The sequence below is a fragment of the Blastococcus sp. CT_GayMR16 genome, assembly GCF_004570875.1.
Taxonomy (GTDB): Bacteria; Actinomycetota; Actinomycetes; order Mycobacteriales; family Geodermatophilaceae; genus Blastococcus_B.
The window spans coordinates 1-114,139 of sequence record NZ_SPQK01000009.1 but is presented as its reverse complement, the minus strand read 5'-3'; the positions used below and the strand labels follow the sequence as shown (position 1 = coordinate 114,139).

Here is a 114,139-nt window from a genome sequence, read left to right as displayed (position 1 = left end):
ATCTCCGACCGCGGCAAGATCCGTGCCCGCCGCGTCAGCGGCAACTGCAGCCAGCACCAGCGCGACGTCGCCGTGGCCGTGAAGAACAGCCGCGAGATGGCGCTGCTGCCCTACACCTCGACGGCGCGCTGACATGAGCACCCTGAAGCTCATCCTCACCGCCGAAGTCACCGGTCTCGGTTCCTCCGGTGACACCGTCGAGGTCAAGGGCGGCTACGGCCGCAACTACCTCCTGCCCCGCGGCCTGGCCATCCAGGCCACCCGCGGTGCCGAGAAGCAGATCGAGTCGCTGCGCCGGGCGCGTGCCGCCCGTGAGGTGCGTTCGCAGGAAGAGGCGACCGCCGTGGCCGGGCAGCTGTCCGGACTCACGGTCCGCGTCCCGGCGCGCGCCGGCGAGGGTGGCCGCCTGTTCGGTCGCGTCACCACTGCCGACGTCGCCGCGGCCGTCACGGCCGCCGGCGGCCCGGAGCTCGACCGTCGTCGTATCGAGCTGCCCAGCAGCATCAAGACCACGGGCCAGCACACCGTCTCCGTGCGAGTGCATCCCGAGGTCTCGACCACGCTGCAGATCGAGGTCGTCGCCAGCTGATTGAAGGACCTCCCTGCCCCCCACCGCTCGCATGCTCGCGGCGGGACCCTGCAGGGAGGCCGTACCCGCGAGGGGCGTCGGACTCCGGTCCGGCGCCCCTCGCGGCGTCTGTGGACAGCGAGGCACCGCACGCGGCCTGAGTGCCCCGAGGCTCTCCTCGCGCCGTCCTCCGCTGCCCCGGGTGGCCGCGCGGCCACCTTCGGCCATCCCAGGGCTCCTGACGGGGTCGCTGTGAGTTCCTGCCAGCCGGCCGGCCGTCCTTCGTCGTCCTCAGGCGCCCGAGAGGTGCCGCCGCGTGCGGACGTGGGACACGTGGTGCGACTCGCAAAATTTGTTGGCGCTTTTCTCCTGTCCACAGCCGGTGGGCACCGTCGGCGCAGGTGACGACGGGGAAGCCGGGAGATGGCCGCCGGGTGTCCCCCGCCGTCTCCACATGTCGACACGCCTCCATCCACCGACTTGTCCACAAGTTGTGCAGATCGGCGTGCACACCGGTGATGGACGGCGACCCCTCCGCCTTCCTAACGTCCTCCTCAGCTGCCGCCGGGTGCCGAGAACTGTCGGTGCCCGGCGGTAGCAATGACCGAACAGACGTTCGGTCCGGCGGCGCCCGCCGAACTCCCGGCTTCCCTCCGGAGTGGTGGTGCGGGCGTGCCCGCAAGGAGATGGAGGAACCCCGTGGCGTTGGCCGACGACTTCAGCCGGCCTTCGGCGACGGCACCGGCGTACGACCGGCAGCCCCCGCAGGACATCCCGGCCGAGCAGTCGGTGCTCGGCGGCATGCTGCTGAGCAAGGACGCCATCGCCGACGTCGTGGAGGCCCTGCAGGGCACGGACTTCTACCGTCCCGCGCACCAGGTGATCTTCGACTGCGTCCTGGACCTCTACGGGCGCGGTGAGCCCGCCGACGCGATCACCGTCGCCGCGGAGCTCAACCGCACCGACCAGCTGTCGAAGATGGGCGGCGCGGTCTACCTGCACACCCTGATCGCCTCGACCCCCACCGCGGCCAACGCCGGGTACTACGCCGCGATCGTGGCCGAGCAGGCCGTGCTGCGGCGACTGGTCGAGGCCGGCACCCGCGTCGTCCAGCTGGGCTACGGCGCCGCCGGCGGGAAGGGCGACGTCGACGACATCGTCGACCGCGCCCAGCAGGAGATCTACGACGTCACCGAGAAGCGGATGAGCGAGGACTACTCCCGCCTCGAGGACATCCTCCAGCCGACGATGGACGAGCTGGACGCCATCGCCTCACGGGGCGGGGTCAGCCGCGGCGTGCCGACCGGCATCCGCGATCTCGACGAGCTCACCAACGGGCTGCAGGCCGGTCAGATGATCGTCATCGCGGCCCGGCCCGGCGTGGGAAAGGCGCTGGCCCTCGACACTCCGATCGCGACGCCCGCCGGCTGGACGACCATGGGCGAGATCGCTGTCGGCGCGCAGGTGATCGGCTCTGACGGCCGGCCCACGAGCGTCGTCGCCGCGACCGACGTCCTGATCGACCGGCCCTGCTACGAGGTGCACTTCTCCGACGGCTCGGTGATCGTGGCCGACGCGCAGCACCAGTGGCTGACCGACACCAGGGCCAGCCGGAAGTCTGCGCAGGCCGCGCGTGTCGGCTACAACGGCTACCGCAACCAGGGCACCTTCGCCGCCGTCCGGACGACGGAGCAGATCGCCCGCTCCGTTCGCTGCGAGACCAAGGACGCGCGGCTCAACCACTCGATCACCAATGCCGCTCCCTTGGAACTGCCCGATGCCGATCTGCCCCTCCCGCCCTACGCCCTCGGGGTGTGGCTCGGTGACGGCACGTCGGCCGCAGCTCACTACACGAGCGCGGACCCGGAGATCGCCGCGTACATCGAGGCCGAAGGCCTGACCGTCGAGCGCACGTCCACTCCTCTCCGCTATGTGATGCGGCTGCCGGCGCGGGACGACATCGAGGCACGTCCCTGCCCGATGTGCGGCGAACTCTTCGTCCCGAAGACGTCGCAGGTGCAGACCTGCGGCAAGACCTGTGGAGGCAGGCTGCGCGCCGCTGGGGTGGCCGGGCGTTCGGCTTCCTGCCCCGACTGCGGTGGGCCGTCCGCTGGGCTGGCGCAGTGCCACGCCTGCCGGGCTGCCCACGGCACCGTAACGGGCCTTCTCCGCTCCTTGGACGTCCTCGGCGACAAGCACATCCCAACCGCTTACCTGCGGGCGTCCGTTGAACAGCGGCGGGCTCTGCTGGCCGGCTTGCTCGACACGGACGGCACCGTGGCACCCAACGGCGTCGTCCAGTTTGCGGTCACCAACCGCCGGCTCGCCGAGGACACCCGCGAGCTCATCGCGAGCCTCGGTCACCGGGTGGGGATGAGCCGTAAGCGGGTGCCGGGCCGCAGCGAGAAGTCGTCCATCTGCTTCACGCTGACCTTCAGCACCGATGAGGAGGTGTTCCGGCTCGAGCGCAAGAAGCTGGTCCACAAGGAGCGGGGTGCACGCACGTTCACCGCACGCGGGGTCCGGTTCATCACCGACGTACGTCCGATCGTGAGCGTGCCGGTCCGCTGCATCCAGGTTGCTGCCGATGACTCGCTCTTCCTGGCGGGCCGGAGCTTCATCCCGACGCACAACTCCACCCTCGGACTCGACATCGCGCGATCGGCATCGATCAAGAACCACATGCCGGCCGCGATCTTCTCGCTGGAGATGAGCAAGCACGAGATCACCATGCGTCTGCTGTCGGCCGAGGCGAAGGTGCCGCTGCACCACATGCGCGCCGGCTCGCTGTCGGACGAGGACTGGTCGAAGCTGGCCCGGCGCATGGGCGAGATCGCCGATGCCCCGCTCTACATCGACGACTCCCCGAACATGACGATGATGGAGATCCGGGCCAAGGCCCGCCGCCTCAAGCAGCGCAACGACCTCAAGCTGGTGGTCATCGACTACCTGCAGCTGATGACGTCGGGCAAGCGCGTCGAGAGCCGCCAGCAGGAGGTCTCGGAGTTCTCCCGGGCGCTGAAGCTGCTGGCCAAGGAGCTCGAGGTGCCGGTGATCGCCATGTCGCAGCTGAACCGTGGTTCCGAGCAGCGTCAGGACAAGAAGCCGATGCTGTCCGACCTGCGCGAATCCGGCTCGATCGAGCAGGACGCCGACATGGTCATGATGATCCACCGCGAGGACATGTACGAGAAGGAGTCCCCGCGGGCCGGCGAGGCCGACATCATGCTGGTCAAGCACCGCAACGGCCCGACCGCGAACGTCACCGTGGCCTTCCAGGGCCACTACAGCCGCTTCGTGGACATGGCCAACTGATGATCCTCACCGTCGGCGTGGCCGAGGACCTGGTCGAGGTCGTGCGAGAGCTGGCGCCGCTGGAACTCCCGGCGGTCGCGGCCGGCAGCAGCGTGCCGTCCGCCGCGGTCGACGCCTCGCCCAGCCGCGACCGACTGGCCCGCATCGCCGCGATGATCCGCGACGCCGAGCAGGCGATGGCGGCCCACTCGCACCATCAGCGGCGGTCACCGGAGCCGCGCCTGATCCCGCTCGCCCCGCGGCGGAACCGGGCACGGCTGCGCAGGGACAGCGCCGCCTCGGTCGACCTCGCCAGCTGACAGCTGGTTCCCGCTCGTGGAGGTCGTACCGTCGCGTCCATGAGCGGGAGATCCGGCCGTGCGTGAGTGGCTGATCGGCCTCGGCATCGCTGTCGGCGTCATGGCGGCCAGCTGGCTGGTGCTCATCCTGCTGGCCCGGCGCCTGCCGGAGGGCACCGCGAAGGAGCTGGCGCGCTTCCTGCCGGCCTGCGTCACCACCGTGCGGCGCCTGCGCAGCAACCCCGACGTCCCCCGCCGCGCCAAGCTCGCCGTCGGCTTCGCCGGGCTGTGGGTGCTCTCGCCGATCGACCTGATCCCGGAGTTCCTCCCGGTGATCGGCCCGCTGGACGACGTTGTGGTGGTCGCGCTCGCCTTCCGCTACGCGGCCCGGCAGGTCCCTCGGGACGTCCTTCTCGATGCCTGGCCCGGCGACCGGCGGATCATCGAGCGTCTGCTCGGTCCGGTCCGGCCGTCGGCGTCAGATGACCCAGGGCGTCGTCTCGGCGAGCGGGTGGAAACCCATCCGCTCCAGGATGGGCCGACTCGTGGGCAGCGCGTCGACCTGGAGGTAGCGGAACCCACGGTCCCGGGCGAGCAGGGCACGGTGCCCCACCAGCGCCCGGAAGACCCCGCGGCCGCGCCAGCCGGGCAGCGTCCCGCCGCCCCACAGGCTGGCGAAGTCGGTGCCCTCGTGGAACTCGACCCTGCCCGCCGAGACGGCGATGTCGCCGGCCCGCGCGACGACGGCCTCGATCGGCCGCGGTCGTAGCGGTAGCGCCGTCCGTACCGCCTCCGCGACCGACGGGTGCGTCGTGCCGGGACCGAAAACGTCGTCGTGCACCTGCAGCATCGTCGCCACGGCCTCCTCGTCCTCCACCACCGCGAGCCGCACGCCGTCCGGCTCGGCCACGGGCAGATCCAGCTCGGCGATGTCGGCGACCAGGACGGTCTCGACCGGGTCGGGCCGCAACCCCGCGGCCTTCAGCCGGTCGGACAGGTCCGCGGGCCGGTCGTGGGAGTACAGCTTCCACTCCAGGGAGCCGGTGGCCCGGGCGATCTCCGCTGCGATCACCTCGTCGGCGTCTCCCTCGGTGACCGAGCTCCAGACGACGGTCGACCAGGACCCGTCGGTGCCGACGGTGCGGGTCACGCGCTCGTCGACCTCGATCCGCATGCCGGGGCCGGGCACCGGCCGGCGCCGCATCTGCTCGTCGAAGGCCGTCAGCACGGCGGGAAGATCCACGCAGGCATCCGAACACCCCGCACCGGCGACGGCAATCGAGTTGTCAGACCCCGGTGCCACTGTCGCGGTCATGAAGCTGCTGACCGCCACGCGCGAGCACCAGGGGGAACAGGACGGCGACTTCTGCCACGCGATCGAGGGCGAGCTGGTCCTGCTCGGTCTCGTCTGCGCGGACGACGAGAGGGACCCCGACGGCGGTGGCTGCGGCTGCGGGCGGGCGTTCTCCGGGATGAGCTCGATGCGCGCCACCACGACCGCGGTGGTCCGTGACCTCGACGTCTCCCTCGACGACGTGGGGCTTGCCGTCGAGGGCTACTACGTCTCCTTCGGCATCGGTCCGGACGTCATCGGTGGGGCTGCGTTCGCTGACCTCGTCGCGGAGACGGTGGTGCACCTGGCGGACATCGCGGAGCCCCTACCGGTCGGCGGCGTCGTCGGCCGACGGCTGGACGAGCTGATCTGGCGCTCCGAGCCCAGCGAGGTCGGGGAGCAGTGAACCGTAAGGCCCCGCCCGGAGGCTCGCCCTGAGCGTGCGAAGGGTGAGAGGGGCGGGGTCCTTACTCAGGCGGCGGCCTTCGACAGCTCGCGGCGGACCTTCTTGCCGCCCGTCGTCATGCGCACCAGCTTGATCACCTGGGCCGGGGCGTTCTTCGGCGTCGTCTCGGCCATCCAGCCGTTGGGCAGCGAGAGCCGGATGACCTTGTGCCACGCGCTGGCGACCTGCTTGTACAGCGGGGCGGAGTGGTAGGTCAGGCCGTAGCGGTCGAAGATGTCCTTCACCTTCGGGGCGATCTCGGCGTACCGGTTGCTCGGCAGGTCGGGGAACAGGTGGTGCTCGACCTGGTGGCTCAGGTTGCCGGTCATGAGGTGCATGGCCTTGCTGCCGGAGATGTTCGCCGAGCCCAGCATCTGCCGCACGTACCACTCGCCACGGGTCTCGCCGTCGATCGACGTCCGCTCGAACGTCTCGACGCCCTCGGGGAAGTGGCCGCACATGATGACCGAGTGCGACCACAGGTTGCGGACGACGTTGGCGGTGAAGTTGGCCGCCAGCGTCGGCAGGAACGACGGGCCGGACAGCGCCGGGTGGATCAGGTAGTCCTTGGTGGCCTGCCGGCGGATCTTGCCCAGCACGGCCTTCACGCCGGCCTGGAACGCCGGGTCGTTGCGGCGCTTCTTGGTGGCCAGGTTCTTGCCCAGCTCCAGGTCGTAGGCGGCGATGCCGTACTCGAAGAAGCAGGCGTTGAGGAAGTTCCAGACCGGCTGCGCCAGGTACAGCGGGTGCCAGCGCTGGTCCTCGTCGACGCGCATGATGCCGTAGCCGAGGTCGTTGTCCTTGCCGATCACGTTCGTGTACGTGTGGTGCAGCTCGTTGTGCGAGTGCTTCCACTGCTCGGACGGGCTCGCCATGTCCCACTCCCACGTCGTGGAGTGGATCTTCGGGTCGCGCATCCAGTCCCACTGGCCGTGCAGGATGTTGTGCCCGATCTCCATGTTCTCGAGGATCTTGGCGACCGAGAGGCCGACCGTCCCGACGACCCAGGCGGGCGGGAACATCGACACGAGCAGGGCGGCGCGGCTGCCGAGCTCGAGCTTGCGCTGGACGTCGATGACCTTGCGGATGTACTTGGCGTCGTCCTCGCCGAGGCTGTCGCGGATCTCCTGGCGGATGGTGTCGAGCTCCTTGCCGATGAGCTCGATGTCCTCGGTGGTCAGGTGGGCGATCGGGTTCTCGGACTTCTTCTGCAGGGCAGTCATGGCCGGCTCCTTTTCGCGGGGGGTCAGTGGTCGATGTCGCAGGCGCCGGCGGCGGCGCTCACGCAGGTCTGGATGAGGACGCCGTCACCGGGCGCCGCGGTGGTGATCTCGCCGTTGCGGAGGTCGCGCACGGCGCCCTCGCGCAGCGGCAGCACGCAGCCGAAGCAGATGCCCATCCGGCATCCGCTCGGCATCAGCAGGCCGGCGTCCTCGGCGGCGTCGAGGATCGGTGTCGCGCCGTCGGCCTCCAGGGTGGTGCCGGACTTGGCGAAGGAGACGGTGCCGCCCTCGCCGGTCACGAGCACCGCCGGGCGGAATCGCTCGGTGTAGAGCCGCTCGGCCACGCCGACGGTCTCCCAGTGCGCCTCCAGCGCCTCGAGCATCCCGACCGGACCGCACGCCCAGGTGGAGCGCTCGTGCAGGTCGGGGACCAGAGCAGCGATGGCCGGGGCGTCGAGCATGCCGGCGGTGTCGGTGTGCTGCTCGACCAGCCGGATCCGGCCGTCGGCGGCCAGGGCCCGCAGCTCGGCGCCGAAGACGACGTCGTCCTCCGTGGGTGCGGAGTGCACGAGGACCACGTCGGTCAGCTCGGGGTGGTTGCGCAGCATGCCCATCACGGGCGTGATGCCGGAGCCGGCCGTGATGAAGAGGGCCTTCTCGGGGTGCTGGTCGGGCAGGCAGAACTCACCGGCCGCCTGGTCGAGCTGGAGAACGGTGCCGGGGTCGGTGCGGTGCACGAGGTGGTTGCTCACCTTGCCGCCGGGGATCGCCTTCACGGTGACGGTGATGCAGCCGTCGGTGCGACCCAGGTCCGAGGTCAGCGAGTAGGCCCGCCACTGGCGGACGCCGTCGACGTCGATGCCGATCCGGATGTACTGGCCGGGCCGGTGGCCCTTCCAGCCCCGTCCGGGCCGGATGACGATCGTGGCGGCGTCGCGGGTCTCGGGGATGACGGCCTCGATCCGGCCGCGCAGGTCGGCGCCGGACCGCAGCGGGTCGACGAGGTCGAGGTAGTCGCTGGGCAGCAGGGGAGTCGTCGCGAGCTCCACCAGCCGGAGCACCCGGTCGCGCAGGGCGACGCGCGGCCGGGCCGTGGTCGGACGCGGAACCGTTGTCGTCATACATAGAGAGTTGTCCAGCGCAGAGGGCAATTACCTGTGCCCTGCACGTGAATCGGGCGGTAGGTTCTGTTCCCTGCGAACAAAGAAGGTGGAATGACGTCGTCCGAGCAGATCGCGATCCCCGCCGCTGTGGCGCACGCCATGCGGGCGGAGCTCCCGGCAGTGGCCCAGGCCACCGTCGCCGAGATCATCGTCGAGGTCCCGAGCTACGCCGACGCCTTCACCGGCGACATGGGCCGGGTCATCGGCGGCGCCGTCGAGCTGGCCCTGGGCGGGTTCCTCGAACTGGCGACGGCGAGCACCGGGGCGGACGCGGGCACGCCGATCCGCCCCGCTCTGGACGGCGCCTACGAGCTCGGCCGCGGTGAGGCGCGCAGCGGCCGCTCGATGGACGCGCTGCTCGCCGCCTACCGGGTGGGTGCTCGGGTGTCCTGGCGGCACCTGAGCGCCAGCGCGGTCTCGGCCGGCCTGACCGTCGGCCAGCTGGCCCGCTTCGCCGAGCTGGTGTTCGCCTACATCGACCAGCTCTCGGCGGCGAGCGTCGCCGGGCACAGCGACGAGCTGGAGACCACCGGCCGGGTGCGGACCCGCTACTTGGAACGGCTCGCCGGCCTGCTGCTGTCCGGGGGTCCGCTGCCCGAGCTCACGGCGGCCGCGGACCGGGCCGACTGGGCACCGCCCCGCACGCTGACGGCGGTGATCCTCCCGGAGACCGCCGTCCGCGGGGCGCTGGCCTCCCTCGACGGGCGGACCCTGCGTTCCAACCAGGACGTCCCGGGCCTGGACTCGACGACGGAGCTCGTCGTCCTGCTCGTGCCCGACGCCGAGGGCCGCTCGCGGCCGGCGCTGCTGCGCTCCCTCGACGGCCGGGACGCCGTCGTCGGGCCACCGCGCCCCTGGGCGGAGGCGGACGCGTCCTACGGGCGCGCCGCCCGCGCGATGCAGCTCGGACTCGCGGCCGAGGGGTCCGAGCCCCTGGACACCGACCGCCGGCTGGCCGACCTGGTGCTCCGGGCGGACGACGGGGCGCTCGCCGACCTCCGCGCCCAGGTGCTCGCCCCGCTGGGCGACCTGACCCCGGGCGCTCGCCAGAAGCTGGTGGAGACGCTGCGGGCCTGGCTGCTGCACCACGGCCGGCGGGAGCAGATCGCGGCCGCGCTGTTCGTGCACCCGCAGACGGTCCGCTACCGCATGGGGCAGCTCCGCGAGCGATACGGCAAGCGGCTGGACGACCCCCAGGCGGTGCTGGAGATGACGATCGCACTGGGCGTTCAGGTCGAGTAGCCGGTGCCGGCCGCCGCTGGCACCCTCGCGCCATGACCGCCACCTCCCGGATGGCCAGCGCGGACGTGGCCTGGCTGCACATGGACCGGCCGACCAACCTGATGGTGGTCAACAGCGTCTTCTGGTTCGACCGGCCGGTCGACTGGGACGAGGTCGCGGCGGCGTTCACCGACCGGCTGGTGCCGTCGTTCCCGCGGTTCGGGCAGCGCGTGCTCGAGCCGCCGATCACGCTGGGGACACTCGTCCCCGTCTGGCAGGACGCCGACGACTTCGACGTCGAGAACCACCTGCGCAGGGTCCGGTTGCCTGCGCCGGGGCGCGACGAGCAGTTGCACGCCTACGTCAGCGCCCAGGCGAGCCGGCCCCTGGACGCGGGCCGCCCGCTCTGGGAGGCGCATCTGATCGACGGCTACGGGGAGGGCTGCGCCGTCCTGCTGCGGACCCACCACGCCATCGCCGACGGCACCGCCCTCGTGCAGGCGCTGCTGACCCTCGTCGATGCACCTCCCGAGGGAGCCCACCTGGGTCAGCTGCCCCTGGTGGGCGAGGCGCCCCCCGTGCTCCCGCCGCCGACGCCGCGTCCCGACCCGCCGTCCGGCTCCTGGTTGAGCCGATCGGTCGATGCGCTGCGCCTGGCCGCCGACCGCAACGCGATGCTCCGCCGGCTCGGTTTCGCGCGCCCGGACGACGACAGTCCGTTGCGCGGGCCACTGTCGGGCCACAAGCAGCTGACCTGGTCGCCGGCCATCCCGCTCGAGCCCGTGAAGGAGGCGGGTCGCCGCAGCGGGGCGACGGTGAACGACCTCGCGCTGAGCGCGGTGGCGGGGGCGCTGCGCCGGTATCTGCAGGAGCAGGGCCGGGACGTCGAGCGGCTGAGCGTCGTGGTGCCGGTGAACCTGCGGCCCCTCGACCAGCCCCTCGACCCTGGCCGCGGCAACCAGTTCGGGCTGGCCTTCGTGCCGCTGCCCGTTGCCGAGGCCGATCCCGCTGCGCGCCTGGCCGCGGTGCGGGTGGCCATGGACACCGTCAAAGCGACAGGCGAGGGCGTCGTGACCGCTGGTGCCCTGTCGGTGGCCGGGCACACTCCCATCGCGGTGGAACAGTGGTGGCTGGACGTGTTCGCCGGGCGGGCCACGGCTGTGGTCACCAACATCGCGGGGCCGCGGACCGACGTGAGTCTCGCCGGCGTGCCGCTGCGCGGCTTCACCGCCTGGGTGCCCTCCACCGGTCCGGTGGGCGTCGGTCTGAGCATCTGCAGCTACGCCGGGAAGCTGCTGCTGGGCGTCTCGGTGGACGAGGCGCTGGTGCCCGACAGCGAGGTCCTGCTCCGCGCGCTGGACGAGGAGGTCGCCGCGCTCCGCGAGCTCGCGCGATGATCTCCCGGTGGCCGACGGACGTTTCACGTGGAGCACCGCAGCCACCCTGATCGCGGCCGTGCGACGTGCGGTCGGGGCCGCTGAGGGCGCCCCGGAACTGGCGGTCGACGGGTGGACGGGACTGGGTGGTCGGCTGCCCGTGCCCGGCCTCGCGGTCGGTGCCGTGGCCGCCCAGTTGCTCGCCGCCCGCGAGCTGAGCGGGGCCGGCAGCGGCCCGCTGACACTCGACGCAGGGCACGTGGGTCTGGCCTTCCGCAGCGAGCGGTTCGCACGGCTCGACGGCCGGCCGGCCGGTCCGGGGTTCGCCCCGCTGTCCCGGTTCTGGCGCACCGCCGACGGGTGGCTCCGCCTGCACGGGAACTATCCGCACCACCGGGCCGCGGCGCTCGCCGTCCTCGGGGACGACGTCGAGGCCGCCGCCGCGCAGTGGCCGGACGAGGAGCTGGAGACGGCGGTGGTCGCCGCGGGCGGTGCCGCGGCCGCGGTGCGGACCGTCGCCGAGTGGCGCGGGCATCCGCAGGGCCGGGCGGTCGCGCAGTTGCCGCTGCTGAGCCTCGACCGTGTGGCGGACGGCGCCCCTCGCCAAGTCCCACTGCACGGGCTCCGGGTCCTCGACCTCACCCGGGTCATCGCCGGTCCGGTCGCCACCCGCACGCTCGCATCGCACGGCGCCGACGTGCTCCGCATCGACGGGCCGCGCCGGCCCGACGACCGCGGCGGGCTGGTCGACACCGGCGCCGGCAAGCGGCACGTCGTCCTGGGCCTGGCGGCTGCGGCGGACCGGCGGACGGTCGAGGAGCTGCTCGGGCAAGCGGACGTCGTCGTCCAGGGGTACCGCCCGGGCGCGCTGGACGCGTTCGGGATGGATCCGGCCGCGCTGGCCGAGCGTCATCCGCATCTGGTGACCGTCCGGCTGTCCGCCTGGGGGATGCGGGGGCCGTGGGGAGAGCGGCGCGGCTTCGACTCCCTGGTGCAGGCGGCGACCGGGATCGCGGATCTCTACGGCGGGCCGGACGGGCCCGGCGTGCTGCCCGCCCAGGCCCTCGACCACGGCACCGGGCATCTCGCCGCCGCCCTGGTCCTGGGCGCGCTCGCGCGGCAGCGCACCGAGGGCGGCGGCTGGTACGGCGAGTTGTCCCTGGCGCAGACCGCGCACTGGCTGCTGGACGCGCCCGCACAGCGACCCGAACCCGCGGTGGACGTCGATCCCGCGCCGTACCTGGTCGACCTACCCACGCCCGAGGGGACGGCGACCGTGGTCGCCCCGCCCGGGTCGCCGGCCTGGCCCACGGCGGCTGTGCTCCCGCCCGACGCCCGGCCCGTGTGGTGCGCGAGGGTGGACGGGTGAGCGTCGACCTGTCCGCCGCCGCGGACTTCCTGGCCGGTTCTGCCCGCGTGCTCGACCGTCGGCGGTTCGAGGTGGTCTTCGAGGGGGGCGACCCGGCCGCCGTGCTGGCGGCCGTCGACGGGTACCGCAACCGCGACGGTGGCTACGGCTGGGGCCTGGAGCCGGACCTGCGCTCGCGGACCAGCCAGCCTGGCGGGGCACTGCACGCGTTCGAGGCCTTCGCCGATCTCGGGCCGGTGCGGACGGGCCGGGCCGCGGAGCTCTGCGACTGGCTGGCGGAGGTGAGCCTGCCCGACCGCGGCCTGCCCTTCGCGCTGCCCGTGCCGGACCCCGCCGCCTGCGCGCCGTTCTGGACCTCGGCGGACGCGACCGAGTCCTCGCTGCAGATCACCGCGGTGGTCGCGGCCGCCGCGCACCGGGTCGGCGCGACCCATGCCGTGGTCGCCGACCATCCGTGGCTCACTCGGGCGACCGACTACTGCCTGGGCGCCGTCCGCGGCCTGGGGCCCGAGCCGCACGCGATGGTGCTGGCGTTCGCCGCCCAGCTGCTGGACGCGGCGGCGCCGACCACGCCCGGCGCGGCGGACCTCGTCGACGCCCTGCGGCCGCACGTCCCCGTCGACGGGCTGCTGCACGTCACCGGCGGTGCCGACGACGAGTACATGCGGCCGCTGGACTTCGCGCCGTTCCCGGGCGGCCCCGCACGGTCGCTGTTCGGCCCCGGCGTGGTCGACGCCGAGCTCGAGCGGCTCGCCGCGGCGCAACAGCCCGACGGCGGCTGGCCGGTGGAGTTCGCCAGCTACTCCCCCGCCGCCACCCTCGAATGGCGCGGGCACCGCACGGTGCAGGCGCTCGTCCTGCTCCGCGCGAACGACATGCTCTGAGCAGGACGTCTCACCGACGTTCCCCATCGTCGTGCCAGGTCCGTCACAGCGTGGCCGCCCAGTCTCGTCGGCGAGCGGCCCACCGCGGGGCGCCGGACGGAAGGCAGGACGTCGGATGGACGACGCGAAGGACAACGGCAGCGCGAGCGACGGCGGCTGGTCGTCGGACCCGGGCCAGGTGCCGGGTAACGGCGTCGGCCGCCGGGCGTGGGGAAAGTCGGTGGCCCTGGTCGGCGGCGGACTCGTGGCCGGGGGCATCCTCGCCGGCACGCTCACCGCCAACGCGGCGACCGACGACGAGAGCACGTCGACGCCCTCGACCACGCAGGAGCAGACCACGCCGGACAGCGAGTCCGGCACGACCGGGGGACACCGGGGCGGCGGACCGGGGAACGGGGACCCGTCCCAGCCCCAGCGCAGCGACGAGGAACTCCTGACCGGCGACACGGCCACCCAGGTCACTGACGCCGTGCTCGCCGAGTACCCCGACGCCACCGTCCAGCGGGTCGAGACCGATTCCGAGGGCGTCTACGAGGCCCACATCGTGACCGCGGACGACGAGGAGCTCATCGTTCAGGTGGGGAAGGACTTCACCATCACCGGCACGCAGTCGCACGGCTGACCCGACGCGCGCGGCCCGCCCGTGAACCCGGCGGGCCGCGCGGTGTCAGACCGGGCGCAGGACGGCGACCATGAAGTCGGCGCCCGGGGTGAACGGCCGCAGGTCCCAGGTGGCCAGCAGCAGGTCCGGCGCCCAGCCGGCGGCTTGCGCATCGGCGAGGAACTCGTCGAACTCGTACCCCCGGCCGGCCCCGAAGCCGATGGCTGCGCGGCCGTCGGCCGCGACGTGCGCCCGGAGCCGGCGGAGCACCGCGCCCCGCGTCGACGGGGCGAGGAACGTGACCACGTTCCCGGCGCACACGATTGCGTCGAACGGTTCGGAGATGCCGACCGACGGCAGGTCGAGGAGCGCCAGGTCGCCGACGAGCCAGCGCGGGCCCGGGTGGTCGGACTCCGCCGCGGCAATCAGCTCCGGGTCGACGTCCACACCGACGACGTCGTGACCCACCTCGGCCAGGTACGCACCGACCCGGCCGGGGCCGCATCCGGCGTCCAGCACCCGGGAGCCCCGACGGAGCATGGCGTCGACCAGGCGGGCCTCACCGACCAGGTCCATCCCCTGCGCCGCCAGGTCGCGGAACCGCTGGACGTAGGCGGCCGAGTGGGCCGGATCCTCCTGGGTCATGCGGGTCCAGGCGCTCGGTTCGGTGCTCATCGGCTCGTTTCTACACGGGATCGATCAGGACCCCGGGGTTGAGGACGCCCGCGGGGTCCAGCGCCGCCTTCGCCGCCCGCAACGCCGCCGCGAACGGTTCGGGCCGCTGCCGGTCGTAGCCGGGCCGGTGGTCGCGGCCGACGGCGTGGTGGTGGGTGATCGTCGCTCCCAGCCGGCCCAGCACCTCCATGGCGGCGACCTTCACGTCGTCCCACATGGCCAGCTCCGAGCCGGGCCGGCCGGCGGCGATCACCGTGAAGTAGGGGGCCGGGCCGTCGGGATAGACGTGGGTGAACCGGCAGTTCACCATCCCCGGCGCTCCGGTGACCTCCTCGACCGCCGCCGCCACCTCGGCGCGGACGGTCGCGTAGAGCTCGTCGGCCCGGTCCCAGGTGCACGCGGTCTCGAACGTCTCCACGACCGCGCTCATCCGGGCCAGCCCGTCGCGGACGTAGGGCATCCGCAGGAACGTCGAGCGCCACGCGTCCGCGGGACCGCTCCCCTGGGACGGCGGGGCGATACTGCCGCCACTGTCGCGGACGAGGTCGAGGAGCTCGCTGAGCCGGTCCTCGACGGGGTGGAACGCCGACTCCACGCCCAGCACCAGGACGCACTCCCCCGTCGTGGCGGCTCCGGACAGCGCCGCCTCGCCCGGGTCGAGCAGCCGGCAGTTGGCCGGATACAGCGCAGCCTGGGAGATCGCCCGGACGGCGGACATCGCGGCGGTCATGTCGGCGAACGCCGCGCTGGCCGACGCCTTGAACCGGGGGCGGTCCTGCAGCCGCATCCAGGCCTCGGTGATGACGCCGAGCGTTCCCTCCGAGCCCAGGAACAGACGGTCGGGCGACGGTCCGGCGCCCGACCCCGGCAGCCGCCAGGACTCGCTGATGCCGACCGGGGTGACCACGCGCATGGATTCGACCAGGTCGTCGATGTGGGTGTGCAGCGTGGCATAGTGCCCCCCGGCGCGGGTGGCCAGCCAGCCGCCGAGCGTGGAGAACTCGAAGCTCTGCGGGAAGTGCCGCAGGGTCAGCCCGTGCGGCCGCAACTGGTCCTCCAGCACCGGACCGAGCGCCCCGCCCTGGATCCGTGCGGCCCGGCTGACCCGGTCGATCTCCAGGACCCGGTCCAGGCCGGTCAGGTCGAGCGAGAGCCAGGGGCCCTCGCCGCGGAACTCCACGCCGCCGACCACCGAGCTGCCGCCGCCGAACGGGACGACGGCGACCCCGGCCGAGGCGGCCCAGTCGAGCAGCGCCACGACGTCGGCCTCGCTGCGGGGCGACCCCACGGCGTCCGGCGGTGCGCCCACGTCGCCGGTCAGGGCGCGGACGACGTCCCGATAGGCCTTGCCGAGAGCGTGCGACGCCCGCGCGAAGGGCGTGGTGGAGACCGAGAGGGAGGCGGGAACGGCGACCCGCGGCGCGGGAAGGTCGGGCAGGGACGGCACCGGGCGGGGCCGTGCCGGGAGACCGGGCAGGCCGGCGGCGGCGGCGACGCACTCGTCGTCGCGGAGCTCCCGGTCCGTCGTCCCCCATCCCCACCAGGAACGTTCCGTCACAGCGGAGTCCTCCAGTCGGGCGGATCGGCGGGCTGCAGCAGCGGGTCGTCGGCCATCACAGTCCGTACCGGTCCCGGCGCGGTGAGCGGACCCTCGAAGCGGACGGTCACCCGCCCCAGCCCCCGGCCCCACACCCATCCGGCGCCGAGCTCCTCGTGCCGGACGTCCTGCCCCGGCCACCACCGCCGCTCCACCGGTTCGGCGGCGGCAGGCGCGGCCTCGGGTGCGTCGACCGCGCTCACGACGTCCGGCAGCGGCTCGGCGTCAGGACCCTCGGCGAACAGGTCGCCCTGGGCGTAGACCGACAGCCCCGAGACCCCGACACCGAGCAGCCGCAAGCCACCGCCGGCTCCCGCGTCGGCCAGGAGCCGCCTGGCGGTCGAGGCGATCAGCCGCGGGTCGTCGGTGGGCTGGGGGAGCGTCTGCGACCGGGTCAGCGTCGTGAAGTCGTAACGGCGCAGCTTCAGCGTCACGGTGCGCCCCGAGTAGGCCGACGTCCGCAACCGGCTACCCACCCGCGCGGCCATCGAGTCGATCTCCCGGCCGAGCACGTCCAGATCGGTCAGGTCCCGCTCGAACGTCTCCTCGTGCGACACCGACTTCACCTCCCGGTCCGGGACGACGGCCCGCTCGTCCTCCGCCCGCGCCAGCGCGTAGAGCCCGGAACCGTGCGCGCGGCCGGCCAGCGCGACCAGGTCGGTCAGCGACTTGGCCGCCAGGTCGGCGACGGTCTTCACGCCCACCTGGTGCAGGCGTTCGGCGGTCGCCGGCCCCACCCCGCCGAGCCGGGTCACCGGCAGGGGGTGCAGGACGTCGAGCTCGCTGCCGGGCGGGACGACGACGAGCCCGTTCGGCTTGTCCAGGTCCGAGCCGATCTTGGCCAGCATCTTGGAGGACCCGATCCCGACGGACCCGGTCACGCCCCCGGTGGCCTCGGCGATCCGCTCCTTCAGCGACAGCCCGATCGCCGTCACGCCCTCCACGGACAGGTCGTGCCCCTCGCCGGCGGCCAGGTCCACGTACGCCTCGTCCAGTGACGCCGGCTCCACCAGCGGCGAGAGCTCCCGCAGCAGGGCCATGACGACGTCGGAGGTCGCCCGGTAGGCGGCGAACCGACCACCGAGGAACGCCGTCCCGGACGGACACCGGCGACGGGCCTCCGCCGTCGACATCGCTGAGCGGGCACCGAAGGCCCGCGCCTCGTAGGACGCCGTCGCGACGACGCCCCGCCCGCCCACCCCGCCGACCACGACGGGGCGGCCGCGCAGCGACGGCTTGTCCCGCTGCTCGACGGCGGCGAAGAAGGCGTCGAGATCCAGGTGCAGGATGCTCGCCTCCCGTCGCATGCCCACCCCCTGATGATCCCCGTTCCCCCAGGGAGGGCCGTGCCTGCCCGCGGTGGGGCAGCATGCCCTCCGTGGCGACGACGACGCGGTGGCCGGCTCTGCCGGTCGCGGACTGGCAGGACACCCGGGACACGCTGCAGCTGTACACGCAGGTGCTGGGCAAGGTCCGCATGGCGAACGCGCCGCTGCAGAACCACTGGTGGAACGTCGCGCTCTACCCGACCGCACGGGGCCTGACGACGTCGCTCATGCCGCACCCGACCGGCCCCTCGTTCCAGATCGACATCGACTTCCTCGCCTCCCGGCTGGACGTGGCGACGGTGGAGGGGCAGCAGCGGTCCCTGGCGCTGGAGCCGAGGACCGTGGCGGACTTCCACGCGGCGGTCCTGGGCGTGCTGGACGAGCTCGGCGTCCCCACCTCCATCTGGCCGATGCCGGTCGAGATCGCGGATGCCGTCGCGTTCCCCGACGACCGGGTGCATGCGAGCTACGACCCCGACGCCGCGCGCCGCTTCTGGCTGGCGCTGGTGGAGATGACCCGCGTCTTCGAGGTCTTCCGGAGCCGGTTCGTCGGCAAGGCGAGCCCGGTCCATCTGTTCTGGGGCGGCCTGGACCTCGCCTACACCCGCTTCTCGGGCCGCGGCGCCCCGCCACATCCCGGTGGCGCCCCCAACTGCGGCCCGCAGGTGATGCACGAGGCCTACTCGCAGGAGGTGAGCAGCTGCGGTTACTGGCGGGGGCCCCCGGGGGAGGAGGGCGTGTTCTACGCCTACGCGTATCCGGAACCACCCGGCTACCGCGCCACCCCGGTCACGCCCGAGGGCGCCCGGTGGGATGACGGCCTCGCCGAGTTCGTCCTCCCCTACGAGCTCGTCCGCACCGCGGCCGATCCGGACGCCGTGCTGCTGGAGTTCCTGCAGAGCACCTACGAGGCCGCAGCGACGACGGCGAGCTGGAACCGGGCGGCCCTCGAGCGCCCCCGGTAGCTCACTCCCCGGTGAGGGCGGTCCCGGGAAGCCAGTCGGCGTCCAGCAGTTCGGCGATCTCGCGCAGGGACGACGTGTCCGCACCCGCCGCCGATCCGCTGACCGCCAGCCGCTCCACCATCACCCGGGCCACCTGCTCCTCGACCGTGTCCTCGGCGAAGGCGATCCGCCACGGCGACACCTGGCCGTCGCGGTGCGTGCGGCCGGTGACCTGACGAGCCTGGATGCCGGAGAACCGCGGCTGGTGGAACAGCCCGACCCGGGGCAGGACCGAGGCGCTACGACCGTCGGGGAGCGTCTCCCCGGCGTGCAGGCTGATCGAGGCCGTCACGGTGAACACGCAGACGGCGGCCTCCCCGCGCTGGAAGCGCAGCCGCTCGGCCTCCGGATCGCCCAGGTCCCGGCCGACGCCGCCGTAGATGCCCGCGACTGCGATGCCCGAGTCCAGCAACGCCTCGCGGATCGGGTCGGCCGCCGTCTCGACGAACTCGACCGACACGGCGACCTGCCGCTCGGCCTCCACCTGGGCCTTTACCCAGTCGACGGTCGCCTGCACCCGGATCAGCCCGGCCTTCTGCCGGAAGCGCATCAGCGCGGCGCGGCCCTTCGCGCTCTGCCGCGCGCGCCGGGCCAGCTGCATCTCCGCCCGGAACTCCGACCACTCCGACTCGTACGCCGCGCGCTCGGCCGGGGTGAGCGCGACCGGGGTACCGGTCACCGAGACCGGGCCCCACGGCGCCGGCCGGTGCAGGGTCGCCGGCGGTTCGGCGTCGGCCAGCCAGCCCTGCAGCCGGCCGAGGTCCGCGCGCCGCTCGTCGGCGTCCTCTGTCCACTGCCAGCCGTAGCGGCCTCGTTCCACGTGGAACCCGTGCGCGTCGAGCTTCTTCGGCAGATCGGCCCACTCGCGGACCGACTCCGCGTGCCGATGGGCGAACTCCGGCGCCAGGTAGGGCAGCTCGAGCGGCGTGTGGGCCGGGGTCGCGGTCGCGGCGAGGACGAAGGGCGCGTCCTTGACCTTGCCGGCGCCCGAGACGGCCTTCCAGTGCTTCCACCGCTGGGTCGTCGTGTGCCGGACCATGTGGGCCTCGTCCGCGACGACGACGTCGAACGTCAGCTTGCTCACCTTGGCCAGCCGGTCCCAGGTGGTCACGCACCAGCGGATGTCCCCGTCGCCGAAACCTGCGATCGAGCGCGTCCAGTGCGGGATGGTGATCGCCGCCGGGCGGTCGGCCACGACCAGGACGGTCCGGACGTCGCGCTGCTCGGCGATCGCCTTCACGGCCAGGATCGCCGTGCCGGTCTTGCCCACGCCGGGGTCGTCGCCCAGCAGGAAGACCCGGCCCCCGGCGGCCGCGTGGGCCGCCACCACGTCGGCGCCGTCGCACTGCTGGTCGCGGGGTGTCATCGGGCGGGCGAGGGGCAGGGCGCGGGGCTTGTCGTTGAGCTCGTCCTCGAGGAACCGCTCGAAGGAGTACGGCGGCGGGTCGTAGGGGGCCAGTTCCGGCGGGAGCTCCGCCCCGACCCAGACGTGCGCCTGCAGATCGGCCCGCCACACGGCACCCGGCGCGGGCGCCCGGAACGGGACGGCGAGCACCCACACCCGCTCGCCCGCGCCGGCGCTCGGCAGGTCCGCGATCGGCTTCTTCGTGCGGTTGGCTGCGGGCTTCGTCGTCCGCCTGCTCGTGGTCGTGCTGCGGCTGGCCGTGCGGCGCCGTCGTCCCGGCATGGATCTCCCCCTCGTCCCCCGGCACGGTAAGCGGCGGCACCGACGGAACGTCTGATGGAATCGCCGGGTGACGGAAGTGGCCGGCGGAGACGACGGGGCCGACGAACGCCTCGCGGCGCGCACCCTGGGCGAGTCGGGCCCGCGCGTGGTGTTCGTCCACGGGCTGTTCGGCCAGGGCAAGAACTGGACGACGATCGCCAAGGGCCTGGCCGACTCGCACCGTGTGACGCTGCTGGACCTGCCCAACCACGGGCACTCCCCGTGGACCGACCGCGTCGACTACCTGGACATGGTCGAACTCGTGGCGACCGAGCTCGAGCAGTTCGGCGAGCCGGTCACGCTGGTCGGCCACTCGATGGGCGGCAAGGTCGCGATGCAGCTGGCGCTGCGCCGTCCGGAGCTGCTCCGCGCCCTGGTCGTCGTCGACATCGCCCCGGTGGAGTACCCGGTCAAGGGCGGCCGTACGGACGACGAGGACGAGGAGGCCTCCCCGTTCGGTGCCTACATCGACGCGATGCGGGCCATGGACCTCGATGCGCTGACCACCCGCGACGACGCCGACCAGGCACTGAAGGCCGCCGTCCCGAGCCGGATGGTCCGCGGGTTCCTGCTGCAGAGCCTGGTCCGGGAGAGCCCCGTCTCCGCGGGGCAGGGGGCCGCCGGCAGCTGGCGGTGGCGGCTTAACCTCGAGCTGCTGGACCGGGATCTCGGCGAGCTGCGGGGCTTTCCCCAGCCGCCCCCGGGCGCCTCCTTCGACGGGCCGGTGCTCTGGATCGCGGGTGCGAACTCCACGTACGTGCTGCCGGAGGACCGTCCGCACATGGACGCCCTCTTCCCGAGCACCCGCCTGGTGCGGGTGAAGAACGCGGGCCACTGGGTGCACTCCGAGCAGCCGGAGACCTTCCTGGAGACCCTGCGCCGGTTCCTGGATAGCGTCGAGAAGTCATAGAGCCTGGACGCCGTCGAGACCGGGTCGTAGGGCCTGGCGTCGGAGGAGCGGTGCCGGACTCGCTCGGAGCGGCGTCACCCGGTGTTCGATTCCGTACTCGTACAGTTCCCCCGGCGCGGACGCGCCGGCTGACTTTCGAACGACGGGGACGGGTGGATGACGAACGAGGGCGGGCACAACTACGGGGGCGATGACCCCTTCCGCAAGGCGGATCCCGCGGGCTCCGCGCCCGCGGGTCAGATCCCCGCTCCGTACGGCGGCTATCAGGCGCCCCAGGCGACGCCCTACGGCCAGCAGTTCCAGCCGCCGCCTCCGCCGGGGTACGTCCAGCCGTACGGGTACGGCTACCCGTACGTGCCTCCGCAGCGCACCAACGGGCTCGCCATCGCCTCGATGGTGCTGGGGATCCTCTGGCTGTACTGGATCGGGAGCATCCTGGCCCTGGTCTTCGGCTACATCGCGCGCAACCAGATCCGGGAGCGAGGAGAAGCTGGTGGAGGGATGGCCACCGCGGGCATCGTGCTCGGCTGGATCGGCGTGGGCTTCCTCGGCCTCGCCATCGTGGTGGGGATCGCCTCCAGCGTCTGACCCGGGCGTCCGCCGGGCGCTCGCCGTCGTGGAGAGCGGATGGCGCTGACCCAGGAGCAGGTGCGCCGGTTGGCGCTGGCCCTTCCCGAGGTGACGGAGGCCGATCACCACGGTCGCCCGTCGTTCCGGCTCGGCACCAGCGTTCTCGCGACGGTCCCGGACGACGCGCTGCTCAACGTCATGGTGGCCGAGAGCGAGGCGCACGCTTTCGCGTCGGAGAGCGCCGCCTGCGCCCTCCTGTGGTGGGGGAAGCGGCTCTCCGGCGTCCAGGTGGACCTGAACGCCGCCGACGCCGCCCTGGTGGCCGACGTCCTCGAGGAGGCGTGGCGCCGGCGTGCGCCGCGCCGGCTGCTGCGCGACTCCCCCGACGGGCCGGACGCCGCCGGCTGAGCCGGGTCGCAGCGAGGGGCGCGGCGCGTCAAGATCAGCACATGAGCGACGCGCGTGCCGGACAGCCGGCCCAGCCCAGTGATCTCATCGACGTCGCCTCGCTCGTCACCGCCTACTACACGCTGGAGCCCGACCCGGCCGATCCCGCGCAGCAGGTCGTCTTCGGCACCTCAGGGCACCGCGGCTCCAGCTTCGACGGCGCCTTCAACGAGGCGCACATCCTGGCCACCACGCAGGCGATCTGCGAGTACCGGGCCGAGCAGGGCTACGACGGGCCGCTGTTCATCGGGCGCGACACCCACGGCCTCTCCGAGCCGGCCTGGGCGACGGCGCTGGAGGTGCTCGCCGCCAACGACGTGACCGTGCTGGTCGACGCCGGTGACCGCTACACCCCCACCCCGGCGGTGAGCCACGCGATCCTCGCCGCGAACCGCGGGAAGACCACGGGCCTCGCCGACGGCATCGTCGTCACCCCGTCGCACAACCCACCCCGGGACGGCGGCTTCAAGTACAACCCGCCCAGTGGCGGCCCGGCCGACACCGACGCCACCGGCGTGATCGCCGCGCGCGCCAACGACCTGCTGCGGGCGGGTCTGAGCGGCGTCCGCCGGGTGCCGCTGGACCAGGCCCGCGCCGCCGCCTCTCCCTACGACTTCATGGGCACGTACGTCGACGACCTGCCGAACGTGGTGGACATCGACGCGATCCGGGCGGCCGGCGTCCGGATCGGGGCCGACCCACTCGGCGGCGCGAGCGTCGACTACTGGGCGGCCATCGCCGAGCGGCACGGTCTCGACCTGACCGTGGTCAATCCCGTCGTCGACCCCACCTGGCGGTTCATGACGCTGGACTGGGACGGCAAGATCCGGATGGACTGCTCGTCGCCGTCGGCCATGGCCTCGCTGGTCGGCCGCAAGGACGAGTTCCAGATCGCCACCGGCAACGACGCCGACGCCGACCGGCACGGCATCGTCACTCCCGACGGCGGGCTGATGAACCCGAACCACTTCCTTGCCGTCGCCATCGCCTACCTGCTCAGCCACCGTCCGGGCTGGGCCAAGGACACCGCCGTCGGCAAGACGCTGGTGTCGAGCTCGCTGATCGACAGGGTGGTCGCCGACCTGGGCCGCACCCTCATCGAGGTGCCGGTCGGGTTCAAGTGGTTCGTGCCGGGCCTCCTCGACGGGTCGGTCGGCTTCGGTGGGGAGGAGTCGGCCGGTGCCTCCTTCCTGCGCCGGGACGGCGGGGTCTGGACGACGGACAAGGACGGCATCCTGCTGGCGCTCCTGGCCAGCGAGATCCAGGCCGTGACGGGTCGGTCCCCGTCGAAGCTGCACAGGCAGCTGACCGACCACTTCGGGGAGTCCGCCTATGCGCGCATCGACGCACCCGCGAGCCGGGAGGAGAAGGCGGCGCTCGGGAAGCTCTCCCCCGAGGCCGTCACCGCGACCGAGTTGGCCGGCGAACCGATCACCGCGAAGCTGACCCGCGCCCCCGGCAACGACGCCGCGATCGGCGGCCTGAAGGTGACGACGGAGAACGCCTGGTTCGCCGCCCGGCCGTCCGGCACCGAGGACGTCTACAAGGTCTACGCCGAGTCCTTCCGCGGCCCGGAGCACCTGGCCCAGGTGCAGGAGGAAGCCCAGGCCGTCGTCGCCGCAGCCCTCGGCGGCCAGCCCGCCTCGTGACGGTCGAGTGCCGCGGTGTCGCGTCGAGGGCCGCGTTGCAGCGCGGCCTCGGCATCGTTCCGGCGGACGCGGACGCCGAGGAGATCTCCCGCCTCCGTTCCCCGCGGGCAGTCGGCGCGGTCAGTCCGGTGTGGGGAAGGACGCACGACTCGCGATGCACATCTGCATCCAATGCACCGACGTATTGAATACAGTGCTGCATCGTGACCGTCCACGACACCGAGGTGCGTCCCAAGCGCCGCCGCGCGGAGACCGTCGAACGGCTGCTGGACGCCGCGCTGGACACGTTCGCCGAGATCGGGTTCGCCGCGGCCAGCGTCGAGGACATCTGCCGCCGCGGGGGCTTCACCCGGGGCGCCTTCTACTCCAGCTTCCGCACCAAGGACGAGCTCTTCGCCGCCCTGTTCGCCCGGGAGACCGCCCGTAACCTCGCCCTCGCCGAGGAGCAGCTGGCCGGCCTGGAGCACGAGGGCGACCCGGTCTCCGCCGCCGTCGAGCGCTGCCTGTCGAGCTTCCGTGCCGACCGCACCTGGGTGCTGGTGCACACCGAGTACGCCCTCTACGCCACGCGTCACCCGGAGGCGGCCGCCGCCCTCCGGCGGCACGCCGAAGAGCTGCACCGTCGGCTGACCGCGCTCATCGACGCGGCAGCGGCGCGCATCGGCATCCGGCTGACGCTCCCCGCCAACCGCCTGGCCCGCATCGTCCTGGCCCTGCACGACGGGGTCGTCATCCGCGAGGTGCTCGGCGGTGGCGGCGCGCACGGCTCCGCCGGCGACCGGGCCGCCTCCGACCTGGAGCGCACCGCGCTGCTCCTCCTGCTGCGCTCTGCGACCACCGACAGCGCAACCACCGACTGATCCTGGAGTTCCCTCCGCAATGAGCACCTTCCTCGCCCGGCTCGGCCGCGCCTCCTTCCGCCACCGCGGACTGGTCTCGGTCGCCTGGCTGGCGATCCTCGGCGTGGTCGTCACCTTGCTGCTCACCGTCGGCAGCTCCTTCGACGACCGGTTCACCATCCCCGGCTCGGAGTCGCAGGACGCGCTCGACCAGCTCGCGGCGGCCTCTCCGGGCGCCGCCGGAGCGAGTGCCCAGATCGTCTTCGTCGCGCCGGACGGGTCGGCGGTGACCGACCCCGCGTACGCCGCGGCCATCGGGGACGTCGTCGCGACCGCCGGGCGCACCCCGCAGGTGGACGTCGTGGTCAGTCCGTTCGACAGCCAGGCCCTGAGCCCCGACGGGCAGGCGGCACTGGCCGAGGTCCGCTTCGACGTGCAGCGCGAGGAGCTCGAGCCCGGCAGCCTCGACGCCCTCGAGGCGTCCACCGGGGCCGCGAGCGACGCCGGCCTCGAGGTGGCCGTCGGCGGCGACGTCTTCGGCGCCACCGGCGTGACCATCGGCGCCACCGAGTTCGTCGGCGTCATCGTGGCCGTGCTCGTGCTGGTGCTGACCTTCGGCTCGCTGCTGGCGGCCGGGATGAACCTGCTGACGGCGATCGTCGGGATCGGCGTCGGGATGGGCGCCCTGCTGCTGACGTCGAACGTCGTCACGCTGTCCTCGACCGCACCCACGCTGGCGCTGATGATCGGCCTCGCGGTCGGGATCGACTACTCGCTGTTCATCCTGTCCCGGCACCGCACGCAGCTCGCGGCCGGCATGGACCCCGAGGAATCGGCGGCCCGGGCCACCGGCACGGCCGGCTCCGCCGTCGTCTTCGCCGGCCTGACCGTCGTCATCGCTCTCTCCGGCCTCGCCGTCGTCGGCATCCCGTTCCTGACGGTCATGGGCGTCGGCGCCGCGGGCACCGTGCTGGTCGCCGTCCTGGTCGCCCTCACCCTGCTCCCCGCACTGCTCGGGTTCGCGGGGAAGCGCCTGGCTCCCAAGCCCGGATCGCGGGCGGCCCGGCGCGAGGCGGCCGACGCGAAGGAGACCACCGGGGCGGGCGGCTCGATGGGCGCCCGCTGGACCCGTCTGGTCACCCGCCGGCCGTTGCTGACCGTTCTCGTCGTCCTCGCCGGGCTCGTCGTCCTCGCGATCCCGGCACCGCAGCTGCAGCTGGCCCTCCCCGACAACTCCACCGCCGCGCCCGACTCCCCGCAGCGGCAGGCCTACGACCTGATCTCGGACAACTTCGGTCCCGGCTTCAACGGCCCGCTCGTCGTGCTCGTCGAGGGCCTGGACCCGGCGACCGCCCAGCAGTCGGCCGGGGAGATCGCCGCCGCCATCGGGGGGACCCCGAGCGGGATGCCCGGCGAATTCGTGGGCGGCCTGGACGACGTCAGCTACGCCGTGCCCTCGGTGCTGCCCGACGGCACTACCGCCATCGTCAGCGTCATCCCCGACAGCGGCCCGCAGGAGGAGGCGACCAACGAGCTCGTCGGCTCGCTGCGTGCGCTCGCACCCGACCTGGAGGACCGGACCGGCGCGGAGCTCGCGGTCACCGGGCAGACCGCCGTCGCCATCGACGTCTCCGACCGGCTCGGCGACGCCCTGCTGCCCTTCGCGCTGGTCGTCGTCGGCCTGGCGCTGATCCTGCTGCTGCTCGTCTTCCGCTCGATCCTGGTGCCGATCAAGGCCGCGATCGGCTTCCTGCTGTCGGTGGCGGCCTCGTTCGGCGCCGTCGTCGCCGTCTTCCAGTGGGGCTGGCTGAACGACCTGCTCGGCGTGCCGGCGACGGGCCCGATCATCAGCTTCCTGCCGGTGATCCTCATGGCGGTGCTGTTCGGCCTCGCGATGGACTACGAGGTCTTCCTGGTCTCCCGGATGCGCGAGGAGTACGTGCACGGCGCCGCGCCGCGCGACGCCGTGGTGACCGGGGCCCGGCACGCGGCCCGGGTGGTCGTCGCCGCCGCGCTGATCATGTTCTCGGTCTTCGCCAGCTTCGTGACCATCGAGGACGTCATCGTGAAGGCGATCGCCTTCGGCTTGGCCGTGGGCATCCTGGTGGACGCGTTCCTGGTCCGGATGACGCTGGTGCCCGCAGTGCTCGCGCTGCTGGGCCGGTCCGCCTGGTGGCTGCCCCGCTGGCTGGACCGGATCCTGCCGGATCTGGACGTCGAGGGCGCGCGGTTGGCTGACCCGACGCCCGCTCCCGACGTGCGGGAGCCGGTCGCCTCCGCACACTGACCAGCGGAAGCGGGCCTAGGACCGGGTTCGCCGGCGACGGCGCAGCTTGTCGGCGTACATGGCGTCGTCGGCCTCACGCACCACCCGGTCGTAGACGTCCCCGGGCTGGAGGCTCCCGGCCACCGAGCCGATCCCGATGCTGAGACCGATCGAGACCGTCGTCCCACTGAGCGGCAGCGGCTCGGTCACCGAGGCACGCAGCCGCTCGGCGAGCACCTCGGCGTCCGCCGGCTCGGTGTTCTCGCAGACGATGCTGAACTCGTCGCCGCCCAGGCGGGCCGCCGTGTCGCTGGCCCGGAGCACCGAGCGGAGCCGCTCGGCGAAGGTCACCAGCACCAGGTCGCCCATGGGGTGACCGAGCTCGTCGTTGATCGCCTTGAAGCCGTCGAGGTCGGCGATCAGCACGCAGGTCGGGGTGTCCTCGCGGCGGCCGCGTTCCAGGGCGTGCCAGAGCCGGTCCTGGAACAGGAGGCGGTTGGGGAGCCCGGTCAGGGGGTCGTGCAGCGACCGGTGGACCAGCTGCGCCTCCAGCGCCTTCCGCTCGGTGATGTCCTCGACGATCATCACCAGGTGGGCGGGCTGGCCGTCCGTCGCAGCGACCCACGACGCGGTCACCTGCACGGGGACCTCGGTGCCGTCGGTCCGCAGGAGCCTCGTCTCGTGCCGCATCGGCCGCTTCGGTGCGGCCAGCAGCGACTGGTAGGCCTCGCGGGCGGCAGAGACGCCGTCGGGGTGCACGAGGTCGAGGACCGACCGGGCGTAGAGGTCCTCGGCCGTCCGGTCGACCATCAGGCACAGGGCGGGATTGCTGTCGACGATCACGCCGTCCGGGGTGGTCAGTGCGACGCCCATCGGGGCGTTGGCGAAGGCGCTCCGCCGGTCAGCCGGGGGCAGGTCACCGACCATCTCGATCACGTCCTCACCCCCCGGGTGGTGTCCCATGCGTGCCTGTCGCGTTCATCTTCCGTGACCGGTACCCCAATCCACGCACCGGACGTCACGGAACCGTTCCGGGTCGCCTCATCGGGGGAACGGCCAGGGGGTGCAGGATGAAAGGAACCTGCCGCGACGAGGAGGCATGCGTGAACGAGTTCGACCTGGTGCTGCCGGCGACGGTCGACGTCCGCGAGGTCGGCATGCGCGACGGACTGCAGCTGGAGGCGGCCGTCCCGCTGGAGGCCAAGCTGGCGATGCTCGAGGCGCTGGTCGCGACCGGCGTCCGGCGGATCGAGGCGACGTCGTTCGTCTCGCCGAAGGCCGTGCCCGCGCTCGCCGACGCCGACCAGGTCGCCGCCGAGCTGTCCCGCTGGGACGGGGTGCTGTGGTCGGCCCTGGTCGCCAACGCCCGGGGCGCGGTGCGGGCCGTCGATGCCGGCGTGGCCAACCTCGAGTACGTCGTGTCCGCCACCGACGGGCACAGCCAGGCCAACGCCGGCCGGACGACGGCGGAGGCGGTCGCCGCGGTCGGGGAGATCGCCCGGCTCGCCCACGGGGCCGGCGGCTCGCTCGAGGTCATCATCGCCACGGCCTGGGACTGCCCGTTCGACGGTCGCACCCCGATCACGCGCACGGTCGACGTCGCCCGCGCCTCGGTGACCGCCGGCGCCGACCAGCTGTGCCTGGGCGACACGATCGGCACGACGACCCCGCTGCGGGTGGTGCAGCTGCTCGACGCCGTCCGGCGGGCCTGCCCCGGCGTCCCCCTGGGCGTGCACTTCCACGACACCCGCGGCACCGGGCAGGCCAATGCGCTGACCGCGATCCAGGCGGGGGTGACCCAGCTGGACTCCTCGATCGGCGGCCTCGGCGGCTGTCCGTTCGCACCCGGCGCCAGCGGCAACATCGCCACGGAGGAGCTGGTCTACATGCTGGAGGGGTCCGGCGTGCGGACCGGGCTCGATCTGGACGCCGTCCTCGCCGCGGCCCGGGTCACCGAGCAGGCCGTCGGCCACGAGCTGCCCAGCTCGCTGTACCGCGCCGGCGGGCGGTCGGTCCCCCGCACCGCTGCTGCCGGCGCATGACCGGCTCCCCCGACGTCCCCCGCATCGTCGACCCGCAGGTCCTGCGCGAGGTCCTGGGGCACTTCGCCTCCGGGGTCACGGTCGTCACCGCGGTCACCGACGACGGCCCGACCGGTTTCACCTGCCAGTCGTTCAGCTCGCTGTCGCTCGACCCGCCCCTGGTCGCCTTCGCCCCGGCGCGGACGTCGCTGACCTGGCCGAAGCTCCGCGCGATCGGCACGTTCTGCGTCAACGTCCTGGCCGAGGGCCAAGACGACGTCTCGCAGAACTTCGCCCGCTCGGGCTCGGACAAGTTCGCCGAGGTCCGCTGGTCGCCGAGCGCGCACGGGTCACCGGTTCTCGACGACGTCGTCGCCTGGATCGACGGCGAGCTCTGGGCCGAGTACGACGGCGGTGACCACAGCATTGTGGTCGCGCGCGTGCTCGACCTCGGGGCCGATCCGGACCGCCGGCCGCTGCTGTTCCACCGCGGCACCTACGGCCTGCTCGGACGCTGATGGAACGGCCCTGCGTCAGGGTCCCGCCCCGAGCCTGCGAGGGGTGGGGGGACGTGGGGTCCTTTTTCAGTCGAAGCGGACGGCGATCAGCGCGACGTCGTCCCGATGGTCGAGGGCACCGCTGACAGCCGCGTCGCACAGCTCGCGGGGGCCGGCATCGCGGGGGGCGCGCATGACCCGCTCGCACAGTTCGTGGATGCCCTCGTCCATGTCCCGACCGGGCCGCTCGATCAGCCCGTCGGTGTAGGCGACCAGGGTCGAGCCCCGGGGCACCTCGAGCACCACCGTTTCGCGGTGGCTGGAGACGTCGACGCCGACGAGCATGCCGGTCACCTCCGCGAGGATCTGCACGCTCCCGTCCGGATGGCGCAGCAGCACCGGCGGGTGCCCCGCGTTCGCGATGTGCACCCGCCAGGGCGCGCCGTCGCCGGACGGGCGCACGGCCCGTGCGTAGACCATGGTCGCGAGGGAGGCGACCCGTAGGCCCTGGACGAGCCGGTCCACGCGGGCGAGAACCGTGGCCGGGTCGGCGTCCTCGGCCTCCCACACGACGGCGCGGAGCAGACCGCGCAGATGCCCCATCGCCGCCGCGGCGGCGACGTCGTGGCCGACGACGTCGCCGACCACGATGCCGACGGACCCGTCCGGCAGGGCCAGCAGGTCGTAGAAGTCGCCGCCCACGTCGGCGGCGGACGACGCGCTGACGTAGTGGGCGGCCGACTCGATCCCGGGCACCTCGGGGAGCACGGGCAGCAGCGAGCGCTGGAGCGTGTCCGCGACCGAGTGCTCCCGTTGGTAGAGACGGACGTTGTCGATCGCCAGGGCCGCCCGGCTCCCGAGGTCGGCGGCGAGGTGGACGTCGTCCTGGCCGAAACCGTGGTCGTCGTCGGCGCGGATGAGCGCGATGGCCCCGAGGGTGCGGCGGCGGGCGACCATCGGCACGGTCAGCACCTGGGTGCCCCCGAGCCGGTGGAAGGCCTCGAGCGCACCGGGGTAGGTGAACACCTCGGCGAGGACGGCGGGGGGCAGCTCGTCGAGCAGGACCGGCCGGGACGACGCCATGCTCCGCCGGCTCGGGGATCCCGGGCCGAGGTGCATCACGTGGAGGGCGGCGAACTCCCGCAGTTCGTCCGCGCGGCCGTCCCGGTGCCGGGCGGCGAACTCGCGGATGTCGCCGTACTCGTCGAGCAGCGTCACGAACACCCAGTCGGCCAGCCGCGGCACGCACAACCCGGCGAGCCGGTCCAGCAGTTCGGTCATGTCCAGCGTGCCGATCAGCGTGCTGGTCGCCTCGGCCATGAGGGCGAGGCGACCCTGCGCCCGCTCGGCCTCGGCCTGTGCCCGCTCGGCGTCCGCCCGGGCCTGCTCGGCGATCGAACGGGCGAGCTCGGCCTCCTGCCGAGCGGCCTGCTCGGCGACGAAGGCGGCCTCCCGCTCCCGTTCCACCCGCACGCGCTCGGTGACGTCGGTCTGCACGCCCACGAAACTGACCAGCTCGCCCGCCCCGTCGAAGACGGGGCTCACCGACAGCTGGTTCCAGAAGGCGGTGCCGTCCTTGCGGTAGTTGAGCAGCGTCGTCGTGACGGTGCGCCGCTCCTGGAGAGCGGCGCGGATCTCGGCCACGGCCGCGGGATCGGTGGCCGGGCCCTGGAGGAAGCGGCAGTTGCGGCCGACGGCCTCGTCGGCCTCGTAGCCGGTGATCCGGGTGAAGGACGGGTTGACCCAGACCAGCGGGTTGTCCGGCTCCCGGGGGTCGGTGATGGCGAAGGTGATGTCGGTGGCGATGACGGCGCGCTCACGCAGCGCCTGGAGGTAGGCCTCCGGGTCCGCCGTCTGCTCGAGCGGGTCCAGCTCCAGGAACACGACCAGCGCGAGCGCCTGGTCGCTGTCGGTCTGCGACAGCGGGAACCCGGTGACCCAGAGCAGCTGATCGGACTCCCCCTCGTCGTCGTCCGCGCGCTGCTGCTCGGTGCTCGTGCCGGGCGAGAGGCGCACGGCCTCGCCGGCGACCGGGCGGCCCTGAGCGACTGCGGACAACGGTCCGACGCTGTTGGCCAGTGGCCCGCCGCCGAGGTCGGTGAGCCCCGCGGCCGCGCCCCACGTGTCGACGTCGACCGGGAGGCCGATGTTGCCCGCGAGCTCGACCGCGGCGGTGTTGGCGTAGACGACCGTGCTGCTGCTCTGGTCGATGACGAGGACCGCGACCGGCACGGTGGCCAGGACGGCGGGCAGCGTCGAGTGCCCGCCCGCCTGGCCCCCGGGGCCCGAGACGGCGGCGTTCGCGGCAGTGACGATGCCCGCCTGTTGACCGAGCTCCGCCTCGGCGTCGACGAGCGCGGTCGAAGGGTTCGGGGCCACGGCGAGGTCGGCGACGGCCTCCAGCGCACGGGTGGGTGCAGGAGGTGTGTCGGGGCGATCGCGCTCGTACGGCACGACCTCTATTTAACCGTGCGCCACCGATCTACTCGCGCAACGCCCCAGGCATCCGACCAGCGCGGAGCGGGCGCGTGTGCGCCGTCCGGTTCCGGGGAACCCCGCCCTCAACCCGTTCGTCAGCGGGAGTGGAGGACTCATCATGGGACTGCTCGATCGGTTGTTCGGCCGCCGGGACCGCCAGCGGTACGGCCACCAGGACCAGCCGCAGTACGCGGCGCGCGGCCGGAACGAGCAGTTGCCCGACGAACAGGCCGTCGCCCGCTACCGATACCTGCTGCGCACGGCGCCGCCGGAGCAGATCGAGCAGGCGCACGCGGAGGCCTTCGCCCAGCTGACCGCCGACCAGCGGCAGCAGGTGCTCGCCCAGCTCGCCGCCGTCACACCGGCCGGGGAGCGGCCGCGGACCGACGACCCGGAGACCCTGGCGCGGGCGGCCACCCGTGCCGAGGTGCGGCAGCCCGGGACGCTGGAACGTGCCCTGGGCGGATACGGCCCGGGATACGGAGCCGGCGGGGGCGGGGGCTATGGCGGGGGGTATGGCGGGGGCTACGGCCAGGGTTATGGGCCTGGCTACGGCCGCGGCGGGTACGGCGGGCCGGGCATGGGCAGCATGATCGGCGGGAGTCTGCTGGGCACGATCGGCGGCCTGGTCATCGGCACTGCGGTCGCCGACGCGCTCTTCGACACCGGCATGGGGGACGGCGGCCTGTTCGGGGGCGGCGACGAGGAGGCCTACGCCGACGGGTACCAGGACGGCGCGCAGGCGGACGGCGGCGACTACGGCGGTGACGGGGGCTACGACGGTGGTGGCGACGTGGGCGGTGGGGACTTCGGGGGAGGCGACTTCGGCGGTGGGGACTTCGGCGGCGGCGAGTTCTGACCCGTGCGCCGGAGCAGCAGCAGGCCCAGGACGGGCAGGACCAGCGGGACGAAGTAGTAGCCGCGGCCGAAGGCCGACCAGACCGTCTCGTCCGGGAACGCCGCCCGGTCGGTCAGGGACAGCGTTCCCACGGCGAGGACGCCGACCAGTTCCACGCTGATGGCCACGAGCGCGAGCCGCCGGCCACCGGGGCCACCGCGGACCAGCCCCACCGTCGCCACGATGTAGACGACCGCGGCGAACGCCGACAGCAGGTAGGCCACCGGCGCCTCGTCGAAGCGGGTGGCGAGCTGCACCGCCGCCCGGGCGCCGGCGGCCAGGGCGAAGGTGCCGTAGACGGCGACGAGCACGCGACCGGCGCCGCTCCGGCCCGGCGAGCCGCCACCGCCCCGCACCGCCGGGGCACCCAGGGCCCGATCGTCGCGCCCACGCCCGTCAGACACCTGTCGCCTCCCACAACTGGAGCAGCCGCCAGGCCATGACACCCACGACCGCGGCGGAAACCGCCATGACCGTCCCCGCCCACCGGGTCCGCTCGGACCGCGCCCACAGCCCACCGGCGATCGGCACGAGGACGATGCCGCCCAGGTAGCCGAGGAAGGTCGGGGTGTCCGCCGGGCGCTCGCCACCGACGATCGCACTCACCGCGACGCCCGCCTGGACCAGGAGCAGCAGCTCCAGGACGCCGGCGACGGCCAGGTGCAGCAGCCCGATCTGCCGCCGCGCGAGCGTCGAGACGATGCCCAGGACCGCGAGCAGCACCGCGATCGCGGTGATCGCACCCACCAGGAACGTCGTCACTGGCGCGGATCCGGGAGGACGGCGGCGGGCAGCACGCCGCCATCCTCCCGTCCGACCGCTCGGCGCAGAGGCCGGGGTGTCAGCGGTGCACCGACGACATGTCCGGGTAGCGGTCGCCGGCAGCCGCGCCGACGGGGGCGGCCTCGTCCAGCCGGCGGAGGTCGTCGTCGCTCAATTCCACGTCGACGGCGGCCGCGTTCTCCTCGAGGTAGGCCACCCGCTTCGTGCCGGGGATCGGCACGATCGCCGGATGGCCGGGGCGGTCGCTCTGCGCCATCACCCACGCCAGGGCCAGCTGGCTCGCCGTGACGCCCTTCTCGTCGGCGATCTCCCGCACCCGGTCGACCAGCCGCAGGTTCTGCTGGAACGCCTCCCCCTGGAAGCGCGGGTTGTGACGCCGGAAGTCCTTCGGGTCGAGGTCGTCGAGGCTGCGGATCTCCCCGGAGAGGAACCCGCGGCCGATGGGGGAGTAGGCGACGAAGCCGATATCGAGCTCGGCGCAGGTCGCCAGCACGCCGTCGTCCTCGGGATCGCGGGTCCAGAGCGAGTACTCCGTCTGCACCGCCGTCACCGGCTGGACGGCGTGCGCGCGGCGAATCGTCTCCGGCGCGGCCTCGGAGATGCCCGCGTGCCGGATCTTGCCGGCGTCGACGAGTTCCTTCAACGCGCCCCAGGTGTCCTCGATCGGCACCGTGGTGTCGACGCGGTGCTGGTAGTACAGGTCGATCACGTCGACGCCGAGGCGCCCGAGCGAGGCGTCGCAGGCCTGGAGCACGTACTCGGGCCTGCCGCTGATACCGAGGAACGAGCCGTCCTCGCCGCGCTGGTTGCCGAACTTCGTCGCGAGGACCACCTCGTCGCGGCGGCCGGCGATGGCCTGGCCGACCAGGCGCTCGTTGGTGAACGGGCCGTACATGTCGGCGGTGTCGAGGAAGGTGACGCCGAGGTCGAGGGCCCGGTGGATGGTCCGTTCGGCCTCCTCCTGGTCGCCGGTCCCGTAGAACTCGCTCATCCCCATGCAGCCGAGCCCCTCGGCCGCAACGGTCAGGTCGCCCAAAGTCCGTGTACGCATGCCCCGCTCCTGCCCGGTGCCGGGAGCGGGAAACCGGCCGCGTCGCTACCCCTGAGTAACCCACCCTCCGGTGCGTCGTTGGGACAGGGCACACAGCGCCTGACCAGAGGGCCGTTTCCCCGAGGAGTGCCATGTCGTTCCGCCGAAGCCTGGGGGCGGTGAGCGGCGCCGTCGTCCTCGGTGCCCTGTTCGCCGCACCTGCCCACGCCGCCCCCTCCCCCGCTCCGGTCCAGGACTTCCTGGCCGGGCAGTTGGGCACGCTGGCCGCGGCCACGCCGACGACCGTGCTGGTGCACGGGACGGACATCGCCGCGGCGCGCGCCGCGGTCGACGCCACCGGGATGGCGCTGGTCACCGAGTTCGAGCAGATCGGGGTGGCGGTCGCCTCGGGCACGGCCGGCCAGATCGAGTCGGCGCGGACGCAGCCGGGCGTCACCTACCTCGAGGGCAACAGCCCGATCAGCTTCTTCGACGAGACGTCGAACGACGCCACCCGCGGTGCCGAGGCCGTGTCGACGCTGACCGGCGCGAACGGTCAGGCCCTGGACGGCAGCGGCGTCTCCGTCGCGGTCATCGACTCCGGCGTCGACCCGACCCACCCGTACCTGCAGGACGCCGACGGCGGCAGCGCCGTCGTGGCCAACCTGAAGAGCGTGTGCCTGGACGAGTCCACGCAGAGCACCGACTGCGTCCTGCCGGTGCCCGGCTTCCTGGACACCGACACCATCTCCGGTGGCGGGCACGGCACCCACGTCAACGGCATCGTCGCCGGACGGCCGACCACGCTGTCCGACGGGACCCAGCTCCAGGGTGCCGCCCCCGGCGCGAGCCTGGTGTCCATCTCGACCGGCGCGGTGCTGCTCATCGTCGGGGCGGACTCGGCGCTGAACTGGGTGCTGGAGAATCACGACGCGCCCTGCGGCGACGGCGTCCCGGCGAGCACGTGCCCGCCGATCAAGGTCACCAACAACTCCTACGGCCCCACCGGTGGTGGCGAGTTCGACCCGAACTCGGCGACCGTGAAGCTGCAGCGCGCCCTGGCCGCCGACGGCGTCGTGACCGTGTGGGCGGCCGGTAACGACGGTGGCGACGGTTCCGAGTCGCTCACCAACCCGCCCGGCCAGGACCCGACCGGGGGCATCCTCTCCGTCGCCTCCTACTACGACCAGGCCACCGGCACGCGGGACGGCGTGGTCAGCGACTACTCCTCGCGCGGTGACGCCACGGACCCCTCCACCTGGCCGGACCTCTCCGCGCCCGGTGAGGACATCAACTCCTCCTGCCGCCTGTACCTGCCCATCTGCTCCACGGGGCTGGCGCCGCAGAACGGTCCGGGACCGCTGGACATCGGCACCTTCAACACCATCAGCGGGACGTCGATGGCCGCCCCGCACATCGCCGGGATCGTGGCCCAGCTCTTCCAGGCCGACCCGACGGCGACCCCGGCGGAGATCGAGGCCGCGCTCAAGGGCACGACCTACCGCTACACCGTCGGCGCCGCGTACTCCAGCGCCGGCGGCTACACGACGTCCTTCGACAAGGGCACCGGCCTGGTGGACGTCGTCGCGGCGGTCGCCCGCCTCACGGAGGCCTGACCCCCAGCAACAGTCAGCTCCAGCCAACACCTCGACGCAGGGCCCCGGCCGGTTCCACGTGGAACACCGAACCGGCCGGGGGCTGGCGTGCGAACCGAGGTCATGAAGCGCACCGACATGGCCCCGGACTTCGAGCTGCCCGATCAGTTCGGCGTCCTCCGGCGGTTGTCGACGATGCTGCAGGACGGTCCGGTCGCGCTCTTCTTCTACCCCGTGGCGTCCAGCGGCGGGTGCACCACGGAGATGTGCGCCGTGCGGGACCGCTCCGCGGAGTTCCAGGCCGTCGGAGCCCAGCGCGTGGGGATCAGCCGCGACCCGGTCGCGGCACAGCTGCGGTTCGCCGAGTCGAACGGCCTGGACTTCCCACTGCTCTCCGACGGCGACGGGACGGTCTGTGCGGCCTACGGTGTGGGCCGCTCGATGGCAGCCGCGCCGGTGAAGCGGCACACGATCGTCATCGGCACCGACGGCCGGGTGACCGACGTGGTGAAGAGCGAGTTCCGGTTCGGCAAGCACGCGGCGAAGGCGCTGGACGCCCTCCGGTCGCCCTGACCTTTCGGGAGCGTGAACTCCGCCACCCGCGGGCTTCCTCCCGTCGCGGCGGCTCTGTCCCCCTGGTTGGATCAGTCTGCATGTGCGGCCTCTGCGGCGAGATCACCTTCGACGGATCCATGGCCGACACGACGGCCGTCGCGCGGATGGTCGAGGCCCTCGTCCCCCGCGGCCCGGACGGTCAGGGGTTGTGGAGCACCGGGCGGGTGGCGTTCGGTCACCGGCGGCTCTCGGTCATCGACCTCTCCACCTGCGGCTCCCAGCCCATGGTCGACAACGATCTCGGGCTGACGGCGGTCTTCAACGGCTGCATCTACGACTACCAGGAACTGCGCGCCGAGCTGGAGGGCCACGGCTACCGGTTCTTCTCGCACAGCGACACCGAGGTGATCCTCAAGGGCTACCACCACTGGGGTACCGACGTCGTCTCGCACCTGCACGGCATGTTCGCCTTCGCCATCCACGAGCGGGACAGCGGCCGCGTCGTCCTGGCCCGCGACCGCCTCGGGATCAAGCCGCTCTACCTCGCCGAGACCCCCGGCCGGTTGCGGTTCGCCTCGACGCTGCCGGCCCTGCTGCGCGCGGGCGACGTGGACACGTCCATCGACCCCGTCGCGCTGCACCACTACCTCACCTGGCACGCCGTCGTCCCCGCGCCGCGGACGCTGCTGACCGGCGTGCGCAAGCTGCCGCCTGCGACCGTGCGGGTGATCGAGGCCGACGGGTCGAGCACCGAGCACCGCTACGGGGAGCCCCGCTACGAGCGGCGTCCCGAGCATGCGAGCTGGTCCGCCCGTGACTGGGAGGACGCGATCGAGGACGCGCTGCGGGTCGCCGTCCGCCGGCGCCTGGTCGCCGACATCCCGGTCGGGGTGCTGCTCTCCGGCGGCCTGGACTCCAGCCTGATCGTGGGCCTGCTCGCGCAGGAGGGGCAGACGGGCCTGGCGACCTACTCGATCGGCTTCGAGTCCGTCGCCGGTCAGGAGGGCGACGAGTTCGCGTACTCCGACGTCATCGCCGCGCACTTCGGCACCGACCACCACCGCATCCGGGTGGGCAGCGACGAGCTGGCCGGGTCTCTCGCGCACGCGATCGGCGCGATGGCCGAGCCCATGGTGAGCCACGACGTCGTCGCCTTCGACTTGCTCAGCGAGCGGGTCAGCCAGTCGATCCGCGTCGTCCAGTCCGGGCAGGGCGCCGACGAGGTCTTCGCCGGCTACCACTGGTACCCCCCGCTGGACGGCCTCGACCGGGACGCCGCGATCGCCGAGTACGCCAAGCGGTTCTTCGACCGCGACCACGCCGCGATGAGCCGGATCGTCTCCGACCGGTACGCGCTGGCCTACGACCCGAGCCTGGCGTTCGTCCGGGCGCACATGTCCGCGCCCGGTGCCGACACCGCCGTGGACGCCGCGCTGCGGCTCGACAGCGAGATCATGCTGGTCGACGACCCGGTGAAGCGCGTCGACAACATGTCCATGGCGTGGGGTCTGGAGGCGCGGGTGCCGTTCCTCGACCACGACCTGGTCCAGCTGGCGGCGATGTGCCCGCCGGAGCTGAAGCTCGCCGACGGCGGCAAGGGCGTGCTCAAGGCGATCGGACGGCGGATCATCCCGCCCGAGGTGATCGACCGGCCGAAGGGCTATTTCCCGGTGCCGGCCATCACGCATCTCGAGGGCAAGGTGCTCGACCTGGTCCGCGACGCGCTGTCCGGCGATGCGGCCCGCGACCGGGGGCTGTTCCGGCCCGAGTACGTCGACGAGCTCCTCGCCGACCCCAACGGCGAGCTCACGCCGCTCAAGGGCAACAAGCTCTGGCAGCTGGGCCTGCTCGAGCTCTGGCTCCAGGCGCACGCGGTCTGACATGACGACCACACCCCGGGTGGCCGGGCGTCGCCGTCGGACGGCGGTGCCCGAGGCGCCGACGATCACCAGCCGGTCGTGGCAGCAGCCGTCGGAGCACCAGCTGCAGGGGATGGGGTCAGACGTCGTCCTCGACCTCGGCTGGGGCCGGCTGATCTTCGGCCAGACGTTCGGCGACCTCCGGCGGATCGTCGACGAGTTCCGGGCGGAGGAGGCCGGCGAGCGCGACATCTGCATCTACCCGCGGGACCCGCACGTGCTGGTCGGCCTCGCACCGGACGAGCTGTTCATCGACCCCAGCTACACCTACCGGCTCGACCTGCACCGGTACCGCCCCCGGTCGGAGCTGATCCGCGGCGTCTTCGTGCGCACCGTGACCTCCGAGGTGGAGATGGAGCTCATCAACGACATCTACGCGCTGAACGGGATGGTCGTCGGCGACACCGACGTCATGTGGCGCAACCACCGCACCCGGACCTTCACCTACCTGGTGGCCGAGGACCGGCGCACCGGGAAGATCGTCGGCTCGGTCACCGGCGTCGACCACGAGCTGGCCTTCGGTGACCCGGAGGGCGGCACGAGCCTCTGGTCCCTCGCGGTGCACGCCCAGGACGCGCCGCCCGGGACCGGGGAGGCGCTGGTGCGCGTGCTCGCCGAACGCTACGTCGGCCGCGGGCGCTCCTACCTCGACCTCTCGGTCATCCACGACAACGGCGCCGCCATCGCGCTCTACCGCAAGCTGGGTTTCACCCGGGTCGCCGCGGTGTGCGTGAAGCGCAAGAACCCGATCAACACCTCGCTCTACGCCGCGCGACCGCCGGGCCTCGACGGCCTCAACGTCTACTCGCGGATCATCGCCGACGAGGCGCTGCGCCGCGGCATCCGGGTGGAGGTGACCGACGCCGAGAGCGGCGAGATGCGGCTGTCGATCGGGGGACGGACGGTGCTCACCCTGGAGTCGCTGTCGGAGTTCACCACCGCCGTCGCCATGAGCCGCTGCGACGACAAGCGGGTGACCCGCCGGATCATGGAACGGGCCGGCGTCCGGGTCGCCCGGGGCGTCGTGGCCTGCGAGGGCGACCTGGCCGCTGCCCGCGCGCTGCTCGGTGACGTCGGCCAGGTCGTGGTCAAGCCCGCTCGCGGCGAGCAGGGCCGCGGCATCACCGTCGGTGTCATCGACGACGCCGGGCTGGCCCGCGCCGTCGACGCCGCCCTGCAGTTCTGCCCCGACGTCCTCGTCGAGGAGCTCGCACCGGGTGAGGACCTCCGGGTGATCGTGATCGACCGGAAGGTGGTCGCCGCCGCCGTCCGGCGGCCCGCCGAGATCCTCGGCGACGGCCGGCACACCGTGACCGAGCTGATCCGGACCACCAGCGTGCGGCGGGAACGGGCGACCGACGGCGAGTCCCGGATCCCGCTGGACGACACCACCGCCGAGGTCGTGGCCGAGGCAGGCTGGGCGATGGACGACGTCCCCCCGAACGGGCAGCGCATCCGCGTCCGGTGGACGGCGAACCTGCACACCGGCGGCACGATCGAGGACGTCACCAGCCGCCTGCACCCCGACATCGCCGACGCCGCGGTCCGGGCCGCGGCCGCGCTCGGCATCCCGGTGACCGGACTGGACTTCCTGGTGCCCGACCTCGACGCCGGCGACCACGTGTTCATCGAGGCGAACGAACGCCCCGGGCTGGCCAACCACGAGCCGCAGCCGGTCGCCGAGCGGTTCGTCGACCTCCTCTTCCCGGAGACCCGCCTCCGCTGACGGCACACTCACCCGCGTGATCTACCTGCTTGCCTCGCTCGGTGGCGCGCTGGGGGCGCTGGCCCGCTGGGGGATCGGCGAGGCGCTGCCGCACTCCCCCGGCTCGTGGCCCTGGGCGACGCTGCTGATCAACCTCACCGGCTGCCTCCTGCTCGGCGGGCTGTTCGCGGTGCTGGCCGGCCGGGTGCCCGAGCCGTCCTGGGTGCGGCCCTTCGTCGGGGTCGGCGTGCTGGGCGGCTACACCACCTACTCCACGTTCGCCGTCGAGATCGTCGACCTGACCCGTGCGGGAGCGGCGTTCACGGCGGTGGCCTATCTGGTGCTCTCCGTCGTCGGCGGGGTGCTGGCGGTCGCCCTGGGCGCGGTGGCGGTCCGCCGGCTCGTCGGCGAGGCCTCACCGTGACGCCGCTGCTCGTGGCCGCGGGGGCGCTCGTCGGCGCCCCGCTGCGACTGTTCGCCTCGCGCCGGGCGAGCCGGAACGGGGGCGACCCCGCCGTCGGCACGCTCGTCGTCAACGTCGTCGGCAGCGCCGTCCTCGGGCTGCTGCTCGGACTGGGCGGCGTACCGGAGGAGGTGCTGGCGCTCGTCGGCATCGGCTTCTGCGGGGCGCTGACCACCTTCTCCACCTTCGGTGCCGACGTCGTCCGGCTGGTCGAGGAGCGCGTCCTCGGCCGGGCCGTGGCCTACCTGACGGCGACCCTCGTGCTCGGGGTGGGTGCCGCCGCGGCGAGTTACGGACTGGCCGGTCTGCTCTGATCCCGGCCGGTCGGTAGGGTCGGGGGCGGTATGGGGGAGAAGACGCAACAGCACACCGGGGCGGACAGTCCCGTGGTCGTCGTCGCCAACCGGCTGCCGGTCGACCAGGTGACCGATCCCGACGGCAGCACGCGGTGGCAGCGCAGCCCCGGGGGGCTCGTGACGGCCCTGGAGCCGTTCGTGGCCGGCCGCGGTGGCGCCTGGGTGGGCTGGTCCGGCTCGGCGGGTGACGCCCCCGAGCCCTTCGAGTCCGGCGGCATGTCGCTCATCCCGGTGCCGCTGACCGAGGAAGAGGTCGACCGCTACTACGAGGGTATGTCGAACGCCTCGCTGTGGCCGCTGTACCACGACGTCGTGGAGAAGCCGGAGTACCACCGCGCCTGGTGGGACACCTACGTGCAGGTCAACAAGCGGTTCGCCGAGCGGGCGGCGGCCGTCGCCGCCGAGAACGCCATCGTCTGGGTGCACGACTACCAGCTGCAACTGGTTCCGGCGCTGCTGCGTCAGCAGCGCCCGGACCTCACGATCGGCTTCTTCCTGCACATCCCCTTCCCGCCCTACGAGCTGTTCACCCAGCTGCCGTGGCGGTCGGCGATCGTCGAGGGGCTGCTCGGCGCCGACCTCGTCGGGTTCCAGCGCCCGGCGGCCGCGTCGAACTTCGTCCAGCTCGCCCGCCGGCTGCACGACCTGCCGGCTCGCGGCCCCGTCGTCGAGTACGACGGCCGCACGGTGGCCGCCCGCGCCTTCCCGATCTCCATCGACGTCGCCGCGTTCGACGAGCTGGCCCGGTCTCCCGAGGTGCTGGCGCGCGCCGAGGAGATCCGCAAGGAGCTCGGCAACCCGTCGAAGATCATCCTGGGCGTCGACCGGCTGGACTACACCAAGGGCATCGGTGTGCGCCTGGCCGCGTTCGAGGAGCTCCTCGAGGACGGCGCGGTCGAGGCCCCGGACACCGTGCTGGTCCAGGTGGCGACACCGAGCCGCGAACGCGTCGAGCACTACGTGCACATGCGGGAGACGATCGAGCAGCAGGTGGGCCACATCAACGGGGTCTTCGGCACGATGGCCGGCCCCGCGGTCCACTACTTCAACCAGTCGATGCCGCGCGAGGAGCTCGCCGCGCTGTACCGCGCGGCCGACGTCATGCTCGTGACGCCGTACCGCGACGGCATGAACCTGGTGGCGAAGGAGTACGTGGCAGCCCGCGGCGACCTCGGCGGGGCACTCGTCCTGTCGGAGTTCGCCGGCGCGGCCGCGGAGCTCAAGCAGGCGTTCCTGGTCAACCCGCACGACATCGCCGGGGTCAAGAGCCAGCTGGTCCGCGCCCTGCGGATGGACCGGACCGAGGGCGCCAAGCGGATGCGGGCGATGCGCCGCCACCTCGCCCGGAACGACCTGGAGCACTGGGCGAACTCCTTCTTCGACGCGCTGCGCGGGCAGGCCTCCGGGCAGCCGACCGGCCGGCCGGCGGGCCGGGAGTCGGCGCCGCTCGCGCGGAACCAGGGCGGAGCGCAGGGGTGAGCGGGGTGCCGGCAGATCTGGATGCCGCGCTGACCGCGTTCGCCGCCCGGCGGCCGCTGCTCGTCGCGAGCGACTACGACGGCGTCCTGGCCCGGCTGCGGGACGAGCCGTCGGCGGCGGTGCCGGAGCCGGGCGTCGCCGAGGCGCTGGCCCGGCTCACCGGCGTCCCGGGTGTGACGGTGGCGCTCGTCAGCGGCCGGGGTGTCGCCGATCTCCAGGAGACGAGTGGCCTGTCCGGCCCGTTCCGCTGGGTGGGCAGTCACGGCGAGGAGTTCGACGGTCCCCTCGCGGAGGAGCTTGCTGGCCGGCGCGACGAGCTGGCCGCGGTGCTGGCACCGGCGGTCGCCGACGTCCCGGGTGCCCGGCTGGAGATCAAGCCGGCGAGCGTCGCCGTGCACGTCCGCCAGGTCGAGGACCGCGCTCTGGGGGCTGCCGTGCTGGAGCGGGCAGGTGCACTGGTCGATTCGTCACTGACGTTGAAGCCGGGCAAGGACGTCCTCGAGGTCACCCTCACCGAGGCCGACAAGGGCACGGCCGTCCGGCGACTGATGGCTGAGCTCGACGCCGCCGCGGCGATGTACCTCGGGGACGATGTCACCGACGAGGACGCCTTCCGGGCGCTGGCCCCCGAGGGACTGACGGTCAAGATCGGGGACGGCGCCACCGATGCCCGTCACCGGGTCGCCGACCCTGCCGGCGCCCTCGCCGTCCTGCGCCGACTGGGCGATCTGCTCGCCTGACAGCACGTAGTTTCCGCCGCGTGTCGGCGAACGGTTGAGATGACCGACCGTTCCGGATTACGGTCACGGCCGCAGCCGGGTCGACACCGGCGCGCCGATATCGCGTCCACCAGGCATTTCGAAGCCATTCCGCTCGCCATTCCGCGGGGCCATGCGGCGGCGCGTGTCGACAAATAATCGACCGACGGACGCTGACCTGCCCTACACATCACGATTGGCAAAACCATAGGGTCTCAAGCGTCGCCGGTGTCCTTGGAGTGACAACAATCTCCGTGTCACCACAACCCGGTGGCGATCCGCTCGACCACCCAGGACGGTTTGACGTGACTCCCACTGCCCCCTCCCCCGCCGCCCAGCGGCGGTCCGGTTGGTTCGCCAACCGGCCGCTGGCAGTAAAGTTTGGTGTCCTCGTGGCCGCCGTCGCGCTCGCCTTCGGCGGCGTGCTCGGATCGATGCTGATCGGCAACGCTGCAGTGCACGACGCCAACGCCGAGCTCGCCCATCTCAACCAGGCCGAGAAGCTGGTGCTCCAGCTCGACACCCGCGCCAGCGAGCTGAAGGTTGACGGGTTCAAGACGATCACCCGCGACAACCCTTCCGAGCAGCTGCCGGAACTGGCCGACGACATCGCGACGCCCGAAGGCATGCTCGAAGAATTGGCGACGATCCCCCTCACTGGTCCCGCCGCCGAGCCGGTGGCCGGCCTGGCCGATAGCTTCGGCGCCTACACCGACGCCATCTCCGCCTGGATCAATGAGGCTGTGGCCGACCCGATCTCCATGCGGGCCCGCTGGGAGGAGATCCAGGCGGCCAACGACCTGACCGACGGTGCCGTCGGCGCGGCGAAGGACGCGCTCGCGGCCGAGACTGCGTTGGCGGGGACCCGACTGAACGACGCGATCACCCGGTCCCAGAACATCTCCTTGCTCATCGCACTGGCGGGCGTGACGTTCATCGGACTGGTCAGCTGGGTGACGCTGAAGTCCATCACCAGGCCGGTGCAGCTGGTCAAGGCGTCCCTGGAGGCGCTCGCCGCCGGTGACCTCACCGTGGCCACGGGCGTGCGGTCGAAGGACGAGGTCGGCCAGATGGCCGCCTCGCTGGACGCCGCGCAGATCAGCCTGCGGGAGGTCCTGGCCGGCGTCGCCGCCTCGGCCCAGGCCGTCGCCTCCTCCTCGGAGGAGCTGTCGGCCAACTCGGCGCAGATCGCGGCCTCGGCGGAGGAGACCTCGGTGCAGTCGGGCGTCGTCGCCTCGGCGGCCGAGGAGGTCTCGCGCAGCGTCGAGACCGTCGCCGCCGGTGCCGAGCAGATGGGTGCCTCCATCCGGGAGATCGCCTCGAACGCCGCGGAGGCCAGCGAGGTCGCCGCGCGTGCGGTGGACGCCGCGGCCACCACGACCGCCACGGTCGCGAAGCTGGGCGAGTCCTCGGCCGAGATCGGCAACGTCGTCAAGGTCATCACCTCGATCGCGGAGCAGACGAACCTGCTTGCGCTGAACGCCACGATCGAGGCGGCGCGGGCCGGGGAGGCCGGTAAGGGCTTCGCCGTCGTCGCGAACGAGGTGAAGGAGCTGGCGCAGGAGACGGCGAAGGCGACCGAGGACATCGCCAAGCGCGTCCTGGCGATCCAGGGTGACACCACGGCTGCGGTGGCCGCGATCGAGGAGATCTCCTCCATCGTCGCCCAGATCTCCGACCGGCAGACCACCATCGCCTCGGCGGTGGAGGAGCAGACCGCCACCACCAGCGAGATGTCCCGCTCGGTGCAGGAAGCCGCCGGCGGTACCGGGGAGATCGCGGCCAACATCACCGGGGTCTCCTCGGCCGCGGAGTCCACCACGTCTGCGCTGACCCAGACGCAGAGCGCGGTGGACGAGCTGTCCCGGATGGCGACGGATCTGCGCGCGACCGTCGGCCGGTTCACCTACTGATCCGCCGCACCCGCCGGGATGTCCCGGAACGCCCGGAGGCGCATGACCGCGACGGTCATGCGCCTCCGGCGCGTTCGGGCGTGCGCCGAGGGAATGGCACTGATGTCGACATGACGCCTCGTGAAATGCGGTCACCGGCCTTTCTCTCGTAAGCAATACGACACGTCCGGAAATGCGTGTCGCCCCGCGCCCGAATGCGACACCATTCCCCACGCGCACCACCCCTGCCACGGCGAAGCCCCGTCCGCGGCAATCTCACGGGCCGCCCCTCGGTCCCGATCTCAGGAGCCCGTCATGTCCGTCCCCGCGCGTTACGCCCGTTCAGGGCGATTCGGTGGCTGGTTCGCCGACCGCCCCATCGGTGCGAAGATCGGCGCGGTCGTCGGACTGCTCGCCGTCGTCGTGCTGGCCACGAACTTCCTCGCCATCTCCCGCATCAGTGACATGCGGGCCAACCAGGAGGCGATCTACAGCGAGAACCTCCAGCCGCTGAACTCGCTGTCCGCCGTCCAGCGCGCTACCGCCGCACACCGGGCCCGCGTGCTCGAGTACGCCGTGTCGGACGCGGCCCGCCGCGAGGAACTGCTCGGCGAGATGGACGAGAAGCAGGCCGACGTGGAAGCCGCCCTGGCGGAGTACGAGCCGTTCATCATCGACCAGGCGGCCATCGACAAGTACCTGAGCTCCCGTGAGCAGTTCCTGAACTCGAACGCGACCCAGCTGTTCCCGGCAGCCGATGCCGGCGACCTGGCCACCTACGCCCAGATCTATCGCGAGGTGTCGAGCCCGCTGCTCACCGCCATCGCCGATGGTCTCGAGGAGGAGGGCGTCGCCCAGTCCGCGGAGGCGGCCCGCCGCAACGCGGCGGCAGCGGACGAGGCGAGCACCGCGATCACGACCCTGCTCATCACCGCGCTCGCGTCGGTCGTTCTCGCCACGGGCCTGACCGTGGTCGTCGTCCGCCGGATCACCGGGACCGTGCGGGCGGTGCAGCGCTCCGCCGAGGCCATGGCCGCCGGCGACATGACCATCGCCACCGGGGTGACGTCCGACGACGAGCTCGGCCGCATGGCCGCCGCCATCGACGCGGCCCAGACCGGCCTGCGGCAGGTCCTCGCCTCGGTCGTGGAGTCCGCCGACGCGGTCGCCGCCTCCTCGGAGGAGCTGTCGGCGTCGTCGGCCCAGATCTCGGCCAGCGCCGAGGAGACCTCCGCGCAGTCCGGTGTGGTGTCCAGTGCTGCTGAAGAGGTCAGCCGGAGTGTGCAGACCGTCGCCGCGGGTGCCGAGGAGATGGGTGCCTCCATCCGGGAGATCGCCTCGAACGCCGCGGAGGCCAGTGAGGTCGCCGCGCGTGCGGTGGACGCCGCGGCCACCACGACCGCCACGGTCGCCAAGCTGGGCGAGTCCTCGGCCGAGATCGGCAACGTCGTCAAGGTCATCACGAGCATCGCCGAGCAGACGAACCTGCTGGCGCTGAACGCGACGATCGAGGCGGCGCGGGCCGGCGAGGCCGGCAAGGGCTTCGCCGTCGTCGCCAACGAGGTCAAGGAGCTCGCCCAGGAGACCGCCAAGGCGACCGAGGACATCGCCCGGCGGGTGCTCGCCATCCAGGGCGACACCACCGCCGCGGTGGCTGCGATCGAGGAGATCTCCACGATCGTCGCCCAGATCAGCGACCGGCAGACGACCATCGCCAGCGCCGTGGAGGAGCAGACCGCCACCACGAGTGAGATGTCCCGCTCGGTGCAGGAGGCCGCGAACGGCACGGGGCAGATCGCCACGAACATCACCGGCGTGTCCTCGGCTGCGGACTCCACCACGCAGGCGCTGAGCCAGACCCGCATCGCTGTGGACGAGCTGTCCCGGATGGCATCGGACCTGCGCTCCACCGTCGGGAAGTTCACCTACTGATCGACGTACGCCCTCGAGAGGGGTGATCGCCGGGAGACCGGCGATCACCCCTCTCGTCGTTCTCCGGGAATGCAATGCGTACACCGGTGGCCACCCCGTCGTCGGCTTTCCCGCCCCGACCGGGCTCGGACGAATGGCGCCGGAACCGGTAGAGAAAATGCCGCTTTGTCGACAGGCGGAGAACGGTCACCGACCAATCTTCTCCGGATCCGCCGACACGCGACCCGTGCAATGTTTGAGCACCGCTCGTGCCCTAACTTTCCTCTTGTCACGCGGCCCCACCCGGGCCACCCGATACGGCGCAACGAAGCCCCGTCCGCCCGAATCTGTTCCGCCATTCCTGGAGAGCAACATGACCGCCGTCGCCCCTGTCCCGACCGCTCCCGGCTCGCGTTCCCCTCGTGCCTGGTGGGGCGACCGCGGGGTGAGCACGAAGACCCTCACCGCTGTGGGCACCGCAGCCGCCGTCGCCGTGGGCGTCGGGGTCCTGGGCATCACCGCGCTCGGCGACTCGGCTGCCACCAGCCAGGACCTCTACGAGAGCAACATCGCTGCCATCGAGGCCTCGGCCGGCATGAACGACTCCCTCGGCAAGGTCCGTATCGCCGCGCGGAACGCACTCCTCACGCCCCTGGACGCCGACAGCGTCACGATCACCGACACGACCATCCCAGAGCTGGCCGAGGGGTTCCACGCCGCCGCGGACGCCTACGCCGCGTCGAGCCCGACCGCTGAGAAGCAGGCCCTCGTCGACGAGGCGGTCGCCGCTTTCGACGAGTACGTGGCAGCGGCCCGGACGACGCTCGGCCCGCTCGCGCTGAATCAGGACGCCGCGGGATGGTGGGCGGTGAACGACGCCGAGGTCGCTCCCCTCGCCGTCACCGTCGACGAGAACCTCTCCCGGGTACGGGAACTGGAGGACGCCAACGCCGCCGCCGACGCCGCTGCCGCACGTGACCAGTACTCCTCCCAGCGCACGCTCGCCATCGCCGTCCTGCTCGTGGGCCTCGGCCTGGCGCTGCTGGTCGGGTTCCTGGTGGCGCGGGGCATCGCCCGAAGCGTGGGCCGGGTGCAGCAGGTCGCCGAGGCGCTGGCCGCCGGCGACCTGACCCGGACCAGCGACCTGACCACCGGCGACGAGCTCGGGCGCATGGGACAGGCCCTCGACACGGCGGTCGGCAACCTGCGGAACGTGCTGTCGGAGGTGGCCGCCTCGGCGGACGCGGTGGCGGCGTCGTCGGAGGAGCTGTCGGCCTCGTCCGCGCAGATCTCGGCTTCGGCGGAGGAGACCTCGGCCCAGGCCGGCGTGGTGTCGGGGGCAGCGGAGGAGGTCAGCCGCAGCGTGCAGACCGTCGCCGCCGGTGCGGAGGAGATGGGTGCCTCGATCCGCGAGATCGCGACGAACGCCGCGGAGGCCAGCGAGGTCGCCGCCCGCGCCGTCACGGCTGCAGAGACGACCACCGCGACCGTCGCCAAGCTGGGCGAGTCCTCAGCCGAGATCGGCAACGTCGTCAAGGTCATCACGTCGATCGCGGAGCAGACGAACCTGCTCGCGCTGAACGCCACGATCGAGGCCGCGCGGGCCGGGGAGGCCGGCAAGGGCTTCGCCGTGGTCGCCAACGAGGTCAAGGAGCTGGCGCAGGAGACGGCGAAGGCCACCGAGGACATCGCCCGGCGGGTGCTCGCCATCCAGGGCGACACCAGTGCTGCCGTGGCCGCCATCGGCGAGATCTCCACGATCGTCGCCCAGATCTCCGACCGGCAGACCACCATCGCCAGCGCGGTGGAGGAGCAGACCGCGACGACCAACGAGATGTCCCGCTCGGTGCAGGAAGCGGCCGGTGGCACGACGCAGATCGCCGGCAACATCACCGGCGTCTCGACCGCTGCCGAGTCGACCACGCAGGCCCTGACCCAGACCCGGACCGCCGTCGACGAGCTCTCCCGCATGGCCGCCGACCTGCGCACCACGGTGGCCACGTTCACCTACTGAACGGAATCTCCCTGAGGGGGCCGGTCCCGTGCCGCGGGTGCCGATAAGACGAATGACGGCTGCCGCCGGCGGAGTTCACCTTGACTCCGCCGGGGGCGCGCCGATGACCCCACCGGGCGGGCTCCGCGACCTGCATGGAGCCCGGCCGCAGACGTGAGAGAGAAGGCAACAAGCGTGGACGGTCTGGACGACATCGTCGAGGAGTTCCTGGTCGAGAGTCACGAGAACCTCGACCAGCTGGACTCGGACCTGGTCGCCCTCGAGCAGGACCCCAACTCCCGCGAGCGGCTGTCCAGCATCTTCCGGACGATCCACACCATCAAGGGCACGAGTGGCTTCCTCGCCTTCAACCGGCTGGAGGAGGTCACGCACGTCGGGGAGAACATGCTTTCCCGGCTGCGGGACGGCGAGCTGGACCTGACCCCGACCCGCACCAGCGTGCTGCTGCAGATGGTCGACAGCGTCCGGTCGCTGCTCACCTCGATCGAGGCGAGCGGCGGCGAAGGCCCGGTCGACGTCTCCGGTGTCGTCGCCGCGATCACCGCCGCCATGGAGGACGCGCCCGCCGCTCCGGCTGCCGTCATCCCCGCTCCCCGCGCGGCACCCGCGGCCAAGAAGGCGCCGGCAGCGAAGAAGGCGCCGGTGAAGAAGGCCGCGACCGCGAAGACGACCGCGCGCAAGGCGACCACGCCGCGTGCCAAGGCGACCGCTCCGGCGGCACCCGCCGCCGCGCCGCTGGACGACGCGCCGGTCGCCGTCCTCGCCGACGAACTGCCCGAGACCGTCGACGTGCACCCCGTCGTGGACGCGTTCAGCGACCACGCGGAGGAGTCGGAGGCCGCCCCGGCCGCCTCCGGTGACGGTCAGCCCCGTCGCGCCGTCGCCGACAGCACGATCCGCGTCGACGTCGACCTGCTCGACGAGCTGATGCTGCTCGTCGGTGAGCTGGTGCTGACGCGCAACCAGATCGTGCAGAACGTCGCGCGCCAGACCGACACCGACCTGATCCGGGCGTCGCAGCGGCTCAACCTCATCGCCAGCGAGCTGCAGGAGGGCGTCATGAAGACGCGCATGCAGCCCATCGACCACATCTGGTCGAAGCTGCCGCGCGTCGTCCGCGACCTCGGTCTCCAGCTGAAGAAGTCGATCACCCTGGAGATGGAGGGCCGCGAGACCGAGCTCGACAAGACGCTGCTCGAGGCCGTCAAGGACCCGTTGACGCACCTCGTCCGCAACTCCGTCGACCACGGCATCGAGACGCCCGACGAGCGCAGGAAGGCAGGCAAGCCCGCCGAGGGCGTCCTGACCCTCCGCGCACGGCACGAGAGCGGACAGGTCGTCGTCGAGGTGGCCGACGACGGCGCCGGCATCGACCCGGCCAAGCTGGGCGCCAAGGCGGTGCAGCGCGGCCTGGTCACCGCCGACGCGCTGACCCGCATGAGCCCGGCCGACATCCTGCAGATGATCTTCCTGCCCGGGTTCTCGACGGCGGCCGCGGTCACCAACGTCTCCGGCCGCGGGGTCGGCATGGACGTGGTCAAGACCAACATCGAGTCCATCGGCGGCACCATCGAGGTCGAGTCCGAGGCCGGCCGCGGCACCGTGTGCCGACTCCGGATCCCGCTGACCCTGGCGATCGTCCCGGCGCTGACCGTCGAGTGCGCCGGCGACCGCTACGCCATCCCGCAGATCAGCCTGCAGGAGCTGGTCAGCCTGGACGCCGAGAAGGCGGCGAACGCGGTCGAGGAGGTCGGCGGCGCGCAGGTCTACCGCCTGCGTGGCGAGCTGCTCCCCCTGGTCCGGCTCACCGACGTCCTGGGCCTGACGTCCGAGCGGCATGACGGCCACGTCGTCATCGCCGTGCTGCGCTCCGAGGGACGGCGCTTCGGCCTGGTGGTCGACCGCGTCATCAACACCGAGGAGATCGTCGTCAAGGCGGTCGGTGGCCAGATGAAGGCGATCGGCCTGTACTCCGGCGCCACCGTCCTCGGTGACGGCACCGTCGCCCTGATCCTCGACGTGCAGGCGCTGGCCCGCCGGGCACTGCGCACCGAGACCACCGATCGTCAGGACTCGCAGAAGGCGGCTGCGCACGCCGCCGCCGCCAGCGAGACCGAGCGGCAGCGCATGCTGTTGGCAGCCATCGGCGGCGGCCGGCGCGTGGCCATCCCGCTGGACACCGTGACCCGCCTCGAGCAGGTCCGCACCGACTCGGTGGAGAAGGTCGGCAACCGCGAGGTCGTCCAGTACCGCGGCGCGATCCTGCCGATCGTGCGGCTGGACCGTCACCTCGGCGCCTACGGCGAGAGCGACCGCGAGGTCCTCGAGGTCATCGTCTACGCCGACCACGGCCGCAGCGTCGCGATCGTCGTCGAGGAGATCCTCGACATCGTCGACGGCGAGGCGGCGATCCGCAGCGACATCGACGACCTGGGCCTGCTCGGCTCCGCCGTCCTCGGCGACAAGGTGACCGAGCTGCTGGACGTGCGGGCCGCGATCCTCGCCGCCGACCCGGCGTTCTACAACACCCCCGCGATCCCCGCCCAGATGACGCCCGAGGGCGCCACCACCTCTCTGCTGGAGGTCTGACCATGACCGCCCCGACCGACATCAAGGCGCCCGCCACCAGCGGGCAGCTGGCCACCTTCCGGCTGGACGGCGACCTCTACGGCATCGAGGTCGAGCACGTGCAGGAGGTGCTCCGCAGCCAGCAGCTGACCCGGGTACCGCTGGCACCCTCGGCCGTGGCCGGGCTGATCAACCTGCGCGGTCAGGTCGTCACCGCGATCGAGCTGCGCGAGCGGCTCGGCCGGCCGCCGCGCCCGGAGGGCACCGACGCCGTGGTCATCGTGGTGCGCCTGCACGGCGAGGCGGTCAGCCTGCTCGTCGACTCGATCGCCGACGTCGTCGACGTGGACGCCAAGGACTTCGAGGCCCCGCCGGACACCCTCGAGGGCCAGGCCCGCGACCTGATCCGCGGTGCCTACAAGCTGCACGGCCAGCTGCTCTTGGCGCTTGACGTCCAGAAGGCCGTCAGCGCCTGAGCAGTTACTGAGCGCAACCGTCTGATAACACAGGCAGACGGAACACGCGGCCGTCACTCCTTCGCCCTCCCGCGAAGGGGTGATGGCCGCTCTGCGTTGGTTCGCGTCCGGGGGCGATCCCCGCCACCATGGTCCGACCCACCTCGGGGGAGATCGTCGGTTGGAGGCGCTGCCGTGCCGTACTCACTGGTCAGTGCCGCCACGCTGGGTTTCGACCTGGTGCGGCTACCGGCAGGCCGATCGGTCGCCACGGTCCTGCTGGCGGGTCTGGGCGCCGACGCCCCCGCTCTCGCCTCCATCGCCGCCGTCCACCCCGGCCGCGGTCTGGCCCGCGGGGAGCGTGGCGGGCTCGCCATCCGCTCCCGCAAGGCCCGCGAGCTCGCCGCCGCCGTCCCCCACATGCGTGGCGTGGCCGCGGGTGCCGCGGCGGGCGACCGCACCGCCGTCCTCGTCGCCCAGCTCGAGCGCGGCACGATCGGCGACGCCCCCACCCTCGAGCGGCTGCTCCGGGACGACGTCCTGGGCCCCGAGCACATCGCCCGCGGCTTCCTCACCGAGGACGAGTGGGACGAGGCGGCCGACGTGCTCGCCGACGCGGCCCTCGGGCACTGGGCCGCCGGGGTGCTGCCCCCACTCGTCCGCCGGGAACTGACCGGCCCCTTCGACCGGGCACTGGACCGCGGCGCCGTCGCGGGCCCGCCCGTCGACGACGCCCTCACCGAGCTGCTCGACGCCGTGCGCGCGCTGGACGCCCCCGGACGGGCCGCCTGGCGGGCCGCCGTGGACGAGGGCCGGGCCGACCATCGGCCCTGGGCCACCGCGATGCACGAGGCCTCCTGGGCCGGTCACGTGTCCGGGCGCACCCGCACCCTGGCCGCCGCCCAGCTGCACGCCGTCCAGGCGTTCCTCGACGGCGGATTCGACCTGCACGACGGCGCCGCCGGCGTCTGGAACGCCCTCGCCGGGTGCGTCCAGGGGACGGTCGTGGCGGACATGCTCGACGAGGCGTCGCTGGCCGCCCTGCAGGCACCGTGGACGCGGGTCCGCGGCCGCTGAGCCCTGGCTCACCGTCGTCCTGACGGCCGACGTCGGACCGTCCCGCTCATTCTGCGGCGTCCGAGCCGCGACGTCACCGCACCCGGCTCGTCGCCGTCCGCTCCCCCACAGGGTTGCCCGCGCGGGTCGAATCCGCAGGTCCAGAGCCTTCCGGACTCCTCGTCGACAAATGTCGACAAATGCCCGAACTGACTTTCTCTGCGCCATTCTGATCGGTCACCGATGAATCGCGTAACGAATCCGCGGTAGCGGTTCAGTTCCGCATCGCGTGGCCCGACAATTCCTGCGAGAGGCAATACCGCCGACCGGCTCCCGCCGGCCGCGCGGTACGCGGTGCCCGGCCCCGCTCAAGGGCCGCGGCCTCCTGCCGATACAGAGACGACAGCCTGCTGGGCTGACCCAGCAGGGATGCAGGAGGACACGCGTGAACCCGATCAGGGTGATGGTCGTCGACGATTCCGTCGTCGTCCGCAAGATCGTGACCGACGTGCTGTCCGCAGACCCCGACATCGAGGTCGTGGGTACCGCCGTCAACGGCAAGGTCGCCGTGGCCAAGCTCGAGCAGCTCAAGCCCGACCTGGTCACCATGGACATCGAGATGCCGGAGATGAACGGCATCGAGGCTGTCCGCGCGATCCGTGGCGGCCAGGGCGGGCGGGAGTACAGCCGCCTGCCGATCATCATGTTCAGCACGCTCACCGAGCGCGGCGCGTCCGCGACCCTCGACGCCCTCTCCGCGGGCGCCAACGAGTACGTCACGAAGCCGGCCAACGTCGGCAGCGTGGGTCAGTCGATGGAGAGTGTCCGCGAGCAGCTGATCCCCAAGATCAAGGCGCTCACCGGACGCCCGGTCACCGCCGGCCCCGTCCGCGCCGCGGCGCCGGCGCCGCTGCCCCCCGTAGCCCCCCGCACCGGCCCGGGCAAGAAGCCCGCCGTCCTCGTCATCGGCTCCTCCACCGGCGGACCCGAGGCGCTCGCCCGGGTGCTCCCGCTCCTCCCGGCCACCCTCCCCGTGCCGGTGCTCCTCGTGCAGCACATGCCCCCCGTCTTCACCCGCCAGTTCGCCCAGCGGCTGGACCGGCTGAGCCCGATACGCGTGGTCGAGGCCGCCGACGGCAGCCCGCTCATCCCGGGCACGGCCCACCTGGCGCCCGGTGACCACCACCTCGTCGTCCGCACGCACGGCCGCGCTCCCAACGCCAACCTGCAGACCGGGCTCAACCAGGGGCCGCCGGAGAACTTCTGCCGGCCCGCCGTCGACCCGCTCTTCCGGTCGGTGGTGACCGCCTACGACGGCGCCGTCCTGGCCGTCGTCCTGACCGGCATGGGATCGGACGGGCGCAACGGCGCTGCCGAGGTCCGGGCCGCCGGGGGCACGGTCATCGTCCAGGACCAGGCCAGTTCGGTCGTCTGGGGCATGCCCGGCGCGATCGCCCAGGCCGGCTTGGCCGACGAGATCCTCCCGCTGGACCGCATCCCCGAGGCGATCCTGCGTCACCTGGCCGGGGTCTCACCCGCCCGCTCGGCGGCCGCAATCCTGTCCGGAGGTGTCCGATGACGCTGACCACCACCAGCTTCGACTGGGTCCGCGCGCTCGTGCACAAGGAGAGCGCGATCGTGCTCCAGCCGGGCAAGGAGTACCTGGTCGAGGCGCGATTGCTCCCCATCGCACGCCAGCGCGGGCTCGCCGACGTCTCGGCGTTCGTGGAGTCCGTGCGGTCCCGCCCCGACACCGACAGCATGCGCTGCATCGTCGAGGCCCTGACGACCAACGAGACCTCCTGGTTCCGCGACGGCGACCCGTTCACGGCCCTGACCTCCACGGTCATGCCCGCCCTGCTGGCGGCGCGGGGCCCGAGCGAGCGCCTGCAGATCTGGTCGGCTGCCTGCTCCAGCGGGCAGGAGGCGTACACGATCGCGATGCTGCTCGAGGACTCGATGCCGAACGCGACGACCCGCGTCTCGATCACGGCGACCGACCTGTCGCGCGAGATGGTCGCGCGCACCAAGGCCGGCCGGTTCAGCCAACTCGAGGTCAACCGCGGCCTGCCCGCACCCATGCTCGTCCGGCACTTCACGCGGGCGGGGAACGAGTGGGAGGTGGCCGCGCCGCTGCGCCGGATGGTGACGGCGACCGAGTGCAACCTCGCGGCCCCGTTGCCGCGGATGGGCCCGTTCGACGTGGTCTACCTGCGCAACGTCCTCATCTACTTCGACCTGCCGACCAAGCAGGTGATCCTCCGCCGGGTGCGTGAGCTCATGCGCCCCGACGGCTGGCTGTTCCTCGGTGCGGCAGAGACGACGCTCGGGGTGGACGACACATGGGAGCGGGTCGTCGTCGGCCGCAGCTCCGCCTACCGCCCGAAAAAGGGGAACTGACGTGCGCGCTCTGGTAATCGACGATTCACGCGTCATGCGACGGATCGTCTCCGGGATCCTCGAGGATCTCGGCTACGAGGTACAGCAGGCCGGTCACGGCCGCGAGGGACTCGATGTCATGGACGGAGGCTGGGTCCCCGACCTGGCCTGCGTCGACTGGAACATGCCGGTGATGGACGGGCTGCAGTTCGTCTCCGCCGTCCGCTCCAACCCGGCCTGGCGGCAGCTGACGATCATGATGGTCACCTCCGAGAGCGAGCACGGCCAGATCGTGCGGGCCCTGGCCGCCGGCGCCCACGAATACATGATCAAGCCGTTCACCGCCGACGCCTTCCGCGACAAGCTCGCGCTGCTCGGCATGCTCCCCCAGGAGGCAGTTCTGTGACCGAGCTCCAGGACACCGGGTTGCGTCGCCGCGCCGACGACGCCGCCCCGTCCATCACCGACCTGATTGACGAGGAGACCGTCCAGAGCATCGCCCAGGAGGCCTGGTCGGCCCTGGTCGGGGAGGACGAGTTCCTCGTCCCGCTGCCGGGCGACCTCCCGGAGGACGCCGTCAGCTCGTGGGTCGACGTCCGTGGTCCGTGGAACGGCACCGTGGTGATCACCACCGGGCGGTCGACCGCCGAGCAGCTCTCCCGGGAACTGCTCAAGGAGCACGCTCCGCCGGTGCTCGACGAGGAGGACATCGAGGACGGCCTCGGCGAGCTCGCCAACGTCGTGGGCGGCAACGTCAAGGCGGTCCTCCCCGGACCGTCCGCCCTCGGCCTGCCCGTGGTGGGGGATGCCCCCGTCGCCGGCCCCGACACCTGCCGCGTCGACCTCCTGTGGCGCGGCCAGTCTCTGACCATCTCCGTGCAGGGCACCGCCGGCGCCCTGCTCGACCAGTAACGAACCAGCAGAAGAACAGAGGTGCCATTGTGAAGATCCTGGTCGCCGACGACAGCCGCGTGATGCGGCAGATCGTCATCCGCACCCTCCGTCAGGCCGGCTACGACGACCACGACATCGTCGAGGCCGAGGACGGCGCCGACGCGCTGGCCAAGGTGTCGTCGGAGAAGCCGGACCTGGTCCTGTCGGACTGGAACATGCCGAACATGACCGGCATCGAGTGCCTGGTGGCCATGCGGGCCTCCGGCTCGGCCGTGCCCTTCGGCTTCGTCACCTCGGAGGGCTCGCCGGAGATGCGGGAGAAGGCGGCGAACGCCGGCGCACTCTTCCTCATCGCCAAGCCGTTCACCGCCGACACGTTCAACGAGCACCTGGACGGGGTGATCGCATGAGCACCGTGCTGCTGCCGGCTGCCAAGGACGTCCGCGAGATGCTCGAGGGTCTCGTCGGCCGCACGGTCGTCGTCTCCCCCGGTGCGCCGGTCACGCCGTCGCCGGACCGGCCCGTCGCCGTTGCCGTCTACGTGGCGCCCGACATGTCGGTGAACGCGCTGTGCCTGATGGACCTCGGTGCGTCGGCGTACACCGCCGGTGGCCTGGCCCTGCTGCCCCCCGGCGGCTGCCAGGACGCGGTGGAGGAGGACGGCGAGCTGAGCCCGATGCTCGTCGAGGCCCTGCACGAGGTCGTCAACGTGATCTCGGCGCTGTTCAACACCCCGGGTGCCCCGCACTCGAAGCTCCACAAGCTGTACGCGCCGGGCGAAGAGGTCGCCGGGGACCTGGCGGGCATGCTCGCCGGCTTCAACCGCATCGACCTCGACCTCGACGTGCAGGGCTACGGCAAGGGATCGCTCTCCCTCGTCCTGCCCTAACTCTGTCGTCCTCCGGACGACACCGCGGCCAGGAGCCGTTCCCCTCCTGAGCTGAGCACCACCGTCACGACATCCCGGAGACCCTTCGGGCCTCCACTCGTCGCGACAGAACTACGGCCAGGAGCCGTTCCCCTGCTGAGCTGAGCACCATCGTCACGACATCCAGGAGACCCTTCGGGCCTCCACTCGTCGCGACAGCACTCAGGGAACGACAGACACCCCGGGGCGGCGCTGGAACTTCGGTTCCCGCCGCCCCGGGCGCAATGTCATGGTCGTCCTACCGGACGACAGCGCGGCCAGGAGACGTTCCCCTCTGCGCTGAGCACCACCGTCGTCCCTATGCGGACCCCTCCGGGGCCCACTCGGGACGAGCGAAACCGGCGCCTGCTAGGCCAGGGCGGGCTCGCGGTCGTCGACCGTGGTCGGCAGGCAGGCCCAGACGTGCTTGTGGCCGCCGTCGACGTACCAGCCGTGCGCCACGGACATCCGGGCGACGAGGTGCAGACCCATCCCGCCCTTGGCGGGATCACGGTCCACGGCCGGGGCGGGCATCGTCTCGGCCGCGCGGTCGCTGACGTCGAGCAGCCATCCGCCACTTCCGGCCACGACCGTCGCGACGACGGGGGACGCCCCGTGCCGCAGCGCGTTGGACGCGAGTTCGTCGAAGGCCAGGATCAGGCTCTCGCCCGCGGTGTTGTCCCCGTCCGGCTGGAACCCCACGCCACCGAGGCGATCGCGGAGTCCGGCTCGGGCTGCAGGCAGTTCGGCGACCGCGCCGAGATCCCAGCGCCACACCTCGCCCCGGCCGTCCGGTAGCGGGCGCAGTGGCCACGCAAGCCGTCCCATGGTCGTCGTCGCCCCCCGATTCGCCGGAATTCCGCCACACCGGGGTTGCCCAGTCAGGCCGCGGGTCAACCGTGACCCAGGCCGCTTCCTGACTCTTGGGGGTAATTCGGCTCGAGATCGGCCAGTCGGACGGCGACGATGGCGACGTCGTCCTGGGGTGTGCCCTGCACCATGCGCTCGAGGAGCGCGTCGCAGAAGTCCTCGAGCGGCTCACCGGCCAGCGTGCCGAGATGCTCGACGAGTCGGGCCATCCCCTCGTCCAGGGTGCTTCCGCGCCGCTCGATCAGTCCGTCGGTGTAGAGCAGGACGGTGGCGCCCGGCAGGACGTCGATCACCGACTCCGGGCGCTCGGCGGAGCAGTCCACCCCGAGCATCAGGTCGCCGATCGGGCCGCCGAGGACGGTGGCGGAGCCGTCCGGGGCGACCAGGATCGGCGGCGGGTGACCGGCATTGGCCCAGCGGAGCCGACGGGAGCTCCCGTCCTTCACGGCGGGCTCGAGCTGGGCGACGGCCGCCGTTGCGAGTGTGTCGGTGTGCATGTCCGCGATGGCCTCGTCCAGGCCACGGAGCACCTCGGCCGGGCCGGCCCCGCTGTAGTGGGCGATCCCCCGGAGCAGCGCCCGCAGCTGGCCCATCGCCGCCGCGGCCGCGGTGTCGTGGCCCACGACGTCGCCGATGACGAGAACGGGCGTCCCGTCGCGATGCCGGAAGGCGTCGTACCAGTCGCCCCCCACGCGGGCGGCCTCGGCGGCAGGGACGTACCGCACCACGATCTCTGCCGCCCCCGTCGCCGGCGGATCGGTGAGCAGGCTGCGCTGGAGCGCCTCGGCCAGCTGCGCCTGCTGACTCTGCCGGTGCACCCGGACGACGGCCCGGCCTGCCTCGGCGGCGACCTGGTGGGCGGTCTGCAGGTCCTCCTCGCTGAGGGTGCGCCCCGCATCGAGATACAGGGTGAGGACGCCGACCGTGCGCGCCTCGGCCGTCAGCGGCAGCACCACGGCCGTCGCCGGGTGGAGGGCCACGAGCAGGTCCCGCGACGGGCCGGGCCGCATGAGGCGCAGGACGGCGTCCACCGGCTGCGTCACCGACGTCCCGGCGTGCAGCGCCTGTGCCACGGGGGATGCGGTGGGCAGCGAGTCCATCCGAACGAGCGTGTACCGCTGCATGAGCGGCCGCCGGTCGGGGTCCGCGTGCCAGGACCCGACGTCGCGGGCGCGGCCCTCGCGGTCGATGACGGTGACGATGCAGCCGTCGGTCAGGACCGGCACGACCAGCTGGGCAAGCCGGCTGAGGGCCGCCTCGGTGTCCACCTCCCCGGCGAGCTCTGCGCTGACATGGGAGAGCAGGGCGGTCCGCGCGGTGGCGCGGCGCACCCTGTCCTCGGCGGCTCGCCGGTCGGTGGCGTCGAGGACGTAGACGGCGAGGCCGTCGGGCCCCGGCCACACGCGCACCTCGACCCAGCCCTCCGGCGATCCGTGGGGGGCGGTCTCGAAGGACATCGCCCGTCCCGTGGCGACGGCGGCCCGGCAGTTCTCCTCGACGAGGCTGCCGGAGAGGTGGGGGAACGCGGTCCACAGCGATTCGCCGACGACCTCGTCGCGGGCGCGGTTCATCAGCCGTTCGGCCTCGGCGTTGACGTAGCGGAAGCGCCACTCGGTGTCGAGCAGGCAGAAGGCTGCGGGCATCGCCTCGAGGAACCCCACCAGGTCGGCGCTGTGGAGCTCGCCCCGCGGGGCGGGGATGCTGCCCAGGCACCGATCGATCTCGCCCACTGCGATGCCCCCACGTCCGGCCGTCCGCGCTGGTGGCCCCGCTGCTGGAGCGTCCGCGCCGACCGAGCGGAACCGGGCGGTCACGGACACGGCGATTCTGTCGATCCCACCGGCCGCTGCCAAGGAGTCACGGAGCGGCCGCGTCGCGAGTCCGCCCCCCGCGAACGGGTGACCTTGCGTTCACGATCGGTCAGGGCTCCCGGCGGGGCGGTGCTGATGGGGCAGAGTGATCGACATGACCGGGGACGACGCGGCTCCGCTGCCCGCCGACCTGCTGCTGCAGGCCGTCGAGGGCATGGAGCGGCCGCTGTTCGTCCTCGACGACGACTGGCGGTTCAGCTACATGAACCCCGCCGGCGCGGCGCTGCTGGACCGGACGGTCGACGCACTGGTCGGCCGGGAGATCTGGGCGGAGTTCCCCGAGGCGGTCGACAGCCCCTTCGAGCTGAACTACCGGCGCGTGGCCGCGACGGGTGAGCCGGCCAGCTTCGAGGCCTGGTTCGACCCGCTGCAGATCTGGTTCCAGGTGGACGCCTTCCGCACCGACGGGGGGTTGGTGGTCACCTACGACGACGTCACCCAACGGCGCCGCACCGAGGAGGAGCGCGCGGCGGCGGTCGCCGAACGCGAGGCGGCGGCCGCCGCGGCCGCGGACGCCGCCGCCCGGGCGGAGGAGGCCGGGCGACATCTGATGCTCCTCGGCGACATCAACCTGGCGATGACCTCGACGATCGACACCGACGAGGCGGTCGACCGCTTCGCGCACCTCGTCGTCCCGCTGCTCACCGACTGGTGCCTGGTCAGCGTGGTGGATCCCGACGGCACCCGGCGCGACGTCGGCCGCGCGCACCGCGACCCGGCGTTGGCCGGCGCCATGCACCGGTACGCCGACCTCCGGGTCGCGACGAATCTCGCCACCGCGCCCGTGCCTCAACTGCTGCGCAATCAGCGCCCGGTGATCATCCCCGACTTCACGCCCGAGCACGCCGCGGTGATGGTGGCCAGCGCCGAGGCCCGCAAGGCCCTCGAACCGCTGCGACCCACGGCCATCGCGGCCTTTCCGCTCATCGCCCGGGGTGAGGTCTTCGGCGCGCTCACCCTGGTCAACGGGCCGGAGCGGGGTCCGCACACCGCCTCCGAGCTCCGGACCGCGGAGATCGCCTCCCGGCGCGCGGCGCTCGCCCTGGACAACGCCCGGCTCGCCTCGGCCAGCCAGCAGGTGGCCGAGCGGCTCCAGCTGAGCCTGCTCTCCCCGCCGGTCCAGCCCGACCAGCTGGAGCTCGCCGTCCGCTACCGGCCGGCCACGCAGGGGGTGTCGATCGGCGGGGACTGGTACGACGCCTTCCTGCAGCCCGACGGCGACACCGTCCTCGTCATCGGGGACGTGATGGGCCACGACATCGAGGCCGCCGCCGCCATGGGCCAGGTCAAGACGCTGGTGCGGGGGATCGCCTTCGACCGGCTGGAGGAGCCGGCCGAGGTACTGCGTCGCGTCGACCACGCGCTCGTCGGACTCGCCGTGCCCGCGATGGCGACCGCCCTCGTGTGCCGCGTGGAGCAGGATCCGGCCGATCGCGCCCACGGCCTGCGGCGGCTCCGCTGGGCCTCGGCCGGCCATCCGGACCCGATGCTGCTGCTGGCCGACGGCACCGTCGGTGACCTCTCCGCGCCGATCGGCCCGCCGCTGGGCATCGGCTGGCTCGGCCGCCGACTCGACGGCATGGCCACGCTGCCGGAGGACAGCACGCTGCTGCTGTTCACCGACGGGCTGTTCGAGCGGCGCGGCGTCCCGCTGGACGAGGGCCGTGCGCAGGTCCGCGAGATCCTCGAGCGCTCGGCAGATCTCCCGCTCGACGCCCTCTGCGACCGTCTCCTCGCCGAGATGCTGGGAGAGGGCGTCGAGGACGACGTGGCGGTGCTCGCCGTCCGGGCGCATCCCGTGCACGAGGACCGCCCGGTCGAGGCCGGCCCGGTGCGCGTGCCGCCCGCCGTCCCCCGCCCCGTCTGAGGGGTCGGTAGCGTGGCGCAGCGTTGAACTTCTCGGATCTTGCTGTGGGGTGATGGCACCCGATCCGAGGAGTCATCGCCGTGCCGCTCACTACCCTTGCCTTGACCGCGGAGCTGCCCGAGCTCGGTGAGTCGCTGGCCTGGTCGCAGCTGGAGGCGTGGGCGGTGGCGATGCGCGAGGAGCTGCCCGCAGCGGCGCTGGCGGCCGCCCTGGAAGACCTGCAGGACCGGCTGATCGACCAGGTCTGCGGCCCCAAATGGCTGCCGGTGCGGGATCTGCCGGCGCCGTTCGGCTGTCCCGGCTGCGGGGTGATGGACGACTTCGCCCGCAAGGGCAAACGCACCCGACTGCGCCGGTTCGATACCGCGGCCGGCATCGTGCAGATCCGGCTGGCCAACGTGGGCTGCCGCTCGTGTGGCCGGGTGTTCGCCCCGCTGCTGCTGATGCTGGATCTGTCGGGCAAGCGGCGCACCGACCGGCTGATGATCGAGCTGGCCGAGCTGGCCAGCCAGATGTCCTTCGCCCGGGCCGGTGCGGTCGCCGCCTCCTTCGGGGTGCCCGGTTCGGCCGGGCGGGCGCACTCGGCGGTGGCCGACCTGGCGCCGCTGCTGGACGGGGTTGGGCGGCCGGAGGTGCCCGGCGCCCCGACCGGTGCCGATGTGGTGATCCTCGATGGCACCGGGATGCGCGCCGGCCGGCGGCGGCTGGGCGTGGACTGCAACCTCGCCCTGGGCCTGACCAGCAGGGGTGGCCCGCGGCGCCGCCGGTCGGCCGGAACGGTGCTGCTGGGCCTGACCCTGCAGCAGCCGTGGTCGGCGATGGCCGCCCAGCTGCGCGCCCTCGACGCGCCCGCGGTCGTGGTCGTCGACGGCGAGATCGCGATCACCACACTGGCCGAGACGGTCTGGCCCGACGTGCCGATCCAGCGCTGCTGGTGGCACCTGCCCCGGGCGCTGCGCTGGGCGCTGTATGCCGACAAGGCCCCCCACCCGTGGTCGAATGCCAAGCGCACCGAGTTGGTTGCCCTGCTGCGCCGGGTCGCCCGGGAACACCTCACCCACGGCCAGGCGCTGGCCGCCTACGACGCCTTCACCGCCACGATCACCGCCGAGGGCCACCACGCCGCCGGAGAGGTGCTCACCGGCGCCCGCGAGCAGGTCTTCACCTGCCTGCGCCCCGTGCTCCGGGCCCGCCTCGCCCACCTCGGCGGACCCGAGCTGGGCTCCGGCGTCCTCGAGCGGGTGATGCGCGAACTCAACGCCCGCACCGACATCGGCGGCAGCCGCTGGTCCGTCGACGGCCTGCGCGACCTCATCACGGTGCAGCTGGCCCGGATGACCAACCACCCGGCCTGGACCACACTGCGTCAGTCCCTACGACCACCCAACGCCATCGCCTTCAACATCACCACGGCGAAGTTCAACGCTGGCTGACGCTACCGAGGGGTCAGGCCAGGCTGATCGCGAAGGCGGTCAGGAACCCGACGGTCGTGATGAGACCGGTCCAGGCGTGCGTGTTCTCGAACGCCTCCGGGATCATGGTGTCGGCGATCATCGTGAGGATCGCGCCCGCGGCGACCGCTGTGATCACCGCCTCGAGCTGCGGAGACGCGTCGCCCAGGAGGACGTAGCCGAGCAGCGCCGCCAGCCCGCTGGCCGCGGCGATCCCGCCCCAGACGCCGAAGACGTACCGGGCCGAGCGCCCGCTGCGCTTCATCCCGGCCGCGCTCGAGAGCCCCTCGGGGACGTTGGAGATGAAGACGGCGGCGAGCACCGACAGGCTCACCGACCCGCCGCCGATCAGGCCGAGGCCCAGCACCACGGACTCGGGGACGCCGTCCAGCAGCGCCCCGATCGCGATGGCGGCACCGCTGCCCGCCTGCTCGTCCTCCGACGGCTGCTGGTTCCCCGACCGCTTCCGGTGCCGGGCGCCCCGGCGGGCGAGCGTCAGGTTCGCGGCCAGGTACACCACCGCGCCGCCGAGGAAGCCGAGCGCGGTGGCGGCGAGGCCGCCGGTCCGCGCGGCCTCCTCCATCAGGTCGAAGGCGACGGCGGAGATCAGCACGCCGGAGCCGAAGGCCATCACCGACGCCACCACCTTGGGCGGGACAGGGGTGAACCAGGCGATCAGCGCGCCGATGACCAGCGCGCCGCCGCCGAGCAGCCCCCAGAGCCCGGCCTCGAGCCAGGTCGGCATGACGCTCCTCGCCTAGTCGGGGTGGCGCAGCAGGTACCGGCCGAAATGGGGGACGGTGAACGCGATCGAGCCGCGCTCGGCCGAGTACACCAGGCCCTTCTTGATCAGCGAGTCCCGGGCGGGGGAGAGCGAGGCGGGCTTGCGCCCGAGGGAGACGGCCACCTCCGAGGTGGCGACCGCGGCGCCGCTGGGCCCGCCGAGGTCGGCCATCGCGTGCATGTACTCGCGCTCGGCCGGCGTTGCGCGGTCGTAGCGGGAGCCGAAGAACCCGACCGCGAGCTCCGCCTCGGCGACGGGGGCGGCCATCGCGACGTCCTCGGCGGTGATGGGTGAGGAGGCCGCGAGATCCCAGGTGACCTTTCCGTAGGCCTGGACGAAGTAGGGGTAGCCGTCGGCCGCCGCGTACAGGGCGTCCAGCGCTGCCGGCTCGAACGCGACGTCCTCGCGGGCGGCCGGGGCCAGCAGCGCGTGGTCGGCGGCCTCCCGGTCGAGGCGGTCGATCCGCAGGTAGCGGAAGAGGCGCTCCGAGTAGCTCTTGGAGGCGCTCAGGACGGCGGGCAGGTGGGGGAGGCCCGCGCCGACGACGATCAGCGGCGCGCCCTGCTGGGAGAGCTCGTGGCAGGCGGCGCAGATCGCCGAGACGTCGTCGGGCTGCACGTCCTGCATCTCGTCGATGAACAGCGCGATGCCGCTGCCGATGTCGGCCGCCACGCCCGCGGCGTCGCTGAGCAGTTCGACGAGGTCGATCTCCATGTCGCCGGAGTCGCCCCGCCCGGTCGCCGCGGGGACGTCGATGCCCGGCTGCCACCGGTCGCGCACCTTCGCGGGGGACCCAGAAGGGCCGCCTGCCTCCCGCAGCGCGAACGCCTTCAGGACGCCAAGGACCTCCTCGATCGACTCCTGGTCCTTGTGCCGCGGTCCCAGCTCGCGCAGCGCCATGTGCAGGGCCGAGGACACCGGACGGCGCAGCGACTGGTCCGGCCGCGCCTCGATCTTGCCGGTGCCCCAGCCGCGGGAGATCGCGGCCGAGCGGAGCTGGTTGAGCAGCACCGTCTTCCCGACCCCGCGCAGCCCGGTGAGCACCAGGGACCGTTCCGGCCGCCCGTACGCGATCCGCTCCAGGACGACGTCGAACGCCGACAGCTCGGCGTCCCGACCGGCCAGTTCGGGTGGGCGCTGTCCGGCGCCCGGGGCGTACGGGTTCCGCACGGGATCCATGTCGAGCACCGTATGGGGTCGTCTAGCAAGGGCCGTAGACATCGGTAGAACGACCTAGCGCGTGTCGCGACGGTCAGCCCACGCCGGTAGGCCACCGTCCAGCCACATGCGGATCGCAACGGACTGCCCCTCCATCGTCGCGGAGAACGACCCGAGGAACGGCGCCTCGGTCACATCGAGCCGATGCCGCTCGCCGTCGGTGAGCCGTAACCACACGGCCCAGCCCCGCCCGGAGCCGCCTGCTCGATCGATCTCGACGTCCTCGATCTCATCGCGGGCGAAGGTGCGGGTGGACCAGTGGTTGCGCACCGTGAGCAGCCCGCCATGGGTACCGATCACGCTCATCATCAGCATCCGGCCGACGACGGCGGCCACGAGGAGCGCGATGACCAGGCCCGGTGCCAGGACCTCGTCCGCAGGCGGCGAGACGAGGAGCACCGACAGCCAGCCGACGAGGAACACCGGACCCAGGACCCTCGCCCAGCCCGGCGGCCGGATGTCCAGCGGCTCGTCCGTCCTCGTCACGACGGCATTCTGCGAGCGTCGTCCGGCATCTGCCAACGTCCAGGGCGGACGCCGGACACCTGCAGGAAGCGGCCAGATCCCCCATCGGGATGCCGCGCACCGCTAGCGTCGCCGGCGTGATCAAGTTCGCGCTCAAGGTGGTCATCCTCGCGGCGGCATTCTTCGTGATGTCGAAGTACGTCCTCGACGGGCTCACGGTGGAGGAGAACCCTGGCGGGCCGTTGGGCATCTACGGCACCTACCTCTGGATCGGGCTGATCTTCGGGGTCGTCAACGCGATCGTGGGCCCGGTCCTCCGGCTGCTCTCGTTGCCGTTCGTCGTCCTGACGCTGGGCCTGTTCCTGCTGATCATCAACGCCGCCCTGCTGGGTCTCACGGCTCTGATCACCGATCGGCTGGACGTGGACGGCTTCGGCACCGCACTCCTCGGCGGCCTGATCCTGGCCCTCGTCGGCTGGGCCGCCGACCAGTTGCTCGACCGCTGATCGCGCAGGCCGGGGCGACCGGGGCCACGGGTCGGTAACGCTCGCCGCGTCGCAGTGACGGGCCCCCCATGTCGCAGTAGCGTCAGGGGCGTGGCGAGCACCACCGGTCTCGCACCGGAGACCCCGGTGCGCGAGCCGGACGGCGGCCCCGCGGCGGGCTCTCTGACCGAGCTGGCTGCGCTCGAGGCGGCCAGAGACGAGAAGCGTCAGCTGCTGGACCGTGCCGCCGAGTCGGCCCGGTCAGGGCTGGGCGCCAAGAGCCGGCTCCCCGCGGGCTGCGAGCCCGACGACCTCCCCGCCCTGCTGCAGCGCTACTACTGGAGCGAGCCCGCGGCCGAGGTCCTCGGGCACGAGCCGGCCGAGCTCGCCGGTCTCGCGCTCGGCCACCTGAAGCTCGCCGAGATCCGCCCGCCCGGCTCGGCCACCGTCGACGTGCAGCGCCTGCCCGACGGCCGGTCGGTCATCCGCCTGGTCACCGACGACATGCCCTACCTCGTCGACTCGGTGATGGCAGAGGTGGTGCGGCAGGGCGTCACGCTCGCCCACATCGTGCATCCCGTCGTCGTCGTCCGGCGTGACCTGCGCGGCCGGATCTTGGCCTTCTGCGACAGCTCGCTCGCCGTCGGCTGCGGCTCCGACGCTCTCACCGAGTCCTGGATGGCCGTCGTCGTCGACGGGTCTCTGGACGACGAGTCGGCCGCCGATCTCATCACCGGCCTGCGCACCGTGCTCGACGACGTCCGGGCGGTGGACGAGGACGCCGAGCGGTTGCGGGCCCGGGTGCTGGAACTGGCCGCGCGCCTCGAGGAACGCGCCGGCCCCTCCCCCGCCGCCGCCGAGCCGGCCGACGATCCCGCGGAGGCCGCCGCGCTGCTGCGCTGGCTGGCCGACGGGAATTTCGTCTTCCTGGGCGCTCGCGACGTCGACCTCGTCCCGAGCCGGGGAAAGCTCGCGGCGCGCGCCGTCCACGGCACCGGACTCGGCGTCCTGCGCAGCGACACCGACATGTCGGCGTCGGTGGCCGGCATGCCCGAGGCGACCCGCTCCCCCGCGCAGCACCTGCTCGAGGTGACCAAGGCCGACGCCCGCTCCCCCGTGCACCGGCGCGCCTGGCTGGACCTGATCGCGGTGAGCCTGCCGGCGACCGACGGCGGCCCGACCCGTCAGCTGCGGTTCGTCGGGCTCTTCCCGTCGACCGCATACACGACCAGCGTCGTCGACGTCCCCCTGGTGCGCCGCCGCGTCGCCGAGGTCATCACCCGCTCCGGGGTGCCGGTCGACAGCCACACCGGCAAGGAACTGCTCGACGTTCTGGAGACCTATCCCCGCGACGAGCTGCTCCAGGTCGGCGCCGACGAGCTGCTGCCGGTGGCCCTCGCCGTGCTGCACCTGCAGGAGCGCCGCCAGACCCGCCTGTTCCTGCGGCAGGACCCGACCGGGCGGTTCTGGTCCGCGCTGGTCTATCTGCCCCGCGACCGGTACACCACCGAGGTCCGGCTGGCGATGCAGCAGATCCTGCTCGAGCGGCTCGGGGGCACGAACGTCGAGTACACGGCGCGGTCCACCGAATCGGTGCTCGCGCGGCTGCACTTCGTCGTCCGGGTGCCGGTGGGCCGTCGCGGGTCCCCCAAGCTCATGGTCGTCGACGTCGAGGCGCTGCAGGCCGAGCTGGCCGCCGCCGCCCGCAGCTGGACCGACGACCTCGCCGACACGCTGCATGCGCGGCGCGGCGCCGAGGCGGAGCGGCTGCTGTCCCAGGTCGCCGACGCGTTCCCGGCGTCGTACCAGAACGACTTCTCCGCCGAGCAGGCCGTCGACGACCTGGAGCGGCTCGACGGCCTGGGCGAGGGGCAGCTCGCCCTCCGCCTCTGGACGCCGAAGGGCTCGGCGCCCGGTGACCGGCGGCTGACCATCTACCGGGTCGGCCAGCGGCTGCTGCTGTCGGAGGTGCTGCCGGTCCTGCAGAACATGGGCGTCGACGTCGTCGACGAACGGCCGTACGAGATCGACCGCATCGGCGCGCCGCCCACCTGGATCTACGACTTCGGCGTGGCGGTCCCCCAGGTCGAGCTGCCGCTGCTGCGCTCGCTGCCCGAGCGGTTCACCGAGGCGGTCGCGGCGGTCTGGCGCGGCGAGGCCGAGGACGACGGGCTGGGTGCGCTGGTCATGCTCGCCGGCCTCAACTGGCGCCAGGTCACCGTCGTGCGTGCCTACGTGCAGTGGCTGCGCCAGGCCGGTCTGCCGTTCGGGCAGCGCTACGTCGAGCAGACGCTGGCCGCGCACCCCGAGGTCGTCGCCCGGCTGGTCACGCTGTTCGAGGCCCGCTTCTCCCCGGAGCGCAGTCGTGGCCGCGAGGGGCGTCAGCGCGACGTCGTCGAGTCGCTGCGCACGTCCATCGGCGAGGTCGAGTCCCTCGACGCCGACCGCGTCCTCACGTCACTGCTCGCCGCGGTCACCGCCACCCAGCGGACGACGTACTACGCAGGCGGTCCGCTGGCGCTGAAGCTCGACCCATCCGCCGTCCCCGACCTGCCCGAGCCGCGGCCGGCCCACGAGGTCTGGGTCAGCTCGCCGCGCGTCATGGGCATCCACCTGCGCTTCGGCGCCGTCGCCCGCGGCGGCCTGCGCTGGTCGGACCGCCGCGAGGACCTGCGCACCGAGGTGCTCGGCCTGGTCAAGGCCCAGATGGTCAAGAACACGGTGATCGTGCCGACCGGCGCCAAGGGCGGCTTCGTCGTCAAGCACCCGCTCCCGGACGGCGCCTCGCGGGACGCCGTCCTCGCCGAGGGGCAGGCCTGCTACAAGCTGTTCATCGGCGCCCTGCTGTCGCTGACCGACAACCTGGTCGACGGCGTCGTGGTCCCGCCGGAGCGGGTCGTCCGGCACGACGCCGACGACACCTACCTGGTGGTCGCTGCCGACAAGGGCACGGCGACCTTCTCCGATCTCGCCAACTCCGTCGCGATCGAGCGGGGCTTCTGGCTCGGCGACGCCTTCGCCTCCGGCGGGTCGGTCGGGTACGACCACAAGGCCATGGGCATCACCGCCCGGGGCGCGTGGGAGTCGGTGACCCGGCATTTCCGCGAGCTCGACATCGACGTCGCGAAGCAGGACTTCACGGTCGTCGGCATCGGCGACATGTCCGGTGACGTGTTCGGCAACGGCATGCTCCTGTCGCCGCACATCCGCCTGGTGGCCGCCTTCGACCACCGGCACGTGTTCATCGACCCGACCCCGGACGCGGCGTCGTCCTTCCCGGAGCGCAAGCGGCTGTTCGGGCTCCAGCGCTCCTCGTGGGCCGACTACAACCGCTCCCGGATCAGCGCCGGCGGCGGCGTGTGGCCCCGGACGGCGAAGTCGATCCCGGTCTCCGAGCCGATGCGGGCCGCCCTCGGCCTGCCCGACGGCGTGGCAGCGCTCAGCCCGGTCGAGCTCATCAAGGCGATCCTGCAGGCGCCCGTCGACCTGCTGTTCAACGGCGGCATCGGCACCTACGTGAGGGCGGCCGGCGAGAGCGCCCTCGACGTCGGGGACAAGGCCAACGACGCCGTACGGGTGGACGGCGAGCAGGTGCGGGCCCGCGTTGTCGGCGAGGGAGGCAACCTCGGCCTGACCCAGCGCGGGCGGGTCGAGTACGCGCTGACCGGCGGGCGGGTGAACACCGACGCGATCGACAACTCCGCCGGGGTGGACACCTCCGACCACGAGGTCAACATCAAGATCGCGCTGAACCGGGTGGTCGACGCCGGGAAGCTCGAGGCCGCCGACCGTGCCGCGCTGCTCGGCGAGATGGCCGACGACGTCGCCGTCGCCGTCCTCCGGAACAACCACGCGCAGAACGCGACCCTCGCCGTCGAGGTGACCTCCGCGCGCAGCCTGCTGGACGCCCACGAGCGCTTCATCCGGAGCCTGGAGCGCTCGGGACGGCTGCTGCGCAGCGTGGAGGCGCTGCCCGACGACCGGCAGCTCGCCGAGCGGCGGCGCGACGGCCAGGCGCTGACCGGGCCGGAGCTGTCGGTGCTGCTGGCCTACGCCAAGCTCCAGGCCGGCACCGAGGTGCTCGCCTCCGGGCTGCCCGACGACCCGGCGCTCGAGCAGCTGCTCATCGACTACTTCCCGGCGCCGCTGACCAAGCGGTTCCCCGCGGCAGTCACCGGCCACGCGCTGCGGCGGGAGATCATCGCGACGGTCCTGACCAACCGTGCAGTGAACATCGCCGGAGTCACCGGCCTGTTCCGGCTGGCCCAGGAGACCGGGGCGCCGCTGTCCCGGGTCGTGCTCGCGCACACCGTCGCGCGCGCCGTCTTCGACGTGGACCGGCTGTGGGACGCCGTCCGGCCGCTGGACAACGTGGTGCCGGCGGCGACCCAGGTCGAGCTGCGCACCGAGGCGACCCGGCTGGCGGAGCGGACCGCCCGGTGGATCCTGCGGCAGCCGGAGCTCGCCGAGGAGACGGCGCCGTCGATCGCCGATGTGAGGGACCGGTTCGCTGCGCCCGTCTCGGCCGTCCGGGCGGGCCTGCCAGGGTGGCTCCTCGGCAACGAGGCCGAGTCCTACGCCGAGCGGTCGGCGAAGCTACAGGAAGCCGGCGTGCCGAAGGAGCTGGCCGCGGAGGTGGCGGCGGCGCCGCTGCTGCCGGCCGCGCTGGATCTCGCCGTCGTCAGCGAGCGGAGCGGGGCGCCGGTGGCGTTGGCCGGGCAGGTCATGCAGTGCGTCGCCGAGCGGCTCGGGCTGGTGCCGCTGCGCGAACTGGTCATCGCGCTCCCGCGGGACCGGCGCTGGCCGTCGATGGCGCGGGCCTCGCTGCGTGACGACCTGGCGATGGAGCAGGCCTCGCTCACCGAGGACGTGCTCAGCCTGCGGACGACGGACACCGATCCGCCCGAGAAGCTGGTCGCCCTGTGGGTCGAGGGCTGGGACACCACGCAGGCCCGCTCGGCCGCGCAGCTCGCCGACATCTCCGCCGGCGACCGCCACGAGCTGGCCGAGCTGCTGGTCGCCGTCCGCACGCTGCGTGGCCTGCGCAAGCGCCGCCAGGCCCGCCGCATCCCCCGCCCCGAGTAGGCCCCCTCAGCGCCGCTATACCGGTCTGAGGCTCTCTAACTCCTCCGCTAGAGAGGCGTAGAACGCCTCAGAGGGCAGGGCGGCGCTGGCCGAACCGGGTGGCCTGCTCGAACGCGTGGCCGACCTCGAGGATGCGGCGGTCCGCGCGCGGTGCCCCGATGATCTGCAGCCCCACCGGCAGGCCGTCCGGCGTGAACCCGCCCGGCACCGACAGCGCGGGGCAGCCGGTCGCCGAGATGACCGTGCAGGACCGCATCCACTCCAGGTAGTTCTCCTGCGGCACTCCCCCGATCTCGGTCGGGTACTCCAGCTCGACCGGGAACGGCAGCACCTGGGTCGTCGGTGCCAGCAGGACGTCGTAGCGCTCGAAGAACGCCACCATCCGCTCGAACAGCTTCGTGTGCTCGATCTCGGCGCGGGCGATGTCGGCGCCGCTGAGCGTGGCGCCCAGCTCGGCGTTCCACCGGATCGACTCCTTGACCTTGCCGGGATTGCGCCGCCCGAGCTCGCCGAAGGTCGACTCGAACAGCCAGGCCCGCAGCGTCCCGAACACGTCGTCGGCGCCGGACAGGTCGGGGCAGTCGTCCGCCACGGTCGCGCCCAGGTCGGCGAACACGGCCGCGGACGACGCCAGCACCGAGGTGATCGCCGGGTCGACCGTCACCCGGCCACCGAGGTCGGGCGCCCACGCCACCCGCAGCCCGGCCAGCGACGACGGCAGGGGGGAGGCGAACTCCGCGGGGTCGTCGGCCAGCGAGATCGGCACCCGGGGGTCCGCCCCGGCGAGCACCGACAGCTGGAGCGCGACGTCGGCGACCGTGCGTCCCATGGGCCCCTGCACGGACAGCTGCGACCACCCCATCGCGGCCGGCCACGTCGGCACCCGGCCCGGCGTGGGCCGGAGACCGACGACGTTGCAGAACGCCGCCGGGTTGCGCAGCGAGCCGCCCATGTCGCTGCCGTCGGCCAGTGGCACGAGGCCCGCCGCCAGCGCGGCGGCCGACCCACCCGACGAGCCGCCGACGGAGAGGCCGTGCCGGTACGGGTTGTGCGACGCCCCGAAGACCGTGTTGTACGTGTGCGATCCGGCTGCGAACTCCGGCACGTTGGTCTTCCCGACCCGCAGGGCGCCGGCAGCCTTGTAGCGGGCCACGATCAGCTCGTCCCGCAGCGGCACCGTGTCGGTGTGCAGCGGCGACCCCCACGTCGTCCGCATGCCGCCGGTGGCGTGCGTGTCCTTGTGTGCGACGGGCAGCCCGTGCAGGGGGCCCACTGAATCACCGGCCGCGAGGGCCGCGTCGGCGGCGTCGGCTGCTGCCCGGGCGCCGTCGGCGTCGAGGGTCACGACGGCGTTGAGATCGGGGTTCAGCCGGTCGATCCGGTCGAGGTGCGCGTCCATCAGCTCGCGCGCCGAGATCTCGCGCGCACGGAGCATCCCGGCGAGCTCCGTCGCCGGCCGGAAGAAGAGGTCGTCGTCCACCGGTGGAGCCTGCCATGCTTTCCCCCGCCCGCCCCACCGCGCTTTCCCCCGCCCGCCGATAGCCCCCGGCCGCGCGCGGCAGGGGCGGCCGGGGAACGATGACCCCGATGGACGACGACGAGCAGGGCGCCACTTTCGACGGTCTCGGTCTGCGGCCGGAGCTGCTGCAGGCGCTGTCCGCCCTCGGGTACGAGGAGCCGACACCGATCCAGCAGGAGGCGATCCCGCCGCTGGTGGCCGGGCGCGACCTGCTGGGACAGGCGGCCACCGGCACCGGCAAGACGGCTGCGTTCGCGCTGCCGATCCTCCAGCAGCTGACCGCGCACCGGTCCGAGCGCGCACCGATCGCGCTGGTCCTCGTGCCGACCCGCGAGCTCGCCGTCCAGGTGTCGGAGGCGCTGCACCGCTACGGCAAGGACCTCGGCGCCCGGGTGCTCCCGGTCTACGGGGGCGCCCCGATCGTCCGCCAGCTGCGCAGCCTGGAGTCCGGCGTCGACGTCGTCGTCGCGACTCCCGGCCGGGCCCTGGACCTGCTGAACCGCGGCAGCCTGCGGCTCGGGGACGTCGCCACCGTCGTCCTCGACGAAGCCGACGAGATGCTCGACATGGGCTTCGCCGAGGACCTCGAGGCGATCCTCGGCGAGACACCGGACACCCGGCAGACCGTGCTGTTCTCCGCGACCATGCCGCGGCGGCTGGATTCCCTCGCCCGCCGGCACCTCAACGACCCGGTCCGCATCGCCATCGGCCGCGAGAAGGCGGTCGCCGGGGAGGCGCCCCGGGTCCGGCAGACCGCCTACGTCGTCCCCCGGGGGGCGAAGCCCGCAGCGCTCGGCCGGATCCTCGACATCGAGGCGCCCGCCGCGGCGATCGTCTTCTGCCGCACCCGCGAGGAGGTCGACTCCCTCACCGAGACCCTCAACGGCCGCGGCTACCGCGCCGAGGCCCTGCACGGCGGCATGAGCCAGGAGCAGCGCGACCGGGTGATGGGCCGAGTCCGCGGCGGGATCGCGGAGCTGCTGGTCGCCACCGACGTCGCCGCGCGCGGCCTGGACATCGAGCAGCTCACGCACGTCGTCAACTACGACGTCCCCTCGGCGCCCGAGTCCTATGTGCACCGCATCGGCCGGGTCGGCCGCGCGGGCCGCGAGGGCGTCGCGATCACCCTGGCCGAGCCGCGCGAGCACCGGATGCTCAAGACGATCGAGCGGGTCGCCGGTGCGCCCATCGCCGTCCAGACGGTGCCGACCGTGGCCGATCTGCGGAACCGGCGACTGCAGCTCACCCAGGCTGCGCTCCGCGAGAGCCTGCTGACCGACGACCTCGACCGGTTCCGCGGAGTCGTCGAGACCCTCACCGACGAGTTCGACCTCATGGAGGTCGCCCTGGCCGCGGTGAAGCTCGCACACGAGGCCGGGGGAGGCTCCGACGACGACGAGGAGATCCCGCAGGTCGCCTTCCGGCAGGACAAGGACGGCGGACGCGGGCCCGCCGGCCGCAGCGCCGGCAGCCGGGACGACCGGCCGCCGCGGCGGGTCACGGGCGGCGCGGCCGCCCGCGTGTTCGTCGGCGCGGGCCGGGACGCCGGGATCCGCCCGGGCGATCTCGTCGGGGCGATCACCGGGGAGACCGGCCTCAAGGGCCGCGACATCGGCTCGATCGAGATCCACCAGCGGTTCGCGCTGGTGGAGGTGCCGGAGTCAGCGGCCGACGAGGTCGTCCAGGCGCTGCGCGCCACCATGATCAAGGGACGCAAGGCCACGGTCCGCCGCGACCGCACCTGAGGAAGGTCCCCCTGCCCCCGCCGCTCGCACGCTCGCGCCCGGACCCCGCAGGGGGCCGAACCGCACATCGGAACAAGGTCTCAGGTGGTCGCGGGCTCGTCCGGCACGGTGGGTGGCACGTCGTTCGGCCCGGCTTCCGCGGGCCGGGGCAGGTCCTGCCGGTGCAGCCGGACGGCGACGAGCGCGACGTCGTCCTCCGGGCGGCCCTGCACGAGCCGCTCGAGCACCTCGTCGAGCAGCTCCTCCAGCGGCCGGTCGGCGAGCTCGATCAACGTGTCCCGGAGCCGCACCAGGCCGGCGTCCAGATCGGCGTCGCGCCGCTCCACGAGTCCGTCGGTGTAGAGCAGCACGGTCGCTCCGCGGTCGAGGGTGACCACCGATTCCCGGCGCTGGGTCTCGTGGTCGACGCCCAGGAGCAGATCACCCCGCCACGAGGCGAGCTCGGCGACACTCCCGTCCGGGTTGACCACCAGCGGCGGCAGGTGGCCCGCGTTTGCCCACCGCATCCGGGTGATGCCCCGCTCGCGCTCCTCGGGTGTCTGCTCGAAGCGCGCGACGGCGGCGGTGGCCAGGGTCGTGGTCTGCAGCGTCGTCATGGACGTGTCGAGCCCGCGGAGCACCTCGGCCGGCCCCGCGTCGCTGTAGGTCGCGATCCCTCGGAGCAGCCCGCGCAGCTGGCCCATGGCGGCGGCCGCCTCGGTGTCGTGGCCGACGACGTCGCCGATCACGAGCATCGTGGCGCCGCCGGGCTGCAGGAAGGCGTCGTACCAGTCGCCGCCCACCCGCGCGGCCTCGGCCGCGGGCAGGTAGCGGACGGCGATCTCGCCGTGGTCGGGCTGAGGCGGCTCGGTGAGCAGGCTGCGCTGCAGCCCCTCGGCGAGCTGCTGCTGAGCGTTGTAGAGGCGGGCGTTGTCCAGCGCCAGGCCGGCGCGGTCGGCGACGTCCTGTGCCGTCGCGAGGTCCTCGTCGACGACCGTCGACCCGGGAGCGAAGTAGAGGGTGAGCAGGCCCAGGATGCGGCCGCGACCGCGCATCGGGAGCACGACAGCCGAATCGGGCCCCAGGAGGCTGAGCAGGTCCTGGGCCTCGCCGGACGGGAGCAGTCTGATCACGGTGCGGCCGTGCTCGCGGATCGGCTCGCCGCTGATCAGGGCCCGGGCCACCGGTGAGACGGCAGGCATGGACTCCAGCCGAACGGAGGCGTATCGCTCGAGCAGGCGCCGGGACGCCGGGTCGGAGTGCCACGAGCCGACGTCGCGAGGGCGCCCGTCCGGATCGACCAGGGTGACGACCGCGAAGTCCGCGAGGGTGGGGACGACGAGTCGGGGCAGGTGGGCCGCGGCAGTGGGTGCATCCAGGGTGCCGGCCAGCTCGGCGCTCACCTGGGCCAGGACCGCCAGCCGGCGTGCCGAACGCTCGGCCTGATCCTGCATCCGGCGGCGCTCGGTGACCTCGGTGAAGTACACCGACAACCCGTCGGGGCTCGGCCAGGCCCGCAGCTCGAACCAGCCGTCCAGCGGGGCGGGGTAGTACGCGTCGAAGGAGACGGGCACGCCGGTCCGGACGGCGGTGCGGTAGCTGTCCTCGAAGATGCTGTTGATCGCCGCGGGCCAGTCGTCCCAGAGCACGCGCCCGAGGAGTTGCTCCCGCGTGCGGCCGAGCAGCCGTTCCGCCTCGGCGTTGACATGGGTGAACCGCCATTCGCGGTCCAGGCTGTAGAAGCCCGCCGGCATCGCCTCCAGCACCCGGGTGACGCGCGCCGCCCCCTCGCGCTCGCCGGTGGTGTCGTAGGCCGCGCCGAGGAACCGGACGGCGCGGCCGCCGGCATCGGCGATCGCCCGCCCCCGGGCGTGCACCCACCGGGTCTCGCCGTCGAGGCGGATGATGCGGTACTGCGCCTCGAACTCCCCGCAGGTGTCGATGCAGGCCGCCATGGCCTCGGTCACCCTCGGGACGTCGTCGGGGTGCACCCGCGCGTTGAACGCGTCGATGGTCTCCTCGAACGCCGTGTCCTCGTAGCCGAACATGGTGAGCAGGCGGTCGTCCCAGGTGAGTCGCCCGGTGACCACGTCCAGGTCGAACGTGCCGATGCCGGCCGAGTCGATCGCCAGCCCCCAGCGCATCCGGTCGCTCTCGTACTCGCGGACCGTTGCCGAGAGCTCGAGCTGCGTGACCGACGACTCGGCCAGTTGACGGACGGTCGCGATGTCGGTGTCGGACCAGTCGCGAGGGTCGGGGTCGAACACGCAGAGGGCGCCGATCACCTGGCCGTTCCGCCCGGCCAGGGGAACGCCGAGGTAGGCGCCGACCTGGCCGGAGACCACCGGTGGCAGGTCGCGTACCCGTGGGTCGTGGCGCGCATCGGTGACGGCGAGCACCCCGGTGCCGGCCGCGGTGACCGTGCACAGCGACTCGCTGAGCGGGCTCTCGCCGCCCACCAGGCCTGGGGGCAGACCGCCGCCCGCGGCCAGGAACTGGACGTCGGTCAGCAGCGCGACCTGGCTCGCCGTGGTGCCCAGAAGTCGCGCGGCGAGCTCGGCCAACCGGTCCAGCGCGTGCGCGTCGCCGTGGGTCGGCAGCAACCGCCGGGCCTCCGCCAGCCGCTCCGGATCGGCGATCAGCGCTGCGGCCGCCCGTTCGCCGGGATGACGGCGATCGGTCACGGACAGATCTGTGGAGATCTCCACCGAAGCCCTTCTGCCCCGCGCTCTGTCAGGGATGCAGTGACGCCCCGGCCCCGCCTCTGGAGTCCGCACGCTCGCGTCAGTTATGTCACGTCCGGTCGGTTGCGCGCAACCAACCGGACGCAGGTCACTCCCATCCTGGTCGGTCAGGGAGTCAGGGAGCAGGGACGACGAGGACCAGCCCCCTGCCGCCGTTCTGTTCCACGTGCAACCCGGCGCGCCTCAGCAGGCTCCTGAGTCGCACCACGTCGGCCGGTTCGCCGGTCGTCGTGGCCAGCAACCGGGCCACCCGGCCCTTGTGCGCCTTGTTGAAATGGCTGACCACCGACCGAGTGCCGTCCGGGCGCTCGCTGAGCACCTCGACCGTGACCGCGCCCGGCACCGGGGCGAGCGCGGCATAGGAACCGCTGCGCAGGTCGACGACGAGTTCGTCGACGGCGGCGAGCACCGGGGAGAGCGCCGGGCGCCAGATCGCGCGGAGCGTGGGGAGGCCGGGCAGCGCCGAGCCGGCGGACAGCCGGTAGGCCGGGATCCGGTCCTCACCGCGGACCAGCCCGAACAGCGCGGACCCGACCGACAGCCGCCGTCCGGCCCGAGCCCGCTGGGCCCGCGTCATGGAGCCGATGTCCAGGGCGTCGTAGAGCACGCCGGTGTAGCGCCGCAGGGCCGGGAGCGTCGGGCTGTTCCAGAGCACGGCGTTGCGCGCGATCTCGTCGTCCTGACGCGCGGTCAGGCCCAGTGCCGTGCGGGCGGCCGGGACGTCACCGGCCAGCTCGACCAGCGTCTCGGCGAGCTCGGTGCGCACCGGCGTGAGCTCGGGTGCGGACAGGGTGGTGAGGTCCAGCGGGGGACCGTCGCCGCCGGGCGCCTTGGTCTCCGAGGGCGGCAGCAGGACGAGCACGGGACGCCAGTGTAAGGCCCCCTTCAGGGCCTGCCGGAGTCGTCAGGCCAGTTCCACGATGACGGGCGCGTGGTCGCTGGCGCCCTTGCCCTTCCGCTCCTCGCGGTCGATGCGGGCACCGGTCACCCGGGCCTGGAGGGCAGGCGAGCCGAGCACGAAGTCGATCCGCATGCCCTCCCGACGGGGGAAGCGCAGCTGCGTGTAGTCCCAGTAGGTGTAGACGCCCGGTCCGGGGGTGTACGGACGGACGACGTCGGCGTAGCCAGCCTCGACGACGCCGCGGAACGCCGCTCGCTCGGGCGGGGAGACGTGCGTCGAGTGCGAGAAGACGGTGATGTCCCAGACGTCGTCGTTCTCCGGGGCGATGTTCCAGTCGCCGACCAGGGCGACCTGGGCCGCCGGGTCCGCGGCCAGCCAGTCCGCGGCCGTCGTCCGCAGAGCCTCGAGCCACTGGAGCTTGTACTGCAGATGCGGGTCGGCCAGGGTGCGGCCGTTCGGCACGTAGAGACTCCACACCCGCACGCCCCCGCACGTGGCGCCGAGGGCCCGCGCCTCGGGTGCCGGGTCCAGACCCTCCTTCGACGACCAGGACGGCATCCCCGGGAAGCCGATCTCGACGTCCTCGATGCCGACCCGGGACAGGATCGCGACCCCGTTCCACTGCGAGTGGCCGACGTGGGCGACCTCGTACCCGATGGCGTTGAACATCATCTCGGGGAACTGGTCGTCGCGGCACTTGGTCTCCTGCAGCGCGACGACGTCGACGTCGCTGCGCTCCAGCCAGGCGGCCACCCGGTCGGCTCGGCTGCGGATCGAGTTCACGTTCCAGGTGGCCAGGCGCACTGAGACATTGTCGGCCTACCGGCCGACACCGCGGCCAGGGGGCCCTCGACCTGCGTCGAGCCCCAGCGGTCCCGTCGTTCCTCGGGGACCCTCCGGGCCCCGCTCGGATCGACCGACAGTCCCGGTCAGGGGCCTTCAGACCTGGACGGGGATCTCGCCACGGGCCGCGATCCGTGCGCGGATCCGCTCCCGGTTGTCGACGAACTTCGTCGCCTGGACGTCGAGGGCGGCGAGGAACTCCGCCAGCTCGTCGCGCGCCTTCTCCCCCTCGGGGCCGAAGTCGGTGCGGTCGAACACCTTCCAGGTGCGCAGGATGGGGCTGACGACCTCGTCGAAGTGCAGACGCGGGTCGTAGATGCCGGCCTTGGCGATGATGATCGAGTTCTTGCGGAAGTTCGCCATGTTGGCGCCGGGCATCTCGAAGTTCATCACCTCGTTGGCCACCGCCCGCATCATCTCGTCGGGGTTGATGTCGAAGGCCGCGGTGACGAGGTTCCGGTAGAAGATCATGTGCAGGTTCTCGTCGGTGGCGATGCGGGCCAGCAGCTTCTCCGCGATCGGGTCGCCGGTCGCCTTGCCCGTGTTCCGGTGGGAGACCCGGGTGGCCAGCTCCTGGAACGACACGTAGGCGACGGCCTCCAGCGGGGTCTTGTCGCCGGAGTCGTAGCCGGTGGTCATGTAGTCCATCCGGGCACGCTCGAGCTCGACCGGGTCGACGCCCCGGGTGACGACGAGGTAGTCGCGCAGGGCGACGCCGTGCCGCCCCTCCTCCGCCGTCCAGCGGCCCACCCACTGACCCCACGCGCCGTCCCGGCCGAACCGGGTGGCGATCTCCCGGTGGTAGCTGGGCAGGTTGTCCTCGGTGAGCAGGTTGACGAACATCGCGGCCTTCGCCGTGTCGTCCAACCGCGACTGGTCGGGCGACCAGTCCTCCCCGCCGAGGAAGGCGAAGTTGCGGCCCTCGTCCCACGGGACGTAGTCGTGCGGGTGCCACTCCTTGGCCACCGTGATGTGCCGCTCGAGGTTCTCGGCGACCACCGGCTCGAGCTCGGTCAGCACCGCTGCCTGCGGGGGTGTCTGGGGCATCGTGACCTCCGGAGGGTGAAGCGACCTACGCCTGCGTAACCTACGCCGCCGTAAGCATCGGTCGGTATCCAGAACAGGTGCCCCGAACCACCCTCGTTCACCCCTCATCCAGCGTCGGATCGCGGCTGTTTCCGGCGAGTCCCGCGGTCCCCAGGGGGCGGGGAGCAACCGTCCAGCCGACGCCCAGGCCGCTGCTCGGTGCGATCATGGCCGGATGACCTTGTGGCGCCGAGCGACGGATCCCGCGTGAGCGCGACTTCCGGCGCGCCTTCTGCGGGGGGTGCCACGGTGCATTCGCCGGGCCGCGGACGGCGCCGGGCAGAGCGGAGTTTCGGTTCCGCGCTCGGCTGGACGGTGCTCGGGGCGGTCGTCCCGGGGACGGCGTTCCTCGCCGCGGGCCGCCGCGTCCTGGGCGCGATCACGCTCCTGCTGTTCCTCCTGCTCGTCGGCGGCGGGGTCTGGCTGGCCACCGGCGGACGACGGACGGCGGTCCGCACCGCGGTCGACACCGGCGCCCTGCTCTGGGTCGTCGGCACGATCGCGCTGGTCGCGTTGCTGTGGATCGTGGTCGTCGTCGCCGGTTACCGGATGCTGCTGCCGCCGCGGGTGGGCCGCGGCCGGCACCTTCTCGGCGCCGTCGTCGTCCTGCTGCTCGTCGCGGCCGTCGCCGCCCCGGCGGTGCTCGCGGGACGGCTGGCGATGACCCAGCGCGACCTGATCGCCGAGGTCTTCGACGACAACGGCAGGTCCGCCACCGTCATCGACACCCCGGACCCGTTCGGGGACAAGGAGCGGGTCAACGTCCTGCTGCTCGGCGGCGACGGCGGGGAGGGCCGCGACGGCGTGCGCACCGACACCGTCATCGTCGCGAGCATCGACACCGCCACCGGCGACACGATCCTGTTCAGCCTGCCGCGCAACCTGGAGAACCTGCCGTTCCCGGCCGACAGCCCGCTGGCCGAGGTGTATCCCGACGGCTTCGAGGCGGGCGACGAGAGCGAGAGCCTGCTCAACGCCGTCTACCGCAACGGCCCGGCGGAGTACCCCGACATCCTCGGGCCCACCGACAACCCCGGCGCGGACTTCCTCAAGCTCGGCGTCGGTGAGGCGCTGGGCCTGACCATCGACTACTACGTGCTGGTGAACCTCGACGGGTTCAGCAGCCTGGTCGACGCCCTCGGTGGCATCACGGTCAACGTCAACTACTACGTGCCGGTGGGGGGCGAGCCGTCGACCGGCTCCCTGCCCGACGCCTACATCGCGCCCGGGCCGAACCAGCACATGGACGGCCCCACGGCCCTCGCGTTTGCCCGCGGCCGGTTCGGTCTCACCGACTACGACCGGATGGCCCGGCAGCGCTGCACGATCGACTCGATCATCCAGGCGGCGAACCCGGTGCGGCTGCTCGCGAAGTACCAGGAGCTCGCGGCGACCACCCAGGACATCGTCAGCACCGACATCCCCCGGTCCGCTCTGGACGACTTCGTGGACGTCGCCTTCCTCGTCAAGGACGCGACCACCCGCAGCGTCGTCTTCGACTCGACCCTGATCGACCCGGCGTATCCGGACTACGACCAGATGCGCCAGATCGTGCAGGAGGCGCTGGCGCCCGCGCCCGCCACTCCCTCGTCCGGCGCCGCCAACGGCAGCGGATCCGCCGCGCCCACCACGGGCGCTGGCGCGCCGGCGTCACCGAACCCGGCAGCCGACGTCGGCGACGCCTGCGCCTACGACCCGGCCCAGGCTCAGGATGCCCTGGCCGAGGGCGAGCCGCCGACCAAGAACGGCTGACCTCAGCCGGTGCTGAGGTCCCGGTGGCGGAAGGCGCCGAATCCCACGGCCAGCAACACGAGGACGACGGCGCCCAGACCCACGGCCACCGGCAGCGTCCACGCCTCGATCGGCACCAGGGGCGTCCACGCGAACGGGGACAGGTCGCCCACCCAGCCCGGCCAGTCCAGCGCCTGGGCCACCATGGCCACCACGACGACGTAGGCAACGCCGCCCCAGGCCGCCCCCGTCGCGATCCGGGGGGCCAGCCCGACGAGGGCGACGGCCAGGGCGGCGACCGCCCAGACGGCCGGCACGTAGGCCAGCGACGCGGCGAAGAGCCGGCCGAACGAGCCGAGATCGCCGCTCGACAGGCCCCGGACCAGCGCGGTCGCGGCACCCGAGAGGACGACGAGGAGCGCCGACCCCAGCAGCGCCACGGTCACGTGGCTGCCCAGCCATGCCCCGCGGGAGGTCGCCGTCGCCAGGACGGACTCGGCCCGGCCCGCCGACTCCTCCGCCCGTGCGCGCAGCACCGAGGAGACGGCGTAGGCCGCGGCCAGCAGGGCGTTGATGGAGAAGATGGTGGCCAGGTAGGCCTCGACGAGGCCCGCGGACGAGGCGCCGGGGAAGAAGACCTGCGCCTGGGGGTTGTCGGCGAACAGGGTCTCGACGGCGTCCCCCACCCCGCCGTACACCGCACCCAGCAGTGCGAGGCTCACCGCCCAGGCGATGAGCGCGGCGCGCTGCAGCCGGATCGCGAGCCCCAGCGGGGAGCCGAGCAGCGGGCCCGCCCGGGGCGGCCCCGGCCGCGCCGGCAGCAGCCCGGAGCCCAGGTCGCGGTGGTCGAGCAGCGTCATCGCCGCGGCGACCAGACCGGCGGTCGCGACCAGGCAGAGCAGCAGGGGAAGCACACGGTCGTCGGAGAACGGGTGCACGGCCTGCGCCCAGCCGACCGGCGAGGCCCAGACGAGCCAGCTGCCGTTGATGTCGCCCACAGCCCGGAGGACGAAGGCGACGCCGAAGACGGCTCCGACGATCCCGTACGCCGAACGCGTGGACTCCGTCACCTGGGCGGCGACGGCGGCGATGCCGGTGAAGACGAGACCGCAGGCGCCCACCGAGGCGCCCAGCAGGAACGATCCGCCCGTCGGCAGCCCGGTCGCGGTGCCCACCAGGCCGATCGCGAGCGCCATCGCGACGCACGCCAGTGCCGACACGAGCACCGCGGCGATCAGGGGTGCGTGCCGGCCGACGCGGCCGGCACGGATCAGCTCCGTGCGGCCGGCCTCCTCGTCGGCGCGGGTGTGCCGGCCGGTCGTGAACATCGCCATGAGGGCGGCGGCGAGCATGACCGACGCGGAGATCTCGAAGGCGACCGCGCCGGCCACGGTGGAGAGGCCCACGGGTGGCCCCGCGAACGCGATGGTGGCCGCGTTGCTCCCGACCGAATCCCGGTAGGCCACGAGGGCGGCGGGGGAGTCGTAGAGCGTCTGGCTGGAGACCGACTGGGAGGCGACCAGTCCGGCGCCGAGCGCGATCCAGAGCGGCAGCCGCAGCCGGTCGCGGCGCAGCGCGAAGCGGACCAGTGCGCCAGTACCGGCCAGCGTGGGACGGGCCGTGCTCACCGGTCCGTGCCCGCGAGCCGCACGCCGTCCTCGGCCAGCTCGTCGCCGTAGTGGCGCAGGAAGAGCTCCTCCAGGGTGGGCGGCGCGCTGTTCAGCGACCGGACGCCGAAGGCCGCGAGGTGCCGGAGGACGCCGTCCAGATGGTCGGTGTCGACGTCGAAGCGCACCCGGCCGTCCCGGATCGCCGCATCGTGCACCCCGGGCAGCGAGTCGAGACCCGTGACCGGGCGGGCGGTCTCGGCCGCGATCGAGGTCCGGGTGAGGTGGCGCAGCTCGCTCAGGCTGCCGCTCTGCTCGGTGCGACCGTGCCGGATGATGCTCACGCGGTCACAGAGCGCCTCGGCCTCGGCCAGGATGTGGCTCGACAGCAGCACCGTGCGGCCCTGGGCGCGGACCTCGCGGATGTTCTCCTGGAAGACCGCCTCCATGAGTGGGTCGAGACCCGACGTCGGCTCGTCGGGGATCAGCAGCTCGGCGTCGGAGGCCAGGGCTGCCACCAGGGCGACCTTCTGCCGGTTGCCCTTCGAGTAGCTGCGGGCCTTCTTGGTCGGGTCGAGGTCGAAGCGCTCGAGCAGGTCGGCGCGGCGGGCCGGGTCCAGGCCGCCGCGGAGCCGGCCGAGCAGGTCGATGGCCTCCCCGCCGCTGATCTGGGGCCAGAGGGTCACATCGCCGGGTACGTACGCCAGCCGGCGGTGCAGGGCGACGGCGTCGTGCCAGGGATCGCCGTCGAGCAGCCGGACGGTGCCCGAGTCGGGGCGCAGGAGGCCGAGGAGCACCCGGATGGTGGTCGACTTCCCCGATCCGTTGGGACCGAGGAAGCCGTGCACCTCGCCGGTGGCGATCTCCAGGTCCAGGCCGTCGAGGGCGCGGGTGGCACCGAACGTCTTGACCAGCCCGGAGACCGAGACCGCAGAGTCCACGACCGTGAACCTAGGACTCCCGGGCCGTGCGGTCAGCCCCCTCCGGCGCTCACATGGCGGCGATCTGGATCAGGTTCCCGCAGGTGTCGTCGAGGACGGCGGTGGTCACCGGGCCCATCGCCGTCGGCTCCTGGGTGAAGGTGACGCCCAGCCCCTTCAGCCGCTCGTACTCCTTGTGGACGTCGTCCACGGCGAACGAGGTGAACGGGATGCCGTCGGCCACGAGGGCGTTCTTGAAGGGCCCGACGGCGGGATGGTCGCTCGGTTCCAGCACGAGCTCGACGCCGTCCGGGTCCTCGGGCGAGACGACGGTCAGCCACCGGTGCTCGCCGAGCGGCACCTCGGTCTTCTTCACGAAGCCGAGCACGTCGGTGTAGAACCGCAGCGCCCGCTCCTGGTCGTCGACGAGGACGCTGGCCAGGTTGATCCGCATGATGTGCCTCCCTAGGGGTCGACCCGCCACCGGTCGGTGATGGTCTTCAGCGGCGAGGTGTCCAAGGAGTGGAACTTGTAGCGACCCTCGCGGCGGGTGGTGACCAGGCCGGCCGCCTCCAGGACCTCGAGGTGCTGGGAGACCGCCTGCCTGCTGGAGCTGAGCCCGTGCCGGCTGATCAGCCGGGAGCACAGCTCGAACAGGGTCTGGTCGTCCCGCTCCTGGAGTTCGTCGAGGATGGCGCGCCGGGTCGGGTCCGCGAGGGCTTTGAACACATCGCCCACGGGGAGACCATAGGCAAGTAACTACTTGCCTGACAAGTGGCTCAGCCCGCCAGCACCAGATCGTCCAGCGAGCTCAGCTCCAGCCAGGTCGAGGACGCCCGCCCGGGAGGTGGTGGTGTCTCGCCGGTCACCGCCGCCCCGAGCCGGTCCACCAGGATCAGCTGGTCGAGATCCAGGCCGGCCAGGACGGCGATGTCGGCGATCGGCACCTGGAACGTGCGGAACGCGCCCAGCGGAGGCAGGGCGCCCGCCGCCTCGGCCGCGGCGAGCGCCGCGTCGAGGTCGTCCACCAGCGGCGTCTGGTCGAGGATGTACCCGGTGGCGGCCAGCGCGCCGTCCTGCACGAAGGCCACGACCTTCCAGAACCGCAGCGGGATCTGGATCCCCCGGTAGGGCGGGTCATCGGGGTCGAGGACCGGACCGGCGAAGACGGCCAGCTTCCGGTCGAAGGTCGCCGCGTGCTCCTGCAGGTACTCCTCCAGCCCCAGCCACAGCTGCCGGCCCTGGTTGAACATCGCAGCCTGCGGTGCGGCGTTGGTGAAGTAGAAGGTGTCGGCCTCGGCCCTGCGCGCCTCGTCCTCGGTGTCCCCCCACATCGACGACGCGCGCATCACCAGGTGCCCGCGGTCGAGGTCGTTGTGGGCGTAGACCGGGGGGCCGGCCTGGAGCTCGGCGGCCAACCGCGGATCGAGCTGCCAGGCGTCGGCGCGGTCGAGGCTCTTCAGCCGGGCGCCGTCCAGGTCGAGGGCGGTCAGTGCCGCGAAGCGCCGGTCGGGACGGAACACGACGGAGTAGTGGAGGTAGGGCAGCATCACGGTCGCCGCGTCGGTGGTGACAGCGGGCATCGGCACGCCGGGGCCGAGGAAGAGCGGGTCGTAGCCCGTCCGGTCTCTCAGGTCCTGTGCCGTGGGGCTTCCGGCAAGGTCTGTCATGGCAGAACGCTAGGACCGCCCGGCTCCGACGCGCCAGGAGGTCGTGCGCGGTGCGTCGGGGCGGGGGTCCCGGCAGCGGCCCGCGACGCGCGCGGGAGCATGGTCGGCGTGCCCGATGCCGAGGTCCGAGCCGTCTCCGCCGTCGACGACGTCCTCCGCGGTGAGCTGCTGGCCTGCTGGACCGACGTGTCCAACGCCGGTGGGGCCGTCGGTTTCGTCCCCCCGGTCACCCGGGACGACGTCGCCCCGGTGCTGGACCGCCTGCTCGAGGGCGTGCACTCCGGGCGCGACGTCCTCGCCGTGCTGACCGTCGACGGTGCGACGGCGGGGTTCGCCGCACTCGTCGGTTCCTCGAGTCCACTGCGCCGGCACTGGGCGACGGTGCTGCGCGTGCAGGTGCACCCCTCGCGTCAGGGCCACGGCCTGGGGCGCGTGCTGATGGGCGGTGTGCACGACATCGCCCGCACCCGGGGCTGGGAGTTCCTGCAGCTGACCGCGCGGGGCGGCACGGGGGTCGACGCCTTCTACCGGGGCCTGGGCTACACCGAGGTAGGCCGCGTCGCAGGGGCCATCAGGGTCGCGCCGGGCGACGACCGCGAGGAGATCCTGCTGCTCCACCGGTTCTGAGCGGCTGGCAGGCTGGCGGGCATGTCAGCCCCCGTTCCTCCCGGCTCCCGTGACGCCCGCCGCGAGCGCCTGGTCGGGTTGCTCGTCCTCGGCGTCGCCGTCGTCCTCCTGGTGTCGTCGGTCTCGTGGTTCGCCAGTGACCAGTCCGGCGTCGGCGTCGGACAGCTCGTCCTCGGCGTCGTCCTGGCCGTCGTCGGCGCCTTCCTGCTGCGGCGCGCCACCCGGGGCTGACCGGCCGGGGTCACGGGCCGGTCGCGGCGGGAACCGCCGGGGATCGAGGGTCCGCCGGAGCCGGGCCTCCGCGACCAGCTGACGCATCGCCGTCAGCGATGCGGGCTCGGTCACTCGCCGGCCCTGGTGACGGGTCCTTCGCCGACGACGCTCCCGGCGGCGTCGAGGACGCGGACCTTCGAAGCGTTCGGGTCGTTCATCGGCCCGGCTCCGGCGCCCTGCGTGAGCGGGATGGTCGTCAGCACGACCCCCGCCCGGTCCAGCACCTGGGCCTGGACCCCCTCGGGTGCACTGACCAGCAGGCACGACTCGGCGCTCACGGCGATCACGCGGTCCATCAGCGCCTGCCCGACCGGAGCGGGTGGGAATCGGGAGATCTGGAAGCCGGAGTCCGGCCGCGAGGGCACGTAGGTCGTCAGCCAGACCTCGGTGGCTCCCGACAGGTGGGTCAGGCCGTAGAGCTCCCCGAACATGTCACCACGTACCCCCAGCGGGCCGGCGGCGAGCAGGGTGGGCTGCGCGTCCGCGGCGCCGAGGGCGTACTCGTCCAGCACCGACCTGGCGATGTACGCGGCGTTGTCGCGCACGGTCATGGTGGCCAGCCCGCGAGGATCGGCGATTGCGACGTCCGCCGGGATCCCCTGCGCAGAACCACCCGGCCTGCTCCGGTCGCTGTCGGTGAGCGAGCCGCCCCGGCGCTGGTTGCCGGGCCCCCGCACGTCCACGTCCCACGTGAAGGGCACCGAGACCTCGTGCGTGCCGATGCCGTCGTCGAGGTCGAGTGGAACGGTCTGCTCGTCGACCTCGCCCGAGGCGGACACGATGGACGGCCCCTTCCACGTCATGGTGTCCCCCGGCGTCGCCACGACGATCAGGCTCTGCTCCAACGCGTCCGGGCTCGGTGCGTCGACCAGCCCCAGGAAGCCGTCGGCGCCGACGACACCGGGCATCGTGGCCAGCGCCATCTCGTCCGGTTCGGCGTCCTCTGGCCCGAGGAACCAGGCGAAGCCGAGGTTGCGCCCGTCCATGCCGAGAACCAGGGCCACCCGCCCGCTCGCCACGTCGCCGGCGAAGGCGACGCGGCGAGAACCGACGGACGGATCCGGCACCTCCATGCCCGCGGGGAGCAACGACGTGTCGACGGGCCCCCAGTCCAGCGCGGTCACGGCAGCCAGCCACTCCTCGTCGTCGGCCAGGTCGCCGCGAGTGGGGAGGCCGTAGAGCCCGGTCCGGGTGGCCGGCGTGGAGGTGTGGCCCGACGGGGTCGCCGTCTGGCCCTCGCCCGTGAGGATCGTCGAGGCGGCGACCGGCACGCCGACGAGCACGACCAGCGCCACCAGTCCACCGGCGGCGAGGGCGGCCCGGGAGCGGCGCTGCGCCCGGTACCGCTCGCGGGTGCGCCGGGCCAGGTCGGACGGAGGCGGCGGGATCTCGTCGGCTCGGGCGCGCAGCGAGCGCAGACCGGCCTCGAGCTCGGTGTCGGAGATCGTCACGTCAGCACTCCTCGAGGACGATGGACGGCGCGCCGGCGCCGAGCAGGGCGCGGAGCCGGGCCAGCCCGCGGACGGTCTGACTGCGGACCGTGTGCACCGAGCACCCCAGGAGTTCGGCGGTGTCGGCCTCGCTGAGGTCCTCGGTGTAGCGGAGGACGAGCACCGCACGCATCCGCGGCGGAAGAGTGGCGAGGACGTCGGTCATCCGTTGACGCTCGTCGACGACATCGGTTCCGTCGGGGGTGGCGTACTCGTGCGCCGGCAGGGCGACGATCTCCTGCGTGGTGCGCAGCCGCCGCCAGCTGGCGGCGGTGGTCACGAGCACGCGCCGGACGTAGGGGTAGGGGTCGCCGCCGATCCGGTTCCACCGGCGATAGGCCTTCACCAGCGCGGTCTGCAGGAGGTCCTCGGCGTGGCCGCGGTCCCGCGTGAGCAGCACGGCGGTGCGCAGCAGGTCACCGGACCGCGCGGCGACGAACGCCTCGAAGGCGGCCTCGTCCTTGGCTCCCACTGGATCCCCCCCGTCGTCACCCCTATGACGCCGCGACCACCCGGGAACGAACGCCACCGTGACCGGATCGTGATCGAGGGAGTTCCGCTGGGCCGCCGATGCAGCCGGTGGGGAGGAGGGGGCTGTCGTCAGGCGCTGTACGGGCGCTCCCGCGCCAGCTCCTCCTTGGCGACACCGCGGATGTGCACCGCGTCGGGGCCGTCGACGATGCGCAGCGTCCGGGCGCTGGCGTAGAAGCGGGCCAGCACCGTGTCGTTGCTGACACCGGCGCCGCCGTGCACCTGGATCGCGCGGTCGATGACGTTCAGCGCCACCCGCGGTGCGGCGACCTTGATCGAGGAGATCTCGGTGCGGGCGCCCTTGGCGCCGAACTTGTCGATCAGGTCGGCGGTCTTGAGCACCAGCAGGCGGGCCTGGTCGATCTCGATCCGCGACTCGGCGATGGACTCGCGCACGGTGCCCTGCTCGGCCAGGGGGCGGCCAAAGGCGACGCGTGCCTTGGCCCGCTCGACCATGAGCGCCAGCGCGCGCTCGGCCATGCCGATGGCGCGCATGCAGTGGTGGATCCGGCCGGGGCCGAGCCGGGCCTGGGCGATCATGAAGCCGTCGCCCTCGCCGGAGAGGATGTTGGTCTTCGGCACCCGGACGTCGGTGAAGCGGAGCTCCGAGTGTCCGTGCTGGTCCTGGTACCCGAAGACCGGCAGGTGCCGGATGATCTCCAGGCCGGGGGTGTCCCGGGGCACGAGCACCATCGACTGCTGGTTGTGCGGTGCGCCGTCCGGGTCGGTCTTCCCCATGACGATGAAGATCTGGCAGCGCTCGTCGGCAGCCCCGCTGGTCCACCACTTGCGGCCGTTGATCACGTAGTCGTCGCCGTCGCGGACGATCGACGTCTGGATGTTGCGCGCGTCGGACGACGCGACGTCGGGCTCCGTCATCGCGAAACCGGACCGGATCTCGCCCTCGAGGAGGGGCTGCAGCCACCGCTGCTTCTGCTCGTCGGTGCCGAACAACATGAGCGTCTCCATGTTGCCGGTGTCCGGGGCGCCGCAGTTGATCGCCTCCGGGGCGATCGTCGGCGACCACCCGGTGATCTCGGCGACCGAGGCGTACTCGAGGTTGGACAGCCCCGCCAGCTCGTGGTGGAAGAGGTTCCACAGGTCGCGCTTGCGCGCCTCGGCCTTCAGCTCCTCCAGCACCGGCGGGTGCTCGTGGTTGTCGTGGCCGCGGGCGGCGCGCCACTCCTCGTAGACCGGCTCGGCCGGGAAGACATGCTCACGCATGAAGTCCCACATGCGGCCGGTGACGTCCTCGGCTTTGGCGGAGAGCGCGAAGTCCATGTCGGCAACGTAACGGCGAACGTGACCGGCGTCGCATCGGGGGTGGGGCCGGCCGGCCGGGTTCCGTGGCGGTCAGGCGGGCGGGCCGGCCAGACCTTCCCGCGAGGCGCACAGCCAGCAGACGAACAACGGCGAGCCGAGGATCAGCAGCGTCGCGACCACCCCGAAGGTCACCCGCTCCGGGAGCAGCAGGGCCGGCACCAGCAGCGGCAGTGCCAGCAGCACCCACGTCCGTGAATGCCTGCGTGGGGTAGGCGACCCGACGCTGAGGAACGCCGCGAGGGCGGGGTCGTCCCGTTCGAGGTCGGCTTCCAGGGAGCGCAGGACCGGGTCGTCGTCCATGGCAGCCCCTCGGGGAGCGGGCGGACGCCGGCCGCTGCTCGGCCTCCCCGCCGTTGCCCGCGAGTGTGCTCCGCGACGGCGCACCGGGGAAGACGCCGAGAGCCGGGCGCCGCCGCCCCTCGAGGGACGACGGCACCCGGCTCTCTGTCAGGCGGTTACCGGAGCGCGATCAGGCGCGCGTGCGGTCGCCGGTCCGGACGGGGGCCAGCGCGATCACCAGGCCGACGACGGCGGTGACGATGTGCAGGACGTTGTCCGCAGCGTTGAGGCTGAGGAAGTCCCAGTCCTCGCCGACGGCGAACAGGCCGTAGACGAAGGCGGCGCCGTAGCCGATGGCGAGCAGCCAGCCGTAGGTGCGCGCGCCGGCCAGCGTCCGGGCGAGGACCAGACCGGCGACACCGATCAGGATGTGGACGACGTTGTGCATCCCGTTGATCTCGAAGCCCAGCAGCGTCTCGCCGGTGTGCTCGAAGAAGTTGTCGAAGCCGGTGATGAAGAACCCGATGATCCCGATCAGCGTGTAGATGGCACCGAATGCGAGTGCCAGCAGCTCGGGCCAGGTCTTGCCCCGGGTAGTGCCGGTGTTGCCCGCGGATGCGGCCATGGTGTCCTCCCAGACATTCGTTCTGCCGCCATGTTGCGGCGGTTCCGGAACGAAATACCCCGCTTGGGCCCCCTGTTAACGGCGCGTCGCCCGAACGGGTGGCGCGCGATGTGTCGAGGCGCCCGCGCAGCGACCGGTGCCGAACCGAGATCGGATCAGGCCGGGGTGCGCGCCCGCAGCAGGCCGTGCTCGACGACGGCGGCGATGCCGAGCGTCTTGTAGCCGACTTCGTCGAAGAGCACGACCAGGCGGTCGTCCTCGACCCGCATGACCACGCCCGGCCCCCACTCGGTGTGCTCGACGGCCGTCTCGACCGGGAACGGCGTGTGCGCGCGGGCCTCGGCGGCCGCCGCGCGCTCCTCGGGGGTGCCGGAGCAGGTGTCGCTGTCGCAGTTGCCGCACGGCTCGTCGAGCTGCTCGCCGAAGTAGCCGAGGAGGAACTGGCGGCGGCAGGTCGTGGTCTCGGCGTAGCCGCGCATCATCTCGACCCGGCTCTGGTCCACCCGCTCGTGGTGCTCGGCCAGCTCCCGGGCGGCCGCCGCGGCCTCGCCGGGGGTCGGGGCGCCCTCGGCCGGGTGGGCTGCGCCCTCCTCGTCCAGGACGACGGCCTCGACCTGCTCGAGCAGGTTGAGGTCCCGCGCCAGCGGGGTGGCCGCGCGGCCGGTCTCCTCCCGCAGGTCCTTCACGTCCACGCCCTCGTCGATGCCGGCCGCGGCGGCGGCCTGCACCAGCCCGGCGACCTGCTGGAGCTCCTCTTCCGCCGGGGTGCCGGCGGCGAAGAACCGGCGGATGCCGAGGTCCTCCTGCCGGTAGACCAGCACGGCGAGCGCCGGCTTCCCGTCGCGCCCGGCCCGGCCGATCTCCTGGTAGTAGCTGTCGACGGAGTCCGCGGGCTCGGCATGGACGACGAACCGGGTGCCGGGCTTGTCGATGCCCATGCCGAACGCGGTGGTCGCGACGACCACGTCCAGTTCGTCGTCCATCCAGGCGCGCTGGGTGTCCTCGCGCTCGGCCCTGGGCAGGCCCGCGTGGTACGGCCGGACGCGGAGTCCGCGATCGGCCAGCTGCTCGGCGATCTCCTCGGTGCCCCGGCGGGTGGCGCTGTAGACGATGCCGGGACCGCGGCCCTCGCCGATCTCGGCGAGGACCCGGTCGAGCACCCCGTGCTGCTTGCCGTAGGCGTCGGCGTAGTGGTCGACCTCCAGCCGGATCTCGGGTCGGTCGAAGCCGGCGACGACGACCTGCGCGTCGCGCATCTCCAGCCGTTCGACGATCTCGGCCCGGACCGGCGGCGCGGCGGTGGCCGTGAGCGCGAGCACCGTCGGGTGCCCCAGCTGCTCGATGACACCGCCCAGCCGCAGGTAGTCGGGCCGGAAGTCGTGGCCCCACGCGGAGACGCAGTGCGCCTCGTCGACGACGAACAGCGCCGGGCCCGCCTCGCGCGCGGCCTCCACGACCTCGGGCTTGGTGAGTTGCTCGGGGGCGAGGAAGACGAAGCGGACCGTTCCGTCCCCGAGTGCCTCCAGGACCTCCCGCTGGTCACCGGCCGACATGCTGGAGTTCAGCTGGGCGGCCCGGCCGGCGCGGTCCTCGATCTCCGCCAACCGCTCGACCTGGTCGCGCTGCAGCGCGATCAGCGGCGACACGACCACCACCGGTCCGTCGAGCAGCTGGCCGGCGACCTGGTAGATGGCGGTCTTCCCCGCACCGGACGGGAGGACGGCGAGCGTGTCGCGGCCGGCGACCGCCGACTGCATCGCCTGTTCCTGGCCCGGCCGGAACTCGGTGAAGCCGAGGAGGTCGCGGGCGACCGCGCGGATGCGGCGCGTGCGGTCCGACGCCGAGTTCCCGGCCGGGTCGTCCACGGAGCTGTCCACGGGGGGAGCAGGGGGCACCGACTCCACCTCCCCGGCCGCCGTGATCAGCAAACGGTGCCGCAGGTCACCGGCAGTAGCGACTCAGGCGGCGAGCAGGTGGGGGTGGAGAAGGATCTCGGTGCCGTCGGGCCGCCAGGTGCGCCAGCAGCCGTCGGGTTGTCGTTCCACCCGGAACCCGTGGTGGACCTTCGTGTGGTGCTGCTCGCAGAGCAGCGCGCTGTTGTCCAGGTCGGTCTCACCGCCGTCGATCCAGTGCAGGAGATGGTGGACGTCGCACCAGTAGCTGGGTGCCAGGCAGCCGGCGAAGACGCAGTGCCGGTCGCGGGTCTCGGTGGCCCGCCGTAGGTGGGGCGGGACGACCCGGTGGGTGCGGCCCATCTCCAGCGGCTGGGATTCGGGCCCGAGCACGACGCGCGTGATCGAGCCGTCGCAGGCAAGCATCCGGGCGCGGGCGGCGGAGATGGTGGCCCCGAATCCGGTGGAGGCGGTGCCGAGGCCCGGGTGCGGGTCGACGAGGTCGGCCAGCGGGATGGTGACGATGACGTGCGGCTTGACCGTGCGCAGGATCGGCAGTGCGCCGGAGGCCAGCGCGTTGTCGCAGGTCTGCACCAGTGCATCCGCCAACTGCTGGCCGCGAATGCGGGTGTCACCGGCCGGCCGGTTGGCCTGCACGATCGACTCCAGCGCGGCCTGCACCCTCTCCCCGCCGACCGCGTCGAGCTCGAAGCGGCCGCTCACGCTGCCGTCGGCGTGCCGCGAGATCGTCAACGATCGGCTCTCCGTCGGGTCGGGTTCGGGACCGTCGGGGTCGAGCCGCTCGAGGTAGTGGTGCACCACCTGGGTCAGCTCGCGGTGCGGTCGCGTGGCAGCGACGTCGGCCAGAGTCGCGTCGACCGCGGCGACGTCGACGTCGTGGGCGGCGGCCGCGGCCCGGTGCTCGTCGCGGGTGACCGGGGCGATGACGGCGACCTGCTCGGCGGTGATCCGGCCGCCGGCGAACGCGGCGGCCACGGCCGGCAGGCGCTCCAGTGCCCGGCCGGTGCGGACGAGCCGGGCGGCGGCCGAGGGGGACAGGCGGGCGTGGCCGCGGAGCCAGGACTGCATGGACGTCAGCCCGTCGTGCGCCGGGGCCTGGGTGAGCTCGCCTTCGCGGACCGCGCGGGCGACCTGCGCGTCGAGCCGGTTCTGCGCGCGCAGCAGCCGCCTCGTCCGATCGAGGACCTGCGGCCCGAACATCGACGTCATGTCCTCGGCGGCCAACCGATCCAACGCGGCCTCGAGGTCCGCGAGGGCGTCATCCGGACGGGTCGAACACATGTACGAATCATAGCCGCTCGGAGGATGAGACGCGACCTGAATCCCCAGGTCAGAGGCCTGTCCACAATCCGGCCTCGGGGCTGGACAGCTAGCGGGGCTAGCTTTCGGCGCTTGTCGGGTCTCCGCAGATGCGGAGGTATTGGCGCTTGCTATGTCCGTATATGCGGACCTACAGTGCCGCCGTGCCGACCACCTACCGGATCGCCGAAGCCGCGTCGCTGCTCGGCGTCAGCGACGACACCGTCCGCCGCTGGATCGACAGCGACCGCCTGCCCGCACATCGGGAGGGCGCCGGACCGGCGGTCGTCGACGGCGCGGACCTCGCCCACGTCGCCACCCAGCTCCGGGAGGCCCCGGAGCCCGGGACAACGCCGTCGTCGGCCCGGAACAGGCTCACCGGCATCGTCACGCGGGTCGTGCGGGACACCGTGATGGCGCAGGTCGAGATCCAGGCGGGGCCCTTCCGTCTGGTCTCCCTCATGTCCCGGGAGGCGGCCGACGAGCTCGGTCTCGAGGCAGGCGTCCGCGCCGTCGCGACGGTGAAGGCCACGCAGGTCAGCGTGGACGTCCCGTGAACCGCCGCATGGCAGCGCTCGGGGCTGCGGCGCTCCTCGCTCTTGCCGGCTGCACCGGCTCGTCCGCCTCGTCCCGGGACGAGGCGACGGGCTCGTCGGCGGCGGGGACGTCCGGCAGTGAGCAGATCACCGGCACCCTGACGGTCTTCGCGGCCGCGTCGCTCACCGACGTCTTCACCGAGCTCGGCGACCAGTTCATGGACGACCATCCCGGCCTGGAGGTGCGGTTCAACTTCGCCGGCAGCTCCGCGCTGGCCACCCAGATCACGCAGGGGGCCCCGGCCGACGTGTTCGCCTCGGCGGACGAGGTCCAGATGGCGAAGGCGGGCGACGCCGGACTGGCCGTGGATCCGGCGGTCTTCGCCGAGAACCCGCTGATGCTCGTCGTCCCCGCGGACAACCCCCTCGGCATCCAGCTGCCCGGAGGGGGAGGCGTCCCAAGTCTCACCGAGATCCTCGACCACGACGCCACCATGGCCGTCTGTGCGCCACAGGTGCCGTGCGGGGCGGCAGCGGCGAAGGTCCTCGACGCGGCCGGGCTGTCGGCCTATCCGGACACGTACGAGGAGGACGTCCGCGCGGTGCTCACCAAGGTGGAGCTGGGTGAGGTCGACGCCGGCCTCGTCTACGTCTCCGACGTGCACGCCGCCGGCGACAAGGTCGTCGCGTTCGGCTTCAGTGAGTCCTTCCAGGCGATCAACCGGTACCCGATCTCCGTGCTGACCGCCGCACCCAACCCGGCCGCAGCGCAGGCGTTCGTCGACCTGGTCCTCTCCGACGACGGTCAGCAGACCCTCCGGGACGCGGGATTCCTCGAGCCGTGACGCGGGCCCGCGGGGGCACCGGCATCCCCGCGCCGCTCCTGGTCCCGGCCGCCGCCGGGATCGCCTTCCTGGTGCTCCCGGTCGTCGGCCTGCTGGTGCGTACGCCGTGGTCGGACCTGGGGCCGAAGCTCACGGCCCCGGGTGTGGGCGACGCGCTCCGGCTGTCGCTCCTGTCCGCGACGCTCGCCACCCTGCTCTCCCTGCTGATGGGCGTGCCGCTGGCCTGGGTGCTCGCCCGTTCGCGGATCCGCGGCCGGAGCATCCTCCGGGCGCTGGTGACGGTGCCCCTGGTGCTGCCGCCGGTCGTCGGCGGGGTCGCGCTGTTCCTCGTGCTCGGTCGGCAGGGGCTCATCGGGCGGTGGCTGTTCGAGCAGTTCGACGTGACGATCCCGTTCACCACGACCGCCGTCGTCATCGCCGAGACGTTCGTGGCCATGCCCTTCCTGGTCATCAGCGTCGAGGGCGCCCTGCGGGCTGCCGACGCACGGTTCGAGGACGTCGCCGCCACGCTCGGTGCCGGGCGCTGGACGACGTTCCGGCGGGTCACCCTGCCGCTGGTCTCCCCCGGGATCGCGGCCGGGGCGGTGCTCTGCTGGGCGCGGGCGCTGGGCGAGTTCGGCGCGACGATCACCTTCGCCGGCAACTTCCCCGGGACGACGCAGACGATGCCGCTGGCCGTCTACCTGGCGCTGCAGGAGGACACCGAGGCGGCGATCGTGCTGTCGATGGTCCTGCTCGCGGTCTCGCTGGCGACGCTGCTGCTGCTCCGCGACCGCTGGCTCGGCCGCGCGACGGTGCCGGTCGCATGAGCCTCGCGGCACAGGTCGTCCTCCAGCGGGGTTCGCTGTCGCTCGACGTCGAGATCGAGGTGGCCGACGGAGAGGTGCTCGCCGTCCTCGGGCCCAACGGCGCGGGCAAGTCCTCCCTGCTGCGGGTGCTCGCGGGGCTGCTCCCTCCGGACGGCGCATCGGTGGTCCGCGAGGGCGCCACGATCTGGGACGGCGACGGGACGCACGTCGCCGCGCACCGGCGGGCCCTCGGCATGGTCTTCCAGGACCACCTGCTCTTCCCCCACCTCTCGGTCACCGAGAACGTGGCGTTCGGCCTGCGCACCCGCGGCGTCGGCAAGGCGGAGGCGCGGTCCACGGCTCAGGGCTGGCTCGCGAGGGTCGGGCTCGAGGGTCTGGGCGGACGCCGTCCGGCCCAGCTCTCCGGCGGACAGGCCCAGCGGGCGGCGCTGGCCCGGGCGCTCGTCGGCGATCCCCGGGTGCTGCTGCTCGACGAACCGCTGTCCGCCTTGGACGCCCGCACCCGGCTCACCGTCCGCGCCGAACTGCGCCGTCACCTGGCCGAGTTCGCGGGCAGCACGGTGCTCGTCACCCACGACCCCGTGGATGCGATGGCCCTGGCCGACCGCGTCGTCGTCGTCGAGGACGGCCGCGTCGTCCAGGCCGGTACGCCCGCCGAGGTCAACCGCCGCCCGCGCACGGACTACGTGGCCCGCCTGGTCGGGCTCTCACTGCTGCCGGGCACGGGCACGGCCGCGGGGCGAAGCGTCCGGCTGGACAGCGGGGGCGAGGTGGCTGTCGCCGAGGAGGCGTCGGGGCCGGTGTTCGCCGCCGTCCGGCCGGAGTCGGTCGCGCTCTACCTTGCCCGGCCCGAGGGCAGCCCGCGCAACGTCTGGCCGGCGACGCTGGTCGGCGCCACCCCGCACGGGGCGACGGTGCGCTGCGAACTGTCCGGCGAGGTGCCGCTGGTCGCCGACGTCACCGCGACCGCCTTCGCCGAGCTCGGGCTCGTCCCCGGGTCGCCGGTCTGGGCGACGGTGAAGGCCTCCGAGGTCGCCGTCTACGCGCGCTGATCGTCCGGCGTCCGGTGGGCGCGAGTGCCGTCGAGTCGCGCGCGCTGCGGCACGAAGCGCAGTGCGGCGTGAGTGATCCGCGCGTCCTCCGGGGCGCTGGTGCGGGAGGACCGCCGGTAGGGCTCGAGCAACTCCCCCACCTTCTCGGTGACGTCCAGCAGCTCCTCAGCGGTGAGCCACAGGGTGGAATTGCTGACGAGAGCGGCGCGTCGCCACTGCAGCGTCTCGTCCCCCTGGGCGGACGCCGTCGTGAACGTCTCCACCGCCGCGTCGGACGCCTCCAGCAGTGATCTCGTCACCGCCATGTCGAGGGCTCTGGCCTCCACGACGTCGGCCTCGATCGCGTCCCGGCTGACCTGCCAGCTCGGCACACTGCTGCGCCAGCGTCGCTCCCGCCCGTCTGCGCCCGGGTCGGCGTGCTCCACCAGTCCGGCCCGGTGGAGCAGCCGCAGGTGCCAGGAGCAGGCGCTCGCGCTGAGCCCGACGACCGCCGCGCACTGCGTCGCGGTCGCGCCCTCGCTGTCCTGCAGGACGTCGAGCATCTGCAACCGGGCAGGATGTGCCAGCGCCTTGAGCACCGCCGGATCGGTGAGCTGCACGCCCCAGCGACTGTTCCGCACCATTCGCCCAGCATAACGTGAAGTTCCACCTTGACATCCACATGTGAAGTTCTATCTTCACACTATGGCGACACGTCCTCCGTCCGCTCGGGGGCGCTCGCGTCGGCCGCTGATCGCGCTCGTCGCCGCGCACGGCGTCTCCCTGACCGGGAACGTCCTCACGCTGATCGCGCTGCCGCTGTACGTGCTGACGGAGACCGGATCGGCCGCAGCGACCGGACTGACCGGGGCGGCGGCGACGGTGCCCGTCGTCCTCGGCGGAGCGTTCGGCGGCGTCCTCGTCGACCGTCTCGGCTACCGGCGGGCCAGCGTCCTGGCCGATCTCGCGAGCGGTGTCTCCATCGGACTCGTCCCGCTGCTGGACGCCACCGTCGGTCTGTCCTTCCCGGCCCTGCTGGCCCTCGTGGTCCTCACCGGCCTGTTGGACACACCGGGGGAGATGGCACGCAGCGCGTTGCTGCCGGCCGCCGCAGAGGTCGCCGGTACACCGCTCGAGCGTGCCGTCGGCCTGTTCGAGGCAGTGGAGCGCGGCGCTCGGCTGCTCGGCGCCCCGCTGGCCGGAGTGGGCGTGGCCCTCCTCGGTCCGCTGACCGTGCTCGCTCTGGACGCGGGGACGTTCGTGCTGAGCGCCGGACTGGTGGCGCGGTGGGTGCCCGCCGCCCTCGGTGCCGTCGCCGTCGACGAGAGCGCCGGCGGCTACTGGCGGCAGCTCCGTCAGGGTCTGACGTTCACGCTGCGGGAGCCCCTGTTGCGGGCGCTGGTCCTGCTGGTGCTGCTGACCAACATGTTCGACGCCGCCAAGGGCACGGTGCTGCTCCCCGTCTACGCCGACCGGGAACTGGGCGGCGCCGTGGCCTTCGGCCTGATCGTCGGAGCGATGGCCGGGGGTGCCGTCGTCGGCTCGCTGACCTTCAGCGCCGTCGGCCACCGCCTGCCCCGTCGCGCGACCTTCGTGCTGGCCTTCGCCCTCGCGGGGGGACCGCCGTACTTCGCCCTGGCGGCCGGCCTGCCCCTGCCGGGCATCCTCGCGGTCACGCTGCTCTCCGGCCTCGGCGCCGGGGCGATCAACCCGATCATCGGCGCGGTCAAGCTCGAGCGGGTGCCGGCCGGCATGCGGGCGCGCGTCTACGGACTGATCGGAGCCGGTGCCTGGGCCGCGATGCCCGTCGGCTCGTTGCTGGGCGGGGTCGCGGTCGAGCAGGTCGGGCTGCGGACAACACTGGTGGCGGTGGGGCTCGCCTACGTACTGCTCGTCCTGACGCCGCTGCTCGGCGGGCCGTGGCGCGAGCTCCGGAGGCCGGAGTCCGAACCCGCCGGGCGCGCTGAGAGGCTGGGGGCGTGAACACGGTCGCCGCTGTCGTCCTCGCGGCGGGGGGAGGACGCCGGTACGGGATGCCGAAGGCGCTGGTCGAGTACGAGGGCAGCCTGCTCGTCGAGCGCGCGGTCCGGACGGCGACCGCGATCTGCGACCCGGTGCTCGTCGTCCTCGGTGCGCAGGCGGTCGACGTCTGGCGGGCGGCCGACCTCGGCGGGGCCACGGTGCTCGCCAATCAGGACTGGGAGACCGGGATGGCCTCCTCGCTGCGCGTCGGCCTCGACGGCCTGCGCGGCTGGCCCGGCCGCGTCGACGCCGCGCTCCTGCTCCTCGTCGACGTGCCGGGGATGACGCCGGAGGCGCTGGCCCGCGTGGCCGGGCACGCCTCCCCTGACGCACTCGCCGTCGCGACCTACGGCGGGGTCCGCGCGCACCCGGTGCTCCTGGGACGGGAGCACTGGGCCGGCGTGATCGAGACGGCCACCGGCGACGAGGGCGCCCGCCGCTACCTGGCCGCACACGACGTCCTCGAGGTCGACTGCACCGGCCTCGCGGATCCGACCGACCTCGACGTCCCGCCGTCCGGGGTACCTTCGGCGCCGTGATCGCCCGGGTCGTCGACGAGCCACTGTCCGTGGCCGAGCACGAGGACGCCGTGACTGACAAGGCCGCCGGCGCCGTCGTCTCCTTCTCCGGTGTGGTCCGGGACCACGACGGCGGCCGGTCGGTGACCGAGCTCGAGTACGTCGGCCATCCGACCGCTCCCGACGTGATCCGCGAGCTGGCGGAGGAGTTCGCCGCGCGGCCCGACGTGCACGCCGTCGCCGTCTCGCACCGGATCGGCCTGCTCGGAATCGGGGACGTCGCGCTGGCCTGCGCGGTCAGCGCGTCGCACCGGGATCAGGCCTTCGCGACGTGTGCCGAACTCGTCGACGAGGTGAAGAAGCGGCTGCCGATCTGGAAGCGGCAGGTCTTCACCGACGGCGAGGAGGAATGGGTGGCCTGCCCCTAGGGCAGGTCCGGCGGCGTCGGGGGCTCGACGCCGGCGGCCAGCAGGGTGCTGAGCATCCGCGCGATCGTCTCCACGAGTCGTAGGTCTCGCGCGGCGCTGAGCGGCTTCGCCCGGAACGCCACCCCGCAGAGCGTGCCGAACAGCTGCCCGTCCGCGGTGACCAGCGGAACGCCGATGTAGGCCGCGACGTCGCGCCCCAGCCCCTTGGTCAGTGCGGCGTACGCCGGGATGGCGGCGGTCACGGTCGCGACCCGGGGGGCCCGGCCCTCGATCATCTGCCGGCAGAAGCTCTCCTCCCACCAGATGCGGGCCCCGGGCCGGACCGCGCCGTCGGGGTAGGAGCACAGGACGTACTGGCAGTCGTCCACGACCCGAGTGACCATCCAGAGGTCCCAGCCGACGTGCTCGTGCAGGAACTCGAGCGCTCCCCTGGCTGCGGCACTCCAGTCCGGCCAGGGCGCGACGTCTCCGATCCCGCCCGGAACCACGGGCCTCGTATTCCCTGATGAGAGGCGGATCAACCCCGTTCCGGTTCAGCCGGCGAACTCACGTGCCGGCAGTCCCACGACGCCGGCGTCGACCACGAACAGCGAGCTGGCGAGCGGGTCGTCGCCGGGGTCGAGGCCCTCCCGCGAGGTGGTGATGAACAGGCGGTCCAGGCGTGGCCCGCCGAACGTGCAGGCGGTCACCTGCGCCGCGGGCACCTCTACGACGTCGTCCAGGCGGCCCGCCGGGGTGTAGCGGTGCACGACCCCGCTGCCGAACAGGGCCACCCACACACCGCCGTCGGCGTCGACGGTCAGCCCGTCGGGATGGCCGTCCTCGGGCAGCCGCACGAAGGGACGGCGCCCGGTCAGGCCGGCGTCCCGGTCGTAGTCGAACACGTCGACGCGGTGGGTCGCGGTGTCGTCGTAGTACGCGAGGGACCCGTCCGGGCTCCAGTCGAGGCCGTTGGAGACGGTGACGCCGTCCAGCACCCGGTGGACCGACCGGTCGGCGTCGAGCCGGTAGAGCGCAGCCGCGCCCTGCCGCTGGTCGTAGGCCATGGACCCGCACCAGAACCGGCCGTCGGGATCGCAGCCGCCCTCGTTCATCCGCACTGCGGGGTCGGACCACGCGGGCTCCAGGGGCGTCAGCGAGCCGTCGGTCTCCTCGAGGACGACGCCCCGCTCGACGGCGATGACCGCTCCGCCGCCGCGGCGGGGTCGCAGCGCGGCCGCGACGCTCCCGACGTGGCTGCGCCGGACCGTTCCGTCCTCGGCCAGCGAGAGGACGTCGCCGGCGAGCATGTCCACCCACCGGAGGCCGCCCCAGCGGTCGGACCAGACCGGGCCCTCCGCGTGGTAGGCGACCGGATCGGTCGCCTGCTGCGCGCGCACGTCGGTCGTCAGCGCGCGCCGGCGAGCCCGTCGTCGTCGCCGTGGCGCTCGCGCTCCTCGCGCTCGAGCTCTTCCTCCTCGACCTCGGCCTCCAGCACATTGGCCTCGCCCGCGACCGAGGCCGCGGCGTCGCCGTGGGACTCGCCGTAGACCTGCTCCGCGCGGCCCAGCAGCTCCTGCGCCTTGACCTTCACCTTGTCGAAGATGCTCATGAGCCCATCCTTCCGCAGGTCATCCGCCCTGCCGCTGGTCGGCTTCCGCCGCCGGGTCCGCTCCTCGCTCGCTGGCGCTCGCTGCGATGCTCCCGGGCCTGTCAGCCTCCGGCGAACGGCGGCAGGACGTCCACCACCGCCCCGGGTGACAGCGCCAACGTCCGGTCCCGGGTGGAGGTTCCGTCGACGAGGAAGGAGCAGGCGGTCAGGACGCGCTCCAGCTTCTCGCCGTGCGCCTCGACGACCTGCCCGACGAGCTCGTCGAGCGTTCCCGCCTCGCGGCTCTCGGTGTCGACGCCGGAGGCCGCCCGGGCCCCGGCGAAGTAGCGCACAGTCACCATCGGCTCAGCCGCCGATCGCCGACATCGGCCGGCTGGGCTGCAGGAAGCTCGGGTCGTCGATGCCGTGGCCGGGCAGCTTGCTCAGGGTCGCGGTCCGCCAGCGGTCGGCCAGCTCCTGGTCGGTGGCACCCTCGCGCATCGCCGTCCGGAGGTCGGACTCCTCGCGGGCGAACAGGCAGTTGCGGATCTGGCCGTCGGCGGTCAGCCGGGTCCGGTCGCAGGCCCCGCAGAAGTTGCGGGTCACCGACGCGATGACGCCGACGGTCGCCGGACCGCCGTCCACCAGCCACCGTTCGGCGGGCGCCGAGCCGCGGTCCTCGGTGTCCGGCGTGAGCGTGTGCGCGGCCGTCAGCTGCGCGAGGATGTCCTCGGCCGTCACCATCTCGCCGCGGGTCCACGCGTGGTGGGCGTCCAGCGGCATCTGCTCGATGAAGCGCAGCTGGTAGCCGTGCTCCAGGCAGAAGTCCAGCAGCGGCAGGGCGTCGGCCTCGTTGATCCCCCGCAGCAGGACGGCGTTGACCTTCACCGGGGTGAGTCCGGCCGCCTGGGCCGCGGCGAGACCGGCGATGACGTCGTCCAGGCGGTCGCGGTGGGTGAGCTGCTTGAAGCGGGCCGGGTCGACGGTGTCGAGGCTGCAGTTGATCCGGTCGAGACCGGCGGCGGCCAGAGCCGGGGCGACGCGCGCGAGCCCGATGGCGTTCGTGGTGAGACTGACCTCGGGGCGCGGGGAGAGCGCCGTCGCGGCGGCGACGATGCCTACCAGGCCGGGGCGGAGCAGCGGCTCGCCGCCGGTGAACCGGACCTCGTCGATCCCGAGGTGCTCCACGCCGATGCGCACCAGCCGCGAGATCTCCTCGTCGGTGAGCACCTCGACCTTGGGCAGCCAGTCCAGACCCTCGGGCGGCATGCAGTACGTGCAGCGCAGGTTGCACCGGTCGGTCAGCGATACCCGCAGGTCGGTGGCCACGCGGCCGTGCTTGTCGACCAGCCCACCGCTCCCCGGCTGGGCGTCCTGGGCAGGGCGCACCCAGGGATCGGGCAAGGGGCTGCTGCTCACAGGCCGAATGTAGTGCCGAAACGGGCGAAATGCGGTCGGGGGTGGTCAGCTTCCGCAGCTAGGCTCGTGCTGCCACCCGAGAGCCCGGCGGAGGATTTCCCGCACTCGCCTGTGGCCAGAGAGCGCGAGAGAACCCGTGTCGCCCCGCACCGTCTTCAGTCCGTACGTCCGCCTGTTCGCCGTCCCCGGGTCGGGTGCGTTCTCGTTTGCCGGCTGGGTCGCCCGGCTGCCCATCCCCATGCTCGGCCTCGGCGCGGTGCTGCTCGTCGCGGGGGAGACCGGCAGCTACGCGCTGGCCGGCGCGGTCTCCGGCACGCTCGCGCTGAGCTTCTCGGTGGCCAGCCCGCAGTGGGCCCGGGCCATGGACCGCCGCGGTCAGGGCACGATCCTGCACTGGGCCATGACGGCCTATCTGATCTCCGGCATCGCGTTCGTCAGCGTCGTCGTCGCGGACGGGCCGCGGTGGAGCTGGTTCGTGCTCGCCGCGCTCACCGGGGCGAGCGGTCCCAACATCGGGTCGCTGGTGCGCGCCCGCTGGGCCGAGGCCCTCGAGGACCCGGCCCGGCGGCAGACGGCGTTCGCGCTCGAGGCCGTCGTCGACGAGGTGGTCTTCGTCGTCGGGCCGCCGCTCGTGACGCTGCTGGCCACGCTCGTCGCACCGCCCGTGGGCTTCCTGACGGGGATCGTCCTGGGTGCGGTCGGCGGGTTCTGGCTGGCCGGTCAGCGGGCCACCGAACCGCAGGTGCAGGCGGTCGACCCGGAGAAGCCGGCCCGCCGCTGGGCCGCTCTCAACGCCACGGTCCTCGTCGTTGCGGTGAGCTACCTGGCGGTCGGCATCGTCTTCGGGGCCATGGACGTCGTCGTCGTGGGGTTCACCGAGGCCGAGGGTGTGCCGGCATTCGCCGGCCTCGCCCTGGCGGTGTACGCCGCGGGCAGCCTGGTGGCCGGCCTCGCGTACGGGGTGGCGCGCATCCCGGGCACGCTGACCAGCCGATTCCTCGGCACCGCCGTGCTGTTCGGGCTCGCAGCGCAGCTGCTGTGGGGGGTCGGCTCGCTGACCGTGCTCCTGGCAGCGGGCTTCGTGGCCGGCCTGACGATCGCGCCGGTGCTGGTCTCGGGGCTCTCGCTGGTGGAGTCGCGCGTGCCGCGCTCGGCCCTCACCGAGGCGCTGTCCTGGACGACGACGGGGCTGACCCTCGGCGTCACCGCGGGGTCGGCGGCGGCGGGCTGGGCCGTGGACCACTGGGGCGCGGAGGCGGCGTTCGCCGTCCCTGCGCTGGCCGCCGCGCTCGCCGCCTTCCTGGCGCTGGCCGGCGCGCCGCTGCTCCGCCGGCGGCCCGCGGAGCACGACGAGATCCCATGGGGTGGAAGGGCGAGCGTGGAGCGCCCGGCGGCGGGGTAGCGGGTGAGCTCGGCAGGTCGCGCCATTGTCGCGCGGCGCCCCCTCGATCGGAAGGACCGCCCGGTGGCATCCGTGCCCACGATCACCCTCAACAACGGCGTCGAGATCCCCCAGTTGGGGTTCGGCGTCTTCCAGATCAAGCCCGAGGACACCGTCAAGGCCACGACCTCCGCCCTGGAGATCGGCTACCGGCACATCGACACGGCACAGATGTACGGCAACGAACGCGAGGTCGGCCTCGCCGTCCGTGACTCCGGGATCCCGCGCGACGAGGTCTTCGTGACCAGCAAGCTGAACAACAACCGGCTCCAGCGCGACGACATCCTCCGGTCGTTCGACACGAGCCTCTCCGAGCTGGGCTTCGACCGGCTCGACCTCTTCCTCATCCACTGGCCGCTGCCGGCGGTGGCCGACTACGTCGCCCGGTGGAAGGTGATGGAGGAGATCTACGCCAGCGGCCGGGTCAGGGCCATCGGCGTCTCGAACTTCCAGCCGCACCACCTGCGCAACCTGTTCGGCGCCACCGAGGTGCGGCCGGCGGTGAACCAGGTCGAGGCCCACCCGTTCCTCAGCCAGGACGAGCTGCGGGCCTTCGACGCCGACCACGAGATCGTCACCGAGGCCTGGGCGCCGATCGCCCGCGGAAAGGTGAACGACGACCCGGTCATCGCCGAGATCGCCTGGCAGGTCGGGAAGACCCCGGCGCAGGTCACGCTCCGCTGGCACATCCAGCGCGGCGACGTCGTCTTCCCGAAGTCGGTGACCCGGAGCCGGGTCGAGGAGAACTTCGAGATCTTCGACTTCGAGCTCGACCAGTCGGCGATGGCGGCGATCTCCGCACTCAACCGCGACGAGCGCACCGGCCCCAACCCCGACGAGTTCAACTACATCCCCGGGTAGCGGCCCACCGCTGAGGCGTTGTCCCTGGACCGGCCGCTTCGATGGGCGGAATGGCCGGTCCAGGGGCAACGCTCGCCGGGACCCCGCCTCAGGTGGGCAGATCTGGGAGGTCGAGCGCCGCGAAGGTCAGATAGCTGTCGGTGAGCGGGAAGCAGCAGAGCCCACCGAGGCCCAGGCCGAGTGCCAGGCACAGTGCCCAGCCGAGCGGGGCCGGGAGCGTCCGTCGGCCGGTGTCGGGCGCGCTGACGGCCGGGGCACCCATTCGGGCGCTCGCTCAGTCCGTGGTGACGAAGTCGATGAGTTCTTCCACGCGGCCCAGCAGTTCCGGCTCGAGGTCGGTGAAGTTCTTCACGCGGGCGAGGATGCGCTGCGCCCAGACGTAGCCGGTGTCGTCCTCCCAGCCGAGCGCCGTGCAGACGCCTTCCTTCCACGGCCGCCCCTTCGGGATCACCGGCCAGGCGGCGATCCCGACGACGGAGGGCTTGACCGCCTGCCAGATGTCGACGAACGGGTGACCGACGACGAGGGAGTGCTCGCCGGTGATCTGCTCGGCGATCCGGGACTCCTTGGAGCCCCGCACCAGGTGGTCGACCAGCACGCCGAGCCGTCGTCCCTGGGTCGGACGGAACTCCTTCACGATCGCCGGCAGGTCGTCCACGCCGTGCAGGGGCTCGACGACGACGCCCTCGACCCGCAGGTCGTGACCCCACACCTTCTCCACCAGTTCGGCGTCGTGCTTGCCCTCGACGTAGATCCGCCCGGCGCGGGCCACGCGCGCCCGGGCGCCGGCCACGTAGGTCGAACCGGAGGCGCTGCGCATCGGCCCGGCCGGCCCCGCCTGCTTCGGCCGCACCAGCACGACAGGCCTGCCCTCGACCCAGAACCCGGGCCCGAGCGGGTACCCCTTCACCCTGCCGAAGCGGTCCTCGAGATGGACGACGTCCTTCTCGCACCGGATCACGGCTCCCACGAACCCGGAGCTCGGGTCCTCCACGACGAGGTCGATCTCCGCCTCGACGGAGGGGACCGCCTTCTTCACGGTGCGGGGGTGGACGAGGTTGTCGTACGGCGAACGAGGGGGCACCCCTACATGCTGAGCAGCCCGCCCGTCCCGTCCCCGGAGGACGCGCCGGGCCCACGCGACACGACACGCCCGGATTCGCGCCAGGCTGCGGAGCGTCACCATGGGCACACAGTTCGTCGATCGCGCATCGCACACCGGTTGCGCGCCATCCGCTGGCCCGGGACCTGCGCAAATGTGCAGGAGCAGCACTCGCGGGGGGTGCGAGGACCACCGGAATCTGCATGTGACCAGCGGTCACGTACAGGACGGTCTTGTTTCACGTCGGGGATCCCGGTCACCCATTTGGATGAATGCACCCCCCAGTCACGGATAGGAGCACTTCGACGATGATCGGCACCGACACCATCAGCCGCGTGATCGGCCAGGACGTCTACGACGAGTCCGGGGAGAAGATCGGGTCCGCCGCGGAGGTCTACCTCGACGACGAGACCGGCGAGCCGGAATGGGTCACCGTCCGCACCGGCCTGTTCGGCACCAAGGAGTCCTTCGTCCCGATCCGGAACGCCGACCTGACCAACGACGGTGTCCGCGTACCCGTCAGCAAGAGCCAGGTGAAGGACGCTCCCAAGATCGACACCGACGGCCACCTGTCGCCGCAGGAGGAGCAGGAGCTCTACCGCTACTACGGCATGGGCGCCGGCACGGACACGGGCATGCAGACCACCGAGATGCGGACGACGGGCATGGCGACGGACACCGACGCCCGCGGCACCGTCGGCCACGACACCTCCGGCCCGACGACGGACAACGCCATGACCCTCTCCGAGGAGCGCCTGAACGTGGGCACCCGCAGCGAGGAGGTCGGCCGGGCCCGACTGCGCAAGTACGTCGTCACGGAGAACGTCACCGAGACCGTCCCCGTCACCCGTGAAGAGGTCCGCCTCGAGCGGGAGCCCATCACCGACGCCAACATCGGCAACGCGATGGACGGCCCCGCGATCAGCGAGGAAGAGCACGAGGTCGTCCTCCACGCCGAGCGTGCCGTCGTCGAGAAGGAGGCCGTGCCGGTCGAGCGCGTCCGCCTGGACACGACCACCGTCACCGAGCAGCAGCAGGTGACGGAGGGCCTCCGCAAGGAGGAGATCGAGGTCGAGGGCGACACGACCCGGAGCGCCTCGTACGACACGGATCCCGACCGGCGCGCTTGATCCGCCCCCGGTGCGGGGGGCACCGGGATCACAGGCCGCGGCGGCCGGACGAGGACCAGACTCGTCCGGCCGCCGTTCTGCGTGCAGGTGGGATGCTCGGGCTGTGAGCGAGCCCACCCTGCAGCCGATCGTCGCCGAACCCCCGGGATTTGCGGGGCCCGACGAGCTGGCGGCCGCGCTCGAGTCGACCGGCTACCTGCCCGACGAAGGCCTGGCGACCGCGGCGTACCTGGCGCTCGTGATGCACCGCCCGCTCTTCCTGGAGGGTGAGGCCGGCGTCGGCAAGACGGCCCTGGCGCACGCCCTGGCCGAGGTCACCGGCCGGCCGATCTACCGGCTGCAGTGCTACGAGGGCCTCGAGGCCAGCCAGGCGCTCTACGACTGGGACTTCGGCCGGCAGCTGCTGCACCTGCGGGCCGCCGAGGCCGCGCACGCCACCGACGATCCCGAGCGGCTCGAGGCCTCCCTCTACGACCGCCGGTTCCTGCTGGCCCGTCCTCTTCTGCAGGCGCTCGAGGACGCACCCAGCGTGCTGCTCGTCGACGAGATCGACCGGGCGGACGACGAGTTCGAGGCCTTCCTGCTCGAGGTGCTGTCGGACTTCACGATCTCCATCCCGGAGCTCGGTACGGTCCGCGCGTCGACGCCGCCGCTGGTGATCCTCACGTCCAACCGCACGCGCGAGGTGCACGACGCCCTCAAGCGCCGCTGCCTCTACCACTGGCTCGAGCATCCCGACTTCGACCGCGAGGTCGCCATCCTGCGGCGCCGGCTGCCGCAGGTGACCGAGCAGCTGGCCCGCGAGGTCGCCCGCGCCACCGCGAAGCTGCGCACCCTCGATCTGCTCAAGCCCCCCGGGATCGCCGAGTCGATGGACTGGGCCACCGCGTTGCACACCCTGGGCGCGCGCGACCTCGATCCGGACCTCGCCGCACGCACGCTCGGCGCCGTCCTCAAGTACCGGGAGGACACCGACCGGGTGCACGCCCTGGCGCGGGGGGCGCTCTTCGGTGGCTGAAAAAGGACCCCGTCCCTCTCCCCCTTCGCGGGCTCAGCAGAAGGACCCTCCTGCCCCCCACCGCTCGCATGCTCGCGGTGGGACCCTGCAGGAGGGCCGAAACGGGGCCGTACGCGACGTCGTCGACACGGTCCTCGGGTTCGCGCGCACGCTGCGCCATGCCGGTGTGACCGCCTCTCCGGACCGGGTCGAGGCCATGCTCGCCGCGCTCGGGTCGCTGGACGTGCTCGATCCGACCGACGTCTACTGGGCCGGGCGGCTGACCCTCTGCGGCGGCCCGGACGACCTGGACCGCTACGACGCCGCGTTCGCCGCCTACTTCGCCGGCGAGACGCCCCGCGCCCGGCGGCCGGAGGCGCAGGAACGGCCGCAGCTGTCGACGACCGCGCCGCTCGAGCCCGGCACGGGGGAGGGCGACGACTCCGACACCCCGGACCTGGCGACGCAGGCCAGCGCCGACGAGGTGCTGCGCCACCGGGACGTCGGCGAGATGAGCCTCGCCGAGCGCGAACACCTGCGGCGGCTGTTCGCCCTGCTCCGGCCGGCGACCCCGATGCGCCCGGCCCGTCGCCGGCGGCCCAACCCGCACGGCGCGGTGCACCCCGCCCGGACGGTGCGCCAGGCGCTGCGCGACGGGGGCGAGGTCAAGCGCCTGCTGCACCGGCGGCGCACCCCTCGCCCGCGCCGGGTCGTCGTGCTGGTCGACGTCTCGGGGTCGATGTCGCCCTACGCCGACGCGTTGCTGCGCTTCGCGCACGCCGCGGTGCGGGCCCGTCCGGCGTCGACCGAGGTGTTCACGATCGGCACCCGGCTGACGCGTGTGACCCGGGAGATGCGGCTGCGCGACGCCGACAAGGCGCTGGCGGCCAGCGGCTCGGCGATCCCCGACTGGTCCGGCGGCACGCGGCTCGGCGAGGTGCTCAAGGCGTTCCTCGACCGGTGGGGCCAGCGCGGGACGGCGCGCGGGGCGGTCGTCGTGGTGTGCAGCGACGGCTGGGAGCGCGGCGGCACCGAACTGCTCGCCGAGCAGATGGTCCGGCTGCGGCGGCTGGCGCACTCGGTGGTCTGGGTGAACCCGCACAAGGGCCGGACCGGGTACGAGCCGCTGACCGGCGGCATGGTGGCGGCGCTGCCCTCGGTGGACCACTTCGTCTCCGGGCACAGCATGGCCGCGTTCGAGCAGCTGACGGGAGTGATCCAGCGTGCCTGAGGTGTTGCACGTGGAACAGTCCGGCCCGAGGGAGGACGTCCATGCGTGAGGTCATCGACGAGCTGATCGGCTGGTGGCAGGCGGGGGAGACCGTCGGGATGGGCACGGTCGTGGCCACCTGGCGTTCGGCCCCGCGGCCGGCCGGTGCCTCGATGCTGGTCGGCCCGGACGGCACCGCGGTCGGGAGCGTCTCCGGAGGCTGCGTCGAGGGTGCGGTCTACGAGGAGGCCAAGGACGTCGTCGAGACCGGCGAGCCCACGCTGGAGCGCTACGGCGTCAGCGACGACGACGCCTTCGCCGTCGGGCTGACCTGCGGGGGGATCCTGGACGTCTTCGTCGAGTCCATCTCCCGCGAGTCCTTTCCCGAGCTCGGTGAGATCGCCGAGTCGATCGACGCCCACGAGCCGGTCGCCGTCGTCACCGTGGTCAAGGGGCCGGACGACCGGCTCGGCCGGCGGCTGGTGCTGTGGCCCGAGCGCGCGTCCGGGACCCTCGGCCTGCAGCGCCTGGACGACGCGGTGTCCGCCGACGCGCGCGGAATGCTCGCCGCCGGCCGCACCGGGATGCTGCACGTCGGCCACGACGGTGAGCGCCGCGGGGACGACCTCACGCTCTTCGTGAACTCCTTCGCGCCGGCCGCCCGCATGGTGGTGTTCGGCGCCATCGACTTCGCTGCCGCGGTGGCGCGCGTCGGCGCCTTCCTCGGGTACCGGGTCACGGTCTGCGACGCCCGCCCGATCTTCGCCACCCCGAAGCGCTTCCCCGAGGCGCACGAGGTGATCGTCGAGTGGCCGCACCGCTACCTGCAGACCGAGGTCGACGCCGGGCGCATCGACGAGCGCACGGTGCTCTGCGTGCTGACCCACGACCCGAAGTTCGACGTCCCGCTGCTGGAGGTCGCGCTGCGCATCCCGGTCGCCTACGTAGGCGCCATGGGCTCGCGGCGCACCCACGAGGAGCGCGAGGCGCGGCTCGCCGAGTCCGGGCTGTCGAAGGAGGAGATCGGCCGGCTGTCCTCGCCGATCGGCCTGGACCTCGGCGCCCGGACGCCGGAGGAGACCGCCGTCTCGATCGCCGCGGAGATCATCGCGGGGCGATGGGGCGGAACGGGTGAGCGGCTGGCCGGTACCGACGGGCCGATCCACACGACGGCCGAGCGCTAGCCCGCTGCAGGGCCGCCGCGGGCCTGCGAGCGGTGGGGCGCAGAGGGGTGTCTTCTATAGCGGAGAAGAGATACCTTTCTCGGTATGGCCCCTCCGCGCCGGTCGCTCTTCCCAGGTCTGCAGGACCTGTCCGGCCGCCGGCGTGGACTGATCGAGGAGCTGGTCCAGGCCCGCCGCGACAGCGAGCTCAGCCAGACCGAGATCGCCGCCCGCATGGGCACGTCGCAGTCGGCCGTCGCGCGGCTGGAAAGCGGTGACCTGGACGCGCGTCTGTCGACCGTGGAGCGCTACGCGGCGGCATTGGGCCGCACGGTGAACTGGCACGTCGGTCCCTCCGAGGAGTCGTCATGAGCATCCCTGTCGGTGCACCCATCACCCGGTGGCCACCGCAGCCGCCCGAGCCCCCCGACCAGCCGCTCCCCCGGTCCCCCTGGCTGCCCGAGGCCCGGCCACCGGCCCCGGCTTCGGCGTCGGCCTCACTCGTGATCGGGGCGCCGGACTGGCTGGCCCAGCGCCTGCTGGAGCAGCGGGTGATCGCCGTCGCCGGCGAGCTCGACGAGGAGACGGTCAACCGCATCGTGGCCGAGCTGGGCCTGCTCGACGCCACCGGGGACGACCCGGTCAGCCTCCGGCTCTCGGGCGTGAGCGCCGACCTCGGCGCCGCGCTGACCCTCGTCGACGCCCTCGACCTGATGGGCGCCCCCGTCCACGTCACCTGCCTCGGCACCCTGACCGGACCGGCCGTCGCCGTCCTTGCGGTGGGCGACCGCCGGATCGCCGGCCGGCACACGACCCTCCACCTGTGCGAACCGCGGACGGCGCCCGGCCACGCCATCCCGGGCCGAGACCTGGAGATCGCCGTCGCCGAGCGGGCCCGGCAGCTGGGCCGGCTGCAGGAGCGCCTGGCCGCCGCGTGCGGGCGTCCTGTCGACGGGATCGCCGCCGACATGCGTGCCGGGCGGCTGCTGACCGCCGAGGAGGCGCAGGAGTACGGACTGCTCGACGCCACCGAGCCGACCGCGCGCCCACCCGTGGGACCCGTTCCCTGACCGACTCCAGACGCCTCCCCCACCGGTACGACGTCGAGATCGTCGGGCTGCTCGCCTCGGGCCGGCACCGCTACGAGGGGCGGCCGGGGACGACGGTCCCGGAACAGGCCGAGGACCGGCGCGAGCGGCTCGAGGTGCGAGCCGGGTTCGGCATCGTCGGCGACCGGTACGGCGGCCGGCGGGCCCACCGGGACGCGTCGGTGACCGTGCTCGCCGCCGAGTCGATCGAGGCCCTGGCCGAGGAACTGGGCCAGCCGCCCCTCGATCCCCTGCTCGCCCGGCGCAACGTCGTCCTGCGCGGCGCGGAGGTGGAGGCGCTGCGCGGGCAGCTGTCCTCCCTCGACTGCGGCGAGGGCGAGGTGGTCCTCCGGGGCGGTCGGCCGGCCACCCCGTGCGCCTGGCTGGACACGGTCCTCGCCCCGGGCGCGCATCGCGGCCTGCGGGGACGGGGCGGCATCCGGTGTGCGCCGCTCACGGACGGCGTCCTGCGGCTGGGTCCGGCGGTCCTGGCGAGCGCCGTCCCGCTCGACCCGGGCCGCGCGGGACTGGCCGTGCGGCCGGCGCTTCGCCCCCGCGGTCGGTAGGTCTCAGCCCAGCAGCTCACGGACCGCGGCCGGGGCCTGGGAGGGCCGGTGCAGGGCCGCGACCCGGCCGCCGCCCGCTGCCGCGAGGGCTGCGCAGGACGTCATGGCCTCCTCCTCCGCGGAGAGCGCCAGCACCTGCAGCCGCGCGGGGATGCGCGCCAGGGCCGCGGCGGCGCTGACCGGGTCGGGGCTCTCGGTGGCCACCCCGTCCGAGAGCAGCAGCACCTGCCGGTCGGCGGCCCGGGAGCGGGCGATCTGCGCGGCAGCGGTCCGCAGCGCCAGCTCGAGGTCGGTCGTGCCGCCGCCCCGCAGGTCGCAGAGCCGGTCGACGACGACGTCGATCCGCGGGTCGGCCGACAGCGGGCGCAGCACGACGGCCGTCGACCAGAACGCGACGACGCCCAGCTCGTCACCGGGGCGCATCCGCTGCACGAGCGCCGACGCGGTGAGCACGGCGGCGGCCAGCTCGTCGCCGGCCACGGATCCCGAGGCGTCGACCAGCAGCACGGTGGCCCGGCCGGTGGAACGCCAACCGCGGGTGGCGCAGATGCTCGACCCGCCAGTGCGGCTCGGCTCCGCGTGCGGCGAGCGTCGCGTCGAGGTCGATGTCGGAGCCCGTCGGCTCCTGCCGGGTCACCACCCGGCTGACGCCCGGGCGGTCGGGGGTGCCGCTGCGCGGTGCTCATCCGGCTGCGGGCGATGGCCAGCGCGATGCCGAACAGCAGGCCCACCACGAAGCCCAGTCCCATGACGTACAGCGAGGAGGGGCCGGAGGGGGAGGTCGGCTCGGTGGCGGGGTCGG

107 protein-coding genes and 1 pseudogene (1 of these 108 cut by a window edge) are annotated in these 114,139 nt (G+C 72.9%); 65 read left to right on the top strand and 43 right to left on the bottom strand.

The features are described 5' to 3' along the window. The 5 genes and pseudogenes from rpsR to E4P38_RS23865 form a co-directional block, all read left to right on the top strand. Window positions 1-132, top strand: the 3' portion of a protein-coding gene (rpsR, locus tag E4P38_RS12055) for a 30S ribosomal protein S18 (RefSeq protein WP_135132048.1). The gene continues 105 nt to the left of window position 1, outside the view; 132 of the gene's 237 nt are visible here — the last part of the coding sequence; the start codon falls outside the window, past its left edge; it ends in the stop codon at window positions 130-132. Between the two features lies 1 nt (window position 133). Further along, entirely contained in the window at window positions 134-589 is a 456-nt protein-coding gene (rplI, locus tag E4P38_RS12050) for a 50S ribosomal protein L9 (protein ID WP_280791075.1), read from the top strand. Window positions 590-1,267: 678 nt separating this feature from the next. After that, the gene (gene dnaB / locus E4P38_RS12045) at window positions 1,268-3,883 is read left to right on the top strand and encodes a replicative DNA helicase (RefSeq protein WP_135132047.1); all 2,616 of its coding nucleotides are present in this window, start codon (window positions 1,268-1,270) and stop codon (window positions 3,881-3,883) included. Continuing rightward, a complete protein-coding gene (locus tag E4P38_RS12040; RefSeq protein WP_135132046.1) occupies window positions 3,883-4,182 on the top strand; it encodes a hypothetical protein in 300 nt (99 codons plus the stop codon). Before dnaB ends, E4P38_RS12040 begins: the two co-directional genes overlap by 1 nt. A gap of 100 nt (window positions 4,183-4,282) precedes the next feature. Further along, window positions 4,283-4,531 (top strand): annotated as a pseudogene (locus tag E4P38_RS23865) (DUF1232 domain-containing protein); the annotation flags it as partial. 108 nt (window positions 4,532-4,639) lie between these two features. Here E4P38_RS23865 and E4P38_RS12030 read toward each other — a convergent pair. Continuing rightward, window positions 4,640-5,404: a GNAT family N-acetyltransferase gene (locus tag E4P38_RS12030; RefSeq protein WP_135132045.1), complete on the bottom strand. Its 765-nt coding sequence runs from the start codon at window positions 5,402-5,404 to the stop codon at window positions 4,640-4,642. 70 nt (window positions 5,405-5,474) lie between these two features. Here E4P38_RS12030 and E4P38_RS12025 point away from each other — a divergent pair, with 70 nt between their 5' ends. Further along, window positions 5,475-5,900, top strand: a complete 426-nt coding sequence (locus tag E4P38_RS12025) for a hypothetical protein (RefSeq protein ID WP_135132044.1) — start codon at window positions 5,475-5,477, stop codon at window positions 5,898-5,900. Between the two features lie 65 nt (window positions 5,901-5,965). On the opposite strand, the gene E4P38_RS12020 is transcribed toward E4P38_RS12025, so the two are convergent. Together E4P38_RS12020 and E4P38_RS12015 are read right to left on the bottom strand one after the other, a co-directional pair. Then, window positions 5,966-7,162: an acyl-CoA desaturase gene (locus E4P38_RS12020; RefSeq protein WP_135132043.1), complete on the bottom strand. Its 1,197-nt coding sequence runs from the start codon at window positions 7,160-7,162 to the stop codon at window positions 5,966-5,968. A 23-nt stretch (window positions 7,163-7,185) separates the two neighbouring features. Beyond that, window positions 7,186-8,283, bottom strand: coding sequence for a ferredoxin reductase (locus E4P38_RS12015; protein ID WP_135132042.1), 1,098 nt, complete (start codon window positions 8,281-8,283; stop codon window positions 7,186-7,188). A gap of 93 nt (window positions 8,284-8,376) precedes the next feature. Here E4P38_RS12015 and E4P38_RS12010 point away from each other — a divergent pair, with 93 nt between their 5' ends. The 5 genes from E4P38_RS12010 to E4P38_RS11990 all read left to right on the top strand — a co-directional run bounded on the left by E4P38_RS12010 (window position 8,377) and on the right by E4P38_RS11990 (window position 13,797). Then, window positions 8,377-9,567: a helix-turn-helix domain-containing protein gene (locus E4P38_RS12010; protein ID WP_135132041.1), complete on the top strand. Its 1,191-nt coding sequence runs from the start codon at window positions 8,377-8,379 to the stop codon at window positions 9,565-9,567. Window positions 9,568-9,599: 32 nt separating this feature from the next. Then, complete coding sequence (locus tag E4P38_RS12005; RefSeq protein WP_135132040.1) at window positions 9,600-10,943, top strand: wax ester/triacylglycerol synthase family O-acyltransferase; 1,344 nt, start codon at window positions 9,600-9,602, stop codon at window positions 10,941-10,943. 7 nt (window positions 10,944-10,950) lie between these two features. Beyond that, window positions 10,951-12,291 (top strand): CoA transferase, encoded by a 1,341-nt coding sequence (locus E4P38_RS12000; protein ID WP_209309070.1) that lies wholly within the window; start codon window positions 10,951-10,953, stop codon window positions 12,289-12,291. Beyond that, window positions 12,288-13,175, top strand: a complete 888-nt coding sequence (locus E4P38_RS11995; protein WP_135132039.1) for a hypothetical protein — start codon at window positions 12,288-12,290, stop codon at window positions 13,173-13,175. The genes E4P38_RS12000 and E4P38_RS11995 overlap by 4 nt, the downstream gene beginning before the upstream one ends. A 115-nt stretch (window positions 13,176-13,290) precedes the next feature. Continuing rightward, the gene (locus E4P38_RS11990) at window positions 13,291-13,797 is read left to right on the top strand and encodes a hypothetical protein (protein WP_135132038.1); all 507 of its coding nucleotides are present in this window, start codon (window positions 13,291-13,293) and stop codon (window positions 13,795-13,797) included. A gap of 45 nt (window positions 13,798-13,842) precedes the next feature. Here the strand turns inward: E4P38_RS11990 and E4P38_RS11985 are convergent, their stop codons facing one another. From E4P38_RS11985 to E4P38_RS11975, 3 genes are read right to left on the bottom strand one after another with little or no spacing between them, the layout of a single operon-like run. Continuing rightward, complete coding sequence (locus E4P38_RS11985; RefSeq protein WP_209309069.1) at window positions 13,843-14,451, bottom strand: class I SAM-dependent methyltransferase; 609 nt, start codon at window positions 14,449-14,451, stop codon at window positions 13,843-13,845. Window positions 14,452-14,461: 10 nt separating this feature from the next. Next, window positions 14,462-16,009, bottom strand: a complete 1,548-nt coding sequence (locus tag E4P38_RS11980; protein ID WP_135132037.1) for an FAD-binding oxidoreductase — start codon at window positions 16,007-16,009, stop codon at window positions 14,462-14,464. Beyond that, window positions 16,006-17,355 carry a DNA polymerase IV gene (locus E4P38_RS11975; RefSeq protein ID WP_135132087.1) on the bottom strand — a complete coding sequence of 450 codons (1,350 nt, stop codon included), beginning with the start codon at window positions 17,353-17,355 and terminating at the stop codon, window positions 16,006-16,008. The genes E4P38_RS11980 and E4P38_RS11975 overlap by 4 nt, the downstream gene beginning before the upstream one ends. 71 nt (window positions 17,356-17,426) lie before the next feature. On the opposite strand from E4P38_RS11975, the gene E4P38_RS11970 reads away from it, so the two are divergent. Further along, entirely contained in the window at window positions 17,427-18,341 is a 915-nt protein-coding gene (locus tag E4P38_RS11970; RefSeq protein WP_245160969.1) for a DUF5996 family protein, read from the top strand. Between the two features lies 1 nt (window position 18,342). Here E4P38_RS11970 and E4P38_RS23860 read toward each other — a convergent pair whose 3' ends face one another. Further along, window positions 18,343-20,067: a helicase gene (locus tag E4P38_RS23860; RefSeq protein ID WP_135132035.1), complete on the bottom strand. Its 1,725-nt coding sequence runs from the start codon at window positions 20,065-20,067 to the stop codon at window positions 18,343-18,345. A gap of 67 nt (window positions 20,068-20,134) precedes the next feature. Between E4P38_RS23860 and E4P38_RS11960 the strand changes: the two genes are divergently transcribed. The 6 genes from E4P38_RS11960 to E4P38_RS11935 all read left to right on the top strand — a co-directional run bounded on the left by E4P38_RS11960 (window position 20,135) and on the right by E4P38_RS11935 (window position 26,808). Continuing rightward, window positions 20,135-21,016: an alpha/beta fold hydrolase gene (locus E4P38_RS11960; protein WP_245160968.1), complete on the top strand. Its 882-nt coding sequence runs from the start codon at window positions 20,135-20,137 to the stop codon at window positions 21,014-21,016. 156 nt (window positions 21,017-21,172) lie between these two features. Continuing rightward, window positions 21,173-21,604, top strand: coding sequence for a DUF4190 domain-containing protein (locus E4P38_RS11955; RefSeq protein ID WP_135132034.1), 432 nt, complete (start codon window positions 21,173-21,175; stop codon window positions 21,602-21,604). A 39-nt stretch (window positions 21,605-21,643) separates the two neighbouring features. Beyond that, the gene (locus E4P38_RS11950; protein ID WP_135132033.1) at window positions 21,644-21,994 is read left to right on the top strand and encodes a hypothetical protein; all 351 of its coding nucleotides are present in this window, start codon (window positions 21,644-21,646) and stop codon (window positions 21,992-21,994) included. Window positions 21,995-22,035: 41 nt separating this feature from the next. Continuing rightward, complete coding sequence (gene pgm / locus E4P38_RS11945; RefSeq protein ID WP_135132032.1) at window positions 22,036-23,682, top strand: phosphoglucomutase (alpha-D-glucose-1,6-bisphosphate-dependent); 1,647 nt, start codon at window positions 22,036-22,038, stop codon at window positions 23,680-23,682. 203 nt (window positions 23,683-23,885) lie between these two features. Further along, window positions 23,886-24,542: a TetR/AcrR family transcriptional regulator gene (locus E4P38_RS11940; protein ID WP_167760541.1), complete on the top strand. Its 657-nt coding sequence runs from the start codon at window positions 23,886-23,888 to the stop codon at window positions 24,540-24,542. Window positions 24,543-24,561: 19 nt separating this feature from the next. Continuing rightward, window positions 24,562-26,808: an MMPL family transporter gene (locus tag E4P38_RS11935; RefSeq protein WP_135132030.1), complete on the top strand. Its 2,247-nt coding sequence runs from the start codon at window positions 24,562-24,564 to the stop codon at window positions 26,806-26,808. A 15-nt stretch (window positions 26,809-26,823) separates the two neighbouring features. On the opposite strand, the gene E4P38_RS11930 is transcribed toward E4P38_RS11935, so the two are convergent. Then, window positions 26,824-27,714, bottom strand: coding sequence for a diguanylate cyclase (locus tag E4P38_RS11930; RefSeq protein WP_245160976.1), 891 nt, complete (start codon window positions 27,712-27,714; stop codon window positions 26,824-26,826). A gap of 176 nt (window positions 27,715-27,890) precedes the next feature. Here E4P38_RS11930 and E4P38_RS11925 point away from each other — a divergent pair, with 176 nt between their 5' ends. Then, on the top strand, window positions 27,891-28,829 hold the full coding sequence (locus E4P38_RS11925) for a hydroxymethylglutaryl-CoA lyase (RefSeq protein WP_209309068.1): 939 nt from the start codon (window positions 27,891-27,893) through the stop codon (window positions 28,827-28,829). Next, window positions 28,826-29,326 (top strand): flavin reductase family protein, encoded by a 501-nt coding sequence (locus E4P38_RS11920; RefSeq protein WP_135132027.1) that lies wholly within the window; start codon window positions 28,826-28,828, stop codon window positions 29,324-29,326. Before E4P38_RS11925 ends, E4P38_RS11920 begins: the two co-directional genes overlap by 4 nt. A 66-nt stretch (window positions 29,327-29,392) precedes the next feature. Here E4P38_RS11920 and E4P38_RS11915 read toward each other — a convergent pair whose 3' ends face one another. Next, window positions 29,393-31,759, bottom strand: coding sequence for a SpoIIE family protein phosphatase (locus tag E4P38_RS11915; protein WP_245160967.1), 2,367 nt, complete (start codon window positions 31,757-31,759; stop codon window positions 29,393-29,395). Window positions 31,760-31,901: 142 nt separating this feature from the next. Here E4P38_RS11915 and E4P38_RS11910 point away from each other — a divergent pair, with 142 nt between their 5' ends. Then, window positions 31,902-32,642 carry a hypothetical protein gene (locus tag E4P38_RS11910; protein ID WP_135132026.1) on the top strand — a complete coding sequence of 247 codons (741 nt, stop codon included), beginning with the start codon at window positions 31,902-31,904 and terminating at the stop codon, window positions 32,640-32,642. Here the strand turns inward: E4P38_RS11910 and E4P38_RS11905 are convergent. The 3 genes from E4P38_RS11905 to E4P38_RS11895 form a co-directional block, all read right to left on the bottom strand. Beyond that, on the bottom strand, window positions 32,558-33,085 hold the full coding sequence (locus tag E4P38_RS11905; protein WP_245160978.1) for a hypothetical protein: 528 nt from the start codon (window positions 33,083-33,085) through the stop codon (window positions 32,558-32,560). The two genes, E4P38_RS11910 and E4P38_RS11905, sit on opposite strands and share 85 nt — an antisense overlap. Continuing rightward, on the bottom strand, window positions 33,078-33,443 hold the full coding sequence (locus tag E4P38_RS11900; protein WP_135132025.1) for a hypothetical protein: 366 nt from the start codon (window positions 33,441-33,443) through the stop codon (window positions 33,078-33,080). Before E4P38_RS11900 ends, E4P38_RS11905 begins: the two co-directional genes overlap by 8 nt. Before the next feature lie 79 nt (window positions 33,444-33,522). Then, window positions 33,523-34,515, bottom strand: a complete 993-nt coding sequence (locus E4P38_RS11895) for an aldo/keto reductase (protein WP_135132024.1) — start codon at window positions 34,513-34,515, stop codon at window positions 33,523-33,525. A gap of 131 nt (window positions 34,516-34,646) precedes the next feature. On the opposite strand from E4P38_RS11895, the gene E4P38_RS11890 reads away from it, so the two are divergent. From E4P38_RS11890 to E4P38_RS11795, 20 genes are all read left to right on the top strand, one after another. Next, a complete protein-coding gene (locus E4P38_RS11890) occupies window positions 34,647-36,110 on the top strand; it encodes a S8 family serine peptidase (RefSeq protein WP_135132023.1) in 1,464 nt (487 codons plus the stop codon). 102 nt (window positions 36,111-36,212) lie between these two features. Next, on the top strand, window positions 36,213-36,662 hold the full coding sequence (locus E4P38_RS11885) for a peroxiredoxin (RefSeq protein ID WP_135132022.1): 450 nt from the start codon (window positions 36,213-36,215) through the stop codon (window positions 36,660-36,662). 80 nt (window positions 36,663-36,742) lie between these two features. Further along, a complete protein-coding gene (locus E4P38_RS11880; RefSeq protein ID WP_135132021.1) occupies window positions 36,743-38,524 on the top strand; it encodes an N-acetylglutaminylglutamine amidotransferase in 1,782 nt (593 codons plus the stop codon). Window position 38,525: 1 nt separating this feature from the next. Then, a complete protein-coding gene (gene ngg / locus E4P38_RS11875) occupies window positions 38,526-40,289 on the top strand; it encodes an N-acetylglutaminylglutamine synthetase (RefSeq protein WP_135132020.1) in 1,764 nt (587 codons plus the stop codon). Between the two features lie 16 nt (window positions 40,290-40,305). Beyond that, window positions 40,306-40,692, top strand: a complete 387-nt coding sequence (gene crcB / locus E4P38_RS11870; RefSeq protein WP_135132019.1) for a fluoride efflux transporter CrcB — start codon at window positions 40,306-40,308, stop codon at window positions 40,690-40,692. Then, complete coding sequence (locus E4P38_RS11865; RefSeq protein WP_135132018.1) at window positions 40,689-41,045, top strand: CrcB family protein; 357 nt, start codon at window positions 40,689-40,691, stop codon at window positions 41,043-41,045. The genes crcB and E4P38_RS11865 overlap by 4 nt, the downstream gene beginning before the upstream one ends. Window positions 41,046-41,075: 30 nt before the next feature. Next, a complete protein-coding gene (locus E4P38_RS23195) occupies window positions 41,076-42,566 on the top strand; it encodes a trehalose-6-phosphate synthase (RefSeq protein WP_245160966.1) in 1,491 nt (496 codons plus the stop codon). Then, entirely contained in the window at window positions 42,563-43,306 is a 744-nt protein-coding gene (gene otsB, locus E4P38_RS23190; RefSeq protein ID WP_135132017.1) for a trehalose-phosphatase, read from the top strand. Before E4P38_RS23195 ends, otsB begins: the two co-directional genes overlap by 4 nt. A gap of 323 nt (window positions 43,307-43,629) precedes the next feature. Beyond that, window positions 43,630-45,237, top strand: a complete 1,608-nt coding sequence (locus E4P38_RS11850; RefSeq protein ID WP_135132016.1) for a methyl-accepting chemotaxis protein — start codon at window positions 43,630-43,632, stop codon at window positions 45,235-45,237. 294 nt (window positions 45,238-45,531) lie between these two features. Continuing rightward, complete coding sequence (locus tag E4P38_RS11845) at window positions 45,532-47,148, top strand: methyl-accepting chemotaxis protein (RefSeq protein WP_135132015.1); 1,617 nt, start codon at window positions 45,532-45,534, stop codon at window positions 47,146-47,148. Between the two features lie 352 nt (window positions 47,149-47,500). Next, window positions 47,501-49,141, top strand: a complete 1,641-nt coding sequence (locus E4P38_RS11840) for a methyl-accepting chemotaxis protein (protein ID WP_135132014.1) — start codon at window positions 47,501-47,503, stop codon at window positions 49,139-49,141. A gap of 174 nt (window positions 49,142-49,315) precedes the next feature. Further along, the gene (locus E4P38_RS11835; protein WP_135132013.1) at window positions 49,316-51,730 is read left to right on the top strand and encodes a chemotaxis protein CheA; all 2,415 of its coding nucleotides are present in this window, start codon (window positions 49,316-49,318) and stop codon (window positions 51,728-51,730) included. A gap of 2 nt (window positions 51,731-51,732) precedes the next feature. Continuing rightward, entirely contained in the window at window positions 51,733-52,185 is a 453-nt protein-coding gene (locus E4P38_RS11830) for a chemotaxis protein CheW (RefSeq protein ID WP_135132012.1), read from the top strand. Between the two features lie 174 nt (window positions 52,186-52,359). Next, the gene (locus tag E4P38_RS11825) at window positions 52,360-53,241 is read left to right on the top strand and encodes a hypothetical protein (protein ID WP_135132011.1); all 882 of its coding nucleotides are present in this window, start codon (window positions 52,360-52,362) and stop codon (window positions 53,239-53,241) included. Window positions 53,242-53,665: 424 nt separating this feature from the next. Further along, entirely contained in the window at window positions 53,666-54,799 is a 1,134-nt protein-coding gene (locus tag E4P38_RS11820) for a chemotaxis response regulator protein-glutamate methylesterase (RefSeq protein WP_135132010.1), read from the top strand. Next, the gene (locus E4P38_RS11815) at window positions 54,796-55,620 is read left to right on the top strand and encodes a protein-glutamate O-methyltransferase CheR (protein ID WP_135132009.1); all 825 of its coding nucleotides are present in this window, start codon (window positions 54,796-54,798) and stop codon (window positions 55,618-55,620) included. Before E4P38_RS11820 ends, E4P38_RS11815 begins: the two co-directional genes overlap by 4 nt. A 1-nt stretch (window position 55,621) precedes the next feature. Further along, window positions 55,622-56,005, top strand: a complete 384-nt coding sequence (locus E4P38_RS11810) for a response regulator (RefSeq protein WP_135132008.1) — start codon at window positions 55,622-55,624, stop codon at window positions 56,003-56,005. Beyond that, window positions 56,002-56,511: a chemotaxis protein CheX gene (locus tag E4P38_RS11805; protein WP_135132007.1), complete on the top strand. Its 510-nt coding sequence runs from the start codon at window positions 56,002-56,004 to the stop codon at window positions 56,509-56,511. Before E4P38_RS11810 ends, E4P38_RS11805 begins: the two co-directional genes overlap by 4 nt. 29 nt (window positions 56,512-56,540) lie before the next feature. Continuing rightward, window positions 56,541-56,903, top strand: a complete 363-nt coding sequence (locus E4P38_RS11800; RefSeq protein ID WP_135132006.1) for a response regulator — start codon at window positions 56,541-56,543, stop codon at window positions 56,901-56,903. Continuing rightward, window positions 56,900-57,382 (top strand): hypothetical protein, encoded by a 483-nt coding sequence (locus tag E4P38_RS11795; RefSeq protein ID WP_135132005.1) that lies wholly within the window; start codon window positions 56,900-56,902, stop codon window positions 57,380-57,382. Before E4P38_RS11800 ends, E4P38_RS11795 begins: the two co-directional genes overlap by 4 nt. Window positions 57,383-57,769: 387 nt before the next feature. Here E4P38_RS11795 and E4P38_RS11790 read toward each other — a convergent pair whose 3' ends face one another. Together E4P38_RS11790 and E4P38_RS11785 are read right to left on the bottom strand one after the other, a co-directional pair. After that, window positions 57,770-58,228, bottom strand: coding sequence for an ATP-binding protein (locus E4P38_RS11790; protein WP_135132004.1), 459 nt, complete (start codon window positions 58,226-58,228; stop codon window positions 57,770-57,772). A gap of 65 nt (window positions 58,229-58,293) precedes the next feature. Then, window positions 58,294-60,000 carry a SpoIIE family protein phosphatase gene (locus tag E4P38_RS11785; RefSeq protein ID WP_245160965.1) on the bottom strand — a complete coding sequence of 569 codons (1,707 nt, stop codon included), beginning with the start codon at window positions 59,998-60,000 and terminating at the stop codon, window positions 58,294-58,296. Between the two features lie 235 nt (window positions 60,001-60,235). Here E4P38_RS11785 and E4P38_RS11780 point away from each other — a divergent pair, with 235 nt between their 5' ends. After that, window positions 60,236-62,008, top strand: coding sequence for a SpoIIE family protein phosphatase (locus E4P38_RS11780; RefSeq protein WP_135132003.1), 1,773 nt, complete (start codon window positions 60,236-60,238; stop codon window positions 62,006-62,008). An 80-nt stretch (window positions 62,009-62,088) separates the two neighbouring features. Continuing rightward, a complete protein-coding gene (locus tag E4P38_RS11775; RefSeq protein ID WP_135132002.1) occupies window positions 62,089-63,441 on the top strand; it encodes a transposase in 1,353 nt (450 codons plus the stop codon). A gap of 13 nt (window positions 63,442-63,454) precedes the next feature. Here the strand turns inward: E4P38_RS11775 and E4P38_RS11770 are convergent, their stop codons facing one another. Genes E4P38_RS11770 through E4P38_RS11760 form a run of 3 tightly spaced genes read right to left on the bottom strand, consistent with a single transcriptional unit; the run spans window position 63,455 to window position 65,947 of the window. Further along, on the bottom strand, window positions 63,455-64,204 hold the full coding sequence (locus E4P38_RS11770; RefSeq protein WP_135132001.1) for a ZIP family zinc transporter: 750 nt from the start codon (window positions 64,202-64,204) through the stop codon (window positions 63,455-63,457). Between the two features lie 12 nt (window positions 64,205-64,216). Next, the gene (locus tag E4P38_RS23855) at window positions 64,217-65,422 is read right to left on the bottom strand and encodes an ATP-binding protein (RefSeq protein ID WP_135132000.1); all 1,206 of its coding nucleotides are present in this window, start codon (window positions 65,420-65,422) and stop codon (window positions 64,217-64,219) included. 54 nt (window positions 65,423-65,476) lie between these two features. Next, complete coding sequence (locus E4P38_RS11760) at window positions 65,477-65,947, bottom strand: hypothetical protein (protein WP_135131999.1); 471 nt, start codon at window positions 65,945-65,947, stop codon at window positions 65,477-65,479. A gap of 116 nt (window positions 65,948-66,063) precedes the next feature. On the opposite strand from E4P38_RS11760, the gene E4P38_RS11755 reads away from it, so the two are divergent. Together E4P38_RS11755 and E4P38_RS11750 are read left to right on the top strand one after the other, a co-directional pair. After that, window positions 66,064-66,432: a phage holin family protein gene (locus tag E4P38_RS11755; RefSeq protein ID WP_135131998.1), complete on the top strand. Its 369-nt coding sequence runs from the start codon at window positions 66,064-66,066 to the stop codon at window positions 66,430-66,432. Between the two features lie 90 nt (window positions 66,433-66,522). Continuing rightward, complete coding sequence (locus tag E4P38_RS11750) at window positions 66,523-71,496, top strand: NAD-glutamate dehydrogenase (protein WP_135131997.1); 4,974 nt, start codon at window positions 66,523-66,525, stop codon at window positions 71,494-71,496. A gap of 67 nt (window positions 71,497-71,563) precedes the next feature. Here E4P38_RS11750 and E4P38_RS11745 read toward each other — a convergent pair whose 3' ends face one another. Beyond that, window positions 71,564-72,976, bottom strand: coding sequence for an amidase (locus E4P38_RS11745; protein ID WP_135131996.1), 1,413 nt, complete (start codon window positions 72,974-72,976; stop codon window positions 71,564-71,566). A 107-nt stretch (window positions 72,977-73,083) separates the two neighbouring features. Between E4P38_RS11745 and E4P38_RS11740 the strand changes: the two genes are divergently transcribed. Next, window positions 73,084-74,760, top strand: a complete 1,677-nt coding sequence (locus E4P38_RS11740; RefSeq protein ID WP_209309067.1) for a DEAD/DEAH box helicase — start codon at window positions 73,084-73,086, stop codon at window positions 74,758-74,760. 80 nt (window positions 74,761-74,840) lie between these two features. Here the strand turns inward: E4P38_RS11740 and E4P38_RS11735 are convergent, their stop codons facing one another. The 4 genes from E4P38_RS11735 to E4P38_RS11720 form a co-directional block, all read right to left on the bottom strand. Next, window positions 74,841-77,423: a SpoIIE family protein phosphatase gene (locus E4P38_RS11735; protein ID WP_245160964.1), complete on the bottom strand. Its 2,583-nt coding sequence runs from the start codon at window positions 77,421-77,423 to the stop codon at window positions 74,841-74,843. Between the two features lie 175 nt (window positions 77,424-77,598). Then, window positions 77,599-78,345: a peroxide stress protein YaaA gene (gene yaaA / locus E4P38_RS11730; protein WP_135131994.1), complete on the bottom strand. Its 747-nt coding sequence runs from the start codon at window positions 78,343-78,345 to the stop codon at window positions 77,599-77,601. 42 nt (window positions 78,346-78,387) lie between these two features. Then, window positions 78,388-79,188, bottom strand: coding sequence for an exodeoxyribonuclease III (locus tag E4P38_RS11725; protein ID WP_135131993.1), 801 nt, complete (start codon window positions 79,186-79,188; stop codon window positions 78,388-78,390). A 135-nt stretch (window positions 79,189-79,323) separates the two neighbouring features. Continuing rightward, window positions 79,324-80,274, bottom strand: coding sequence for an acyl-ACP desaturase (locus E4P38_RS11720; RefSeq protein ID WP_135131992.1), 951 nt, complete (start codon window positions 80,272-80,274; stop codon window positions 79,324-79,326). Between the two features lie 288 nt (window positions 80,275-80,562). Between E4P38_RS11720 and E4P38_RS11715 the strand changes: the two genes are divergently transcribed. Beyond that, entirely contained in the window at window positions 80,563-82,065 is a 1,503-nt protein-coding gene (locus tag E4P38_RS11715; RefSeq protein WP_245160963.1) for an LCP family protein, read from the top strand. A gap of 2 nt (window positions 82,066-82,067) precedes the next feature. Here E4P38_RS11715 and E4P38_RS11710 read toward each other — a convergent pair whose 3' ends face one another. The 5 genes from E4P38_RS11710 to E4P38_RS11690 are packed head-to-tail and all read right to left on the bottom strand — an operon-like array spanning window position 82,068 to window position 86,241. Further along, window positions 82,068-83,672: an ABC transporter permease gene (locus E4P38_RS11710; protein ID WP_135131990.1), complete on the bottom strand. Its 1,605-nt coding sequence runs from the start codon at window positions 83,670-83,672 to the stop codon at window positions 82,068-82,070. After that, on the bottom strand, window positions 83,669-84,592 hold the full coding sequence (locus E4P38_RS11705) for an ABC transporter ATP-binding protein (protein WP_135131989.1): 924 nt from the start codon (window positions 84,590-84,592) through the stop codon (window positions 83,669-83,671). Before E4P38_RS11705 ends, E4P38_RS11710 begins: the two co-directional genes overlap by 4 nt. 49 nt (window positions 84,593-84,641) lie before the next feature. Then, window positions 84,642-85,025, bottom strand: a complete 384-nt coding sequence (locus E4P38_RS11700) for a VOC family protein (protein WP_135131988.1) — start codon at window positions 85,023-85,025, stop codon at window positions 84,642-84,644. 11 nt (window positions 85,026-85,036) lie between these two features. Further along, complete coding sequence (locus E4P38_RS11695) at window positions 85,037-85,309, bottom strand: metalloregulator ArsR/SmtB family transcription factor (RefSeq protein WP_135131987.1); 273 nt, start codon at window positions 85,307-85,309, stop codon at window positions 85,037-85,039. A gap of 41 nt (window positions 85,310-85,350) precedes the next feature. Next, on the bottom strand, window positions 85,351-86,241 hold the full coding sequence (locus E4P38_RS11690) for a DNA/RNA non-specific endonuclease (protein ID WP_135131986.1): 891 nt from the start codon (window positions 86,239-86,241) through the stop codon (window positions 85,351-85,353). Between the two features lie 108 nt (window positions 86,242-86,349). On the opposite strand from E4P38_RS11690, the gene E4P38_RS11685 reads away from it, so the two are divergent. Together E4P38_RS11685 and E4P38_RS11680 are read left to right on the top strand one after the other, a co-directional pair. Next, window positions 86,350-86,868 carry a GNAT family N-acetyltransferase gene (locus E4P38_RS11685; protein ID WP_209309066.1) on the top strand — a complete coding sequence of 173 codons (519 nt, stop codon included), beginning with the start codon at window positions 86,350-86,352 and terminating at the stop codon, window positions 86,866-86,868. Between the two features lie 21 nt (window positions 86,869-86,889). Further along, the gene (locus E4P38_RS11680) at window positions 86,890-87,099 is read left to right on the top strand and encodes a hypothetical protein (protein WP_135131984.1); all 210 of its coding nucleotides are present in this window, start codon (window positions 86,890-86,892) and stop codon (window positions 87,097-87,099) included. Window positions 87,100-87,209: 110 nt separating this feature from the next. Here E4P38_RS11680 and E4P38_RS11675 read toward each other — a convergent pair whose 3' ends face one another. The 7 genes from E4P38_RS11675 to E4P38_RS11645 form a co-directional block, all read right to left on the bottom strand. Further along, a complete protein-coding gene (locus E4P38_RS11675) occupies window positions 87,210-88,592 on the bottom strand; it encodes a hypothetical protein (protein WP_135131983.1) in 1,383 nt (460 codons plus the stop codon). Between the two features lies 1 nt (window position 88,593). Continuing rightward, window positions 88,594-89,103, bottom strand: coding sequence for a SigE family RNA polymerase sigma factor (locus tag E4P38_RS11670; RefSeq protein ID WP_135131982.1), 510 nt, complete (start codon window positions 89,101-89,103; stop codon window positions 88,594-88,596). Window positions 89,104-89,231: 128 nt separating this feature from the next. Beyond that, on the bottom strand, window positions 89,232-90,443 hold the full coding sequence (locus tag E4P38_RS11665) for an acyl-CoA dehydrogenase family protein (RefSeq protein ID WP_135131981.1): 1,212 nt from the start codon (window positions 90,441-90,443) through the stop codon (window positions 89,232-89,234). A gap of 72 nt (window positions 90,444-90,515) precedes the next feature. Continuing rightward, the gene (locus E4P38_RS11660; protein ID WP_135131980.1) at window positions 90,516-90,785 is read right to left on the bottom strand and encodes a DUF3040 domain-containing protein; all 270 of its coding nucleotides are present in this window, start codon (window positions 90,783-90,785) and stop codon (window positions 90,516-90,518) included. A 169-nt stretch (window positions 90,786-90,954) separates the two neighbouring features. After that, window positions 90,955-91,389 carry a DUF4383 domain-containing protein gene (locus tag E4P38_RS11655; protein ID WP_135131979.1) on the bottom strand — a complete coding sequence of 145 codons (435 nt, stop codon included), beginning with the start codon at window positions 91,387-91,389 and terminating at the stop codon, window positions 90,955-90,957. Window positions 91,390-91,544: 155 nt separating this feature from the next. Beyond that, window positions 91,545-93,266, bottom strand: a complete 1,722-nt coding sequence (locus tag E4P38_RS11650; RefSeq protein ID WP_135131978.1) for an ATP-dependent DNA helicase RecQ — start codon at window positions 93,264-93,266, stop codon at window positions 91,545-91,547. Window positions 93,267-93,347: 81 nt separating this feature from the next. Next, window positions 93,348-94,583 carry an HNH endonuclease signature motif containing protein gene (locus E4P38_RS11645; RefSeq protein WP_135131977.1) on the bottom strand — a complete coding sequence of 412 codons (1,236 nt, stop codon included), beginning with the start codon at window positions 94,581-94,583 and terminating at the stop codon, window positions 93,348-93,350. Between the two features lie 182 nt (window positions 94,584-94,765). Between E4P38_RS11645 and E4P38_RS11640 the strand changes: the two genes are divergently transcribed. Genes E4P38_RS11640 through E4P38_RS11625 form a run of 4 tightly spaced genes read left to right on the top strand, consistent with a single transcriptional unit; the run spans window position 94,766 to window position 97,843 of the window. After that, window positions 94,766-95,158 carry a TOBE domain-containing protein gene (locus tag E4P38_RS11640; RefSeq protein ID WP_135131976.1) on the top strand — a complete coding sequence of 131 codons (393 nt, stop codon included), beginning with the start codon at window positions 94,766-94,768 and terminating at the stop codon, window positions 95,156-95,158. Then, a complete protein-coding gene (gene modA / locus E4P38_RS11635; RefSeq protein WP_245160962.1) occupies window positions 95,155-95,982 on the top strand; it encodes a molybdate ABC transporter substrate-binding protein in 828 nt (275 codons plus the stop codon). The genes E4P38_RS11640 and modA overlap by 4 nt, the downstream gene beginning before the upstream one ends. Further along, on the top strand, window positions 95,979-96,791 hold the full coding sequence (locus E4P38_RS11630) for an ABC transporter permease (RefSeq protein WP_135131975.1): 813 nt from the start codon (window positions 95,979-95,981) through the stop codon (window positions 96,789-96,791). Before modA ends, E4P38_RS11630 begins: the two co-directional genes overlap by 4 nt. Then, window positions 96,788-97,843, top strand: a complete 1,056-nt coding sequence (locus E4P38_RS11625) for an ABC transporter ATP-binding protein (protein ID WP_135131974.1) — start codon at window positions 96,788-96,790, stop codon at window positions 97,841-97,843. Before E4P38_RS11630 ends, E4P38_RS11625 begins: the two co-directional genes overlap by 4 nt. Here the strand turns inward: E4P38_RS11625 and E4P38_RS11620 are convergent. Beyond that, window positions 97,831-98,466 (bottom strand): helix-turn-helix domain-containing protein, encoded by a 636-nt coding sequence (locus tag E4P38_RS11620; protein ID WP_135131973.1) that lies wholly within the window; start codon window positions 98,464-98,466, stop codon window positions 97,831-97,833. The genes E4P38_RS11625 and E4P38_RS11620 overlap by 13 nt on opposite strands. Before the next feature lie 61 nt (window positions 98,467-98,527). Here E4P38_RS11620 and E4P38_RS11615 point away from each other — a divergent pair, with 61 nt between their 5' ends. The 3 genes from E4P38_RS11615 to E4P38_RS11605 are packed head-to-tail and all read left to right on the top strand — an operon-like array spanning window position 98,528 to window position 100,790. Next, the gene (locus tag E4P38_RS11615) at window positions 98,528-99,805 is read left to right on the top strand and encodes an MFS transporter (protein ID WP_135131972.1); all 1,278 of its coding nucleotides are present in this window, start codon (window positions 98,528-98,530) and stop codon (window positions 99,803-99,805) included. Continuing rightward, window positions 99,802-100,383 carry a nucleotidyltransferase family protein gene (locus E4P38_RS11610; RefSeq protein ID WP_135131971.1) on the top strand — a complete coding sequence of 194 codons (582 nt, stop codon included), beginning with the start codon at window positions 99,802-99,804 and terminating at the stop codon, window positions 100,381-100,383. The genes E4P38_RS11615 and E4P38_RS11610 overlap by 4 nt, the downstream gene beginning before the upstream one ends. Further along, complete coding sequence (locus E4P38_RS11605; RefSeq protein ID WP_135131970.1) at window positions 100,380-100,790, top strand: molybdenum cofactor biosynthesis protein MoaE; 411 nt, start codon at window positions 100,380-100,382, stop codon at window positions 100,788-100,790. Before E4P38_RS11610 ends, E4P38_RS11605 begins: the two co-directional genes overlap by 4 nt. Here E4P38_RS11605 and E4P38_RS11600 read toward each other — a convergent pair. From E4P38_RS11600 to moaA, 5 genes are all read right to left on the bottom strand, one after another. Further along, window positions 100,787-101,278 (bottom strand): GAF domain-containing protein, encoded by a 492-nt coding sequence (locus E4P38_RS11600; RefSeq protein ID WP_135131969.1) that lies wholly within the window; start codon window positions 101,276-101,278, stop codon window positions 100,787-100,789. The two genes, E4P38_RS11605 and E4P38_RS11600, sit on opposite strands and share 4 nt — an antisense overlap. 45 nt (window positions 101,279-101,323) lie before the next feature. Next, window positions 101,324-102,169: an SMP-30/gluconolactonase/LRE family protein gene (locus E4P38_RS11595; RefSeq protein ID WP_135131968.1), complete on the bottom strand. Its 846-nt coding sequence runs from the start codon at window positions 102,167-102,169 to the stop codon at window positions 101,324-101,326. Window positions 102,170-102,177: 8 nt separating this feature from the next. Continuing rightward, complete coding sequence (locus E4P38_RS11590; protein WP_135131967.1) at window positions 102,178-102,381, bottom strand: hypothetical protein; 204 nt, start codon at window positions 102,379-102,381, stop codon at window positions 102,178-102,180. A gap of 101 nt (window positions 102,382-102,482) precedes the next feature. Next, window positions 102,483-102,722 (bottom strand): MoaD/ThiS family protein, encoded by a 240-nt coding sequence (locus tag E4P38_RS11585; RefSeq protein ID WP_135131966.1) that lies wholly within the window; start codon window positions 102,720-102,722, stop codon window positions 102,483-102,485. A gap of 4 nt (window positions 102,723-102,726) precedes the next feature. After that, window positions 102,727-103,779 carry a GTP 3',8-cyclase MoaA gene (gene moaA / locus E4P38_RS11580; protein WP_167760537.1) on the bottom strand — a complete coding sequence of 351 codons (1,053 nt, stop codon included), beginning with the start codon at window positions 103,777-103,779 and terminating at the stop codon, window positions 102,727-102,729. Window positions 103,780-103,915: 136 nt separating this feature from the next. Here moaA and E4P38_RS11575 point away from each other — a divergent pair, with 136 nt between their 5' ends. Then, a complete protein-coding gene (locus E4P38_RS11575; RefSeq protein ID WP_135131965.1) occupies window positions 103,916-105,181 on the top strand; it encodes an MFS transporter in 1,266 nt (421 codons plus the stop codon). A gap of 63 nt (window positions 105,182-105,244) precedes the next feature. Then, window positions 105,245-106,081 (top strand): aldo/keto reductase, encoded by an 837-nt coding sequence (locus E4P38_RS11570; protein WP_135131964.1) that lies wholly within the window; start codon window positions 105,245-105,247, stop codon window positions 106,079-106,081. A gap of 88 nt (window positions 106,082-106,169) precedes the next feature. Here the strand turns inward: E4P38_RS11570 and E4P38_RS22905 are convergent, their stop codons facing one another. Then, the gene (locus E4P38_RS22905) at window positions 106,170-106,343 is read right to left on the bottom strand and encodes a hypothetical protein (RefSeq protein ID WP_167760536.1); all 174 of its coding nucleotides are present in this window, start codon (window positions 106,341-106,343) and stop codon (window positions 106,170-106,172) included. Window positions 106,344-106,355: 12 nt separating this feature from the next. After that, window positions 106,356-107,165: a DUF3097 domain-containing protein gene (locus E4P38_RS11565; protein ID WP_135131963.1), complete on the bottom strand. Its 810-nt coding sequence runs from the start codon at window positions 107,163-107,165 to the stop codon at window positions 106,356-106,358. A 326-nt stretch (window positions 107,166-107,491) separates the two neighbouring features. Here E4P38_RS11565 and E4P38_RS11560 point away from each other — a divergent pair, with 326 nt between their 5' ends. From E4P38_RS11560 to E4P38_RS11530, 7 genes are all read left to right on the top strand, one after another. Further along, complete coding sequence (locus E4P38_RS11560) at window positions 107,492-108,313, top strand: PRC and DUF2382 domain-containing protein (RefSeq protein WP_135131962.1); 822 nt, start codon at window positions 107,492-107,494, stop codon at window positions 108,311-108,313. Between the two features lie 103 nt (window positions 108,314-108,416). Continuing rightward, window positions 108,417-109,331 carry a MoxR family ATPase gene (locus E4P38_RS11555; protein ID WP_135131961.1) on the top strand — a complete coding sequence of 305 codons (915 nt, stop codon included), beginning with the start codon at window positions 108,417-108,419 and terminating at the stop codon, window positions 109,329-109,331. A gap of 166 nt (window positions 109,332-109,497) precedes the next feature. Beyond that, the gene (locus tag E4P38_RS11550; RefSeq protein WP_245160961.1) at window positions 109,498-110,541 is read left to right on the top strand and encodes a VWA domain-containing protein; all 1,044 of its coding nucleotides are present in this window, start codon (window positions 109,498-109,500) and stop codon (window positions 110,539-110,541) included. A 41-nt stretch (window positions 110,542-110,582) separates the two neighbouring features. Continuing rightward, window positions 110,583-111,704, top strand: a complete 1,122-nt coding sequence (locus E4P38_RS11545; RefSeq protein WP_135131960.1) for an XdhC/CoxI family protein — start codon at window positions 110,583-110,585, stop codon at window positions 111,702-111,704. Between the two features lie 84 nt (window positions 111,705-111,788). Continuing rightward, window positions 111,789-112,055, top strand: coding sequence for a helix-turn-helix transcriptional regulator (locus E4P38_RS11540; RefSeq protein WP_135131959.1), 267 nt, complete (start codon window positions 111,789-111,791; stop codon window positions 112,053-112,055). Next, window positions 112,052-112,753, top strand: a complete 702-nt coding sequence (locus E4P38_RS11535; RefSeq protein WP_135131958.1) for an ATP-dependent Clp protease proteolytic subunit — start codon at window positions 112,052-112,054, stop codon at window positions 112,751-112,753. The genes E4P38_RS11540 and E4P38_RS11535 overlap by 4 nt, the downstream gene beginning before the upstream one ends. Window positions 112,754-112,887: 134 nt before the next feature. Beyond that, window positions 112,888-113,337: an MOSC domain-containing protein gene (locus tag E4P38_RS11530; protein ID WP_245160960.1), complete on the top strand. Its 450-nt coding sequence runs from the start codon at window positions 112,888-112,890 to the stop codon at window positions 113,335-113,337. 3 nt (window positions 113,338-113,340) lie between these two features. On the opposite strand, the gene E4P38_RS11525 is transcribed toward E4P38_RS11530, so the two are convergent. Continuing rightward, window positions 113,341-113,844, bottom strand: a complete 504-nt coding sequence (locus E4P38_RS11525; protein WP_245160959.1) for a vWA domain-containing protein — start codon at window positions 113,842-113,844, stop codon at window positions 113,341-113,343. Window positions 113,845-114,139: the final 295 nt, after the last annotated feature.

What these genes read in the sequence shown, in the direction of transcription:
- rplI (WP_280791075.1), top strand. Translation starts at nt 134, where the DNA reads ATGAGCACCCTGAAGCTCATCCTCACCGCCGAAGTCACCGGTCTCGGT.
- E4P38_RS12040 (WP_135132046.1), top strand. Translation starts at nt 3,883, where the DNA reads ATGATCCTCACCGTCGGCGTGGCCGAGGACCTGGTCGAGGTCGTGCGA.
- E4P38_RS12025 (WP_135132044.1), top strand. Translation starts at nt 5,475, where the DNA reads ATGAAGCTGCTGACCGCCACGCGCGAGCACCAGGGGGAACAGGACGGC.
- E4P38_RS12020 (WP_135132043.1), bottom strand. Translation starts at nt 7,162, where the DNA reads ATGACTGCCCTGCAGAAGAAGTCCGAGAACCCGATCGCCCACCTGACC.
- E4P38_RS12015 (WP_135132042.1), bottom strand. Translation starts at nt 8,283, where the DNA reads ATGACGACAACGGTTCCGCGTCCGACCACGGCCCGGCCGCGCGTCGCC.
- E4P38_RS12010 (WP_135132041.1), top strand. Translation starts at nt 8,377, where the DNA reads ATGACGTCGTCCGAGCAGATCGCGATCCCCGCCGCTGTGGCGCACGCC.
- E4P38_RS12005 (WP_135132040.1), top strand. Translation starts at nt 9,600, where the DNA reads ATGACCGCCACCTCCCGGATGGCCAGCGCGGACGTGGCCTGGCTGCAC.
- E4P38_RS11990 (WP_135132038.1), top strand. Translation starts at nt 13,291, where the DNA reads ATGGACGACGCGAAGGACAACGGCAGCGCGAGCGACGGCGGCTGGTCG.
- E4P38_RS11985 (WP_209309069.1), bottom strand. Translation starts at nt 14,451, where the DNA reads ATGAGCACCGAACCGAGCGCCTGGACCCGCATGACCCAGGAGGATCCG.
- E4P38_RS11975 (WP_135132087.1), bottom strand. Translation starts at nt 17,355, where the DNA reads ATGCGACGGGAGGCGAGCATCCTGCACCTGGATCTCGACGCCTTCTTC.
- E4P38_RS23860 (WP_135132035.1), bottom strand. Translation starts at nt 20,067, where the DNA reads ATGCCGGGACGACGGCGCCGCACGGCCAGCCGCAGCACGACCACGAGC.
- E4P38_RS11955 (WP_135132034.1), top strand. Translation starts at nt 21,173, where the DNA reads ATGACGAACGAGGGCGGGCACAACTACGGGGGCGATGACCCCTTCCGC.
- E4P38_RS11950 (WP_135132033.1), top strand. Translation starts at nt 21,644, where the DNA reads ATGGCGCTGACCCAGGAGCAGGTGCGCCGGTTGGCGCTGGCCCTTCCC.
- pgm (WP_135132032.1), top strand. Translation starts at nt 22,036, where the DNA reads ATGAGCGACGCGCGTGCCGGACAGCCGGCCCAGCCCAGTGATCTCATC.
- E4P38_RS11935 (WP_135132030.1), top strand. Translation starts at nt 24,562, where the DNA reads ATGAGCACCTTCCTCGCCCGGCTCGGCCGCGCCTCCTTCCGCCACCGC.
- E4P38_RS11930 (WP_245160976.1), bottom strand. Translation starts at nt 27,714, where the DNA reads ATGGTCGGTGACCTGCCCCCGGCTGACCGGCGGAGCGCCTTCGCCAAC.
- E4P38_RS11920 (WP_135132027.1), top strand. Translation starts at nt 28,826, where the DNA reads ATGACCGGCTCCCCCGACGTCCCCCGCATCGTCGACCCGCAGGTCCTG.
- E4P38_RS11910 (WP_135132026.1), top strand. Translation starts at nt 31,902, where the DNA reads ATGGGACTGCTCGATCGGTTGTTCGGCCGCCGGGACCGCCAGCGGTAC.
- E4P38_RS11895 (WP_135132024.1), bottom strand. Translation starts at nt 34,515, where the DNA reads ATGCGTACACGGACTTTGGGCGACCTGACCGTTGCGGCCGAGGGGCTC.
- E4P38_RS11890 (WP_135132023.1), top strand. Translation starts at nt 34,647, where the DNA reads ATGTCGTTCCGCCGAAGCCTGGGGGCGGTGAGCGGCGCCGTCGTCCTC.
- E4P38_RS11885 (WP_135132022.1), top strand. Translation starts at nt 36,213, where the DNA reads ATGAAGCGCACCGACATGGCCCCGGACTTCGAGCTGCCCGATCAGTTC.
- E4P38_RS11880 (WP_135132021.1), top strand. Translation starts at nt 36,743, where the DNA reads ATGTGCGGCCTCTGCGGCGAGATCACCTTCGACGGATCCATGGCCGAC.
- ngg (WP_135132020.1), top strand. Translation starts at nt 38,526, where the DNA reads ATGACGACCACACCCCGGGTGGCCGGGCGTCGCCGTCGGACGGCGGTG.
- E4P38_RS23195 (WP_245160966.1), top strand. Translation starts at nt 41,076, where the DNA reads ATGGGGGAGAAGACGCAACAGCACACCGGGGCGGACAGTCCCGTGGTC.
- E4P38_RS11845 (WP_135132015.1), top strand. Translation starts at nt 45,532, where the DNA reads ATGTCCGTCCCCGCGCGTTACGCCCGTTCAGGGCGATTCGGTGGCTGG.
- E4P38_RS11840 (WP_135132014.1), top strand. Translation starts at nt 47,501, where the DNA reads ATGACCGCCGTCGCCCCTGTCCCGACCGCTCCCGGCTCGCGTTCCCCT.
- E4P38_RS11830 (WP_135132012.1), top strand. Translation starts at nt 51,733, where the DNA reads ATGACCGCCCCGACCGACATCAAGGCGCCCGCCACCAGCGGGCAGCTG.
- E4P38_RS11815 (WP_135132009.1), top strand. Translation starts at nt 54,796, where the DNA reads ATGACGCTGACCACCACCAGCTTCGACTGGGTCCGCGCGCTCGTGCAC.
- E4P38_RS11795 (WP_135132005.1), top strand. Translation starts at nt 56,900, where the DNA reads ATGAGCACCGTGCTGCTGCCGGCTGCCAAGGACGTCCGCGAGATGCTC.
- E4P38_RS11790 (WP_135132004.1), bottom strand. Translation starts at nt 58,228, where the DNA reads ATGGGACGGCTTGCGTGGCCACTGCGCCCGCTACCGGACGGCCGGGGC.
- E4P38_RS11780 (WP_135132003.1), top strand. Translation starts at nt 60,236, where the DNA reads ATGACCGGGGACGACGCGGCTCCGCTGCCCGCCGACCTGCTGCTGCAG.
- E4P38_RS11770 (WP_135132001.1), bottom strand. Translation starts at nt 64,204, where the DNA reads ATGCCGACCTGGCTCGAGGCCGGGCTCTGGGGGCTGCTCGGCGGCGGC.
- E4P38_RS23855 (WP_135132000.1), bottom strand. Translation starts at nt 65,422, where the DNA reads ATGGATCCCGTGCGGAACCCGTACGCCCCGGGCGCCGGACAGCGCCCA.
- E4P38_RS11740 (WP_209309067.1), top strand. Translation starts at nt 73,084, where the DNA reads ATGGACGACGACGAGCAGGGCGCCACTTTCGACGGTCTCGGTCTGCGG.
- E4P38_RS11720 (WP_135131992.1), bottom strand. Translation starts at nt 80,274, where the DNA reads ATGCCCCAGACACCCCCGCAGGCAGCGGTGCTGACCGAGCTCGAGCCG.
- E4P38_RS11700 (WP_135131988.1), bottom strand. Translation starts at nt 85,025, where the DNA reads ATGCGGATCAACCTGGCCAGCGTCCTCGTCGACGACCAGGAGCGGGCG.
- E4P38_RS11690 (WP_135131986.1), bottom strand. Translation starts at nt 86,241, where the DNA reads ATGACAGACCTTGCCGGAAGCCCCACGGCACAGGACCTGAGAGACCGG.
- E4P38_RS11680 (WP_135131984.1), top strand. Translation starts at nt 86,890, where the DNA reads ATGTCAGCCCCCGTTCCTCCCGGCTCCCGTGACGCCCGCCGCGAGCGC.
- E4P38_RS11665 (WP_135131981.1), bottom strand. Translation starts at nt 90,443, where the DNA reads ATGGACTTCGCGCTCTCCGCCAAAGCCGAGGACGTCACCGGCCGCATG.
- E4P38_RS11660 (WP_135131980.1), bottom strand. Translation starts at nt 90,785, where the DNA reads ATGGACGACGACCCGGTCCTGCGCTCCCTGGAAGCCGACCTCGAACGG.
- E4P38_RS11655 (WP_135131979.1), bottom strand. Translation starts at nt 91,389, where the DNA reads ATGGCCGCATCCGCGGGCAACACCGGCACTACCCGGGGCAAGACCTGG.
- E4P38_RS11645 (WP_135131977.1), bottom strand. Translation starts at nt 94,583, where the DNA reads ATGTGTTCGACCCGTCCGGATGACGCCCTCGCGGACCTCGAGGCCGCG.
- E4P38_RS11625 (WP_135131974.1), top strand. Translation starts at nt 96,788, where the DNA reads ATGAGCCTCGCGGCACAGGTCGTCCTCCAGCGGGGTTCGCTGTCGCTC.
- E4P38_RS11620 (WP_135131973.1), bottom strand. Translation starts at nt 98,466, where the DNA reads ATGGTGCGGAACAGTCGCTGGGGCGTGCAGCTCACCGATCCGGCGGTG.
- E4P38_RS11615 (WP_135131972.1), top strand. Translation starts at nt 98,528, where the DNA reads ATGGCGACACGTCCTCCGTCCGCTCGGGGGCGCTCGCGTCGGCCGCTG.
- E4P38_RS11590 (WP_135131967.1), bottom strand. Translation starts at nt 102,381, where the DNA reads ATGAGCATCTTCGACAAGGTGAAGGTCAAGGCGCAGGAGCTGCTGGGC.
- E4P38_RS11585 (WP_135131966.1), bottom strand. Translation starts at nt 102,722, where the DNA reads ATGGTGACTGTGCGCTACTTCGCCGGGGCCCGGGCGGCCTCCGGCGTC.
- E4P38_RS22905 (WP_167760536.1), bottom strand. Translation starts at nt 106,343, where the DNA reads ATGGGTGCCCCGGCCGTCAGCGCGCCCGACACCGGCCGACGGACGCTC.
- E4P38_RS11560 (WP_135131962.1), top strand. Translation starts at nt 107,492, where the DNA reads ATGATCGGCACCGACACCATCAGCCGCGTGATCGGCCAGGACGTCTAC.
- E4P38_RS11545 (WP_135131960.1), top strand. Translation starts at nt 110,583, where the DNA reads ATGCGTGAGGTCATCGACGAGCTGATCGGCTGGTGGCAGGCGGGGGAG.
- E4P38_RS11540 (WP_135131959.1), top strand. Translation starts at nt 111,789, where the DNA reads ATGGCCCCTCCGCGCCGGTCGCTCTTCCCAGGTCTGCAGGACCTGTCC.
- E4P38_RS11535 (WP_135131958.1), top strand. Translation starts at nt 112,052, where the DNA reads ATGAGCATCCCTGTCGGTGCACCCATCACCCGGTGGCCACCGCAGCCG.